Genomic DNA, 115,343 nt, shown 5'->3' with positions numbered 1-115,343 from the left:
ATACGAATCGCCTTTTTTGGTTCAAAACCGAGAAATAAACGAATTTATTCATCAATATAAACAACTTCACCAATCGACAGAACTCATGCATGCAGTTGTGCCACCCGACGCATCACAAGCGCTCGTCATGTTGGATCAATGTCGTGAAGTCGTCCTTAAAATTCGCCGTGCCACTAAACGAATTGGCGTGAGCGTCAGCCTCACCTATTTGTTGTCTTTATTAGAACAGTGCCTCGACCGCGTAGAACTTCTCTTAAAACTCATTGTTGAAGAAGACAACGAGCGTTACTTTGCCTTAGGCACACTCCTTGCAGATATCACTGATGCAATCTACAGTGAGCAAAGCGTACGCTCTTTACTGGCAACCAACAGTGAATTGATGGCCTTACAGGTCACAGAAAATGCCAGTAAAACTGGTGAACATTATGTAAGTACAGACAAAAAAGGCTTTTTTTCGATGTACAAATCGGCAGCAGGTGCCGGTGTGATTATTGCCATTATGGCAACACTTAAAACCCTGATGGCACGCGTATCGATGGCCCCGTTAATGCAGGCCTTTAGCTATAGCATGAATTATTCTTTAGGCTTTATGCTCATACATGTGATGCACTTTACCGTAGCTACCAAACAGCCAGCTATGACAGCGGCAGCACTTGCAGCCACAGTACAACATCGTAAAGGCTCAAAGACCACGCAAATTGCAGAATTGGCCGCCCTGATTATTAATATTATCCGCACTCAATTTATTGCAATTCTAGGTAATATTTCAATTGCGATTCCCGTGGCCGCGCTCATTGTGATGTTTTGGGATGTGGTGTTACATGAACACCTCATGACACATGCCAAAGCAACCAAAACTTTGCATGACCTCAACCCCTTTACCTCTTTGGCCGTTCCCCATGCAGCCATTGCGGGTATTTGCTTGTTTTTGTCAGGCCTGTTGGCAGGGTATTTTGACAATATGGCCATTTATCGTAAGGTTGGGCCTCGAATTAAAGCTCATCCTAAGCTGAAAAAAATAATGAGCCAAGAGCGCTTAAACGCCTTTGCAGCCTATATTGAACGGAATTTAGGTGCTTTAGCAGGTAACTTCTTATTCGGGATTATGCTCGGCAGTATGGGCACTATTGGCTATATTTTAGGTCTACCTTTAGATATTCGACACATTGCTTTTGCGTCTGCCAATTTTATTCAAGGCTTAATGCAAATTAATGGTAGCCCAGATATCGGACTCATTATTGTGTCCTTTATGGGCGTACTCATGATTGGTTTAACCAACTTATTTGTGAGTTTTACTTTAACCATTATTGTGGCACTTCGTGCACGTCGTGTACGATTTGAACAATGGAAACCGCTCGCAAAACTAGTGCTAACACATTTCCTCACACGTCCAAGTGATTTTTTCTGGCCACCTAAGCAAGCTTTAGAAATTCGTGAAAATAACGCCCCTCAAAAGAATTCCCACTAAAAGGATTTGTTATTTTATTTTACACAGTGTTAAAAAAGTACGAAAAAGAAATTAGCATAATTTACACACACTTGAAATAAAGTGTACTGATGAGTACACTTTAACCCATTATTTAACCCAGTTTCACTCGGTTAACATGACAAGGATACATGCATGCCAAAGCAATTGCTGTTCCTCGGCGGTTTGTTGTTGTTAATCAGTATAATTTTACTGAAAATTCCTGCATTTAAAGCTTCTGATTTAGGTGCAGTGCAATGGATGTTTGCTCATCGTAGCCACAGTCTCAACAGCATCGCTATTGGATTATCAATTATTGGTGGCATGCCATTTGTATTATTTATGACCACGCTATGGTGTTTAACTTTGGCATGGTATAAAAAATATATAAATATTGTTTTTATCAGTATAGGAATTATTGGAAGTATTGTTCTCACTTGGGCACTCAAATACTTCATTTCTCGACCACGTCCACCTGAAATGTATTTCTTAGTGCAAACCTATGGAGATTCATTTCCAAGTGGACATAGCCTCTATGCGGCAACGCTGGGGTGTCTTGCAATGTACGTATATCTGCAGCATACACACCATAAACTCATTTGTTTAGCGATGAGTTTATGGATGATTGTTATGGGTATATCCAGAGTGTACGCAGGTGCGCATTATCCTTCCGATGTTCTTTCTGGCTGGAGCATAAGTTTTATTTGGATCACGCTTTTATATCTCGCGATAAGCAAATACCAAAGCGCAAATAAAAAATAAACTTTAGATATAAATCTAATTGAGGTGGAAGAATGATGTCTGCAAAGCTTTGGGCCCCTGCCCTAACCGCTTGCGCATTAGCAACAAGTATTGCACTTGTTGGTTGCAGTAAAGATCCAAAGGAGGCACAGCAAGCAGGCGCTGCTCAGCAAATGCCACCAACTGAAGTTGGAATTATCGTTGCGCAACCGCAAAGCGTTGAACAGTCTGTTGAACTTTCAGGCCGTACGACAGCATTTGAAATTTCTGAAGTGCGTCCGCAAACCAGCGGTGTCGTTCTGAAACGTCTTTTTGCTGAAGGAAGTTATGTACGCGAAGGTCAAGCATTATATGAAATCGACTCAAGTACCAATCGCGCTAATGTAGACAATGCACGTGCCTCGATTGCAAGTGCAGAAGCGAATTTAGGCGTATTACGTGTTAAAGAAGGTCGTTACCGCCAATTAGTTGGTAGCAATGCGATTTCAAAACAAGAATACGACGATATCGTTGCACAGGTTAAACTTGCTGAAGCTACATTAAATGCAAGCCGTGCAACACTGAAAAATGCCGAAATCAATTTAGGTTATTCTACAGTTCGTGCGCCAATTTCTGGTCAAACTAACCGCTCTACAGTGACATCTGGTGCTTTGGTAACAATGAACCAAGAAAGCCCATTGGTCACAATTCAGCGTTTAGATCCAATTTATGTTGATATTAACCAATCAAGTGCAGAATTGCTTCGCCTACGCCAGCAATTAAGCAAAGGTTCTTTGGACAGCAGTAACAACACTAAAGTGAAGTTAACGCTAGAAGATGGTAGTGAGTATTCACAAGAAGGTCGTTTAGCTTTCTCTGATGCCAGCGTGAATCCTGATACTGGTACAGTAACACTGCGCGCGGTGTTCCCTAACCCAAATCACCTCTTGCTTCCTGGTATGTTTGCCAATGCTAAAATCGTTCAAGGCGTAATTCCAAATGCATATTTGGTACCACAAATTGCGATTACACGCACACCTACTGGCCAAGCGATTGCCATGATTGTGAATGCTAAAGGTGCTGTAGAGTCTCGCCCTGTAACCACAGCTGGTGTACATGGCAAAGATTGGATTATCACTGAAGGTCTAACCACAGGTGATAAAGTGATTGTAGACGGTATTGCAAAAGTAAAACCTGAGCAACAAGTGGTCGCTAAACCTTACCAGCCTCAAGCTGCTGCACCGCAAGGCGCTCAAGGTCAAGCCAAACCAGCTTCTGAAGCTACCGCAAAACCTGAACAAAAAGCTACTTCAAATACATAAGGGGTAGACTGAATGGCACAATTCTTTATTCATCGCCCCATTTTTGCGTGGGTGATTGCATTAGTCATTATGTTGGCGGGTATTATCACGCTGACAAAAATGCCGATTGCACAGTACCCAACCATTGCTCCACCAACGGTCACGATTTCTGCGACTTATCCTGGTGCATCTGCTGCCACTGTTGAAAACACAGTTACACAGATTATCGAACAGCAAATGAATGGCCTTGATGGCTTGCGCTACATTTCTTCAAACAGCGCAGGTAATGGTCAAGCATCGATTGCGTTAAACTTCGAACAAGGCGTTGATCCAGATATCGCCCAAGTTCAAGTACAAAATAAACTTCAATCTGCTACTGCACTTTTACCTGAAGACGTACAACGTCAAGGTGTAAAAGTAACCAAGTCTGGCGCAAGCTTCTTACAAGTTTTAGCGTTTTACTCACCAGATGGCAACTTGTCAGCAGATGACATTAAAGACTATGTAAACTCAAATATTTCTGAACCTCTAAGCCGTGTGGCAGGTGTAGGTGAAGTACAAGTATTTGGTGGCTCATACGCTATGCGTATTTGGATGGATCCATCCAAAATGGCCAACTTACAAGTCACTCCTAGCGATATTGCAAGTGCGCTCAAAACCCAAAACGCACAAGTTGCAGTGGGTCAGTTAGGTGGTGCACCTGCGGTACAAGGCCAAGTGCTAAATGCGACAGTCAATGCACAAAGCTTATTGCAAACGGCTGATGAATTTAAAAATATCTTCTTAAAAAATACATCTAATGGTGCTCAAGTTCGCTTAGGCGATGTTGCGCGCGTAGAACTTGGTGCCGATAGCTATCAATTCGACTCTAAGTTCAATGGTAAGCCCGCTGGTGGTGTAGCCATTAAACTGGCTACAGGCGCAAATGCCCTAGATACTGCAAAAGCAGTAGAAGCGCGTTTGGTTGAACTGCGCAAGAACTATCCAACAGGTATGAAAGACCAATTGGCCTTTGATACAACACCATTTATTCAACTTTCAATTGAAAGTGTTGTACATACACTGATTGAAGCGGTGATCTTGGTATTCCTTGTGATGTTCTTGTTCTTACAGAACTGGCGCGCAACGATCATTCCAACCATGGCTGTACCAGTTGTTGTACTTGGTACTTTTGCTGTAATTAATGTATTTGGTTTCTCAATCAACACTCTCACTATGTTTGCGATGGTACTTGCCATTGGTCTTTTAGTGGATGACGCGATTGTTGTGGTCGAAAACGTTGAACGTATTATGGTGGAAGAACACCTAGACCCAGTACATGCGACTGAAATTTCAATGAAGCAAATTTCGGGTGCATTAATTGGTATTACCTCTGTATTGTCTGCGGTATTCGTACCTATGGCATTTATGAGTGGTACAACAGGTGTTATTTACCGTCAATTCTCTATTACGCTTGTAACGGCAATGATTTTGTCATTAGTTGTGGCTCTTACCTTTACCCCGGCCCTTTGTGCGACCTTGTTGAAACAACATGATCCAAACAAAGCGCCGAGTAACAGCTTACCTGCCCGATTCTTCCGTTGGTTTAACACAAGCTTCGATAAAGTTGCAGGTAAATACCAAAACGGCGTTAACCGCATGACCCATGCCAAGCTCTTCTCTGGCTTGTTATACGGTGTTGTAATCGTCATTTTAGGCTTCTTGTTTACCAAACTGCCTTCTTCATTCCTACCAGATGAAGACCAAGGTGTAGTCATGACTTTGGTTCAGTTACCACCTAACGCAACCTTAGAACGTACTGACAAAACCATTAACACCATGACAGACTACTTCCTGCATAAAGAAAAAGATTATGTTGAATCTGTATTCAGCGTATCTGGTTTCTCGTTTACAGGTGTGGGGCAAAATGCCGGTTTGGCATTTATTAAGTTAAAAGATTGGTCTGAACGTACTTCACCTGAGTCTCAAGTAGGTGCAATTATTGGCCGTGGTATGGCATTAAACATGATTGTTAAAGATGCGTCTTACATCATGCCATTACAACTACCAGCAATGCCTGAATTGGGTGTGAGCGCAGGCTTTAACTTACAGTTGAAAGATTCTGGTGGTGCTGGTCATCAACAGCTTCTAAATGCACGTAATGCAATCTTAGGCATGGCTGCTCAAGACAAACGCTTAATGGGTGTGCGTCCAAACGGCCAAGAAGATACACCTCAGTACAAAATCATTGTTGACCAAGCGCAAGCAGGTGCAATGGGTGTCAGTATTTCTGAAATCAACACCACGATGGGTATGGCTTGGGGCGGTTCGTATATCAATGACTTCATTGACCGTGGCCGTGTGAAAAAGGTATATGTTCAAGGTGAATCAGACTCACGCATGATGCCTGAAGACTTGAATAAGTGGTATGTACGTAATAAACAAGGTGTAATGATTCCATTCTCAACATTTGCTACTGGCGAATGGACTTATGGTTCACCACGTCTTGAGCGTTATAATGGTATTTCATCCATGAACATTCAGGGTACGCCAGCACCAGGTGTGAGCTCGGGTGATGCGATGGCTGCTATGGAAGAAATCATTGCGAAATTGCCTTCTATGGGCTTACAAGGTTTCGATTACGAATGGACTGGGTTATCTCTTGAAGAACGTGAGTCTGGCGCACAAGCTCCATTCTTATACGCACTTTCATTGCTTATCGTATTCCTGTGCTTAGCAGCGTTGTATGAAAGCTGGTCTATTCCATTCTCTGTATTATTGGTCGTACCTTTGGGTGTAATGGGTGCTGTTGCATTAACATTCTTAGGTATGGTGTTGTTTAAAGATCCGAACCTGTCAAATAACATTTACTTCCAAGTCGCGATCGTAGCAGTCATTGGTTTGGCTGCCAAAAACGCGATTTTGATTGTAGAATTTGCCAAAGAACTTCAGGAAAAAGGCGAAGAGCTATTTGATGCAACAATGCATGCAGCAAAAATGCGTTTACGTCCAATCATTATGACAACTTTAGCTTTCGGTTTTGGTGTATTACCGCTTGCCTTAGCTTCTGGCGCGGGTGCAGGTAGTCAGCATTCTGTAGGTTATGGTGTCTTGGGTGGTGTAATCAGCTCGACGCTGTTAGGTATCTTCTTCATTCCTGTGTTCTACGTATGGATTCGAAGTATCTTTAAATACAAACCAAAACAACAAAACAATCAGGAGCACACATCGTGATGCAAAATATATGGTCTATTACAGGTCGTAGCATTGCGGTTTCTTCACTTGCGCTTGCTTTGGCTGCCTGCCAAAGCATGCGCGGTCCAGAACCGGTCGCACAGGCAAATATCCCACAAAGCTATACAGCAAGTGCTTCTGGCACGTCTGTGGCTGCGCAAGGTTACAAAGACTTTTTCGCTGACCAGCGTTTGGTTCAAGTTCTTAATTTGGCTTTAGCAAACAACCGTGATTTACGTACTGCTGCACTCAACATTCAACGTGCACAACAACAGTATCAAATTACGGCAAATAACCAACTTCCAACCATTGGTGCAAGTGGTGATGTGCTACGCCAAGACCAAGGTGCGGGTGCCCAAACACGTTATAACGTCGGCCTTGGTGTGACTGCTTATGAGCTTGATTTTTGGGGTCGTGTACGTAGCTTAAAAGACAATGCTTTAGACAGTTATCTTGCCACTGCCAGCGCACGTGATGCGACTCAAATTGCACTCATCGGCCAAGTTGCACAAGCATGGTTAAACTACTCATTTGCCAATGCGAATCTAAAGCTTGCTGATCAAACTTTAAAAGCACAGCTTGAGTCTTATAACCTCAACAAAAAACGCTTTGATGTAGGTATTGACAGTGAAGTTCCTGTTCGTCAGGCACAAATTTCTGTAGAAACTGCACGTAATGATGTTGCGAACTACAAGACCCAAGTTGCTCAAGCACAAAACTTACTCAACCTCTTGGTGGGTGAGCAAGTGCCTGAGAGTTTGTTAGCGAAACAACGTGTAACACGTATTACGTCAAACAATACTATTGGCTCTGGTCTACCAAGCGAACTCCTGAACAACCGTCCTGACATTCGCGCTGCTGAATATAAATTATCAGCTGCAGGTGCAAATATTGGCGCAGCCAAAGCACGTTTATTCCCAACGATTAGCCTCACAGGCTCTGCGGGTTATGCGTCTACAGACTTAGGTGATTTATTTAAGTCAGGTAGCTTTGTTTGGGGTGTAGGTCCAAGCATAAACTTACCAATCTTCGATTGGGGTACACGTCAAGCCAACATTAAAATTTCAGAAACAGACCAGCAAATTGCTTTGTCTGATTATGAAAAATCAATACAGTCAGCATTCCGTGAAGTGAATGATGCACTAGCTGTACGTCAAAACATTGGCGACCGTCTATCTGCACAAAAACGCTTAGTTGATGCAACCAATACGACTTACAAACTATCGAATGCCCGCTTCCGTGCTGGTATTGATAGCTACTTAACTGTATTAGATGCACAGCGTACGTCTTATGCTTCTGAACAAGGCTTGTTGCTCCTTGAGCAAGCAAATTTAAACAACCAAGTTGAGTTATACAAAACACTCGGTGGTGGTATTAAGGCTAACACTAGCGATGCTGTACAACAACAGCCATCAAGTGCAGAACGTAAAGCAGCAACTACCAAATAATTGCGCGACACTTAATAAAGAGCTCACTTCGGTGGGCTTTTTTATTGCTTTTTAGCTATAACTTTTCTATCTTCACTGTATTCTTTTTTTGATATTGATCACTAAAAATGCTACTGAGTAATCTTGAATCTGTACCTGGCCATACCATTACCCAACAACTTGATGTGGTTTATGGGAGCACTGTACGTAGTAAACACGTGGGACGTGACCTATTAGCAGGACTTAAAAATATTGTTGGTGGCGAACTTACAGCCTATACCGAACTATTAGAAGAATCACGCCAAGAAGCCATGGACCGTATGGTGGCAAAGGCGCAAGCTTTGGGTGCCAATGCAATCGTGGGTATTCGCTTTTCGACTTCAAATATTGCGCAAGGTGCATCTGAATTGTTTGTTTATGGGACTGCTGTGCGCGTAGAAGCCAATCAGCCAAAACTGCCTGATCCATTCCCAACACAAGGCTAAGGCTATGGATGCTTTTCTTTTTAAAGTTGTCATTTTTGTTATTTTATTTGCTATCGGTTGGGGTTTTGGCCGTCGTGCCGAAAGTAAACACTTGGCTGAGCTTGAGGTACAGGAAAAACGTCTTGCCTATATCCGCTTAGACAGTAGTCGTTTTAAAACCAGCGAACAGCCGGGACAAATGATCAGCAGCAATGTGGTCATTTCTCATGATTATTTTAAATATGTGATTGCCAATATTCAGAATTTTTTTGGCGGCAACCTGAGCAGCTACGAAACAGTCGTAGAACGTGCGCGCCGCGAAGCCGTAGTTCGCTTAAAGCTTGAAGCAGAAAAAATCGGCGCATCTGAAATATTAGGGTTACGCCTCAGCACCACTGAAATGGGCATGGAAGGTGGTATGGTAGAAGTATTTGCTTATGGAACAGCCATTCAAAAATAATAAATCGTTAGAAAAAATATTCGGCTTAAATCATGAATAAGAAAAAAGTTATTGGTTATATTTTAGGTGGAATTGGTGGGTATATATTTAGTCACTATGTGATTTCACCTTATTTTTTTGGAAGCAATGCAGATAAAGTTCAAGAGCAGATCACAATAGCACTTGATGAAGAATTAAATCATTTACGTCGTAAATTACCACTAAGAATAGATAAATATAGTACGTTAATTGCTATTGATCGACGTGAATTAAGTGTTGCCTACACATACGAACTGAATGCTGCACAGATTCAGAATAGTCCTTTAATGAATTATTCAACTCAAAGACACAAGGAAAATTTATGCGCATCAGTTGCTCATACATTTGAACATAACATTCACTACGATTTTATTTATAAGGATACCAACAACCAAATTCTACAAACTATTCCAATTGATAAAAAGTTGTGCAGAATTTGATGCCCAATGTAGTGGCATATCTCATGACGCTTAAATTTAAATAAGCGTCATTTCACTTTATATTTAATTTAATGAATGTGAGATCAAAAAATCACTTCACTTTCATTTTACGGATCATTTTATATAGCGTACTTGGCGACAGGCGTGATACCCATGTGCCCAAAACTTCTTTACGACCACCAACCACAATGTATTCTTCCCCTTTGAGCAATGCATTTACTGTAATTTTTGCAAACTCATCTGCTTCTAAACCATTGGCCGTGGCTTCATTATCATAGCCTTGCGCCTTGCCCTCTCCATTTAAAGCATTAATAGAGACATTGGTTTTGACAAAGCCTGGGAAAATGACAGATACATCGACCCCTTGCTCAGCAACTTCTGCACGTAAACTGTTGGCCCATAAGTGAATGGCTGCTTTAGCTGCCGAATATGAAGCGCGATACTGCGTACCCAATAGACCAGCCACGCTAGAAACAAACACAATGCGGCCTGATTTTTGTTGCAAGAAAGATGGTAATGCTGTTTTGGTCAAAAATACTTGTGAAAAGTAATCCAGCTCCATAATGGCGCGTTCAGTCTGCATGGTGGTTTCTGTAATGAGCGCGCGCTGGCTTAAGCCTGCATTATTAATCAGCCAATCGATACGACCTTTGCACTGTAAGACCTGTTCATAGGCATGGCGGACTTGATTTTCATCAGTAATATCCGCTGCTATAGATAAATGCTGTTCAGGTTTTAGTAAGCCAACACGTACATTTTCCAACTCCTCAAAACGACGTGCAGTTAGCACAACGTGTGCACCTTGCAATGCACATTCCTGTGCCAGCGCCTTGCCTAAACCAGATGAAGCACCTGTAATCCAAACAACTTTGTCTTGCAAACTTTTCAGTTGCGCCATGTTCTTCCCCTGTTATGCGAACTGCAAATCAAACTCGATATTTAACTTTTTACTGCTTCTTGCTGAATAAAGCCAATAAAATGATCAAAATATGGGCTTATTGCTTGGGCATTATAAATTGAACCCAATTTATCAAAGCGCTTGTAGCCCAGCTGAGTAGTTAGATTAATCACCCCATTTAAGGTTTTATCCACTACTATATTGAATTTCAACATTTTTTTAGGCTCACGCACCAAATGTGTAACCCCTTGATCGACCACTTCGGTAAATGCCTTCAGTGCAGTCGGTACATATTGGTTATTACCCAGTTTAATCTGTTCAACACAGCCCAGTAATTCTGTAATCAAGGCATTGTCGACTGGATAAGTTACAAAGGTGTTGCCATTTTGATCGACAGTCAGCTCATGCAGATAATTGACCATGGGTTTGAGACGATCATTGCCAAAAAATGACACCGACCACGGCATATATTTGCGGGTCATTTCAGTCACCTGCTTAATGATTTTTTCTGACTCATGATCACTTGAGCTGGACATTTTTGCCATACTTCCAAAGACTTGATCGATAATATCGCAGGCTATATCCGCCAGAGTATCCCCCAAGGGCTTTGCCATGCTATCGGTATTATTTTCGTTGATTTTTTGATGTATGCCCATAAAACGTTGGTGTGTTTCTGGCTGAATTTTAAGGAAAATTGTATAACTCATTGCAGGCCTCCTTGTTATAGTGTTTAACGGTCTACGTGTTCTTTTCTTAAGCCTATCATAATGCTAAGGATTGGTACTGCCAATTGGCGAAAGTTTACATTCTTGCAACATCCCTAAATCTCCATTTTTTTTGCTACAATAGGTCTAATTTTTTATCCACTTTTGATCTGTTTAGACTATGACTGATTCAGCGCAAAATATTGCTACGACCTACGATCCAACCGAGATCGAAAAAAAATGGTACCAAACTTGGGAAGAGCGCGGTTACTTCAAACCGTCTGAAAAAGGTGAATCATTCTGTATCATGATTCCACCGCCAAACGTCACTGGTAGCTTGCACATGGGTCATGGTTTTAACAATGCCATCATGGATGCTCTGACTCGTTATAACCGTATGTCTGGCAAAAATACGCTTTGGCAACCAGGTACGGACCATGCGGGTATTGCAACGCAAATGGTTGTTGAACGTCAGTTGGGTGCTGAAGGTATTAGCCGTCATGACCTTGGCCGTGAAAAGTTCATTGAAAAAGTGTGGGAATGGAAAGAACAATCTGGCGGTAACATTACCCGTCAAATTCGTCGCTTAGGTTCTTCTGTAGACTGGTCTCGTGAACGCTTCACGATGGACGAAGGTTTATCAAATGCGGTGAAAGAAGTATTTGTTAAGCTACATGAAGAAGGCTTAATTTACCGCGGTAAACGCCTTGTAAACTGGGACCCTAAACTACAAACTGCCCTTTCTGACTTAGAAGTAGAGTCTGATAAAGAAGAAGCAGGTTCATTATGGCACTTCAAATATTTCTTTGAAGATAAGTCACTTCGTACCCACGACGGTAAAGATCACATCGTTGTTGCGACGACTCGTCCTGAAACATTGCTTGGCGATACAGCCGTTGCAGTTGCACTGGATGATGAACGCTATGCAGCACTTGTTGGCAAAAACATTATCTTGCCAATTACAGGCCGTGCTGTTCCTATCGTTAAAGACGAATATGTAGACAAAGAATTTGGTACAGGCTGTGTGAAAATCACCCCTGCGCACGACTTCAATGACTATGAAGTGGGCAAACGCTGTGAACTTCCAATCATCAACATCTTCAACAAAAATGCGGAAGTTCTTGCTGAGTTTGAATACATCGCGAAAGCGGGCGAGCAAATTTCTAAAACCATTCCTGCACCTGCGGACTACATTGGTTTAGAACGTTTTGCTGCACGTAAACAATTGGTTGCTCAAGCAGAAGCTGAAGGCTGGTTAGACCAAATTCAACCGTACACATTGAAGCCACCTCGCGGTGACCGTTCAGGCGTGATCGTTGAACCACTACTGACTGACCAATGGTACGTAAAAATTGCGCCGCTTGCTGAGCCTGCAATTAAAGCAGTGAAAGATGGCGAGATTAAATTCGTTCCTGAGCAATACAGCAACATGTACATGGCGTGGATGAACAACATCCAAGATTGGTGTATTTCGCGTCAATTGTGGTGGGGTCACCGTATCCCTGCTTGGTACGATGCTGAAGGTAACGTATTTGTAGGTCGTGATGAAGCTGAAGTTCGTGCGAAAAACGGCATTGCACCTGAAGTTGAATTGAAACAAGACGAAGACGTGCTTGATACATGGTTCTCTTCTGGTCTTTGGACATTCTCAACTTTAGGTTGGACTGGCGATGCGGCGAAAGATAAAGAAAACTATTTCTTAAATACTTTCCACCCGACTGATGTGCTTGTGACTGGTTTTGACATCATCTTCTTCTGGGTTGCCCGCATGATCATGATGACCATGCACTTCATGAAAAATGAAGATGGCACACCGCAAGTTCCGTTCAAAACTGTGTATGTACATGGTTTAGTTCGTGATGGCGAAGGTCAGAAAATGTCTAAATCTAAGGGCAACGTGCTTGACCCATTAGATTTGATTGACGGTGTTGATCTTGAAACTTTAGTACAAAAACGTACGACTGGTTTGATGAACCCGAAACAAGCAGCGAAGATTGAAAAATCAACACGTAAAGAATTCCCTGAAGGCATTCAATCTTACGGTACAGATGCGGTTCGTTTCACTTTCTGTGCGCTTGCGAACACAGGCCGTGACATTAAGTTCGATATGAAGCGTGTTGAAGGCTACCGTAACTTTGCCAACAAAATCTGGAACGCTACGCGTTTCGTGATGATGAACTGTGAAGAGCAAGTGATTGGTCAAGAAGTTCGTCAAGACCTTTGGGAATTGCCTGAACAGTGGATTGTTAGCCGTTTACAAAAAGCGGAACAAGCGGTGCAAACTGCATTTGCAACGTACCGTTTAGACTTGGCTGCGCAAGCGATTTACGAGTTCATTTGGAATGAATACTGTGACTGGTATGTAGAGCTGACTAAGCCTGTTCTAAATGATGAAAACGTATCGGTTGAGCGTAAAGCTGAAGTACGTCGTGTTCTACTTGCTGTGATGGAAGCGTCTTTACGTTTGGCTCATCCGTTGATGCCTTACCTAACAGAAGAAATTTGGCAAACGCTTGCGCCGAAACTGAACATTTCTGGCGAAACGATTATGCTTGCACAGTACCCTGTTGCTGAGCAAGCATTGATTAACGAACAAGCTGAAGCGGATATGCAATGGCTGCAAGGTTTGATTGGTGCGGTACGTAACATCCGTGGTGAGATGGGCTTAGGTAATGCTCGCTTGTTGCCTGTTCTTCTGCAAAACACGACGGATGCTGAAAAAGCACAGATCACGCGTATCGAAGCGTTATTCACTGCGTTGGCGAAAGTTGAAAGCATTACTTTCCTTGCTGATGGTGAACAACCGCCATTGTCTTCTTCATCTGTAGTGGGTCATGTATCTGTATTCGTTCCAATGAAGGGTTTAATTGACCCTAAAGCGGAATTGGGTCGTTTGCAAAAAGACTTAGACAAGGTTCAAAAACAGCATGACCAAATTGCGACTAAGTTAGGCAATGAAGGTTTTGTAGCGAAAGCACCTGCTGCTGTGGTTGAAGGCGAGAAAGTGAAACTTGCTGAATTTGCTGATCAGTTAGCGAAGATTAAAGCAAATATGGAGCAAATTGCAGCGCTTTAATGCTGTAGTTTGATTCAAAAAAATCCCCTCTAATGAGGGGATTTTTTATTGAATAAGATTACTTAGTATTTTTTTATATTCAGTAAACTCTAAGTTATTTGGCTCAACATTTAAAACAAAATTTACACGCCCTATAAGAGAAGCTAAATAATCAGGGTTTTTAATTTTTTTCTTATTTACATGAGAAATAAAACCATATTTTTCTATATAGTAAATCTCTTGCTTCAATTTTCTTTTATATTGTTTAGGTACGGAGAGGATATTACCTTTAATTTGAATTCCTGTAATGATATTTTGGGATGCATTTACCTTAAGTCTAGTTTTCTTTGTATTTATTTTAAAACCATAATTCTTAATGAGAAAACTACAAAAATTCCTAAAACTTAATGAAATATAATTACCTGAAAATACAAGATCATCAGCATAGCGGCTATATTTTAAATTATTTTTTAGAGCATATTTATTTAATTTCCTATCTAAATTAACTAATAAAATATTAGATAGAGCCGGACTACAAGATGAACCTTGCACTAAACAATCTTTAAAACAACAAAGCCTGGATAAGTAAAAAGAAATTTTTTTTGAATACCCTAAACTATAAAAAAAATTAACTATCCAACCAATTGGAATTGATGAAAAAAAATCTTTAATATCTAAATGTAAAAAAACACTGGAATTAATGTGCTCTCTAGCATTGGTAATAATAGATTTTCCATCGAGAAACCCATGTGCATATGCATTTTTATTTTTTACTTTTAAAATGTTTATATATATCCATTGTTGAACCTTTTTTAAGGACTTAAATGGAGCATTAATTTTTCTGGTGCCACCTTTTTTCTTAGGTATTTCAAATTCACGATAAAATTTTTCGGGAGAAAAAATCATTGAGTATAATGTTTTTACATTTATACCAACTAATTTTGATAAATGCTCTATCTCAAAAATTACAGGGACTTTATTTTTTAATAGCTTTTCGACAACCAAGCCATATTCATTTATATATGCTTCTTGTAAACCTACATCATTAAAATAGGCTACCCATTCTTTTGCTTTATTAGACATAAAAAACCTGTAAGGATTACTCAAATTACTTGCTTTGTAAGAAACAAATTTATTGGGAAACATCCAAATAAATTTGTTTCTTACTTCGAATCAGCAAATGCTGTTCGACCCTCTCATTAAATCTTTGATTTAATGAGAGTAAAGGTCATAGACCCGTTAACACTAGAAGCGACTACACTTCAACATACTAATCCTTACAGGTGCTAATGAGTATATCTGCTTTCTTTTTTAAAGCAAACTTCTTTTAGGGATATACAGTTCATTAACCTCAAGTTCATTTTTTGAAAGAAATTTTTTTGGAATAAATGTTTCTTTAACTTGACGATTATTAACATTTAATAAAACTTTTTGTTCACCAGTCATTGTGAGTTTTACAAAAACCCCATCAATAATTAATAATTTTTCATCGCGCAGCTTAAAAATTAGTTTAAAAAAATCACTCGGAGGAACTGATAACCTCTGATTTAAAGTATAAGCTTGTAAAGTTTTATTTGAAGATGAAAAAAGTATTTCAAGCAGCTTGTTTGATATAATTTCACTTTTTCTCATTAAGCATCATCCATTGCTCTATGTAATAAAACATCTCGTACTCTATTATCTGAATAGTATTTCCACCAAAACACAGGAAAAACATTATTGGGTGTGTTTTTACTCTCTATAGAAAGTGCAACTTGTGATTCGCCATAGCCAAGACTAGGGAATTCTCTTTCATTATATGAGCTAGATAATTTTCTCTCTATTAATCTCATCAAATCTTTTTTTTGCTCTACTTCACTTAAATCATATATTTTCTCTAAAAGCTTATCATCGACTATATAATAAGATGAGAATTCAATGTCTGCTTCTTTAATTTTTTTCTTACCACCTTCTGTACAAATTAAAACCTTAACTAATATAGTTGGTTCTGGATATTTTGATTCATTAAAAAGCTCTCGAATTCTTTTTACTCTATTAATTACGGTTGATCCTGTCCCAACAAAATTATCTACTAGTACTATAGTAATTTCCCGCTCACCTACGTTTTTTTTGAAATCTTTATAAGCCTTTGCTGTCTGTTCAAAACGATTAACAGATCTATACCCTTTCCATTCAAGCTTTGATAGCTCACCTTTTAAATCATATAAAACACTTTGACCACTATCAGCCTCAGAGTTGGGAGACATAGCTGTTATGAATGATTGTATTGGTTCTATTCCACATGTAGCAATATCTAATGCTAAGTTACTTACACACTCATTATATTCTTGTATAGTGATATGCTTAAGTCGATCCAAAATGTCGATCACTAGCTGTGTTTGTGCTTCATCCTCACAATCTTCAAATAATAAAGCTGTCAAAGCCTGTGTTTTCGTTTGTAACCAAGGATATTTAAATGCCAATTGGAAGACCTTTTCAAAGGATCTTTTTTGTAATCGTCCCATTAAGATCCTTTTAAATTAATTTACTTTGAATATTCTAAGTCTCTTATCTATATTTTATAATCATTTATATTTACTTTAAAACATATTGTGTCTTAATTTATAAAAAATAATTATCCTACAACATTTCCAATCAACTCTTTTTCCCCATATACATTAACCATTGCTTTTCTGCTCTTTAAGCTGTTGCTTAAGCCCTCACTCCAACCCTCTCCCACAAGGAGAGGAAGCGTCATTTGACTTAATTCTTGTATGAATTTCACAATGGAATTCCCTCTCCTGAGCGAGTTTTAAAGCACTGCTTTAAAACGAAGCGCAAGTGAGGGTTAGGGAGAGGTGATTTTATAAAACCCCATTCCCCAACAACACCTCCAACCCTTTCACCTTCTCCATATATTTCAGCCGTTCTTTTTCCCACTTCACTTGCTCTTTCAGCACTGAAACATCGCCATCAATTACCTTATACACATCTTTCACCTGCATATTTTTCGGCTTTGGTTGTTCGCTCCAGTGAAAACTATCGGTAATGTCATCTATCTGACTGGCTAAGCGTTGGCTTTGAGCCTCTAAAGCCATTTTATAAAACTTTAAATGCTCATCGCCTAAAGCTTTAGGACTTTTGCCCTTATTGGTTTCAAGCTGTAATTGCAGCTTTAATAAATAAAACAAATCCTGCGCTTCATGGGCTTGGTTCACCACTTGCAGCAATTCAGTTTTTTCCGCTTTTTTAGTTTCATCAGGTTCACGGTCTGGGTGAATCATAGCGATGATTTTTAAATATACGGTTTTCAGTGATTGGTTCACTAACTTTTCAGCTTGCTCGCGCTTTTGCACTAAGCGTTTACGCTGATGCTCTTCTTTCTCACGTTGATATTGTTCGCTGTCCCACGCTTCATAAGATTCATATTCTTCTGTAGCTTCCTGTTCTATATCAACATGACTATTTGTGTTTAGCTGTTCTGCTTGAGCTGACTTGCCCTTTTTATTTGGCTTTTGATTATGTGCATGATGCTGCTGATAAAAAGCATCGACCTCTGCGATTTTTTCAAGTTCGGCACTATTTAAATAGTTGGATTTTTTCAGCTGCTTTGCCAGTTTCGCAAGCTTTGCATCGAGCTGTGCTAAATCTGCTTTAGCAAAGTCTTCTTGCTGTAGATGCTGCCAAAGTTGATTAAGCTGACGAAAGTACACCGCATGCAAATTACGATAGATCGGTACAAGTTTAAGCTGAATATAACTCTGAATTTCACTTTTGGCATTTTGCCAAAGTGCTAAATCTAGCTTTTGCTGTTCAATTTGCTCAATCAGTTTATTCAACTTTTTATGTAGCGGTGAAAGCGTCGCTGCGGTTTCAGGCAACAAACTGATTTTTAAATCGAAAGACATACTTAGGAGAAATGAACAAATAAATGTAAGGGCATTATAAAACAAATGGCACGACTATCCGAGTCGCTGAATGTGCTTTAACGCAAGGCAATGCCCTTGTTTTTTCGCGCACTATGCATCCGATACAACGCGATTACGGCCTTGTTTTTTTGCTTGGTACAAAGCTTGGTCAGCGCGACGGATCGCATCATTACCATCTTGATCCGAAACCAATACAACACTCACACCAATACTGGCAGTAATTGGGTAGTCCTGAATAATATTTTCATTTTCAATACTTTGACGAATTTTTCCAGCCAATAATACTGCACCATCTTGCTCAGTTGCTGGCAATAGCACAATAAACTCTTCGCCCCCAAAGCGTGCCACAAAGTCTGTCGAGCGTACAGCTGTTGCCACTAAGCTGGCTACACTTTGCAGTACATGATCCCCTGTTTCGTGACCAAAGCTATCATTAACCTTTTTAAAGAAATCGACATCCAGCAGCAGCACAGCATAGGCTTGTTGCTGACGCTGAAACTGACCAAACAAATAAGCCTGATAGTCGTTAAATGCCCGACGGTTATACAGACCAGTCAGGCCATCATGATTGGCTAATTTTTCCAATTCCAAATTGGCTTCTTTTAATGCCAGCGTACGCTCTTGCACTTTCTGTTCTAAAGTAGCGTTTGCCTCTTCCAATTGGTGTTTTTGAGTCAGTAGCGTGAAGGTCATGCTATTTAAAGACTGAGACAACCCTTGTATTTCACGAATGCTACTCTGTGCCTCAAAATGTACATCATCTTGACCTTTTTCCACTGCATAAGCACTTTTTGCCAGATTTTCGATCGGGCGACTAAAACGGTTGGCTAAGCGGTAAGTCACCACCAGCATCAGCAAAGTCACAATCAAACCAATCAAGCCAATTTGTTTTTGCATGGCACGTACATCTGCCAATGCTGCAGATACAGGCTGACGCACAATTACATGCCAACCCATGCTCATTTGTGTGTTAGAGACCACAGGTACATCTGTGGTCACATAGTTCTGCCCTTCATGCCAGTCATCAATAAAATAAGGCTGTGCAGAAGTTTTTTGATTGGGGAGCTGAACTTGTCCAATACTCTTATAAGGATACAGAATTTCGCCTTTGCCATTAACAATAAAGACTTCAATCCCTTGCTCAGCAGCATCTTCTGGCAGTGCACTTTGTAGTACTTGGCTAGCCCAACTCCAATCCGCATGTGCTGCAAGCACACCACGAATTTTCTGAGTTTTGACATCATAAATGGGCGTGGCAAAGTCAATAAAACGCATTGGCTCATTCGGGTTAATAGCTTTGAGTTTCTTTGCCAATAAGATCGCTTCATGTACATCGCCCAAATATACGCGTTGTAAGCCTTCCTTAAACCAAGGTCGAGCAGAAACATCTGCCCCTTCAAGCATCTTATTTGCAGCGACTTCTACCACACCATCTACATTGGCAATGCCTAACCACGCATAATATTTATACGAACTTTTAACCTGATCCAACTTCACTTGCAGTTGTTCATTTTTAAAATCTGTGGCCATAAAAAATGGCGATTCGCTCAGTAGCACCATTTCCCGTTCACGTTCTGTCAGCGAATTTGCCAAGGTCGTACTGATGCTTTTGGCAACCAAATTCAAAGTTTGAGCACTGGCTTTGGTCATCTGCGCAGAGGCTTTGTGGCCAATATATAAGGTAATGGATAAACCCAATACAAATGCTAGGCCAGCAAATAAAACCAGCAGGCGGTTGCGGAAAGTATCTACATTCAGCATTCCCTACAGCTCCAGTACTCAAGTGATTGATTTAAGAATAACTATATAACAAAAAAAATTGCAACGTCTGCCCCAAAGCTAACCTTCCATCATTTTTTCTACGCTCATTTCAGCACTCGGCCGAAATGAATCATCTCAATGTGCATGCTTGGGTATATAAGCAAAGCCATAGTGGTTTTTTATTGCTTATACTTTGGTCTATACCCATAAGCAAAAACATGATGCTAAAAAGTATATGCTGAACAAAATACATACAAAATCCAAATTATTTATGCCGTGCTTAATTTAAATAATGCATTGGCAGTAAAACCTGTTTTATCCGTAAAAACACCATAAACACAAGTACTTCAGCAAATAAAGATCACTTTAAAAAGCTAAGAATGGCATATTTTTTGCTCCACCTTTCTCATAAACCTAAATTTGAAATTATGTTAATTCCTAAAGAGTTACCGTTAACAATTCGGTAAAGAATTTTGCTTGAGCAAGCATTCAAATCTCGCTTAAGATGATTTTCAGTATGTTTTTCATACATAAAAGAAAAGCATTTTTGCATAACAAGGAATTTAGGATTTTAAAAGTTCCATCGAAAATGACAGCAAACAATGCAGCACAATAAAAGGAGTTTTGCTCATGACACAAAAACGTACACTGACTGCGCTTTTTTGCGCCAGTTCTCTAATGCTCGGTTTAACTGCTTGTGGTAACAATAAAGCACCATCCGCAGAACAAGGTGCAAGTACAGATTCAGCAGCTTCCTCAAATTCGGGTACGCTGGATAAAATCAAAAAGTCAGGCACCATTGTGCTGGGCTACCGCGACTCATCTATTCCATTTTCTTATATTGCAGACAATCCAAACCAACCCGTAGGTTATGCACATGATCTACAACTCAAAGTGGTTGAAGCGCTAAAAAAACAGCTGAACATGCCAGATTTGAAAGTTCGCTATAACCTTGTGACCAGCCAAAACCGTATTCCATTGGTATCTAACGGTACTGTCGACTTAGAGTGTGGTTCAACCACCAACAATAAAGAACGCCAACAACAGGTCGACTTTTCTGTCGGATTCTTTGAAGTTGGCTCTCGCCTGCTCACCGCTAAAGATTCTGGGGTGAAAGACTTTGCAGACCTAAAAGGCAAAAAACTGGTAACTACAGCGGGTACAACTTCAGAGCGCTATATTCGCCAGCATGAAAAAGAGCTAGGCATTGGCGAAGTAATTTCAGCCAAAGATCATGCTGAATCATTCCTTATGCTACAAAATGGTCGTGCGGCGGCCTTTATGATGGATGATATTTTACTGGCAGGTGAAAAGTCGAAAGCCAAAGATCCAAACAAATGGGAAATTGTGGGTACACCACCAATTCATGAAGTTTATGGTTGTATGCTACGTAAAGGCGATACAAGCTTCAAACAAGTGGTCGATGGCGCAATTAAAGAGGTATATAGCTCTGGTGAAATCAACCAAATGTATAAGAAATGGTTCCTTTCTCCAATTCCACCAAAAAATATTAATTTGAACTTTGAGATGTCTGAACAGCTGAAACAGCTGATTAGCAACCCGCATGACCGTGATGCTTAACCCTTAACCGCCATACATGCCTTTGCGTCAGCCGACTAACTTTGGCTGACGCCGTAAAAGGAGTCACTATGAATTATAGTTGGAATTGGGGCGTATTGTTCCAATCCACGGGCATTGGCGATACCACTTACCTGAACTGGGTCTTCACAGGCTTAGGCTGGCTACTGGTGATTGCTGCTGTCGCGTGGAGCATTGCGATGGTACTGGGTAGCATTTTAGGCATTATGCGCACTCTCCCTAGTCCATTAGCACGTTCAATCGGCACTGCCTATGTCACCATTTTCCGTAATATTCCATTGCTGGTTCAATTGTTTATCTGGTTTTATGTCGTGCCAAACTTCTTACCAGAAGGCATTCGAAACTGGTGGATTAATGACTTAGGTGCCAATACCACAGCACTAATTTCTGCAAGTATTGGGCTTGGCTTATTTACCGCAGCCCGTGTCTGTGAACAAGTACGCACAGGTATTGAAGCGGTGCCCAAAGGCCAGACCAATGCGGGTTATGCCATGGGCTTTAGTACGGCGCAATTATACCGCTACGTGATTTTGCCACAGTCATTTCGTACCATTTTGCCCCCGCTGAGTTCTGAATTGACCAACTGCGTTAAAAATACCTCTGTTGCATCTTTAGTGGGTGTTGCAGAAATTATCTCGCAGATGAAAACCATCAGTGAATACACGCAAAATACGATTGAAATATACACCTACGTTACCATTGCATTTATTTTGATTAATATCTGCCTGATTGGATTTATGAACTTTCTGGAAAAACGCTTGCGTGTTCCAGGTTTAATCGCAGGAGATAAATAATGGAATGGCTCACTGCATTTACACAAGATTTACAACAGTCTTGGCCTGCGCTTTGGCATGGGCTCAGCATTACCTTAAAAGTAGTGGTTAGTGCAGCCATTGGTGGGGTTATCATTGGCACCCTACTTGCACTCATGCGACTGTCTTCCATTAAAGCATTCAATTGGTTTGCTAAAGGCTACGTCAATTTATTCCGCTCCATTCCACTCCTGCTGGTACTTATGTGGTTTTATTTTGCTGTCCCGTTTATTTATACCGGGATCACAGGTAATTACCTCACCATTGATACAGCGCTGGTATCGAGCATTGTGGCCTTCATGCTGTTTGAAGCAGCTTATTTTTCGGAAATTGTCCGTGCTGGCATTCAGTCTATTCCTAAAGGTCAGACATCTGCTGCTTATGCACTGGGCATGACTTACCCGCAAACTATGCGATTGATTATTTTGCCGCAAGCCTTCCGTAAAATGACGCCCCTCCTGTTGCAACAGACCATTATTTTGTTTCAAGACTCCACCATGGTGTATGCCATTGGACTATTAGACTTTTTCCGCACCAACTACGTCCGTGGTGACCTCATGTCGTTACTGACCCAATACATTCTATTCGCTGGCTTGGTGTACTTCACCATCAGCATGCTTGCAACCTATGCAGTGAAAAAATTACAACGGAGGTTAACTGTATGAGTGAACAAAAAGTAATGATTGACCTCCAAAATGTCAGTAAATGGTATAAAGAATTTCAAGTACTAACCGATTGCACCACGCAAATTAAACAAGGTGAAGTGGTGGTGGTCTGTGGCCCTTCAGGTTCTGGCAAATCCACCCTGATTAAAACCGTCAACGGGCTTGAACCTTTTCAGCAAGGTGAAATTTCTGTCGATGGGATTGGTATTCATGACCCCAAAACCGACTTAAGTAAACTACGTAGCCGTGTCGGGATGGTGTTTCAGCATTTTGAGTTGTTTCCACATTTATCCATTACAGAAAACCTCACCATTGCTCAAGTCAAGGTGCTAGGGCGCTCTGAAGAAGAAGCAAAAAAGAAAGGCCTTGCCTATTTAGAGCGTGTTGGCCTGAGTGCACATGCAGAAAAATTTCCAGCACAACTCTCTGGCGGTCAGCAACAACGTGTTGCAATTGCCCGCGCGCTTAGCATGGATCCAATTGCCATGCTCTTTGATGAGCCCACCTCTGCACTCGATCCTGAAATGATTAATGAAGTACTGGATGTGATGGTCGGTTTAGCCAAGGAAGGCATGACCATGATGTGTGTCACGCATGAAATGGGCTTTGCCCGCCAAGTTGCAGACCGCATTATTTTTATGGATCAGGGGAAAATTGTGGAAGATTGCAGTAAAGATGAATTCTTTAATGCACCAAGAGGTGAACGTGCACAGCAATTTTTAAACAAAATTTTGCACTAATTTTAAACATTCCATTCATCTGCAGAGCTTTAACACTCAGCCACGGCAGTCAGATAATTTCTGACTGTCGTGCTATTTTAAACCTCAGACTTTAGAGTGTTTTTTAATGATTACTTAAAAATGAAACACCTGATCATTTCATTAACGCTTCTTTTTAATCTAAGCTCAATTAAAACTTAAACTCAACCTACTGAGATAAAAATTACAGATTTTCTATAGAACTTGCCCTGTGCCAAACATGCACTATTGCAATTCATTTAAATAAAAATACATTAAAATTATATATAAGCCATTCATATTTATTGTATTAATTGGACTTTAAAACCATTTAAAATTGCACCAACATAGTGCATATTGTGTTAATTTGCTTTATATCGAGTCTTGTAAGTTTTTGAAATTTATTAATCAAAATTTCCCTTGCTTGCCCCCCTGTTCCAAAAATACTACCTCGCTATACTGAACTTCTTTTTGTGATATACCGCACTATATTGGAGCACTACATGCAAAATATAGATTTATTATTTCTCCTCCTTGGTGCTGTTTTAGTGCTTGCAATGCATGCAGGCTTTGCTTTTTTAGAACTCGGAACTGTTCGCCATAAAAACCAAGTAAATGCTTTAAGTAAAATTCTCTCTGACTTTGCAATTTCAGCCATTGCATACTTTTTTGTCGGCTATTACATCGCTTATGGTCAGCATTTTTTCCATACTGGAACAACCTTAGCGGCCGATCATGGCTATAACCTTATGCGCTGCTTCTTTCTCCTCACCTTTGCAGCTGCAATTCCAGCGATTGTTTCAGGTGGAATAGCCGAGCGTGCGAAAATGCGCTCTCAAGCCATTGCAACGCTTATTTTAGTGGCCTTGGTCTATCCATTTTTTGAAGGTATTGCATGGAATGGTAATCTGGGTGTTCAAGCATGGTTAGCTCAAAATTTTGGCGCAGGCTTTCATGACTTTGCAGGTTCTGTCGTGGTACATGCAATGGGTGGCTGGATTGCATTTGCTGCCGTTATTTTACTTGGGCCTCGTTATGGTCGTTATAAAAAAGATGGCCGTATCAGTGCACACCCACCATCTTCAATTCCTTTTTTAGCGCTGGGTTCTTGGATTTTAATTGTCGGTTGGTTTGGTTTTAACGTGATGAGTGCTCAACGTTTAGATGCCATTTCAGGTCTCGTTGCGATTAACTCACTCATGGCAATGGTTGGCGGTACATTTGCAGCCCATTTGGTTGGCGACAATGACCCTGGCTTCTTACACAATGGTCCATTGGCAGGTTTGGTGGCGATCTGTGCAGGCTCAGATATAGTTCACCCTGTTGGTGCACTGTTTATTGGTATGGTGGCTGGAGTGATTTTTGTTAAATTATTTACCTACACACAAAACAAACTAAAAATTGACGATGTATTGGGTGTTTGGCCATTACATGGTGTATGCGGTGCCTTTGGTGGTCTTGCTGTCGGTTTATTTGGGCAAAAATGGCTAGGCGGCCTCGGTGGCGTATCCATGCTTTCACAAGTCTTTGGCACAGTCTTTGCTGTTATTATTGCCTTGGCTGGTGGTTTCTGTGTATACGGCGCACTTAAAGCAATTATAGGCATCCGTCTAAGCCAAGAAGAAGAATTCCGCGGTGCCGATCTATCGATTCACCGTATTACCGCAAACTCAGAAGATAATATGTTCTAAGTCAACACAGCTTCGGATAATCATTTAACCTTCAATTGGATAATCCATGACTCTTTAGGATTATCCAATTTTTTTATCTCATCATTGTTCGCATTTTTAACTTTGCAACACAGCGTCGCATGCATCATGCTTATAAAAATAGCTGTGTAAATTGCTATTTAAATCACTATTCCAATGACTGTTTAAAAAGTGTGGGCAATATTAAGCCAAAGATAAGGGCTCTAAATATTGCCAGACTTGTGCCAAGTTTTGAATGCGTCGCTCAGTCGCGACTCTGTTCACATCATCATGAAAGCCTTCTAATAAAACGGCATGCATGCCCGCTTGTTCTGCCCCAAAAACATCATTGATGGGATGATCACCTACAAATAAACATTGCCTTGCATCTAAGCCCAATTGCTCACGGGTGTAGTTAAAAATCTGTATATTTGGTTTTGCTACACCTGCCAATTCTGAGCTCACAATCACATCAAAATACGCTTCAAAGCCAAGGCCTTTTAAAATATTTAAACGGGTTGTATGGCCCCCATTTGACACTACAGCCAATTGAAAGCCTTGCGCTTTAAGTTGACTCAGCAGTTCGTGTGCCCCGGGCATCGCAACAGCATGTGCACCAAAAAAACGGAACCAGCATTGTGTCAATTCATCAAAATCAACTGGCTGGTGCCAAATTAATTGTTGTTGCAGTGCATAGGCCACAGAAGCACCAATACTTGGATGGGTTAAATCTGCAGCAATTGGATAACCGCCCCGATCAATTGAATTGATGATGTGCTTGATCTGTGCCAGATCAGGTGCAATTAAATGATGGGCATAATGCTGCGCTAAAAACTGACTATAGGCCACGACGCTTAAATCACGATGCGTTAAGGTATTGTCTAAGTCAAAGATCACGGCACGAATGGACATGGCAAACTGGCCTACACGAACAAATTGAAATGAATAGGCAATGTAGCACAGACCATTAAAGGCGTTTTGCTGGTTCTGTGCTAAGCATTGCAAGACGTTGACTAAAGATCTGACTAAAATATCCATCTTTAAGTTTTAGTTAAGCTGTTTTTGCCTTAATAGCTCAAAAGGAAAACTATTTAGCTAAGTATGCAAAATCATCCCAAATTCATTCTCTTTCATATTGGAATCTTATTAATTAGTTTCGGTTTACTACAAACTGTGATTCCTGTGGGCGGAGATCTTGATTTAAGCTTGATTCATCCTTGGATTAGTGAGTCTGGACAGTTTTTATTAAGAGACAATTGGTACTTAGCCAAATTAAATCACAAGTACATTAAAGACATTTTAATTGTCGTTTATGTTTTCATATTTTTTGCTTGGATTGCATCGTTTAAAGTTGAACGTTTAAAACCTCGTCGCACAGAACTAGGTTACTTATTTTGGGTCTCTATGCTCTGCACCATTGTAGTGAGCATCTTAAAGTCTCAATCCAGTCATGCCTGCCCTTGGTCCATGACCATTCCAGATACAGATGGTTTCTTTTGGGACTTTTCTGCAATGTCTGGTCATTGCTTCCCCGGTGGTCATGCCTCACTCGGTTTTTCATTTATAACGGGGTATTTCCTTTATCATATTTCACAGCCTAAACGTGCTTATTTTTATTTGCTTGCAGGGCTCGTTTTAGGCCTTAGCATGGGCTGGGCGCAAATGATGCGTGGTGCACACTTCATGAGTCATAACTTATGGACTTTATGGATCTGCTATTGTACCAATATGCTGTGTTACGTCATTTTCTATCTATGCAAAAAGCAATCCGTGTTCTTAGAACCTCATAACACGCAATTGGTGCTTTAATCGTAATCTAAGCTTAAATCATCAATCTGTGATTTAATTTTTACAGTTCTACACATGCCAGTACGAACATCCCTGCTCTTTTACACAATACTTCAGACTAAAAATGCCTTAGGACATCAACATTTGTCATCTATTAGCGTTTACTCAATATCCTACATCTATTCGTTTTTTCTCATATTTGACATGGCTAATTTATGAATAAGATATACGGCTCATTCAATATCCTTGTATTTAACTTTGTCCAATTTGTTGAAATACACTTTATCGCTTACATTGAATACAGACCCAGTTTATACAGCGCAACAAAAAAGCCCATGCAATATTGCATAGGCTTTTGTAAATGTTTCATTTAAACAAGATGAATCATTAAATAGTACATACTCAAACAAAAAGAACACCGCACAGATTCAAGCGCGGTGAAGTTAATTTTTATGCTTTTGGCGATAGTGGCAATTCAATGCTGACCTTCAACCCGCCCAAGCTTTCACTTGTACCAAAGCTCAGTTGTCCATTAATCCGTTGTACAGCTTTATCTACAATGGATAGCCCTAAACCACTACCCACCTCTTGATGATGATGCACGCGATAAAAGCGCTTTAAAATATGTTCATGTAATTGAGGGTCAATACCAGGTCCGCTGTCCTCTACCACAATCATGGCATGATCGTCTTTTGGATAGACCGAAACATTAATCACGCCATTATTGGGCGTATATTTAATGGCATTATCAATCAGGTTATAAATAATGGAATGCACAGCAGACTCTTGGCTATGCAGTTTCAATGCTTCACTCTGCTCCATACCTAAGTCTAAATTTTTTTGCATCGCCAAGTGAATAAGTTGCTCTACACAATTGACTGCTGTCGTTGAAACATCAAAATCCTGTAAACGTTCAAGGTCTTCAATAGAGGCATCTTGTTTGGCTAAATTTAATAACTGCGTCACTAAATGCTGAATACGAACTAATCCTAAGTTTAAGCGTTGTAAATCCGCATGTTCTGGAAACTCTTGTAATAACACCTGCATTTGTAAACTCAATGCAGTAATCGGAGTGCGTAGCTCATGCGCCGCATCTGCAATAAACTGGCGTTGCTCTTGCTGAGACAAACTAATACGCTCGAACAGATGGTTCATTTCTTCAATGGTTGGAATAATTTCAACAGGATAATCTCTTGCCAAAATAGGCTGTAAATCTTTGGAGTTACGCTGTGCCAGTTCTGCTTTAAAGTCATCTAAAGGCTGTAAAATGCGGCTAATCATCCAACTCAAGCCCCAAATCACAAAAGGCATGAGCACCAAATACGGAATCAGCATACTGCCGGCCAATTCTAAAGCGAGATCTTGGCGCACCGATTGTTGCTGACTGACCTGAATTTGATAGTCTTTTTGAGGCAAAACATAGGTATACCAAACATCATCGGCATTCTTGTGACGATAAAAACCTGCCTTCGGTACCGAATGCACCAAAATATCACTATGTTTTTGATTTTGTATGCGATCTTTATAAGACCACACATCAACAAATAGATCTTGCTCAGCATAACGCTGTGTTGGCTCAAAATCATTTCTGGTTGGTTCTAATCCATGCCGAACCACACGCTCCGCCAAATTCTTCATTTGTTGATCTAGAATTTCATTGGTTTCTTCCAAAGAAATTTTATAAGCCGACATCATCAACACACAGCCTACAATAAGACTGAAAAAAGACATGTACAGAATCAGTTTAGTCTTTAGTGAATTTGCAAAACTGTGTGTGCTGAACGTCATTTAAAGTTGTCCTAAGCGATAACCCAAACCACGAATGGTACGAATAAAATCTTTGCCCAATTTATTTCTTAAGTGGTGTACATATACTTCAATGGTATTACTGCTGATTTCACTATCAAAATCATACAGTTTGTCCTCTAAATTGGTTTTAGAAAAAATCTTATTCGGATGTGTCACCAGTGGAATTAAAATGGCCCACTCACGATTTGACAGATCAATATACTGACCTTTGTATTTAGCCAAATGCTGTTCGACATCGAGCACCAACTCACCATAGGTTAAAATGTGTTGCTGATTGGCCTGTTGCTCTTTTCCACTACGGCGTAGCAATGCATGAATACGGGCAATCAGTTCATCAAACTCATAAGGTTTAATTAAATAATCATCTGCCCCCTGATTTAAACCATCAACACGTTGTTGTAATTGATCACGTGCAGAAATAATCAGGACTGGTAAATTCGGCTGAATTTGACGAATCTGCTTAAGCACTTGCATACCATCCATCAAAGGCAAACCTAAATCTAGCAATACAGCATCAAATTCACTTTGCTGTAAGAGTTTTAAACCATCAATTCCGTTATTTACCCACTCTACTTCAAACCCCTGATACTTCAATAAAGTCTGAGTAGACTCAGCAATCATAAAGTCGTCTTCAATGATTAAAATTTTTGTCATGGCATCAACTCACTTAAGCAGCAGGCTTACAATTTTGTAGCATATCATTTTTTGCATCAATCACTTGAGTTTGTACACCCAATATACTCAAGAGACTTGGGAATAAATTATCTTGACTCAACACTTTGGATTTTTGTTGGCTTAAACAGCTTACATTGGCCGCTTGATGGGCTTTCCATTCTGCTGAAAACCACATAATCATCGGAACATGCGTCTGTTGTGATGGAGCCATCGCATACGGTGCACCATGTAAGTACATCCCATATTCACCAGTTGATTCACCATGATCCGATAAATACCAGAAACCTGTTTGATACTTGCTATTGGCTTTTAATGACTGAATCACTTCACTCAAGATATGATCTGTATAAACAATACTATTATCATAACTATTGATTAAAGCGTCTTGTGTACAACCCTGAATGGCATTGGTATCGCAAGTGGGTTTAAATTTTTGAAATTCTGGCGTTGCACGGGCGTAGTATGCAGGTCCATGGCTACCGACTTGGTGTAATACTATCAAGCGTGGTGTTTGATCATCCGCTGGAATTTTTTCGATATATTGATTCAACGCATCTACTAAAATTTGGTCATAGCATTCACCTTCTGGTGTACACCATTTTTTCTTCAATTCTGGCGAAATCTCAACTTGCTCAACACGGGTACACGTCCCTTTACAACCTGAGTTGTTATCAATCCATGTCACTTTATATCCAGCACGCTGTGCAATATCCAATAAGCCTTCACGGTGGTTTGCTAAGTTTTCATCATAGTCACTACGAGGCATACCAGAGAACATACACGGTACCGAAACTGCAGTTGCCGTACCACATGAGCTTACCTGACTAAAGTTTATTACGTCTAATTTAGACAGCTCAGGGTTGGTATTTTTTGCATAACCGTTTAAAGAAAAACTCTCAGCACGTGCTGTTTCGCCCACCACCAATACCATTAGTTTTGGCTTTTTGCCTTGCGCAGTTTTCTCTACCAAATGCGCATCTTCACCATATTTCACCAAAGGCAAATTTTCTTTTGGCGCTTGATGATGAAAATATGAAAAACCTGCAGCGATGGCATTTTGTGGCGAGATCATGCCTTTTAAATCGCGGTGTTGACGGAAAATCGCAGCATAATCTACATAGAATACAAAAAGCATTGCTGCCAGCACTGCAAAGGATGCAATAAGATGCACGCCTTTTTTGATCAATACTTTAGATTTGGTTTCAACTTTAAGTGGAATACAGGCCGCAACCAACATTGGTAAGGCCACCATAAAAAGGCTCCAGAACAACAAGCGTATAGACATTAAGCCTTTCACTTCTTGTGGATCCGTCTGCATGGCATTTTGAATCTGATCTGGCGAAATCACAACACCCAAACTGCACACAAAGTAAGCACTAAAACCACCAATAAATAGTAAAATTAATGCAACTACCTTTGCAGTCCAACGCCACTGCAAAAGTTGCAATAAGATGTTATACAGTGCTGTCACCACCAATACAGATGCGATCAAAAATAGCCACGACTTCATCCCTTGATACGGCGTAAGTTGATGCAATTTTTGATAAAACCCAATATTGAGGGCGAAGGCCAACCAAACACTCACTAATAAGTTAAAGCGTGAAACTGGCATTGTCGTGAATGTTTGCCATTTTCTTTTCAGTGATTCAAACATGCAAAATTTCTTCAAATATTTTACGAATGAAGCTAAATTAATCGCGCAAACTTAATCGATACTTAACAAGCTTAATTTATTCTTAAATCCATTATTTAAATTATGTTTTCAATAAGTTAAAAATAATTATCATTCAAACAACTGCTTTTCAAACTACAGTTTTAACGCTGAATTCAGCTCAGTTTAAGCAATATTTTTTTGACTTTCTTTATGCCAAATTAACATCGGAATAATACTCAATAATGCAACAACACAAATCATGCTTAAATACAGTGCATACCCCAATTGATCTGCAATGATGCCACTGACAATATATAAACCACCGCTGACCGTCGCCATGACACTCACCTGAAAAGTAAAATCGGTTCCCGCCATACGTTTACGACTATATTGCATCACTAAAGTCAGCATGACCACCAACAACATCGATGCAAGCATGTCTTCTACAGCATTAATGGTATAAATGAGCCACGGATGAACCAGCACCTGATTTTGGTACTGCCACGCCAGCCATGCATAAGCGCCCAAGCTGAAAACCTTGAGCACGGAAAACAGCCATAAAGCTTGAAAGCGCCCGATATATTTCAGCAGTAAGCCTGCCAATCCAGCCCCCAATAATGCAGCCAACGCCCCCAGCATGGTGATATAAATGCCAATTTGGCTATAGCTTAAGCCCAAATCCACCATCAGTGGTTTTAGCAAGGGCCCCGCCAAGCCATCCGCAATTTTAAAACTCAGTAGCACCATCAACCACCACCACATGTGTGGCTGACCTACAAAATAAGTTAAATAATCACGTACAGACTGCCAGTGAAAAGCTTGCTGAGTGGATGGTGTGGTAACCTGACGTACAGGCTCTTTATAAAAAAGAATAGGTAAACTATTGAAAAAAACCAATACAGCCAAGGCTAAAAAGGTGCTTTGCCAATTTAACCAATCTAAAGCCCATAGTATGGCTCCCCCCCCTATAATAAAGCCCAAACGCGACCCAACCACTTGAAACATGTTGCCCCAATATTGTTGTTCTGATTTGAGTAAACTCACGGCCAAGCCATCTGTTGCAACATCTTGCGTAGCACCCACCATATTCATACTCAGAAGAGCAACAAATAGTGCCATGAGATATAAAGGCTGATCCAAGGCCTGTATAGGCATAAAAGACAGTAGGATTAAAATTGCAATGCTCATGCCCTGCAAGGGCAAAATCCATGAGCGATAATGCCCATGTTTATGATGTCCAATTCGATCAATCCAAGGTGCCCAAAATACTTTAATTGACCAAGGCAACATTAATAGACCAAAACCACCAATATGTGCCAAAGACACACCCTGCGCACGTAAAATCACAGGCAATGCATGCGTCATAAAACCGACAGGTAAACCTTGCGCCCAATATAGAGAAAATAACAACACATAAATGTTCCGCATTTGCAGCATTGCATTTCCCCATTATTCAATTGGTTAAGCTAACTCTTTTATATGCAATTGAACTGCTCATTTTTGCCAATGCAGTTCTTATTTACAGCGCCTATATTAACCTTATCGCCAAGTAAAAGTGCATGACTTCTATGACACAAGACTTTCCTCATTTACCTAATTCTGTGCCCTCACGTGGCACTGCATGGAGTCAATCTGTCTTTAAGCGTTTATTTTTGGCACAAGGCTGGCGCTTTACTGGAGAATTCCCAAACTTCCCCAAAGCCATGGCCATTGTTTCTCCACATACGTCAAATCTTGATGCATGGTATGCCTTTCTCGCTTTACTTGGCTTAGGCATTCGAGTCACAGTGTTTGGTAAAAATACTTTATTTAAGACCCCTCTGAAGCCTATTTTAGATTGGATTGGTGTAATTCCAGTAGAACGCCAACACGCCAGTGGGCTAACTCAACAAATTGTTGAGATCATCCAAGCACAAGAAAAAATTTGGATTGCCATGGCACCCGAAGGCACAAGAAAGCGTGCTGAAAAAATTCGTAGTGGCTTTTATTACATCGCACATGAAGCCCAGATCCCTATTGTGATGTTTGCATTCGATTATGAAAACAAAGCCATCCGATGCTTAAGCGCCTATCACACAACAGGCAATTTCGAACAGGATTTAGCTGAAATTCTACAGTGCTATGAAGGCCATTTTTCACCTAAAAACCCCGACTGGCTAGCCAAGCCGTTACAAAAGCACTGGAAAAAGCCCTAGCAAATTGTTGTATTTTTTGATGAGATATCATACAGCTCAATACTGATGCGACTTTGCTAAACTTTTCTTGATTGTTCCAGATAATGAAACTACTAAAATATTCTTTGCTGAGCGTTTTAGCGCTCAGTTTTGCTGGCTGTGACAAAGCCACACAAACACCCGTTCAAACAACACCCCTCAAAGCACGTGAACCCGTTATTGCTGTTGCTTTAGGTGGCGGTGGTGCAAAAGGTTTTGCACATATTGGGGTACTCAAAGTACTTGAATCTCATGGCATTAAACCCAAAATTGTAACCGGTACCAGTGCAGGTAGCTTCGTAGGCAGCCTGTATGCCAGTGGTAAAAGCCCCTATCAATTACAACAAATTGCACTTGGTTTTAAAGAGTCTGATATTCGAGACTTAACGCTCAACCGCCAAGGCTTTTTATTGGGACAAAAGCTACAAGACTACGTAAACAAAAATGTAGCCAATAAACCGATTGAACAGTTTCCCATTCGCTTTGCTGCCGTTGCTACACGTTTAGATACAGGCCGTAAAGCGGAGTTTATTAAAGGCAATGCAGGTCAAGCAGTGCGTGCCTCATGTAGTATTCCCAATGTATTTGTACCCGCACTCATTAGTGGGCAAAAATATGTTGATGGTGGTTTAGTCAGTCCAATTCCAGTAAAAACAGCTCAAAATATGGGTGCAGACATCGTCATTGCTGTGGATATTTCAGCGCGCCCTGATGGCACGAAAGCCATGAATATGTTTGGCGTACTGGATCAAACCATTAATATTATGGGACAGCAAAGTATTAATGAAGAGCTTCAACAGGCCAACATTGTGATTCAGCCTAAAGTGGGCCACATTGGGACTTTAGATCTAAAAGCCAGTAATGAAACGATCTTGGAAGGCGAAAAAGCCACTCAATTAAAAATCCGAGCGATTCAAAAATTAGTGAGCGACTTTAAAGCATCTCCTGCTGCCTTTAAGCCTGTACCAGTGGCCAAAATCTAAGCACAAGCCCCATATACCATAGCACTGATTCAACCGATTTAGCGCTATGGTATGCTACTCTTATAAATATAAAACATAATAAATAGCTTACCCAAAATCGAGCAGTTGGCTTTTCTGTGCAAAAATACAAAAATAAATTTTATTTATACTCAAAAACTTTTGCATCTGCTACATTGATATCAATACACACCCACGATCTTTGACAACGACACGAGTAGCGGTATGGAATTTATTTTAGAACCTTGGCACTGGTTTGTTTTAGGCTTTCTACTGATCATTTCAGAATTAATCCTTCCAGCTTTCGCCGCCCTCTGGTTTGGTATTGGCGCAATCATGGTGGGTATTTTATATTTTCTGTTTCCAATGTTGAGCACAACAACTCAACTCGTGACTTGGATCATTCTCTCCATTCTTTGCACCATTGCATGGTTTAAATTCATTAAACCACTTTCAAAAGACAAAACCAAAGCCGGCCTTTCTCGTGAAGCAACCGTCGGTCAAGTTGGTATGGTCATTCAAACCAACCTAGAATTAGGACAAATCAAAGTTCGCTTTCCGATTCCCGTATTGGGCAATGCTGAATGGATATGCCGATCTCGCTCTGATGTACAAGTGGGTGACCGCGTGCGTGTCATTGACATTATGGGGAATGATTTGATCGTGCAAGCACATAGTTATAACGACAACTAACAAGAGAGTATTTGAATGAGCGGAGCTACTATTGTTGTTTTAGCCTTTTTGGCCTTTGTTGCCATTACGATTTTTAAAGGTGTCCGTATTGTCCCTCAAGGCTATAAATGGATCGTACAGCGTTTAGGTAAATACCATACCGTACTTGAACCTGGCCTTAACTTTGTCATTCCCTACATTGATGAAGTGGCTTATAAAGTCACCACCAAAGACATCGTATTAGATATTCCTTCTCAAGAAGTCATTACCCGAGACAACGCCGTATTGGTCATGAATGCCGTGGCTTATATTAATATTACAACACCAGTAAATGCGGTGTATGGTATTGAAAACTACTCTTGGGCAATCCAAAACCTCGTACAAACATCATTGCGTTCAATTGTTGGCGAAATGGATTTAGACGATGCCCTGTCTTCACGTGATCATATTAAAGCACGCCTAAAAGCCAGTATCTCTGATGACATCGCTGATTGGGGTATTACCCTTAAAACAGTTGAAATTCAAGATATTAAACCATCACACACCATGCAAGCTGCGATGGAAGAACAAGCAGCTGCCGAACGTCAACGTCGTGCGACAGTAACCAAAGCCGATGGTGAAAAACAAGCTGCTATTTTAGAAGCAGATGGTCGTTTAGAAGCATCACGCCGTGACGCAGAAGCGCAAGTTGTCTTGGCACAAGCATCGCAAAAAGCAATTGAATTGGTCACTTCAGCGGTAGGCGAAAAAGAAATTCCAGTGGCTTATTTATTGGGTGAACAATACGTTAAAGCAATGCAAGATATGGCAAAATCCAATAATGCCAAAACCGTTGTTTTACCTGCGGACGTCATGAGTACCATTCGTGGCATCATGGGTCGCGGCCAATAAAACTTTGAATATTTTTAATCCAATAGACAGCTTTCATGCTGTCTATTTTTATTTCTGACTATAAATTTCTGTATGTTTCGTTAATTTATGGTTAAATTTCACATTATTTTTGAAATTATTTATATGGGTTCATCACAAGCAACAGCTTTTTGACTTGTGAAATTACCTATTGTTATTTCATCCTCCCAAGCACTACGCAACTCAAAAAACGGATATCGTATGAGCTCCCTCGACCCCACCTTAATCACGTTTCTTTTTTATATTGTCGCCATGATTGCGATTGGCCTGATGGCTTATCGTGCGACCAGCAACTTCTCAGATTATATTTTAGGTGGCCGTCGTTTAGGCAGTTTTGTCACAGCGCTATCTGCGGGTGCATCAGACATGAGTGGTTGGTTACTCATGGGCCTACCCGGCGCTATCTATCTTTCTGGCCTATCTGAAATGTGGATTGCCATTGGCCTCATTATTGGTGCTTGGCTGAATTGGCTTTTAGTGGCTGGTCGCTTGCGTGTGCATACAGAAGTTCAACACAATGCCCTCACCTTGCCAGATTACTTCTCTAATCGCTTTAATGACCAAAAGAAGATTTTGCGCATTGTTTCGGCCTTTATCATTTTAATTTTCTTCGCTATTTACTGTGCTTCAGGCATGGTGGCAGGTGCTCGATTATTTGAAAGCATGTTTGGTATTTCTTATAGCACGGCCTTATGGATTAGCGCTGTTGCAACCATCAGTTATGTATTTATTGGTGGTTTCCTTGCGGTGAGCTGGACCGACACCATTCAAGCGGGGCTGATGATTTTTGCCCTCTTGCTCACGCCATTGGTTGTAATTTTATCATTCTCAGACTTGAGCCAAATTAGTATTGCACTGGATGCTGCACACCCACATGCAACAGATGTCTTGGGTAATTTAAGTTTTGTTGCCATTATTTCATTATTGGCTTGGGGCTTAGGCTATTTTGGTCAACCGCATATTCTTGTCCGTTTCATGGCTACCGACTCTGTAAAATCGATTCCAAATGCACGCCGTATCGGCATGACTTGGATGATTTTATGCCTAGGTGGTGCTGTTGCAGCAGGTTTCTTTGGTATTGCTTATTTCCAACAGCATCCTGAATTGGCTGCGGTGGTCAATGCCAACCCTGAAACAGTATTTATGGAACTCACTAAAATTCTGTTTAACCCTTGGGTTGCTGGTATTGTATTGGCAGCCATTTTAGCCGCTGTGATGAGTACTTTAAGTTGCCAGCTTTTAGTATGTTCAAGTACTTTAACTGAAGACTTTTATAAAGCCTTCCTGCGCAAAAATGCTTCTCAAAAAGAACTGGTTTGGGTAGGTCGCTTGATGGTACTGGCAATTGCCCTATTGGCTATTTATATGGCAGGTAATCCTGAATCTAAAGTCTTAGGTTTAGTTGCATACGCTTGGGCAGGTTTTGGTGCAGCTTTCGGCCCGCTAATTATTTTGTCACTGTTCTGGAAACGCATGACCTTAAATGGCGCGCTTGCAGGCATGGTTGTGGGTGCTGTCATGGTCATTGTATGGAAAAATGTATGGGGTGATACAGGCCTATACGAAATTGTTCCAGGCTTCATTTGTTCATTAATCGCAATTGTTGTGGTGAGCTTAATGGGCAAAGCTCCATCTAAAGATGTCACAGATCGTTTTGAACAAGCCGATCAGCTTTATAAAGACAGCGTATAAATACAGTCTTGAAGTAGTGCAATAAAAAAGAGGACGCCATGTCCTCTTTTTTATTGCTGTTCAACTATCAGTTTTACATACTAGATATACAGACCTATGCTTTACGTGTCAGTAAAAACTGCGTAATGTTGGTCAGTTCAGTAACTTGCGATTCATCAAAATGCGCCAAGGCATTCATTGCTTGATGATGCAACTCCAATGCGTAAGTCTGTGCCGCTTCAAGCCCCATCAATGCAGGATAAGTCGATTTATCCACTTGCTGATCTTTACCAGCGGTTTTACCTAATATTGCTGTGTCTGAAGTAATATCTAAAATATCGTCCTGCACTTGAAAGGCTAAACCAATGGCTTGAGCAAATTCACGTAACTTTGGAATGGCAATATCTGTGCCTTCAAAAATCGTCACTGCCGCCATCAAAACTGCCGCAGAAATAAGTGCACCTGTTTTATTGGTATGAATATTTTCCAAGGCTTGCTGATCGACATGTTTGCCTTCAGCCTGTAAATCAAGCACCTGTCCATTCACCATTTTAGATGAAGCTGTTGCAAGTATTTGCATTTGCTTTAACACAATACTGGCTTCAACTGCAGGACCTTGATCAAACAAACGACTTCCCAAAATCTCAAAGGCCATTGATTGTAAAATATCACCAGCGAGCAATGCAGTATCTTCACCATAAGCCACGTGACATGTCGGTTGGCCACGACGTAATAGGTCATTGTCCATACAAGGCAAATCATCATGTGCCAAGGAATAGCAATGGATAAATTCTATGGCAACCGCAGCACGACGTACTGCTGCAGCATTGGCATTCGGCTGAATCGCTGCTGTTGCATAACATAGTGCTGGACGTACACGCTTGCCACCCAACATCACCGCATGATGGACTGCACTTTTTAAAGGCTCTGGAATTGCAAAAGCATCTAAGGCTGTTAACAAATCCTGCTGAATTCGCTGCTGTGCTTCACTAAGTGGATGCACAGAAATGTCAGTTAAGGTTGACACATTCACCTCGATTACCTGATTAAGCTTTTATTTTAAAATGCTGTTCAGCACGTCGTCGCGCCAAAGCATCGCATCTGGTTGCCAGCATCATACTGCTTTCTAGGGCTATTCTCTATGCAACTTGATGTTTCTTGCAGCTAAATTAGCATTTAACCGTCCATGATCGCATCAAAGCGTGTGATTCAAATCATTAAACCTCAATATGCTAACCGCTAAAGCTCGCTTTATTTTTATATAAGCTTATGCTTTTCAAATTCATTCCAAGCCTAACTGAACAATAAAAACTATTGCCACGCTTGTTTACATTAAAAAAGCCCCTGTACTTGAAACATACAAGGGCTTTTAGAGATTAAAAAATATTAATGATTCAACTTAAGCGATGGTTTCCGCAGGAATACGTACCCAACCTTCCATTAATACACGAGCACTACGGCTCATTACTGCTTTTTTCACCACCCACTGCCCTTCGACCAATTCGGCCTGAGCACCCACACGGAGTGTGCCTGAAGGATGTCCAAAGCGTACAGCCTCACGTTCACCACCGCCTGCTGCCAAATTCACTAAAGTTCCTGGTACAGCAGCTGCCGTACCAATGGCAACAGCTGCTGTTCCCATCATGGCATGGTGTAATTTACCCATTGATAGTGCACGAACCAATAAATCTGTATCGCCAGTTTCAAGCTGTTTACCGCTTGAAGATACATAAGCTTTAGGCGCTGAAACAAAAGCGATTTTTGGGGTATGCTGACGTTGTGCTGCTTCTGATACATCCTGAATCAAGCCCATAAATTTGGCACCATACGCACGGATTTTCTCAAATTTAGCCAGTGCATTGGCATCGCTGTTTATATCGTCTTGTAATTCAGTCCCAATATAACCTAATGCTTCAGCTTTCATAAAAATCGTGGGAATGCCCGCATTAATAAACGTCGCTTCAAAAGTGCCAATGTCTGGAACTTCAAACTCGTCAACGACATTGCCCGTTGGGAACATAGCACCACCGTCTTCACCATCATCTGCAGGGTCTAAAAATTCGATTTGCACTTCAGCTGCTGGAAAAGTCACACCATCAAGTTCAAAGTCCCCAGACTCTTGTACCTGACCATCATGCATTGGGACATGCGCAATAATGGTTTTTTGAATATTGGACTGCCAAATACGCACCGTACAGATCCCATCTTTTGGAATACGTGTGCTGTCAACTAAACCATTAGAAATGGCAAATGCTCCAACTGCTGCTGTTAAATTGCCACAGTTACCACTCCAATCAACAAAGGCTTTATCAATAGCCACCTGACCAAATAAGTAGTCGACATCATGATCTGGTTGTGTACTTTTAGATAAAATTACCGTTTTACTGGTACTAGAAGTTGCCCCCCCCATGCCATCAATTTGCTTAGCGTATGGATCTGGACTCCCAATCACACGTAATAAAATTTGGTCTCGAACGTATCCTGCTTGTTGTGCAGCTTCTGGCAAGTCATCTTGCTTAAAAAATACACCTTTACTGGTACCACCACGCATATAAGTTGCAGGAATACGGATTTGGGGTGCATAACTCATTTTTATTCAGTCCTTCATATTTATCATTTGTTGAGTCAAATAGCGTTATTTGAGCACTCAGAATCATACCTTTTTTTGTCAATCTTTTATCTAACTCATGACTTAAGTATAAAAAAACAGCATTTGTATTTTCAAATCTTATACATTTCTAATAACCACTTCTAAACAAATAAAATTAATATATTGATTCATATATTTTTAATATGAAAAATCAAATTAAATAATTTCAATTCGATTGATAAATATTTTTTATAGATTTTGAGCTACTAGGCTATTTCTTCTCAATCTATTACAATCTTTCACTTACTCCATTGTCGGGTGAGTACTTTGAATAACGAATCTTCACAACTGCAGCGCGGCTTAAAAAACCGTCATATCCAGCTCATCGCGATGGGCGGAGCGATCGGTACAGGCCTATTCTTGGGTTCAGCCCAGGTCATTCAATCTGCAGGACCCTCTATTATTTTAGGTTATGCCATTGGCGGCCTGATCGCATTTTTAATTATGCGCCAACTCGGGGAAATGATTGTTCATGAACCTGTTGCGGGATCTTTCAGTCATTTTGCAAACAAATACTGGGGTAAATTTCCAGGCTTTTTAGCAGGTTGGAACTATTGGATTTTATATGTCCTAGTTGCCATGACTGAACTTACTGCTGTCGCTAAATATATTAATTATTGGTGGCCTCACATCCCTGCATGGTCTTCAGTTTTATTCTTTTTTATCGTGATTACTCTAGTCAATCTCGGCAATGTGAAGTTTTATGGTGAATCTGAATTTTGGCTATCAATTGTCAAAGTGACTGCTGTCGTTTCGATGATTCTATTCGGTTTGTATCTGCTCTTGACAGCAGATGCGGGTTCTACTGCGTCATTCTCTAATTTATGGAGTCATGGCGGATTCTTCCCGAATGGTTTTGATGGTCTCTTTTACATGCTGGCATTCTTAATGTTTGCCTTTGGTGGTATTGAACTAATTGGTATGGCCGCTGCAGAAGCAGAAAATCCAGAAAAAACCATTCCTAAAGCCATCAACCAAGTGGTTTTCCGAATTCTGATTTTCTATGTCGGCTCTCTAACAATTCTCTTGTCTTTAGTGCCATGGAATCAATTAGATTTAGGTGGTCTAGATAAAAGTCCATTTGTAATGATTTTCAGTCAATTGGGCATTAACTGGGCAGCGCATTTACTTAATTTCATTATTTTAACTGCGGCACTTTCTGTATATAACAGTGGTATGTATGCCAATAGCCGAATGTTATTTGGTTTAGCGCAACAAGGAAATGCACCCAAAGTATTCTTAAAAGTAAACCGTCAAGGTGTGCCAATTCCAGCCGTGTTGTTCTCTGCACTGCTTATTTTTGGATGCGTACTTTTAAACTACTTCGTCCCAGAAGATGCTTTAGGTCACTTAATTTACATCGTGGTAGGTGCATTAGTATTAAACTGGGCAATGATTTCATTGACTCACTTCAAATTCATGCAACACATGAAAAAAATTGGTGAGAAAACAAAATTCCCTGCACTTTGGGCACCAGTAAGTAACTTTGTGGTTTTGTTGTTCATTGCGACCATTCTTTACATTATGTGGACTCAAGGATTTAAAGAGTCTGTATACATGATTCCAGTTTGGATTCTGGTTATGTTTGGTTTATTTAAATCACTTAATAAATCAAAAGCATAAATTACAGCGTTGCTTTAAAATAAAAAGTTATTGTTTCGGCAATAACTTTTTTTTTATCTCAAATTAGAGTAAATTAAGCCGCACTTGCGCTCTTAGCTTAACTGGATAGAGCAGTTGCCTCCTAAGCGACCGGCGTGGGTTCAAGTCCCGCAGAGCGCACCATTTCCTCTTGTTCTAATCATTTGAAGCTATCTCACTCAAATGTGATCAATGCGTTATTTTAAGAATCATAAATACATCCAAAAATTAATTTGCATTAAAGCTTCAATAAAGCCCCTGTTATATTTATTTCAGCACAAGGCACACAATACATAGCGCTATGTAATTCAGCTCAAAGTGAAGTTAAAAGAACAAAATTTTCAATTAAATCAGCTGACACATCATGATGGTCTTTCCTTTCAACATCATCATATACACACTAAACAATACATCAGCCTATATTTATGTGACATGCAACACAATAAAAAAACTTAATATTTCAACTAATTAAATAAAAAATAATTTTTCAAACAGCTTATTTATTTATTATAGAACAATAGCTTAATTTAACCATTTTTTAAATTTTTAGAATATTAACTCTAATAGATCACAATTTATTCGTTTTTTTATTTCTAGAGCATTTACTCTTATTTAATTTGTGCTATTTTTGTGACATGGAGTAAACAGCCAGGCAACATAAAAGCAGGAAAATCCTCCATAAAATATAACAATCGTCACTTATAAAAATGCAGTAACCGAACGAATTTTCACCTCAAGGAAAGATGAAGAATGAAATTGAAAACGCTATCTACAGCAGTACTACTTGCAACACTACCAACTGCGGGCGCATTTGCAGCAGCATTAGACCGTTCTGGCCAATCAATCTCAGCTTTTTTACAACCTGGCAACTATTTCGAAGCAGGTATTTCTGTACTTGACCCAACTGTTTCAGGTAAAGCAATTGCCAATGGATCTGGCATTGCAGATATGGCTGATGATTATTATTTCCCGAATGCCGCACTTAAACTACAGTTAACTGATAATATTTCTTTTGGTTTAATTTACGACCAACCTTTCGGCGCTTCAGCAACTTATGCTACAACTGATGCACCTTTATCTGCAACAGGTGAAGGTTTATTCCATGGTGGCAATGGCGAAGCAACAACAGTGGATGTAAAAACTCAAAATATTTCAATGATTTTTGGCTATCAGCCAACTGAAAACTTTAACTTTTATGCAGGCCCTGTTTACCAAACTGTAAAAGGTCACCTACAGCTACGTGGTCTTGCCTACAACGGAAAAACAGCTTTTGGTGCTTATAATGCCACAATGAAAGAAGATGGCGCTGTAGGCTGGTTAGCAGGTGCTGCTTACCAAATTCCAGATATCGCATTAAAAGCATCTGTTACGTACCGCTCTGAAATTGATCACAAAGTAGCAAGTGATGAAACCTTTGCCGCAACTTCTGCATTTGCTGGTTTAAATGTGGCACCAAATGGCAACACTGACATTACAACACCGCAATCTGTAAACTTAGATTTCCAAACTGGTATCATGGCTAATACAGTCGCATTTGCTAATTTGCGCTGGGTAAATTGGAAAGACTTTTCAATTCGCCCTTATAAATTTGACACAGCGTCTAAACTAGCTTCTGCTCAAGCTACAAATAATCTTTATACTAAAGGCTTCAACTTAGTTGACTACTCAGACGACCAATATAGTGCAACTGTAGGCGTAGGCCGTAAAGTCAATGAACAGTGGGCGGGTAACGTATCTGTAGGTTATGACACGGGTGCAGGCAATCCTGTGTCTACACTTGGCCCAACAGAAGGTTATTGGAATATTGGTCTAGGCCTTCAATTCAGCCCTGCACCTAATTACTTCATTGCGGGTGGTATAAAATACTTCTGGTTAGGCGATGCAACTGCTCGTTCAGGTGCTTACTCAATCCCTGGTAATGCTGAAAAAGCACAAGTTGCTAAATTTGAAGACAACAATGCTTGGGCATACGGCCTAAAAATGGGTTACCGCTTCTAATTCATCTTCTATTTTTAAACGACTGCAGTACGCTGCAGTCGTTTAACTTCTAATTGATCAAACTATAAGCAAACAGTTCACCACCCTCCATACGCTAAAAATTAAAATAATTACTCTATTTTTTTATTCAAAATCATTTAGATAAGTTCACATAAATAGTATTTTTACTCTAGACAACCCTTTTCTATGCATGCATAAGTTCATTTTTAGAGCAAATCTGAGTATTTACTCATTTTTTTTATGTGTTACTTTTCCCTCATTGAACTTCTATGAAAAGTTACAAACAGGGAAATGTATGAAACTAAATCGCCTTAGCCTTGCTATTTTACTCACGGCTTTACCAACATCATCAATCTTTGCTGCTGGTTTAGATCGCTCTGGTCAATCTATTTCTGCCTTTTTGCAAAATGGAAATTATGCTGAAGCTGGGATTACAGTTATCGACCCAACCGTTAAAGGGCAAGATAATTTTCTTAAAAGTAATGTCTCAGATATGGCGGAAGACTACTACTTCCCTAGTGCAGCAGTAAAAGTACAACTAACAGATAAAATTTCGCTCGGTTTATTATATGACCAACCTTTTGGTGCAGATGCACAATACAGCATTGAAAATCAAATTTTTGAGCAAAATAACGAAGGTACTGCTGTAACTGTTAAAACAGAAAATATTACAGCTCTTATTGGTTATCAACCAAATGAAAACTGGAATATCTATGCTGGTCCAGCATGGCAAACAGTGGAAGCAAATGTACGCTTACGTGGTAAAGTGTATGGTGGCTTAAATTATAATCTTGACATAGACACACAAGAGGCATGGGGATGGGTTGCAGGCTTCGCATACTCAATTCCAGATATTGCACTAAAAGCAGCATTAACCTATCGTTCAGAAATAGAGCATGAAGCTACATCAAAAGAAAAATCATTGCTTACAGGTCTAAATACGGTTACAAATCCAATCAATGCAACAACCCCTCAGTCTGTCAATCTTGACCTTCAAACTGGTATTGCAGCTAATACAATTGCCTTTGCTAATATTCGATGGGTTGAATGGAGCCAATTTGCTATTACTCCAAAACACTTACAAACAGCTTCTGGCGGTGCAAACCTTCTTGATTACTCGAAAGATCAATGGTCTGCGAATGTTGGTGTAGGTCGTAAGTTTAATGAAAAATGGTCAGGTTCAGCACTTGTAAGCTATGACACAGGCGCTGGCAATCCTGTAACCACACTTGGACCAACCGAAGGGTATTGGGGTGTAGGTTTAGGTGGTCAATATAGCCCTGAAGAAAACTATTTCATTCAAGCTGGCATTCGATATATGTGGCTAGGTGATGCAACAGCTAAAACAGGTACTACACCAAATGTAGGTAGCTTTTCAGATAACAATGCTATCGCATACGGTCTAAAAATCGGTTACCGCTTCTAATTCGTATTGATTAAATATAGCCCAATCAAATGATTGGGCTATTCTTTTTTATATATTGATTATTAGAACGACTAAACAATTCATTCGTTCCATATTTTAATCAATACTTAATCATATTTTAATCTGCTTAAATTGAGCTCATCAAATGATAGTAGCACAGTAAAATAATCTTTATATGCACGTCTAAAATTGCACAGCTTTCCACTTTTTCTCTAATATAAACACCAATATTATTAACAAACTTACTTTTATATTAAAAACAGCAGCCATTAACAATTCCAAATTTACGGACTTATTCATTTATCAAAATAATAAATCCTACCTATTTAAATCGCTCTATCTATTAAAATATCTTAATAGTTTTAATTTAATACTTTCTTCGCTATTTAGATTACATTGTTAAAATTCCACTTCCCCACTACACCTAATATTTAAATCAATAATTTTTATACCCCCAACAACCCTTTAAAAAATTACAAAAACTCTAAAAATAAAATGTATTACCCTATTTTTTTAAAATATAAATGAGACATATTTCACATATTATTTTTTTTAATGCTTAAGAATTGATGTTTTTTACCCAATTGACTATAGCGTTTAATCTTATAAATATAGTATGTATTTTCATAATGTTAGTGATATTTTTTAGAGTAAAAGCACCAAAAAACCAAATATAAAAATCTATTTTTTGACCAAATATTAAATTTAGAGTCTTTACTCTTTTTATATTTATGGTATTTTTCGCCTATAAGGTATGAGTAAAATTAAAATGATTTCTCATATTTTTTAAAGCAATGAAGCGTTTATTTATACTTGGATAGTAAAATGAATTTAAAAAAATTAACGAGCGCAATAATTTGAGCAAGTCTACCAGCATCAAGTGTTTTTGCTGCAGCAATGGATCGTTCAGGGCAATCCATCCAAGCTTTTTTACAGCCAGGGAATTATTTTGAAGCTGGTATTTCAGTATTAGATGCTGATGTTTCTGGAACTATGAAGGAAGATGCAACTGGTCAGCTTAAAAACACACCATTAGGTGATATGGCGAACAGTTATTACTTCCCTAATGCAGCCTTAAAATTTCAAATTAATGAACATTTTTCTGCTGGTTTAATTTATGACCAACCATTTGGTGCAGATGCAGAATACAAAGTGTCAGGGTATTGCTCTACTCCTTCTGCAAGTAAAGGCTGTAGTAATTCAAGTGGTGCCTTTAATAGTGCAACCGAAGGCACTAAAGTTGAAGTTAAATCACAGAATTTATCTTTGATCGCTGGTTATCAACCCACTGAAAACTGGAATATTTATGGTGGTGCAGTTTATCAAACTGTAAAAGGCAATATTAAACTTGCAGGTAGCGAATATTCACTCTTCAGTGGCTATGGCGCAACGATTAAAGAAAACAGCGCTGCGGGTTGGCTAGCGGGTATTGCATATCAAATTCCAGAAATTGCATTAAAAGCATCCGTAACTTATCGTTCAGAAATCGACCACTCAGTTAATGCGACAGAAGAATTTGGCGGATTACTTAACCTAAGTTTGTATAAGCCTGCAAAACGAACTAATGGAAAAACAGATATCACCACACCGCAGTCTGTAAATATTGATTTACAAAGCGGTATCATGGCAAATACTGTCGCATTTGCTCAGTTACGTTGGGTGGACTGGTCTAATTTCAGTATTCGACCTCATCAATTTGGTGAAGCAACTCAAATATCGACTATTGCAGGAAGCACAGGAAAACCAACTGGTTTTGATTTAATCGCATACGATAAAGACCAAATTTCTGCAAATGTGGGTGTAGGTCGTAAATTTAATGACCAATGGGCTGGTACAGTCATGGTGGGTTGGGATTCTGGTGCAGGTAATCCTGTTTCAACACTTGGACCAACAGATGGCTATTGGAGTGTAGGTTTAGGCGGCCAATTCAGCCCAACACCACAAAGCTTTATTCAAGCTGGCGTTAAATACTTTATGCTCGGCGATGCTAAATCACAAGTTGCGAGTGTATTTGGTTCAGATGAATATTCTGCCAACTTTAAAGACAATGATGCAATCGGTTATAGCTTGAAAATCGGTTACCGCTTCTAATTGGCGTTACAAATTAGGATTAAACAAGAAAGGGCGCCATTGGCGCCCTTCTCTTATTGATTGCTAAATTCACAATCACATTTGATTATTCAGGAATATCACGTACCGATGCTTCACGAATCGCTTGTTTTAATGCTGCATAACCATGAATTGGTGGGAATTGCGGGAATTCTGCAATAACGTTTGCAGGTGCATCAAACAAGAAACCTTTGTCTGCTTCGCCTAGCATCGTCGTATCATTATAAGAGTCACCAGCCGCAATCACACGGAAGTTCAAACCATGTAATGCTTGTACTGCTTTACGTTTTTGATCAGGCTGACGCAGTTTATACGCAGTGATCATGCCATTTTCGTCAGTTTCTAATTTATGACAGAAAATCGTTGGCCATCCCAATTGTTTCATTAATGGATGAGCAAATTCATAGAATGTGTCAGAAAGAATAATGAGTTGAAAATGCGTACGCACCCATTCTACAAACTCTTTCGCACCTTCAAATGGCCCCATATCTGCAATAACCGCTTGAATGTCGTTTAAACCTAAACCATGTTGTTTAAGAATGTTTAAACGTTGTGTCATTAGCACATCGTAGTCTGGGATATCACGTGTGGTCGCCTCAAGCTCCTTAATCCCTGTTTTTTTTGCAAAGTTAATCCAAATTTCTGGAACTAACACGCCCTCAAGATCTAGACATACGATTTCCATGGGTTCTCCCAAATGTCAGTGTTGTAAAAAGTTATTAAAAGTTGTATCTATCATAGCCGATGTTTATATATGAACGCTCAGCTTTATTAATTCTATTTTTTTCATATCAATCTAATTTTTATTAATAAGTCATCTTTAGCATTTCTATTAAAATAGATGTGAAATAAATTAATATAGGTTTGCCGTTTCCAAGCCTATTGCCAGGACACACATGACTACAATCCCAAGTATTAATCTTGTAGATGCACTTGCATCTGAATATGCAGACAAATCTCCGTCTGAAATTATGAAACTTGCACTGAGCCAACAAGGCGAAATTGCGATTTCTTTTTCTGGTGCAGAAGATGTTGTTCTTATTGATCTTGCATCTAATTTAGGTATTCCTTTTCGTGTCTTTAGCCTAGATACTGGTCGCTTACACCCAGAGACCTATCAATTTTTAGATACCGTGCGCAAACACTATAAAATTGATATTGAAATTTGCTTCCCAGAGTCTGAAGCTGTACAAAAACTTGTGTCCGAAAAAGGCTTTTTCAGTTTTTATCAAGATGACCACAAAGAATGCTGTGGTATTCGTAAAGTACAGCCACTACGTAAAAAACTAGCAACTTTGGATGGTTGGATTACAGGTCAACGTAAAGACCAAAGTCCAGGTACGCGTAATGAAATTCCTGTGGTTCAAGCCGACCCTGGTTTTTCAGGTCCTGGCAAGCAACTCATCAAATATAACCCATTAGCTAACTGGTCTAGCGCAGATGTTTGGAATTATATCCGTCTCATGGAAATTCCATACAATCCATTGCATGAACGTGGCTTCACCTCCATTGGTTGTGAGCCTTGCACTCGCCCCGTTCTTCCAAACCAACACGAACGTGAAGGTCGTTGGTGGTGGGAAGATGCCACGCATAAAGAATGCGGTTTGCATGCAGGCAATATGAAAAAATAAGCCCATCAAAACCACTGCCCATGCAGTGGTTTTTTTCACCTTATAAATGCACAGAATTTCATTTTTTTTTAAGCTAAACCCGTTATACTGCATAAGAAATCATATAATTCTAACAAGGTAACTCAGACAAGAGTTCCCATAGATATTGCAATGAGGCAATCACCCCTATGCGTCCATTACACCCAATTGACTTTATTTTTCTATCTTTGGAAAAACGGCAACAACCCATGCACGTGGGCGGTCTATTTTTATTTCAAATTCCAGACAATGTAGCCGCATCTTTTATTCAAGATTTAGTCTCAGATATTCGAAACTCAAAGTCGATTCCCATTCCACCTTTTAATAACAAATTGAATGGGTTCTTTTGGGATGAAGATGAAGAATTTGATTTAGATCATCATTTTCGCCATATTGCCTTACCACAGCCTGGTCGAATTCGTGAATTACTTACTTATATCTCACAAGAACATAGCGCACTCATCGACCGTGCTAAACCTTTATGGACCTGCCATATTATTGAAGGAATTGAAGGCAACCGCTTTGCCATGTATTTCAAGATTCACCACGCCATGGTGGATGGTATCGCAGGTATGCGTCTGGTACAAAAATCTCTTGCGCATGATCCAACAACTAAAAGTATTGTACCGCCTTGGTGTGTTGAAGGCCCGCGTGCAAAACGCTTAAAACAGCCCAAAGTCAGCCGGGCAAAAAGTATTTTAGATGGTCTAAAAAGCCAGCTACAAGCCACACCACGTGTTGCCTACGAGCTGTCTCAGACCATCATGAAAGACATGGGACGCAATCCTGACTACGTGTCTAGCTTCCAAGCGCCGAGCTCTATTTTAAATCAGCGTGTCAGCTCTTCACGTCGTTTTGCCGCACAATCATTTGAGTTTTCGCGTTTGCGTCATATTTCCAATGCATTGGGTGTGACGATTAACGATACCGTACTGGCGATTTGTTCAGGCGCACTGCGTGAATATTTAATTCATCAAAATGCACTTCCGAAAAAACCATTGATCGCCATGGTCCCTGCTTCTATTCGTGATGATGACTCAGAAACATCAAACCGTATCACCATGATTTTAGCGAATTTGGGTACGCATAAAGATGATCCACTAGAGCGTTTAAAAATAGTGCGTCGCAGTGTGCTGAATGCCAAACAACGCTTTAAACGCATGAATGCGAATCAAATTTTGAATTATAGTGCGTTTATTTATGGTGCTGCTGGCTTAAATATTGCGTCTGGCCTTATGCCAAAACGTCAAGCGTTTAACCTTGTTATTTCAAATGTGCCAGGCCCTCAAGAGCCTTTGTATTGGAATGGTGCACGTTTAGAAGCCTTGTATCCTGCTTCTATTATTTTGGATGGCCAAGCGCTGAACATTACAATGACCAGTTATATGGATAAATTGGAAGTGGGTTTAACTGCTTGTCGTAATGCATTACCTAAAATGCAGAACTTACTTACCCATTTAGAAGATGAGATTCAAACCTTTGAAGCAATTGTGAATGCCAATCACCCAAAGTTGCAAGCGGTCAGTTAGATTCTCCAATCTGATCGCATTAAAAGAACTTAGCAATCCAATTTAAATCATCTCACCCCCCTCAGCTTGAGGGTTGAGACTTCAAAATGACAAAAAAATAAGGGGCTCTATATGCCCCTTATTTTTTAATGTGTCTACACTGTTTTAATAATTCATGACAAGCTGAACGAATCATAGATGCTGTAATTTGTACTTCATTACCACGCTCATCTACGATGTAAGCCGTATGCATATTTTTTGCATCTAGTACATGTTTTAAGCCTGTTTCAATCACTGCTTTACTTACACCCATCACACACCTCACTTTGCTAAACCATTTCCCCTCTCTCAATTGAGAAATGGCTTTGGCTATTCGATGTGTCTAGTATTGTAAATCTGAGATTAAAAGTAAAATTTCAGATGTAACAAGTGTTTAACGATATTCTGTTACAATTTCAACTCAGAATGATATCGTATTGCTCTTGCGTATACAGATTTTCCACCTGAAACTTGATTACACGACTAATAAAGTGCTCTAAATCGGCCACTGCAGGTGCTTCGGCTGTTAACAATCGGTCAATCACAGACGGATGTGCAACCACGGTAAAGCCACCTTGCGATTCAAAAGCACGCGCATATCGTAAGATTTCTCGAAATATTTCATAACATACTGTCTCTGCAGTTTTCACATAACCGCGTCCCTGACAAGTTGGGCAGGACTCACACAACAAGTGCTCTAATGACTCACGTGTGCGCTTACGTGTCATTTCCACCAAACCCAGTTCAGAGACTTGGGTAATTTTGGTTTTGGCATGATCACGTTCGAGCATTTTTTCAAACTGGCTCATCACCTGTTCACGATGCTGTGCTTCTTGCATGTCAATAAAATCAATAATAATAATGCCACCTAAGTTACGCAGTCTTAATTGACGGGCGATCACTTGTGTTGCTTCCATATTGGTTTTAAAAACAGTATCTTCCAGTGAACGACCACCGACATAAGAGCCTGTATTTACATCAATGGTGGTCATTGCTTCGGTCTGGTCAATCATCAGATAACCGCCCGACTTTAAAGCCACACGCGTTTGTAAGGCTTTTTGAATATCTTCTTCAACATTATACAAGTCGAAAATTGGACGCTCACCTGGATAGTGAATGAGGCTATCGCGCATATTCGGTACAAAAACGTCTACAAACTCTTTGAGTTTGCCGTGAATTTCTCGTGAATCGACATGAATTTTAGCGGTGTTTTCGTTGGCCAAATCACGTATAACACGCTGTGGTAAAGGTAGCTCTTCAAAAATTAACGATGGAACTGCAATACTTTTTTGCTTACGTTGTATGTATTCCCACAGCTTGGCCAAATAAGCCATGTCTTGTGCAATGGCTGCTTCTTCAATACCATCCGCTGCCGTTCTCACAATAACTGAACCAGGAAGCTTATGCTCGGCTTGAATACGCTCGATAATGCCACGTAAGCGATCACGCTCCTCTTCAGACTCAATGCGCTGTGATACACCTGTATGACTGCCAAAAGGCATCATGACCAAGTAGCGAGAAGGAATAGATAGGTCTGTGCTTAATCGCGCGCCTTTGGTACCAAGCATATCTTTCATGACTTGAACCGTCAGGATCTGCCCAGGTTGGAGTAATTCAAAGACATTAGGTGTGGGTTGATTACGTGGCCAAACCATATCATTGATATGCAAAAAAGCTGTACGCGAGAGACCAATATCAACAAAAGCAGCTTGCATACCCGGAAGCACACGTACCACTTTTCCCTTATAAATATTGCCCACCAATCCACGTTTAACAGTGCGCTCAACAAATAGCTCATTGACGGTGCCATTTTCAATTAAAGCCACACGACATTCCATCGGTGTGACGTTAATCAACAATTCGTCAGACATAATAAGACTCAAAACATTATAAAAATTCTGTATTGCAGTTAATTTAGTACCTTAACTGTCTTTAATAACTCTACTGTCTCGTGCAAAGGTAAGCCAACCACATTGGAATAGCTTCCTTCAATTCGGGGAATATAGCGCGCAGCTATTCCCTGTATCGCATAGGCTCCCGCCTTGCCAACAGGTTCACCCGTTGCCCAATAGTCTTCCATATCTTGCACAGTAAGTGTTTGAAATTCAACCTGTGTACGCACTACTATACTGTAAATTTTATCTTTTGTACGTACACAAACGCCAGAATACACATCATGGGTGCGACCAGAAATTTGTTGCCACATTTCAAATGCGTGTTGCTTAGATATAGGCTTGCCTAAAATTACACCGTCTACCCCTAAACTGGTATCGGCAGCAATAATCACGGCATCAGAAAAATGCGCTTGGACGGCTTCAGCTTTTTGACGCGACAGACGCTCGACATAGTCCGCAACATGTTCATGTGCTCGAACCGACTCGTCGATGTCTGGGCTAAAAATATCGAACTCAAGCCCGAGCTGTGTGAGCAATTCACGGCGCCGTGGCGAGCTTGAGGCAAGAACTAGATGCGCCATTTATGTAGAAAATAATAAATGACAGGCCAAAACAAAATGCTGGTAAGCAAAGGTTGCCAATGGCGCGCAAATGAAAAGTGAATACCACTCATGACCTGCGTCAGCCAAACAATGGTTAAGTGCGCTAAAACAGCCAAAGCACTAATAATCCATAAATTGCTAAACGTCAGTATACGGCGTTCACGGATTAAAAACCGTGAAAGAAAGGCAATAAGTACAAAACTTAGTGCATTCATCCCCAATGGGGAATCTAAAAGTAAATCTGCAAATAAACCTGTGCCAAAAGCGAACCAAATACCACACCATGTAGGTTGACACAATACCCAAAAGAGCATGATTAACAACATGAATAATGGTCGCCACCCCGTGATCTCATAAGATAAAGGGTATACCATCAGAATCGACCCTAAAATGACCGAAAAAATAATGGCCATTAAAGGATCGCGATGTACTTTTGGACTTTGTTTAGCGATCAGCATTCGGTTGCTCCATCGCTAAAGAATCTGAAAATAAAACCACAACGTGATGTCCGCCTGCCAATTGGGCTGCAGGTATTACATCAATTTTAGCAAACTCGCCTGAATTATGACGGCTCACTTTTGCCACTGTCCCCACCAAATAGCCCGCTGGAAAATGTGCGCCTAAGCCTGAGCTATACACTTTTTCACCTACTTTGATGTTGGCACTGGTTGGTACATATTCCATTTTTAAATGGCCTAAATCGCCTGTACCCGTAACAATTGCACGCATACCCGTATGTTCAAGCCGTACCGATAAAGAATGTTCTTTATCAGAGAGCAACATCACACGACTACTATGCGGATAGACATTGATAATTTGCCCCATCACGCCCTTATCATCAAGCACAGTTTGGCCAACGCGTAGTTGACTGGTTGAACCGCGGTTAATCACAATAATATGACGTAGAGGGTCAGCATCTGTACCAATCACTTCTGCAATCTCCATACGCCCATCAATAATAAGAGGTGTATCGAGTAAACCACGCAAGCGTGTATTTTCTGCAGAAAGCTCAGAAAGCTTTTGTAAGCGCACTTGTGCCTGCAATAGCTCTGCCTGCATAGCAGTGTTTTCACGGCGCAGTTGTGCTTCTGATTTGGTTTGCTGGTTGAGCCATTCTCGCGATAACACTGGATAGCTTGCCATGGCATAAATAGGATTATATGCCGCGTACAAGACGTCTCTGGCCGGTTGAATTACGTGTGGCATGCGCCAATCAAAGAATAGCACAACCAAGCACGTAATTACCGCAATGATAAATGAGCGAAAAGATGGCGGTTGTCTAGAAAACAGTTGAGTTTGCACCCGCCCAGTCCTTTTCTTAGCCTACAAATAACATGTCGTGATTTGGATTATCAAAGAAATCTAGAACTTTTCCACCACCACGAGTGACACAAGTTAGAGGATCTTCAGCAACCACCACAGGCAAGCCCGTTTCTTTCGCAAGAAGTTTGTCTAGGTTACGTAGTAATGCACCACCACCTGTAAGCACAATACCGCGCTCAGCGATGTCTGAAGACAGCTCTGGTGGCGTTTGTTCCAAAGCAGATTTTACTGCTGAAACAATGCTTTGTAATGGATCAGAAATCGCTTGAGTAACTTCATCCGATGTTACTGTAATCGCACGAGGTACACCCTCTGCCAAGTTACGGCCACGAACTTCAATCTCAAGTGGTTTTTGGCCTTCATCAGGCAATGCCATACCCACTTCTTTTTTAATATTTTCAGCAGTGGTTTCACCAATCACACAACCATGCGCTTTACGCACGTAGTTAATGATTTGCTCATCAAATACATCACCACCGATACGGAGTGAGTCTGCATATACACAACCTTGTAGCGAAATAATCGCAATTTCAGTTGTACCACCACCCACATCAACCACCATAGAACCGCATGCTTGCTCTACAGGCATGCCCGCACCAATTGCAGCCGCCATTGGCTCTTCAATTAAACGTACGTCACGTGCGCCAGCGTTATACACGGCTTCACGAATAGCACGGCGTTCAACCAAAGTTGATTTGCATGGCACACATACCACAACACGTGGCGCTGGTGGGAAGAGACGTTTTTCATGCACTTTGCCAATAAATTGGTTCAGCATGGTTTCAGTCACTTCAAAGTCTGCAATCACACCGTCTTTCATTGGACGGATAGCAGAAATGTTGGCTGGTGTACGACCTAGCATTTGTTTCGCGTCAAGACCTACTGCGGCAACGATTTTTTGTGAACCACTGTGACGAATAGCCACAACCGTGGGTTCATTTAATATAATGCCTCGTCCTGGCGCATAAATAAGTGTATTTGCAGTACCTAAATCAATGGCTAGATCAGGCGAAAACAAGCCAATTAGTCGTTTTAGAATCACGGGGACGTTCTCAGTTAAACTTTTATATGGACGCAAGGTGGCAACTTTAACTAAATGTGATGATTTGAACAAGTCAATCGCTTATTATAAGCCTCGATATTTTGAATTTTTTTAATACTGATTAGGTAATGTTATGTCTACAACGGATGCACAGCATTCTGCAGATCTCAATGCACAAACAGTTTCATCGATTGCCCATCTGGCTCGATTGTCGCTAGATGACACGCAATCTGCTGAATATGCTCAAAGTTTAAATAAAATTTTAGGCATGATGGACACCTTAAAAGGTATCAATACAGATGGTGTTGAACCATTAAAGAGCCCATTTGATCATCCACAACCATTACGTCAAGACGTGGTATCAGAAAGCAATCATCGCGATGAATATCAAGCAGTTGCGCCAAGCGTGCAAGAAGGCTTGTACCTTGTACCTCGCGTAATTGAGTAATTTCCGATCAAACGCACTATTGTTTCAAATTAAACGTAAAGAAATATTTCTCATGACAGATTTACATCGCTTATCAATTCGTGAATTGTCTGAAGGTTTGGCGGGCGCTAAATTTTCTTCACGCGAATTGACCGAACATTATTTAAAACGCATTGAAAAAATCGATGCTCAAGTCAAATCATACGTGACCGTCACTGCGGAACAAGCACTTGCACAAGCCGATGCTGCTGATGCTGCCATCAAAGCGGGCACTGCATCTGTTTTGACTGGTGTTCCAATTGCGCACAAAGACATCTTTTGTACCCAAGGCATTAAAACCACAGCTGGTTCTAAAATGCTGGATAATTTTATCTCTCCTTACGACGCAACCGTTGTAGCGAAAGGTAAAGCTGCGGGCCTTGTCACTTTAGGTAAAGTGAACATGGATGAATTTGCAATGGGTTCAACCTCTGAAAATTCATACTACGGCGCAACTGCTAACCCATGGAACTTAAGCCATGTACCAGGTGGTTCATCTGGTGGTTCTGCAGCGGCTGTAGCAGCTGACCTCGCACCGTTTGCCACAGGTACAGACACAGGCGGTTCAATCCGTCAGCCTGCATCTTTCTGTGGTTTGACAGGTCTTAAACCAACTTACGGTCGTGTATCACGCTTCGGTATGATCGCATACGCATCATCTTTAGACCAAGGTGGCCCAATGGCGCGTTCGGCTGAAGACTGTGCTTACCTCATGAACGTGATGGCAGGTCATGACGCGAAAGATTCAACCTCTGTTGAAAAAGACGTCGACAACTATGTTGCGAACTTAAACGGCACATCGGTAAAAGGCTTACGCATTGGTATTCCTAAGCAATACTTTAATGTAGCTGGCTTAGATGCTGACGTAAAAGCACGTGTTGAAGAATCTCTGAAAAAGCTTGAAGAAATGGGCGCAATCTTGGTTGAGATTGATCTCACCATGACGGATGCTTATGTTCCAACCTATTACCTGATTGCGCCTGCTGAAGCATCTTCTAACTTACAACGTTTTGACGGCGTACGTTATGGCTACCGTGCAGAAAATCCAGTTGATTTGATGGATCTTTACAAGCGTTCACGCTCTGAAGGTTTTGGTAAAGAAGTTCAACAACGTATCTTGATTGGCACCTATGCGTTATCAGCTGGATACTACGATGCTTATTATGTGAAAGCACAAAAAGTACGTCGTTTAATCCAACAAGATTTCTTAAAAGCATTTGAATCTGTAGATGTGATTGCTGCCCCTGCTGCCCCAACAACTGCGTATAAGATTGGTGCAAACCTTTCTCCTGTAGAAATGTACTTAGGCGACATCTACACCATCGCAGTGAACTTGGCAGGTCTTCCTGCGATCAACGCGCCTGTTGGTTTTGACAAAGACAACTTGCCTGTTGGCTTACAGCTGATTGGTAACTACTGGTCAGAATCTCAATTGTTGTCTGTGGTGCATCAGTACCAACAAGCAACGGATTGGCATACTAAACGCGCTGCGATTGCTGAGGAGAATGCATAATGGCTAAGAACGCTGCTAAACCAAAATCTAACCTGATTGATGGTTGGGAAGTCGTTATTGGTATTGAGATTCACACTCAGCTTGCAACCAATACTAAAATTTTCTCAGGTTCATCCACTGTATTTGGTCAAGACCCAAATACACAAGCGAGCCTTGTTGACCTTGCAATGCCGGGCGTATTGCCAGTATTGAACAAAGAAGTGGTTGATCTTGCAATTCGCTTTGGTTTGGGTATTGATGCTTACATCGACCAAGCTTCTGTATTTGCTCGTAAAAACTATTTCTACCCAGATTCTCCTAAAGGCTACCAAATCAGCCAAATGGACAACCCGATTGTGGGCTTGGGTCATATCGACATCCAGCTTGAAGACGGCACAGTAAAACGCATTGGCGTTACCCGTGCGCACCTTGAGGAAGATGCAGGTAAATCAATCCATGACCAATTTGAAGGCATGTCAGGCATCGACTTAAACCGTGCAGGCACACCTTTACTTGAAATCGTATCTGAACCAGATATGCGTTCAGTTGAAGAAGCGGTTGCCTACATTAAAGCGATTCACACGCTGGTACGTTGGTTAGGCATTTCTGACGGCAACATGGCGGAAGGTTCGTTCCGTGCTGACTGTAACGTGTCTTTACGCCGTCCGGGTCAACCTTTTGGTACACGTTGTGAGTTGAAAAACCTCAACTCATTCCGCTTCATTGAACAAGCGATTAACGTTGAAATCGAACGTCAAATGGAAATCCTAGAATGGGATGGCACAATTGACCAAGAAACGCGTTTATTCGACCCTGTGAAGATGGAAACACGTTCAATGCGTTCGAAAGAAGAAGCGAACGATTACCGCTACTTCCCAGACCCTGACTTGTTGCCTGTTATTATTGCAGATGCACAAATTGAAGCAGCTCGTGCTGCGTTACCTGAGTTGCCTGCTGCACGTCGTGCGCGTTTTGTCGCTGACTTTGGCGTGACTGAGTACGATGCACACGTACTTACGCTTACTCGTGAAATGTCAGAGTTTTATGAAGACGTAGTAAAAGCTGCAGGCGGCGCTGCGCAAGGTAAAGTGGCTGCGAACTGGGTGATGGGTGAATTCTCTGGTGCTTTAAACAAAGCGAGCCTAGAACTAGCGGATGCTCCTGTAACAGCAGAAAAACTTGGTGGCATGATTGCACGTATTGTGGACAACACAATTAACGGTAAGATTGCGAAGCAAGTATTCGGCTTTATGTGGGAAGAAGGCAAAACTGCGGACGAAATTATTGCTGAAAAAGGCTTGAAACAGGAAACTGATACAGGCGCAATTGAAGCAATTATTAAAGACGTACTTGCAGCTAACGAGAAGATGGTTGAAGAGTATAAATCTGGTAAAGAGAAAGCCTTTAACGGTCTTGTTGGTCAAGTAATGAAAGCAGCGAAAGGTAAAGCCAACCCTGCTCAAGTGAATGAATTGATGAAAAAATTGATTGGTTAATCTGACCTTTCTCTAAAAGAAAACCCGCTTTAGAGCGGGTTTTTTATTTTTTCAATAATTTCTTTAATGTTGGCATTAATCTCTTCTACATGATTAAAAAACTGTTCTGATAAGTTTTCTCTAGCAATTTTTGACTCAATGATTTTATGATCGGCTTCTGTTCTATCTTTTTGTAAAAGACGTACTGCTTTAGTTAATTTTTTTGAAGATCCTATTTTTTCTTCAAACAATCCTAATAACTCTAACTTACTAATATCTCGTCCTGATTCATATACAAAATCCTTATCTAAACAACCTTTATTCTTCCTAAGAAAATCTTTTAAAGTTTTCTGATTAATATTATCTGGCCCGACTAATTTAAAGAGTTCACTACAACTATCAAAATAAGATTTTTGAGTATTTTCGACTGGAGGACGGCAATAAATATTTTGTACTTTATTAAAAATCTTATTCTCAAACAGTGAATTTAATGACTCTAAGTTGTTAGTTAAGTCTGATAATTCATCAGTATAGTTCACCCATGCACCTTCATAATTTCTATTAAAGAATTTTTCATAGGCTTCGTCATTAGGGAGAAAATCTAATTCATGGATATTAAGCTCGTGCGAATGCCAATATCTTTGTTCAAATTCACTCATGTTAGCCAAATCTTTATATATGGCAACAATGGCTGATTTTCCATTTGCTAATGTTTTTCTACCATGTCTAACATGGATATATCTTTCTTCAGGCGTTTCTTCAGAACAAATATAGATATGCCCACCTGATCTAGAATCATTGAGTTCATAATATTCAGGATAATCAAAATATCGAGCTAATACAGATTCATCAAAAAGTACCTGTGATAACTGATGAGCTCCTAGATATAATCTTTTCTTATACTCTGGAATACTTTTTCTAACTAAATCACTAGAGTAAAAAAATTCTTCTAGCATCTGCTTTGAAGGAAAATATATATGCACCTTAATCGGAGTAAATTCAAACTCTCTCGTTTCTGAGTCTATTGATATTTGAGACAATTCGACATTTGCATTGATAGTCCCATAATTCTCAGCTACTAAATCTTCCATAGCCCCCATGACAATTGAATTATCAATTTCAATTTTATTTGCTATTTCCGAACTAGCTGTTCCACCAAATGATTTATTCCAATTTTCTATGGAAATTTTCGCTATTTTTCTCTTAATTATGTTCAAGTCCATTATCCCTACCTAGCTAATATGCTGATAAAATATTTTCTAAATATAATTGCTTAAACAGATAAAACACATCACATAACCAAACAAAATTATTTTCTATAGCAATGTTTAAAAACTTAGGACACTTCTAATTTTCAGATCTATTCTTTATGCGTGACTAATACCCTCATCCCCCGCCTTCTCCCAGAGGGAGAAGGAGCTTCCATTGCTAATTTAACACCGTTATGGATTCTGTAATAGAAATTACCACTCTTTTAAAGAGAGGGTTAGGGAGAAGTAAATATTTAATTTTCATAAATTTAATAATAAAATCAGTCTAAACACTTAGACTAAAACAACATGACCATCAAAAAAGTATCCTGTATCGCCAAACTTGAAGACTTAGGACGCATCCAACTTTCAAAGTCTTTCTTTATGCGTGACTTTCTCTATAGTGAAATCGCAAACTGGTATGGTGTACCCAACTTCCCCGACCATCCCGAAAAAGCAATCTACACAGGTACACAACTGTGCGAGCAACTGCTCGAACCATTACAAGAAAAGTTTGGACGTATCGCTATTCGTTCAGCATATCGCTCACCAAGCGTCAACCAACTTGGCAATGAAAAAGGGCATAACTGTGCAAGCAACGAAAAAAACTTTGCCAGTCATATTTGGGACTATCCCGATACTAATGGCTATGGTGCAACGGCTTGTATCGTTATTCCTTCACTCATAACTTTAATTGAAAAAGATCCATATAATTGGAAGCAGATTGCATACTGGATTCACAATCACTTGCCGTACAGTCGTCTCGAATTCTTTAAAAAAGAAAATACGTTTTGTGCATTCAATATTGGTTGGCATGAAAAGCCGCTTAAAGAAATCAATAGCTATGTGACGGGATCGAAAGGCAAGCTGAAAGTAACACATGACCCAAACCTAGACTATGAAAAGTTGTATCCTGATTTACTGTGATTCCCCCCTTGCGAAAATGCTTCTCATCCCAATGGGCGAAAGAGTGTCACGTAATTTCTTAGATACGTGAAATTCCCTCTCCTTCTAGGAGAGGGTTAGGGAGAGGTTTTATTAGCTCCCTCTCCTGAGCAAGATTTAAAGCACTGCTTTAAATTGCAGCGCAAGTGAAGGCTAGGGAGAGGTTTTAGAAAATAATTAATGTGAGCGAGTTTTAAACCCCCATCCCGCAAAGGAGGGCTAATCATTAATACTTTAAAAAATTCTCCAACTCATCTGCCCTTTCCGCTGTCATATCCATAAAACAGCCAGCACTCATTACACGAACAATTGAACCGCCATCAGGGTCATAATAAAACTTACAGTTCGCATCCCGATACTTCATCCATAAACGCTGTGTATCTTGTAGCTCTTTTTTACGTGTTGCGCTTAAGGTATTCATCAAATTTTTATAAGCCTTATTCAAGCGCACATCTTGCCGTTTTGTTTCTGCTGCTATGCACTCCACCATGCTTGCAGTCACACCGCCAGCTTTGTCCATACAGCCATTAAATTGCTTACTTAGATTACGCTCACCTGCCTGCCCCATTTGCATAAAACCAAAAACACATAGCAACGAAAACATGATTTTCTTGAACATAGCGCTCTCTATTCTTTTCATTTTATTTTGAAATATTTATAGCCTTAAAGCCTTTATATAAACTTAGGCACCACAGCATTTCAAACTCACTTCAAAATACTGTGGCTCACTAGATAATCAATCAGATTAAGCTTTAGCAGTAAACTTAACGGATCACGCCCAACTTATTAAACAATTCAGGCGTTAAAAATGTCGTCACCAATTTATTTAAATCGATATAACGCACAACACCTTTTAGCTGATCTTTCACTTCAGGGGTTTTTAAAATTTCTTCACCCGTAATACTGCCTAACTCTTGAAAACTTTCACCTACCGCCTGAAGGCCTTCAGCTTTAATCACCGCTTGTGTTTGCGCAGAGCATTGCTCAGTCAAAATTCGTTGCAAAGTTTGCGCTAAGTTTTTATCTAACTGTGTACGCTGTTCTTCATTCACATTACTAAATTTTTTTAATTCTGGATGCGCCGATAACGCCACAAAAGTCCATTGCAATACCGCAGTTTTATCTGCAGCTGTGGTGGACTTCACTAAGCACTGACTCAACTGGTCTACAGTTTGCCCTGCATTCGCCACTTGCATGCCCGTCAGCATAGTAAAGGCCATAATAGCCGAGCAAATTAAACCAGAGCGTTTATTAATTTTTTGATTTACCACCAATGCCATGTGCTTACTCCAAAACGAAAACAGCCTAGTTGTACCACATTGGCAGAACTAGGCTGTTATTACTCTTGTAAATATTTAAAGCAAGTCACTTACATTTGACTCAGCATGTGCTTTGCCCCTGGATGATTATAATTTGTAGCAAGGTTTTGTAGTACACGTTTGGCTTGTCCTTTAGCATTTGGAAAGCGCGAGTTATAGCTTGAAATACTGGTTAAGCAACGCGCCACCAGCATGCCAGATTCAGTATAAATACGAGTACCGTCGGTGCCTTGTTGTTTGCCGTAGTTATAAGCCAACTGTGCATTGTTACATGCGTTATTTAAATTTTTACCGCTGTTAATATCACGGCGTGCAGCCACATATAGCTTCATCTGCTGTTGCTGTGAACTGTCAATAACACTCGCTCTGATAGGTTCTACTACAGAGGTTTCTTTTTTCTCTGCTGGCTCTTTAACTTCCTTCGTTTCTTTTACCAAGCTCGCTTTTGTAGCGATGGCTTTGGGTGTTGCTACTGGTGTTTTTTTAGTATTGGCTATGCTGAGCCCGGTATTTTTATAAAATTGTCTGGCTTCGCTGGCACTCATGAGCTGTACATTTAAGCGAATAGCGCGTGCATCGGGATATTGCGTTGAACGTACATCCGCCGTAGGTTCAATCGACACAATCCAGCTATTACTCTGCTGGCATTGATACGCACCAATTGCCTGTTTTACATTAGGCTCATTGTTCAAGCTGGTTTTAGTTTTAGTATTTTTGATATTGGCCAAATTACTTTTGTGCAATAGCGTAAAATGCCCACCATTGGCATGGCAATACTTTGCCAGCTGTGCACGGGGTATGAGTGATTGTGGCTCGGCCTGCTTATTGGCACGTCCCCATGCATATACGTAGTCTTGATCGCTTAAACGATTTTGCGTAATAAACTGCTCTGCAGATGTATAACGCGTCATTGGGTCTGCTCCCAAAGAATTCATCGTGGCGCAACCATGCAGTAGCATACTTGCACTACCAATCACTACCAAAGCTTTAGCTTTCACAGCCATCTACTCACTTATGATGGAACGCTAAATTTAAACGAAGTAGCCTAAAAATTCAATCATAAGTATTTGTTTTAAAAGTTATTTTTATATGAACGGCGTACTGTTTTTATTCCCAAAAAGCGACATAACCTACGCTTTTTAGCACAAAAATAGACTTGGCTAACGCTTCTGTTCAAACTTTTCAATTAACATTCAATCCTCTACATGCCGACCTACATTTACTGCGTATACGTTTTACGACCAACCTTAAGCTAGAACAGATCGTTTCAAAAAAAATCCCGCGTAAAGCAGGCTAAATTTATCATGCAATCAATTAAGCTTATTTATCGAGTGTCGATTCAAATGCTTTTAAACGCTTATAAATAGACAATAATTCAATAATCGTGGGCCACGATGAAATTAAATATTGAAACGATTCGCGTACTTTGCCAAATACATTACTAATCTGCATCATTAAACCCAAAGTAATCGCACCCGCAGCAATACTTGGAAACAACACGAATAAACCATAGAGATTATCTAACTGCATATACCAAATACGCACTAAATTAAAATAAGCATAATGGAAATATAATCTGAAATAGTTAAAGCGTACTTTACTAAAAAGCTCTTTCAGCGTTTGTGGATCGGCACGGTTTTCATAGTCTTCTCCATAGACCAATTCTTTACGGTAAGCCGCTTCTACTTTCTGATTATTAAACTCAAGGCCAGGCAGTTTATAACCTACTAACATTAAAATGACTGTACCCAAAACCGCCCACGAAATCGCAGCCCACACCAAGGCGTAGGGTATTTCACCTACAATAGGTAATGCTTTCACATGTGAAGATAAACTCAGCAATACGGGTAAAAAAGCCAACAGGGTCATGAGTGCTTCAACCAAGCTTACCCCTAAACTTTCAACAGTTTTGGCAAAACGCATGGTGTCTTCTTGAATACGCTGTGATGCCCCTTCAATATGGCGTAACTGTTCCCAATGTGCTGTGTAATAATCATTCATTGCAGTACGCCAGCGAAATACATAATGGCTCACAAAGAACAGATTAAATACAGCTGTGGTCACATACACCATCGCCACATACAAAAAAGTCAATACGCCACTATAGAGCTGGTTAACATCACCGCCACCACTACTGAGCATTTTTTGAATCAGGTCATAAAATGGGTTATACCATGCATTGACCACAACACTCATTTGCACACCAAACCAGATGTTAAACAAGATAAAAGCCGATCCCCAAACAGACCAAGCCTGCCATGGATTATTTGATTTCCATTTCCAAAACAGCGCAAATAGCGCAGTGGAGATAAAAAACCATAAATAAAACCATAAAAATGAGGCTGTCCAAAAACGACTAATTCCAATTGGAAGCTCTGCGGTGGCATAACCTTCTGCAAAACCAAGATAACTTCCCCAGCTTTCGCCACCGCTATACCAAAGGGCTAAATTGATGACAAACCACAGAATAAGCGATCCAAAAAACCATTTTGGATTTGGAAAAAAAGACTTGAACATAAGCGAATAAAGTTCCTTTTATTATTGCTCTTAGCATAGGGGCTGATCATAAAGCTTAAATCAAATTTTTATTATGATAATTTCAGTATTTTGATGATTCGTTTGTAAAAATTAAGTCTATTTTCAGTTCCATCGTATTTGCTTGTGACTACATATCCCAATAAATCTAGCCAATCCCTACAAGTAAAAACAGACATCCATTGCAAGCAGTACAAAGTAAACTATTTTCCTACAGTTCAATTCAAGCCTTTTTTACTTTTCATAGTCTAACAATCTGTTTTTGCTCAGCTCGTTTCGCTATGGGCAACCTAAAAACCAGCCTCTTTGATTATATTTATACGCCTACAACGATTATTTTTATAACCCCCTATAAAATAGCAATAAATATTAAATTCTAAAAATATTTTTATAAAATCATTGTTTAAAATATAACTCAAGAATGATCACAATTATGTATTAAAGTATGACCAAATTATTAAGCTGTTTTTATTTTATTGAACTATCGCTCAATATTTACAAAAATGGTTAAATAATAAAAATTATGTTATGCTTATTAAAAATACAACACCACTCGGGGAGGTATATATGGAAAACCTTGTCATTGAATTGCTTAAACCTGTGACACTTAAAAAAGAAAACTGTAACCCAATGATTTTTGAATCAGGTACAGTACTTAAAGTGATCATGCATACACCTGAAGGCCTATTGGTATCTGATGATTCGAACTTTAACTTCACCATTTCAATGAAAGACCAAAACACGATTTGGCGCGAAATTTAAATTAAAACTGTATTGCTGTATCTTTCATGAGCTTCCCCCAAAGCTCCACACACTCAGGTACAGCATTCAGCGTTTTATCCACATTCTAAAAAGGATTTAACTTGTGATTGAGTTAAACAGATTTATCAGCTCTCCCTACGGTCTAGTAATCCATTCCAGTTATACATCAAGTTATTTTGCGTGATTTAGAGAATTAATCAGTCACTCAAAATACATCTATATTTCTTATATACTGCGAAATAAGATTAAAGCAGATGACTTATTACCATATTTTGGCAGGCCTATATTTTTTGTATTGGTCTAAACTTTCACATCGACACATTCTTATTTCTATCATTATTATTTTCTTTAAAATCTAAAACGCTATCTGACATCATTACACCAAATGATCTGTAGCAGATCATTTTCATGGATATGCTTTGATCCATGGCCAAGGGAATAATAAAAACGTCAAGCTATGTCGCTTCACGCTTTAAAAATAAAACCCATCTGTTAAAATATGCATATAAAGCAAGCTGTTGCTAGTAATAGAAAGCACAAAGTTCTGCTTTTCTCTTATTCAAACCATAAAGTTTCATCTGCTTAATTTTTTTTAAAAAACCACAGAATAACAGCCATATCAAGCAACAACTTATTTTGTGAATCACACGCAGGAGTGATGATATTTCTAGTTTAGAACTGGCCATTACACTGGCAAAACAACACCATGCGACTCAAGTAGATAAAGCGGGCCAACCTTATATTGAGCATCCAATGCGAGTGATGCATCAAGTTGAAGGCACTGAGGCTAAAACCGTCGCCATCATGCATGACTTATTAGAAGATACTTCAGTCCGTACCAATGACCTGATTGAATTGGGCTTTGAACCAGAAATTTTGCAGGCACTACTTGCGCTTACCAAACAGCCACATGAGAACCGTTTTATAGCAGCACAAAGAACCAAGCAAAATGCTTTGGCATGTAAAGTGAAACTAGCCGATCTGGCAGATAATATGAACTTATCGCGCTTAGGCACGATTCAAGCCAAAGACCTTGCCCGACTCGCACAATACAATATTGTGAAAGCTCAATTACTCGAAGCAGATCAAATTTATGGTTGTATTCAAGCTTTGAAGCCAAGCACGGACTACCCTGCTTTTCACTATTCAACACGAGCACAAAACTATCAATATTTGTTAAATTTGATGTTTGATCAGACTGTTCCCTACTTAGCTCAAGAATGGTGGATTTTATTTGAAGATGCCTCACAGTATTTAAGCTGGTGTAAGCGTCATCAGCAACCTGCTGAACTGTCTTATTTTTTAGCATTAATTCATTGTACGGATCGCGTATTTTTCGATGGTCAATTTGTGGATGCACATTACCATGCTGTATTTAAACGGATATTTGAGCAATTTCAGGTGGCTATACTTGAGCCATAAGCCTTAGTGCCAAAGCATAAAAAAGTTTAAATCAGGCGCTTAAAATCAACTGCCAAATACCCCGCCCTCCCTTTCAAATCGGTTTGATTCAACTGCATGTATGAGCATATACATTCAAACAATTTAGAAAGGGATGATGATAAAAATACAGGTGTGTAACGATTCTTTAATGCTCACAATTGTGTGGGCGCTCACGGCTCATCCGCAAACGCTTGATCTAATTACAGCGACGTTTTAGACCAAATCGCACCTGCCTCCGCGTTGTATTGTCGTATCTTGGCTTGTTGATAGAAGCGTAAAAATGCCAATGCAAACACGATAGTGATTAAATCAATCCACCATAAAGTCATAGGGGTTGAAGCGATCAAACTAATTATAAAACTTACAGGTGCAACTAAGCTTAAAACTATAGCAATAGCCAATAACAACTCAGGTAATGCTTTGGCCGCGCCCACCATAAAACTATAGACCAGGCTGAAAATAAAGATCAGGTAATAACTATAGACCAGAAGATGGTTCATACTTTCTAAGCCTAAATTCGCCAAACTGCCCCAGCGTCCAATCGCCATACTAACCACAACCGCAAACACACAGCCCAAACATGCACCAATGCTTAAATTTGCAATAAAGCGCACATCTTTACGTTGTTGTACTGGAGCAAGTTGTGGATTTTTTTGACGTTTAATCCGCGACTCAATCCATAAAATATTGCCTGAATAAAATAAAAATGCCCCGCCGATCCCAAAGATAAAATACAGCCAACGAGTCAAGTCGCCACCATAATTACCAAAGTGCAAACTAAACATAGAGCGAATTACTTGATCCATCGCGGTGGCATGCGTATTTAAATTATTGGTTCTATACGGCTGAGTTTGATAAGGATTAAACATCATTACATCAAAGCGATCGCCACGCAGCATTTGCTCTGAGCTGTACAAATTGACACGTGCCGAAGCTTTCTCTGGTTTATCCAAGTTATTAAAGCTGATGGAGCTAATTTGATATTCAGGTGCTTGGCGCTGAATATTGGCAAAGATTTTTTCTACATTTAAGGGCTCGACAGGTTCAACCACTTTCATTGCGGGTGGACGTGCAGATAAAGGCTTATCTTTTGAGACTAAGCCACCAATCGCACCATAAATAACATCGTGATAAGCAAAAGCAATAACTGTCGCGCAAATTAAAATATGAAAAGGTAAACTGGTAATACCAATAACATTATGGGCATCAAGCCAAAAGCGCTTTTTATTTTTCCCTGCCCGAATGGCAAAATAATCTTTCACCAAAGTAGGTAGCAGTACAATTAAACCTGTCATTAAAGCTAAAAAGTACAAAACCGAAACAAAGCCCATGACATACATACCAACGGTATGATCGCCCAAAGTACCTGGAATACCTGCTGTTTCATGTAGTTGTTCAATGAGCCAACCCAACTTGGATAAGTTTTCCTGCTCAACATGCAAAGTTCCATCTTGTTCTAAAGTTGCCAACATCGCATTTTGATGCAGATCAATACTATGCTCATCATTTTTGACTTCAGTTGTGGCTTTCCATTGCATTGGCGCATAGTGAAACTCTTTAGAGTCGAGATTCAACTGAAAACTTTTCAGAGTTTCAGGATGCTGTGCTTGTACTTTTTCAACCAATTCATTGTATTGATGCGTTTCAATAGTATTTAAGCTTTGCGCTGGTGGTGTCACCCATCGACTGATTTCATGTTGAAACATGCTCAGCCCACCCGCAAAAAAGCAGATGAATAATAAAATGCCAGATGTAATCCCCACCCATGTATGTAATTCTTTGGCATGGCGAATAATATCGGTACGAACTTTCACAATGATTTATCCTCGAAACGCCAATAAAATGCCATAGGCTATACAATTCAATACGCTATAAATTAGAACAGCTTGCCAACCTTTGGGAATAAAATAAGCAATAAATACCAAAGGCAAATACAGCCAAGGTACAGACCACATGCCCAGTTGTGGCGCTAAGGCTTTGTCTAAATGCTGAAGTCCCCAAATCGTAATAAAAGATGCACCTGCAATCGATAGGCTTAAACCTAAAATCCAGCCTGCAAAGCTTTTCGACCACCAATCAGCTTGGATTTTTTGTTGAACGAGAAATTTCATGCGGGATATTTTTCTTAAATAAAGCAACAAAAGGAATTAATGACCAGACCACCAGTAGCGTCATGAGCCACATATACACGGCAACCAGCTTAAGCACAGACATCAACAGAAAGATGAGCGACACTAAAATTAAGCTAAGCCCAATATATAAATGGTGTTTGCGAAGTGACTGCTGGAGTAGATTTTGATGGCGATGGCTGAAATACAATAACAAGCACCCCATCATACAGAGAATGACAGCAAGGATTTTCATGGATCTAAACCCTATGGAGAGAACGAGTGATGTCAAAACAGTAAGGGTTGATATAGACATGAGACAGCCACTTGGGGTGACTGTCTCATGCCAATTTTAATAAACCCTAAAGGCTTAAAAGAGATGGATCCGTAAATTTGAACAACTCCTATAAGTGATATTCTGCTCCTCAAATGATGTTATAAACATCAATATATGGAGTATTTTATGGCACGTAGACCAAGAAGAAATCATTCAAATGATTTTAAAGCTAAGGTAGCACTTGCTGCGATTAAAGCAGAAAAAACACTTGCTGAATTGAGTGCTGAGTTTGATGTTCATCAAAACCAAATTATTGACTGGAAAAATCAATTGATCTCAGCTTCCTCGCAAGCTTTCGATCAATCAAAAGCTCCAACAGAACCACCCATCGATCTAAAAAAACTACATGCAAAAATCGGTGAGCAGGCATTAGAAATTGATTTTTTAGAAGGTGTGTTGAAGAAACTGGGCCGCTTCAACCACAAAAGTTAATCGACGACTCACTTCAGATTTCAGTATCTAAGCAAGCTAAGCTGCTGAAAGTCTCCCGTGGTTGTTATTACTATCGCCCAAAACCTGTGAGTGCATCAGATCTGAAGCTGATGCGATGTATTGATGAATTACATATGCAATATCCTTTTGCAGGCAGTCGTATGATGCGTGATTTGTTGAATCGTCAAGGACATCATATAGGACGACGTCATACACGTACTTTAATGAAGAAAATGGGTATTCAGGCGTTATATTGCAAACCAAATTTAAGCCAGGCTAATCAAGCTCACCGTAAATATCCATATCTGCTCAAAGGATTGGCTATTCAGCGCAGTAATCAAGTGTGGTCTACGGATATAACGTATATCCCTATGGCAAAAGGCTTTGTTTATTTATGTGCTGTGATTGATTGGCATAGCCGCAAGGTACTTGCGCATAGAGTATCGATTAGTATGGAGGTGGATTTTTGTATTTCGGCTTTAAATGAAGCGATTGAAAAATATGGTCGACCTGAAATATTTAATACAGACCAAGGCAGCCAGTTTACCAGTGATGCATTTATTGATGTATTGAAATCAAATGGCATTCAAATCAGTATGGATGGTAAAGGTCGATGGGTAGATAATGTGATGGTTGAACGATTATGGCGGAGCGTTAAATATGAAGAGGTGTATCTCAAAGCTTATAGCAGTGTCACAGATGCGAAAAAGCAATTAAGTGCATATTTTGAGTTTTATAATTTGAAACGACCTCATTCGAGTCTAGACAAAATGACACCAAATGAGTTTTACTATGATCAGCTACCCCAACAAAACAAGGTGGCTTAACTAGAGCGGAATATCACTTATAAATACGCTTTTAGTTGTTCAAACAAGTGGGACCACCTCTTAAATTAGAAGTCGAAACTTACGCCAAGCTTATAGGTACGGCCTGAACCAATAGTTGTGTATCCGCTGTTAAATACACCTGCCCAATATTTTTCATTCGTCACATTATCGACATTGGCACGGAAAGTCGTGTCTACACCACCAATATTGGTTTTATATTTTGCACCTACATCAAGCAAGGCATAGTCTGGTAACTCTAGGGTATTGGTATTATTTAGATATTGATTATCTACATAGTTGCCACGTGCATTGATACTTAAACCATCCACAGGGAGTTTGTATTCCACACCCAGACCTGCTGTAAACTCAGGCTGACCTTCAACTGTTTTGCCTACAATATTTGCCGTGGTGTTTTTGGTATATTTCACATCTATATATGCAAGATTACCCCAAATAATCACGTCATCTGTGACATTACCCGAGAAGCCATATTCCATGCCTTTTGAGGTTGTTTCGCCACCGTCTGTGGTAATTTGGGTGATGCTAGGATTATTAGAATCGGAATATTCAGAAGTGATGGTGCTTGGCTTTTCAATTTTATAAGCCGATAGCGTGTGTAACCAAGAACCGTGCTGATATTTGGCACCAATTTCATATTGTTTCGTTTCAAACGGCGCAAAGGTCTTACCAAAATTGGCATCTACAGTACTAGTGACCATGCTACCTTGTGATAGACCCTCAACATAACTCGCATATACCGATATATCTTCACCCCAAGGTTTAACCACAACCCCTAAGCTTGGAGAAACTTTGTCTGAACTATAATTATTTGCTGGTTTTGTTGGATTTTTAATATCGATGTCTTGATAACGTGCGCCCAAAATAAATTGTAGTTTGTCATCCAACATCGAAATTTGATCGGTCAATGAATAGCTAATGTAATCATTATCGGCTGTTTGAGAAATTGCTGGCTCAGCTGGCATTACACCGTCTTTGCTAGGGTTATATAAATTGGTCAAGAAGGTATTTTGACCTGCTGTACTATGCATATTGGTATCTCTATGCAAATAATCTGCTCTTAAACCCACAACATGTTTCACAGACCCTGTGTTAAATGCACCTTCCAAGCCTAAGTTGGCTGCAGTATTACGTTGGTTCATTTTCACATGGAAATAATAGGCTTCAGCATCACCCTTATTATTGAGTTTTTGTAGACGTGTGCCAAATAAATGCCCTTGGTATTTTTGTTCTGCCGTACCCACACCTGCAATCACTTTTAGATTATCCAGTAACTTATATTCCCCAGATAAGCCGACATAATTGGCCGATTGTTTACCCCAGATATTTGGAAAGTAATTTGTACGTCCATCAGGTGCATCGAGTACTGTTGAAGTCGTTGTAAATTGCACCATTGCTGGTGAACCACCCTTTCGATCATCATTCGTGGTATATGCATCTAAATTGATTTTTGCTCGATCTGTAGTCCAATCTAGGCCCATAACAGCTGAAATAGTTTCATCTTCAAGGCCATTAACAATATGTTCACCTTGACCATAGTTCGCACTTAAACGTGCACCAAATTCTTGATCTTGTCCAAATCGGCGTGCAACATCAAAGCCTGATTTATAAAATCCTTCTTCTTCAAAATTTGCTGTAACACGAGTCAATTCTTTATCTGCACGCTTGGTATTGGCAATAACGACACCGCCCACACTACCACCCGGCGCCATACCAGCGACTAAGGCATTAGGGCCTTTTAAAACAGTGACTGAACCTAAAATATCGGTAGATACTCGACCAGATGGTGCCATACCATAAGCGCCGTTTAAATTCAGGTCATCCCAATTGACATTAAAACCTCGAATATTAAAGTTTTCGTTTAAATGTCCACTGTTGGTTGTGGTACGAATACTTGGATCAATTTTCAGCACATCCATAATGGTATGTGCATGTGCGTCTTCTATGGCTTGTTGGCTGTAGTTACGAATCGTAAAGGGCGTATCTAAAATATCTTTTTCACCCAAAATATTAAGTGTCGCTTTTCTTTTTAATTTGCCCGTGACATCTGTTTCTTGTGAATCTGCTTTCACCACAATAGTTGGCATGGAGAAGCTTTCAGCTTCTGCAGCCACAACAAAACACGGACAAGCAAGCAAAGCTAAAATTAATATCTTACGTTCCACAGTCAAACCCCTCATTCAACAATTTAAATTTTAATAATTGCAAGAGGTGACTATATCATAATAATAACAATTCTCATTTACATTATTATTTAATATTTTATTTTAGTTTTATTTATATAGCTTTATGGCAAGCGAGTTTGAAGCAACAACATCAATTTATTTTTAAGGTTTTAACGCGACTTAATCAGTGCTTAAGTGCTACTTAATATGCTAAGAAAATATAATAAGTATTTAATTTATTTAAACTTAATTAAATAAAAAACATAAGGAGTTATAACAGCAGAAAAATTATTACTAATTATAATCGCTCGATCAAAAGCGAAGAATTGAGGAGACTCTAAAGTACCCGTCAATTCTTCTCGATAATTCAAATTAATTAAAACTTCCACGTATAATCAATATTTACACGTTGCTCTTTCGCTGGCTGGAATGTCGCTTTAGGGCCAAAGTCATTTTTATAATCTTCATGACGTAAACGAATAAATAAGCCTTTTAATTTGGTACTTTGCAATTGATAGCTCAACTCGATACCAAACTTTCGCTCTTCCAATGTTTCGCCCGGTTTTAGGTTTTCAAGCTTAATGTCTGTGCCTTTGGTATAGCGCGTCATAAGTTTTAAACCAGGAACCTGATTTTTAAAATCATAGTCATAACGCACAGACCATGCTTTTTCATTCGGGTTTAAAAAGTCCGTTGCCCACGCATCAATATAGGTATTGGCCTCACCACCACTTAAATATGGAAAACCTGTATCGCCCGAGTTATGAATATAGCCCGTGGTAAATTTATGGTTATCCACGCCGAGTGCCAATACGATATTGCCATGATGACTATCGACCTCGCCTGCCAGCTCCGCACCTGATTCCACCGTACGGAAATAACGGAAGTCGGTAAACAGATTTACCCGTTCATTAAAATGATGTGTATTGCGTACCCAAAATGTATATTGATCATACACATCCACTAAATTTGCAGTGTATAAAGCAAAGGTTGTTTCAGGTCTTAAATAATAATAACCACCCACATAATATAAGCCATCTGTTTCGACGGATTTGTATTTCATATTAGCGCCTGATAAGCGAATCTTTTCCCAATCAGTCGAGTTTCGATGATTCACGCGGTTCACATAACCCGCTTCCACTTTAATGTTGTCTACATCTTTTGATTCAACCGCGACACCTCGGTACTGCTGAGGTAATAAGCGGGCTGGCGAACCAACAATGACTGGATTCAGTGGCTGTAATGTGCCCACTTTTACTTCAGTTTCAGAAATTTTTGCCTTGGCTGTTAAGCTCGCTTCTGCCCATGTATCTACAGGATCGCCATTGTCTTTGAGCGGTGAAAGCCCCACTACACCTGGTGCATAGTCTTTATCGCCCCACAAGTTAATGCCCACCCCTGCATAGAGATCAACACCAAAACCCACCGTGCCTTCGGTAAAACCTGATTTGGCATTTAAAATAAAACCTTGTACCCATTGTTTGGCTGCAGGTGCGGCTGCATTAGGCTCAGTAAAATTACGATCCAAATAAAAATTACGTGCCGTCAACGTGACAGACCGGTCTTTTACAAAGTCCGCAAAACACAAGCTTGGTAATGTTGTTGCTATACATAAAGTAGATAGTACGAATGTTTTCATTGTCATTTCCCTAAGACAAAAAACCTCTATTCCATTGATGAATAATCAATAGAAACAGTGATAAAAATGAGTGATATAAAGTTAGAACTGCCTCACGGCAATGCATTAACGTGCGCTATAATTTTTCATTAAACTCTCCATAGAACCCCTATAAAACATCATCCTGATGCGCAAAAAATGGAGTACCCATCTAAAATGAATACTCCAAAACTCCATTACACGAGGGTAAATGCAGCGCTGGCTTTTCCCACTTCTTTACCGTTTTGATAAGCCACACTTTCAATATTTGAAATACGGCGGCCTTGGCGCACGAAGTACACTTCCACCTCAACAGGTGCAATATTGCATGGACGTAAGAATGAAACATTCATGGTGACTGTTGCCGATGGCTGGCCTTCTTGCGCAATAATCGCAAACAGCCCCATGGCATCGTCCAGCATGGAACACAGCATGCCGCCTTGCACATGCCCCATCGGGTTGGCAAATTCAGCACGTGGTTGGTAGCTGATACGGGCTTTCCAGCCATTTTCATGCTCAACCTGCTCCACCTTTCCACCCAAAAAGATGTGGATCGGTGGCGCTTGCATTTGATCTAAAAAAGCTTGTACATCAAAACTCATGACTTATTCACCAAAGTAAGCATTATCAAATGCGGTCACAGCAGTCCCCGCATGTTTTACGCTGTACGCCAAACCATGAATTTCTGGTAATACCATGCTGTGATAGAAACGCGCGGTTTGAATTTTGCCTTTTAAGAAGTTCACATTGCTGTCGCCTGCTGCGAGCAATTCAGAAGCTTTGGCTGCACTTTGTGCCAATTGCCATGCACCCACGACATTACCCACGAGCATTAGATACGGTACAGAAACAGACAGTGCTTGCTTAGTCGATTGCAAGAACTGAGCGGCTATTTGCTGGCTATTTTCAGACAGAATTTCGATAGCATCTGCAAACGCTTTGGCCACATCTGCAAGCTCAGCATTGGCTTGAACTTGTGCCAATGTCTCTTTCATCAGGCCAATCAGCACACTTAAGTTTTCGCCTTGGTCTTTCACCACTTTACGACCGACTAAGTCTGCTGCTTGAATCGCAGTTGTGCCTTCATAAATCACACTGATCACAGCATCACGTAAATATTGCGCCACGCCAGTTTCTTCAATAAAGCCGATACCGCCATGTACTTGAATACCTGTAGTCGTCGTTTTTAATGCTGTTTCTGTTGCCCATGCTTTAAATACAGGAATCAGTAAATCAACCAAGCCTTGATTATGCTTACGCACGTCTGCATCGCTATGGCGGAAGCTGATATCTTGAGCTTGAGCAATAAACAATGACAATGCACGCATCGCTTCAACATTGGATTTCATGCTAAGCAACTGACGGCGCACGTCTGCATGTTCAATAATGGCAACTTGTTTGCCTGTTTCGACATCTGCACCTTGCACACGTTCACGGGCATAATCTAAAGCAGCTTGGTAAGAACGCTCTGTTAAAGCAACACCTTCCATGCCTACAGTTAAACGCGCCATGTTCATCATCACGAACATCGCCATTAAGCCTTTGTTTTTCTCGCCCACGAGGTAACCCAAAGCGCCTTCGTTATCGCCATAAGCCATCACACAGGTTGGGCTGGCATGAATACCCAACTTATGTTCAATCGACACGCAGCGTACATCGTTACGCTCGCCCAATGAACCGTCATCATTGACTAAAAACTTCGGTACAAGGAACAATGAAATACCGCGCACGCCTTCAGGTGCATCTGGCAAACGTGCCAACACTAAATGAATGATGTTGTCAGTAAAGTCATGCTCACCAAACGTGATAAAGATTTTTTGACCGCTAATACGGTATGTCCCATCACCTTGATCAATTGCCTTCGTTTTTAAAGCACCCACATCTGAACCTGCACCTGGCTCAGTCAGGTTCATGGTGCCGCCCCATTCGCCAGAAACCAGCTTAGGCAAGTACTTTTGCTTTAACTCATCAGAACCTGCATGGCTAATTGCTTCAATCGCGCCAATGGTTAAACCAGAACACATCACAAATGATTTGTTCGCAGACATCATGATTTCATTGACTGCAGTCGACAAAATATAAGGTAAGCCTTGTCCGCCAAATTCAGGCTCTAAGGAAATATTGTTCCAGCCTGCTTGCGTGTACTGCGCATACGCTTCTTTAAAGCCTTTTGGTGTTGTCACCACGCCATCAGCTATTTTTAAACCTTCACGGTCACCGCTGGCATTGATCGGATCCAGTACATTGGTGGCAAATTTACCTGCTTCATCCAAAATAGATTCATATAGATCTACGCCTAAGTCCTCTAAACCCGGAAGCTGAGCCAATTGCTCTTGATCTAATAAATGATTAAAGATAAAGCTTAGATCATTGAGAGGGGCTTTGTAGCTATTCATGCGCTCATTTCCTTGTCTTGCAGTAAACGCCAGTTAATTTTTCCGCTTGCCGTTTTTGGCAGTTCTGATGCGAACTCCACCACTTTCGGCACTTTGTAGGCCGACATATTGTCTCGGCACCACTGTCTTAATTCGTCTTCAGTCATCATTTGATTGGCTTTTAACACCACAATGGCTTTTACACTTTCGCCACGGTCATTTTTATTGCATGGGATAATGCAGTTTTCTAAAACTTTAGTGTTTTGATACAAAATGCTTTCGACTTCAGATGGCCAAACTTTGTAGCCCGACACATTGATCATGCGTTTTAAGCGGTCAGCCATAAAGAAGTAGCCTTCTTCATCGAAATAACCAACATCACCTGTTTTAAAGAAGCGTTTGCCATCATGTTCAATAAAAGAAGCTTCGGTCGCTTCGGGATTTTTCCAATAACCGCTGAATAAACATGGGCTAGTCGAAATAATTTCACCGTTTTGGCGAATGCCTAGTTCTGTACCTGTTTCTGGGTCAATCACACGGGTGTCTACATCAAACAGTGGCACACCTAAACATTGGCGCTTACCACGGCCATAAGGATTGAGATGCACACCAGCTGCCATTTCAGTCATGCCCCAGCCTTCAATAAACTCAATACCTGTAAGTGTTTCAAAGTCTTGGGCAATCGCATGTGGCATACCTGTACCGCCACCATAAACGTGGGTAAAGGATTTAAAATTGAATTTATTCACATCTGGCATTGCCAGCAGATCCACCACCATGGTTGGAATACAGCACCAATGTGTTAGGCCATGTAAATCGACCACTTGTGCAGCACAAAGGCGATCCCAACGAGTCATCAGGAAGGATGTTGCACCGAGCCAAATCGGCAAGCACATGGCATTCACCATGCCTGTAACATGGAAGAATGGCGTGACAGACAATACTTTTGCTGTGTTGTTCCACGGGCTCCAATTGATTTGCGTCAAAATTTGCGCAACCAAAGCACGATGACTCAGCATGCACCCCTTTGGATGTGCTGTTGTACCCGATGTATATAAAATAACGGCTAAATCCTCACCTGCTCGAACAGCTTGCGTTTCAATTGCTGAATGCTGTAAAGCAGTTCGCATGTCGGTTACATATTCAGTTTCAGCAACTGCAGGTGCTTGAATCACTGTTTCAGGTATTACAAAGCTGGTCGGCGTGAAAATATCATCACCATAACGTGCTGCAATAATTTTTCCTAAACAGGTTTTACCCAATAAAGTTTCAAACTCGGCCACAAGTTCAGAACCGACCACAGCAACTTTTGACTCTGTATCGGATACATACCATTCCAGTTCCAAAGCTTTGTTCATTGGATTGACAGGCACCACCACCGCGTCACAACGCAAAATTGCATAATAGGCAATAATAAATGACACGCTGTTTTGCATGCTGATCACAACACGGTCACCCGCCTGAACATTGGCTTGGGCTTGCAGATAACCCGCAAAACGTTCCACGCGTGCATTCAGTTCTGCATAGTTCACTTGGCTACCGTAATAATTCACTGCCACTTTATCTGGATAGCGCTGTGCATTGGTTGCCAAATGTTCATATAAACCTGTCTGTGGATACGACAAGTTTTTAGAAAGATGGCGTGGCCAATGTTCAAAATGTAATGTACTCATGATTTAACCCTCTGAGTGCCCAGTCATGTGCCCAACTGGGTCACCAAATTTATATTTTTATAACGTCGCGAATTAAGCTACTGATTGTGCTAACAATGCGGGTACTTGCCAAAAAGACGCATCTGTTGTTGGGTCTTGAGCAAATTGCTGCATGTTCAAACTCATTGTGTCGAGACCCTGTTCTGTCGCGTAGAACATTGGACCACCACGCCAGCGCGGGAAGCCATACCCTGCCAAATACACCACATCAATATCTGACTGGCGGAGTGCAATTCCTTCTTCGAGTAAACGGAAGCCTTCATTGGCTAAGGCGTAGATGCAACGCGCGACAATTTCTTCATCGCTAAACTGTTGTGCTTGAATGCCTTTTTCTGCACGGTAGGCATCAATCAATGCAATGACTTCAGCATCGACATCCCCACGGCGGTTGCCTTGGCTATAGTCATACCAACCTTTTTGTGTTTTTTGACCAAAACGTTTCAGCTCAAATAACTGGTCGGCAAAGCCTGAGAATTTCTTCGTTGGATTAAGCTTCAACTGATGCTTACGAATCATGTAATCAATGTCATTACCTGCCATGTCACACATGCGGAATGGCCCCATTGCCATACCCCAATTTTCCAAAGCGCGGTCAATTTGATACGGCGATGCACCTGCATCAATGAGTAGTCCTGCAATGCGCAAATAGGCATTTAACATACGGTTGCCAATAAAGCCGTCACACACTCCTGCAACCACTGCAGTTTTTTTCAGACGTTTGCCAATTTCTAAAGCGGTTTTTAAAGTGGCTTGGTCTGTGCTGTCTGTGCGGACAATTTCGAGAAGTGGCATAATTTGCGCAGGACTAAAGAAATGTAAGCCCACCACAGATTCAGGACGAGAGGTTTGCGCCGCAAGTTGATTCAAATCCAAAGTAGAGGTATTACTTGCCAAAACCGCATGTGCTGGTAAATGGGTATCCATGTGCTTGAGCACAGAAGTTTTTACATCCCAATCTTCAAACACCGCTTCCACGGCTAAATCCACCGTTGCAAGTGCAGAATATTCTAGGCTGGTTGCAAGATTCGCTTGAATCGCTGTGGCTTTTTCTTCAGTCAAACGACCTTTAGCCACTTGTCCTGCAAAGTGTTTAGCAATCAATGCTAAACCTCGGTCTAATCCCGCTTGCTGATTTTCAATGAGGGTCACAGGAAAACCTGCTTGCAAGAAGCAAATGGCAATACCACTGCCCATAGTCCCTGCACCAATCACAGCTACACGTTCAATGGCTTTGGCTTGTACAGCCACATCTAAATCTGGAATATGTTTTGCTTCACGCTCTGCAAAAAATGCATGACGCAAGCTTTTAGAAACATCCGAGGATGTCAGTTCTTGGAACAAAGCCTGTTCTTTGTCAAAACCTGCGAAAAAGTCTAAAGTTAATGCAGCTTCAACCGCTGAGAGAATAGCGTGCTGCACCACATGTTGTGGCTTATTCCCTAAAGCATCACGTTTTGCTTGCAATAAGGCCTGTAGTTCTTCTGTGAGTTCTAAGTTTTGATGCTTGATATGTGTCGAATTTGTTAATGTCTGAGCAAATTCAACTGCTGCTTGTTTAGCATCAGTTTCCGTCAATACATCAATGAGTGCTGAGTCAGTTAGTGTCGCGAGTTTTAAAGGTTTCGCTGTTAAAATAGCGTCTAAAGCCAATGCTGCACCAATATAACGTGGTAACAGTTGTGTACCTGCCGCACCTGGTAATAAACCCAAGTGCACTTCAGGCAAAGCCAGTTGTGCTTTTGCATGTACCACACGGTGCTGACAAGCCAAAGCTAACTCTAAACCACCGCCCAACGCAGTACCAGAAACTGCAGCCACAATCGGCTTTTGGGCATCTGAAATCTGATGAATTAAATCATGTAATGATGGAAAGTTAAGATGAGTTCCTGCTGAGAACTCTGCAATATCTGCACCTGCGCTAAATACTTTCGCTGAACCTGCTAGGACGATAGATTTAACGTGATCATCTGCTAACAATTGCTCAATTGCCTGATAGAGATCTGAGCGTAATGTATGTGAAAGTACATTTAATTTTTCAGTTTGAAAATTCACTACAGCCACATTGCCGTGTGTTTCAATCAGAATGTGATTTACAGAACCCATGCTCATCTTCCATTTTTTCAGTTGAATAAATGCAGTGCAAATCAGTTAAAATTTGCACTACAAAATTGTTTTATGCTTGTACTTGAGCACGTTTTTGCATTGTGCCCAGTAAGATCAGAATCAGAACAGCTGCGATAATAATGCCCGGAATACAGGTCGCAATCAGACCCGTTGCGCCATTCCCCATTGCAAGGAATTGACCCGCAACTGCAGGACCTGCCATCGCGCCAAAACGACCAACAGTCATTGCTGTCCCTACACCTGTACCACGCATTTGAGTTGGATAAACCTGACTGCCTAATGCATACAGCACCATCTGTCCACCAATCGTGAAACAACCCACCAATGCACCAGCAAAATACATCGCATTTACGGTGCTAAAACTGTTCAGCGCGATCAAACCTAAAATGATGCCGCTATACATCAGCAAAATGACGTTTTTCATTTTCCAATGGTCAACCAGCAAGCCCAGTACGATCGTTCCGACAAAAGCGCCCACCGAGAAGAACATTTGCACCATGGTTGCATCTTTTTTCTGGAACCCGAGCTCCATAAGTAATGACGGCAACCAGTTGAGTAGCATGTACACCACCATCATGGTGAAGAAATAACCCACCCAAAGTAGGATTGTTGGCATGCGGAAATACTGGTTAAACAAATCGCTGAATTTGCTTTTCTGAGCGGTATCAGCACTTTGCTGCGTTGCAAGAAATGCACGTGATTCAGGCAAGAATGCCATCATGAGCGGAATGACCATCAAAGGTAAAACACCACCCACATAAAAAATGACTTTCCAGTCTGCAGCCAATTGCGTACTCGCAAGTAGTGATACTGCAATACCACCAATTGGCATACCGCAATACATCAATGAAATTGCACGTCCACGTGCTTTATCACTCACTGATTCAGAAGCCAATGCCACTAAATTTGGCAATGCAGCGCCCAACCCTAAGCCTGTCATAAAGCGTGCAAATAACAGCCCTGAGTATGACGTTACCCAAGCGGTGAGAATTGAAAATAAACCAAATAATGCAACAGCAATGATCAGCACTTTTTTACGGCCAATGCGGTCCCCTAATCGACCACCAATTAAACCACCAGGCAATAAGCCTAAAATTGCAGCACTAAAAAATAAGCCCAGACTTGATTTATCTAAACCAAAATGTGCGCTAACACCTGCAGCAGCAACACCTGCAGACTGCAAATCAATCCCCTCAATCAAGGCGATCAGAAAGCAGATTAAAATCGTCATCACAGCATTACGCTGTGTATTTTGTTGTTGTTCCATACAACGTACCCTTCTTGTTTTGCGTTCCTAGCAAAAACAAACTAATTTGATATGGCTATATTGTCAAGCATACTTGACGTTTTAAGAATTAGAAAAAAGTCGTAGATAAAAATGGAAAAAAAAAATCATATTGCTTATATTGAGAGCTCATTTTTAGCCATGTATAAGCCGTGAAATCTCTAAGAACTTTGCTTCGATCTCGCCTTGAATGGATCGAAGACCATTTAATGAAAAATGCAGAAAAAAATGGTTATGGCTACGTAACACCATCGATGGCGAGGCTTTATAGTTATCTTGGCGAAACACCTGTGCCAATGTCTGAATTGGCTCGTCGCTTAAAAATTTCCCGCCAAGCGGTGCATCAGTTAGTCGCTGAAGGTCTTAATTCTAAGTTCTTAGAAGTTATTGATAGTCCAAATGACAAACGCATCAAAATGGTTAAGTTTTCGACGAACGGTAAAGAAATGTCGGATGTTGCATTGGCAGAAATTCATCAAGCCGAGCAAGAACTCGCAAAACATTTGGGTGAGGACAACGTTAAACAGCTCAGACGTATATTGGAATTAGATTGGCCAGAGAGTTAATACTGAAAGTACAAGCTATAAATTAATAGCTTGTTTTATATAAAAATTTATTAAATTCTGACGTTCGCCAATAGATTTTTGATAATAAGTTGAACTTAACAACAGGCAGGCACCATGTGTGATGGTCCAAACATAAGAAAGATAATCACGCAGGCTAATCGCACAATTGCGAGAAATTAGATATTCGACCGTAATATCTTTAACCTCGACTATTCTTTTTTCTCGAACTTCGTACAGTTGCTCAAACTTATTTTTTATTCCTCTTTCCTGACTGGTAATTCGCTCTTCAATACTATGCAGTAATACAGTTCGATTTGAATTCATCAGATGATAGAGCATGAACTGTCTAATTCCCTCTTGCACATCCGTTTTAAATTTTTGAGCGATCTCCAAGAGTCGCGTTTCATTCAAAATGAGCAATTCGAGATAGAGCTGGTTTTTACATTTAAAATATTTATAAATGGTGCCCTTCGCAATGTCTAATTCTTCTGCTAATTCCCCAACTACAATATCCTGATTATTTTCGAGCAGTAGCTGTTCGGTCACTTCTAAAATCTTCTGTTTGAGCAAAAAGATCTTTTCGTGGCGGGATATGGTCATAGGATTTCAACTCAGTACGAATCAATAAATTTTATATAAATTGATATCGCCCTATCATGATTAAGAACATCATAAAATGTCAATATTGATTGACGACATACATTTGTTTTTATTGCCTGAAATTAATCAGTTCTCGTGATTCCCATAAAGCTCAGCCTTATAAACATCTATCTCCAACAATAAATGAACAATATAAAAGCCTTAAATTACTAAAAATTTAGGTTTCTTTGAATTTTAGTGAGGAATGTATGGCTTATAGAGGTGGTCCCACTTGTTTGAACAACTAAAAGCGTATTTATAAGTGATATTCCGCTCTAGTTAAGCCACCTTGTTTTGTTGGGGTAGCTGATCATAGTAAAACTCATTTGGTGTCATTTTGTCTAGACTCGAATGAGGTCGTTTCAAATTATAAAACTCAAAATATGCACTTAATTGCTTTTTCGCATCTGTGACACTGCTATAAGCTTTGAGATACACCTCTTCATATTTAACGCTCCGCCATAATCGTTCAACCATCACATTATCTACCCATCGACCTTTACCATCCATACTGATTTGAATGCCATTTGATTTCAATACATCAATAAATGCATCACTGGTAAACTGGCTGCCTTGGTCTGTATTAAATATTTCAGGTCGACCATATTTTTCAATCGCTTCATTTAAAGCCGAAATACAAAAATCCACCTCCATACTAATCGATACTCTATGCGCAAGTACCTTGCGGCTATGCCAATCAATCACAGCACATAAATAAACAAAGCCTTTTGCCATAGGGATATACGTTATATCCGTAGACCACACTTGATTACTGCGCTGAATAGCCAATCCTTTGAGCAGATATGGATATTTACGGTGAGCTTGATTAGCCTGGCTTAAATTTGGTTTGCAATATAACGCCTGAATACCCATTTTCTTCATTAAAGTACGTGTATGACGTCGTCCTATATGATGTCCTTGACGATTCAACAAATCACGCATCATACGACTGCCTGCAAAAGGATATTGCATATGTAATTCATCAATACATCGCATCAGCTTCAGATCTGATGCACTCACAGGTTTTGGGCGATAGTAATAACAACCACGGGAGACTTTCAGCAGCTTAGCTTGCTTAGATACTGAAATCTGAAGTGAGTCGTCGATTAACTTTTGTGGTTGAAGCGGCCCAGTTTCTTCAACACACCTTCTAAAAAATCAATTTCTAATGCCTGCTCACCGATTTTTGCATGTAGTTTTTTTAGATCGATGGGTGGTTCTGTTGGAGCTTTTGATTGATCGAAAGCTTGCGAGGAAGCTGAGATCAATTGATTTTTCCAGTCAATAATTTGGTTTTGATGAACATCAAACTCAGCACTCAATTCAGCAAGTGTTTTTTCTGCTTTAATCGCAGCAAGTGCTACCTTAGCTTTAAAATCATTTGAATGATTTCTTCTTGGTCTACGTGCCATAAAATACTCCATATATTGATGTTTATAACATCATTTGAGGAGCAGAATATCACTTATAGGAGTTGTTCAAATTTACGGATCCATCTCTTATGGCAAAACTAAAGCTTTTATTCAATTAATTTTCAAAGCTGTATTAGAAGGATTTATACCCTATCAGGTTGTATTCGTGACTTAGCAAAGTTTGTTCAATAGCATGTGCAAAGGATCAATATTTAGGTTTAAACAAATATTTATATTCAGCAAATATTGTCTAAATATTAGTGGCTATTTATGTTTTCGTATTTAAAATCACCTATCTCAACAGCTGTTTCATCAATATGAATATGCTGTTTAGGGCTTTCATTTGATTCAATGACAGAGAGGCGCATAAATGCGCCGTCTTGTGGATTAAGTCTTATACAATTTTCTAAAATTTCTTTAGGCTGTTCTAGGCTCGGGGCTTCACGATGTACTGTTATTTTGTCCCCCTTATTCACCTTCATCATTGAATGGCAACTTCAATTGAAGCTGGTCCATAATTTTTAAGATGCTTTTCCTTAGTAATGGCTTGGCAACTTTTCCTAAATATTGCAGATTTCTTCCGGCATTACTTGCCCCTTGATCTACCAACATATATTCCAAAGTCGCTTTATTTAGCAACGTATAGAGCGATTGTTCTTCATAGGAAATTTTCTGTGCCATTTCTTCAAACACACGAGTGTATATTTCAATACATTGATCATTAATTCGCCATTCTGTATGAGAGATCAGGAAAGTAAATCCTTGTTGAGTAATCTCAAAATAATCAAGCGTTCGACCTGTCGAGTCTTTATAAGTACTGAGCAAAAAATTTCGTTTAGTGAAATCCTCCGAACAATTAAAGTTTCTGATTTTTTTCATTAAGTCAGAATGACAAATCCCAAAATCTTGAGCGAATTTAAGGCTTGAAATAGTTGGTTTCATCCTAAAACCTCCTGTTCCATTACTTTCATTTTTTGTGCTTCATGCCATTGCATAAGCTCGGCATAATCGAAAAAAATAGGGCTTTGTTTGCTTTCACCCATTTTAATAGGACGAGCAAATGATTCATCTGTACGTACGATATGGCGCAATGATTCACGGCTTATATCTAGGATTTGGCAAGCTGTTTTGAATTGAACTCGGATTGGTCGGATAGTCATAAATAAACCCATATTTAAAAGAATATGGGCTTAGTATGTTTATGTTTTTATAAAGTTATCCTAGTTAGGATTAAGTAATATCCTAACTAGGATTTTGACTATTTTTATGCTTATTAGCCTTAACCAACCATTTTTTAATGGTTTCGTCACTAGGAAACTTATCCACTCCTAGCAATTCAGCTTGAACTAAGAGGCTCTCATGTATTGCATGAGGCTTACTAACATCAATATCTGCCATCTTTGCCAATACAAGAAGTAATTTGGTGACATTGTTTTCTGCCCTTGTATTCCCTAGTTTGGATTCATCTACAGTAGTTTGGATTAACCCAAGTTCTTTTATTTTTTGATCTTTCTCTAAAAGCTCTGCTTTCAGTATTTTATTTTCTTCTAAGAGTTGGTCACGTTGCTGTTGGTAATGTTCGGGCGAAGCATGTCCAACACTTGGTATACCAACATCATTGGATGAAGCTTTTAGGCTTTGCACTTCTTTGCTCAATTCATCTATCTTAGATTTCAGATTGCTATTTTCATTTATGAGCCTAAATTCAACTTCAGATAAATTACCATCATCATTAAATCCCTCAATAATTTTTCCAATTTTATTAAGATATTTTTTTAACTCACTAGATCTGATGATGTAAAAATTATGCTCAAGTTCTTCAAATAGATTTCCTCTTACTAGGGAATATATCCAATTTTCTGCTTCAACATATTTAGGATTATCATTACGCCAAGCAACATAAGTCGATCTTGATTCAACATTTATTACTTCATACCCCGATACTAAACAAGCAGCCTCTTCAACTGTGAACGTTTCATTTTTATAAAATAAAGGGTAGTTTTTCTGTTTGTTACTGCCTTTCAAAAAATCTTCATTACTATCAATAAAATCAGGAAATTCTAACTCATCATTTTGATTGTCTATTACAATTGAATTTTCCTCCTCTAGTTGACATAAATAATCCTCATCCCATACATTTTCATCTTGTGTTTCTTCATCAAGCTCATCATTAAATCCATCTATAACTATCCCATTTTCACACAAAATACTTTTAAGAAGTTTTTTCTCAATAACTATGTCAAAATTTGAATTGATATCAAAATAATTAAAACAGCGTTGTAATGATTCTACAAATGCTGAAATAATAAAATTTTCTTGATCATTTTTAATATAGGTTCTATGATCCTCTCCTAATAATTCTTTAACATCATCTATAGTTAATTCATCGATATTTTTAAACTTTTCTATTGGTAATTTTTTATTCTTAATTAAATCAATTATTTTTTTTACTCTAAAGTAAAAATCAATAGATAATTCTCGAAATAATTTTAAATTGTATAAATCAGATAGCTTCCAATACGAGGAAGCTAATAATGTAGAAATATTTTTTTCATGAAATGTAAATGCATCTTCAAATTCTTCATTTTCACTAATTTCATTTAAAATTTGATATGTATTCGTAAACTTTCCCCAATTATGATCATCATCATGTAGAACATAATATTTATTACAAGCATAGGTAGAAACTTCTTCATCAAACATCTGATTTAATAAAAAAACTCCTACATACTTAATTGTCGTATTTTGTGTTTTTGCCAAGATTGAAATTGCATCAACTACTGAAATATATTCTTCTAAATTTTTTTTTGCTAAGTTTAATAGCTTCAATGTTGTGCCTCCCACAGCATCCCACAAAAAGTTGATAAGCCAATCGAATTGGGTATTCGACTTTCACTCCGTCGAGCTAGACTTAACAAACTAAATATAAATGATATTTAATCAAATCAGTGCAAATTTTGTCATTTAACTTTTTTAAATTGAATAATAATTTGATCTGCTATTTCTTAAATGATTCACATACCATTGCATCATATTCGCTCTGTCCTGTAAGTACTGCGCCTTGTTATATACACCCGACACGCCATCCTTAACATGCGCTAAAGCCAATTCAATATGACGTTCATCAACTATATTCCAAACCGTTTTTTTTTAAATTCAAACTCACCCCACTTTGCAAGCAACTGTAAATCCATACGAACGTCCATCGTAGGATAATTATTGATAGCTCTAATTAATGCGGGTAATTCCTTTTCGTCCACATGCGCCATATTTGTTTTTTTACCTTGCTATAGATATTTCTGAATACCCTCTAAAGGATTGTAACTTTTACAAAGTCATAAATCTCACAGTACATTGCCCGCTTACGATTCACCTGCACATAAATTCCTTTTCTTGTTGTATCCCTCGGATTCAATTTATATTTAAGGATATATACAGGGATGCACGATAAGCAAAACTATATCTTTTTATGTTTGGTTATATTTAGGCAAGAAAAAAGGCTTAAACCCTTAAGATTTAAGCCTTTCCACTTGATATTACGTCATATTCAGTCATATCAAGTTAGGTATTTGGTGGAGATGGCGGGAGTTGAACCCGCGTCCGCCAGCACTACGCTCGAGAATACTACATGCTTAGATATCGTCTATTGTTTTAACTCTTTGTGACCCGACGAACAGGGTACAAATCGCGATCCTCTAAGTTTAGTACAAAGCCCCGAGGCTTGGCTTTATACGGACTTGTGTGCTTGCGCTTCAGTCGGGATCTCTAACCACAAGTATTCAGAGATGCGGACAAGCTGCCCTTAGGCAGCTAGAGCGTATGATTCGTCGTTTGCGACTAAAAAATGCAAATTTGATTTACGAGAGAAAATGCGCTCTCGACATGCATCTATGAGTTTCATCACCAGCGTCGAAGCCAGAAACATCCCCAAAGTATGAACAATCATAGCATAACTGATAAAAAATACGATGTATTTTCTGAACAATTACACAATTGAATGCGCTTAATTACATAATTGCGCTAATATTTTATTTTTCAAGACCACAAAAGAAAAAGATATGAGCTATTTACTGGCCCTCGATCAGGGTACGACCTCAAGTCGTGCAATCATATTTAATGAACATGGACAAGTTCAGGCAACAGCTCAACGTGAAACACATATTCAAACCCCACACTCTGGCTGGGTTGAACAAGATGCTCAAGAAATTTGGAGCTCTCAAATTGCCGTAGTACAGCAAGCTCTAGCCTCTGCGCGTATTCTAGCTAAAGATATTAAAGCAATCGGCCTCACCAACCAACGTGAAACCACTGTGGTTTGGGATAAACGCACGGGTAAGCCTCTCGCTCCTGCTATTGTTTGGCAAGACCGTCGTGCAGCGAACTGGTGTAATCAACTTATCCAACAAAATTTACAAGAATCAATTCACCATACAACTGGGCTCAGAGTCGACCCCTATTTCAGCGCAGGGAAACTGGTTTGGCTACTCGAAAATACCGAAGGCTTACGAGAACTAGCACAACAAGGCCATGTGGCATTTGGTACGATCGATAGCTGGTTGGTATGGAATTTAACCCAAGGTGCTGAGCATATAATTGAAGCCAGTAATGCCTCACGTACCATGCTCATGAATTTACAAATGCAACAATGGGATGAATCATTACTCGAATTATTTAATATTCCAGCATCCATCTTGCCTAAAATTATCAGTTCCGACAGCTATGTAGCAGATACAGCTACGGGGCTACTGGGGGCAAATATTCCAATTACAGGCATATTGGGTGACCAGCAGTCTGCATTGTTTGGACAGTCCTGTTTTGAAGCTGGTACAGCCAAAAACACCTATGGTACTGGCTGTTTTATGTTGTTCAATACTGGAAATGAAGTCCAATATAGCACTAATAAATTATTGTCGACGCTTGCTTGGCAAGCGCAAGGTCAAACCACCTATGCCCTAGAAGGCAGTGTATTTATGGCTGGCGCCATTGTGCAGTGGCTCCGCGATGGACTCGGAATTATTCAAAAAAGTGGTGATGTGGAAAAGCTAGCCTGCCAAGTCTCCTCAACCGAAGGCGTCGTATTAGTCCCTGCCTTTACTGGACTTGGCGCACCGCATTGGGACAGTGAAGCACGTGCCTTACTTTGTGGAATGTCACGGGGCACAGGTAAAGCACATATCGCACGAGCAGCCTTAGAATCAATAGCATTTCAAGTCTCTGATGTGCTGAGCGCTATGCAGTCAGATATTTCAAAACCTTTAAAAGAGTTACGTGTAGATGGCGGTGCCTGTGCCAATGACATGCTGATGCAATTTCAAGCCGATATTTTAAATGTGCCTGTACTTCGTCCTAAACTTTTAGAATCAACCGCTTGGGGTGCTGCAGCTATAGCAGGCTTAAAGGCAGGCGTATTTTCAAACTTAGATGAAATAGCGCAATCTTGGCAGTTAGAACGTGCTTTTGAGCCAAACATGCAAGCAGATGAGCGCGAATATCATTTAAACCGCTGGCAGTCTGCTTTAAAACGTGCCAAATCTGATTTATAAACACATCATTCTCAACAGATAAAAAACCGCAATCAATGCGGTTTTTTATCTGATGTTCATTTAAGGCTAAGGCTTAATGTGCATGTCCGCCTGCCCCTTCCACAATTTTAGGTCGTGGGCATAACCAAATGATGAGGGCTGCGAATATAAAGATCATCGCCAAGAGTAAAAATACATGATTGGCAGACAAGGTTAAGGCTTCTTTATCGACTAAGCTGGTGATATACCCCAAAGCCCCTTGTGAGCTCATGCCTTGTTGCATCAACGTCGCTTGTGTATCTTCTACATGTAAGCTTCCCACCATATCGGCGCGTGCAAGTTTGGTATGATCATCCCAAATTGTAACTGCAATCGATGCGCCGATTGCACCTGCCATGGTTCTTAAAAAGTTCATTAAGCCCGCAGCAGAAGCCATTTCTTGTGGTTGAACTGAAGCCAAAGCCATATTAGACAGTGGAATAAAGAAAAATGGCACCGCAAAACCTTGTAGAATTTGGGGCAATGCTAAAGAAAAGAAATCTGCATCTGTAGTCCAAAAGGCGCGCATTAGAGTTACACCACCCAATATACTAAGACCAAAACTTGCTAGTGCACGTTGGTCGTATTTTGTCGCCAGCTTCGCCACCAATGGCGACATGGTTAAACTGCCCAAGCCCATGGTTGCAGTTAAATAACCGGCCCAAGTTGCGGTATAGCCCAAGTTAATTTGTAGCCACTGCGGAATCAGTACAATACTGCCAAAGAATGCACCAAAGCCTAAGGCCAATGCCACAACTGATATAGTAAAGCTTCGATATTTAAAGATTTGAATATTGACCACAGGATGCCGCTCTGTCAGCTCCCAAATGGTAAAAATCACCAATCCAATCAGTGCGGTCAGCGCCAGAACCATAATCACTGGGCTATTAAACCAGTCTCGTTCATGGCCCAAATCCAACATCAACTGCAAGGCACCAATCCATAACACCAATAAAACGAGGCCACCCATATCAATTTTGAGCTTCGCGATTTCTGTTTCAGCGGGTTTTAATAAACGCATCGCTGCCATCGCACAGATAATACCTACTGGAATATTGATAAAGAAAATCCAGTGCCACGACAAATTATCGCTGATGGAACCACCCAAAATTGGCCCTAAAATTGGCCCAACGACGGTAGTCATCGCCCACATGCCCATGGCTTGTGATTGTTTTTCAGGTGGAAAAATACGAAGTAGCAACATTTGGCTGAGTGGCATAATTGGGCCACCAAACAAGCCTTGACCTATTCGGCAAAACACCAGCATTTCTAAACTGGTCGATAGACCGCATAGTACCGAAAATACCGTAAACCCGATTAAGCTCACAGTAAAAACTTTGACCCCGCCAAAGCGTCCTGCCAGCCAACCTGTTAAAGGTACACAAATGGCCTCTGCCACCGCATAGGATGTAATGACCCACGTCCCTTGCGAACTAGAAACAGCCAAACTACCCGTAATATGTGTGACCGATACATTGGCAATGGTCATGTCGAGCACAACCATAAAGTTTGCCAATGCCAGCACAAAGGCTGCCAATATCAATCGGCTACCTTTTAAATCACCATAAGGAACATAGCTATTCATAGGTGTTTACTTCGTGCTTAAGTCAATTTTTGCTTCCATCGACAAGCCCACACGCAGTGGATGTTCGGCCAATTGCTGTTGATCTAAACGAATACGAACAGGTAAGCGCTGTACAACTTTAATCCAGTTTCCTGTTGCATTTTGTGCTGGAATTAAAGCGAAAGCTGCGCCTGTTCCACCAGAAAAGCCCACCACTGTGCCTGTGTACTCCACGCTATCACCATATAGATCTGACGTAAGTGTGACTTTTTGCCCTGGTTTGACACGCTCTAATTGGCTTTCTTTAAAATTGGCATCGACATATAACTGTGAAATTGGCACAACCATTAATAACACTGAACCCGGTGCCACACGCTGTCCAACCTGAATTTTACGACTGGTCACCACACCATCAAAAGGCGCTTTAATGACTGTGCGCTCTAGATCTAATTCAGCCTGTTTGAGTTTTGCTTGAGCAACCAATACATCAGGGGTTGAATGTTCATTGCTGCCTTGAATTAAAGCATTGTTGGCTGCTAAAGAGCTTTGCGCTGCTTTTTGACTCGATTTCGCCTGCGCTAAACCTGCTTGAGCGAGGTCAAACCCTGCTTGTGCATTATTTACGGCGCTTTGTGCGGTGCTTAATTCTTCTTTAGAAATTGCACCCGAAGCACTCAATTGCTGACGACGATTCAGTTCATCTTGTGCTTTATTGAGTTCTGCTTTAGCTTTGGCCACTTGTGCTTCAGCACTATGAATACCATCATCGCTCACAAAGACTTGTGAATTTAAAGCACTACTGTTGGCTGCCGTTTGTTTATATTGACGCTGTGCCTTCATTAATTCTGCTTTTGCTTGTGCCAAGGCAATTTCAGCATCCCGTGGATCAACCTGAACTAAGACCTGACCTTTTTTAACCTGCTGCGTATCACTAACCAATACATCAGCCACTTGCCCTGTCACCATCGATGTGACTGATGCTGTTTCAGCACCCACATAAGCATTATCGGTTGATACACTTTGGTTAAAAAATAATTTCCAAATCAGATAAATCGCTACAGCAATCACTAAAATTAATGCAACAAAGGTCAAACTTTTCTTTCGTTTGGCTTTCAGTTCTGAATCGCTGAGTTGAGGCACTGTTTGAGTCTCTGGCAGTGTTTCTTGGGCATCTGTCATTGATTTTTCCTAAATCCAACAGACTTACTCAAACGGCAACATATTTGCATCCCGCAAATATCGGACATTTTTGTCCTCTATGATGTCGATGAAAAAGTCATTTTTTAAATTTGACGCATTTTATAGCGAGATAATCATGTTTTGAGAATATAAATGTAACTGTTCAGTCTTCATTTCTTTAAAACAACACAAGATTCGCATCCTGTGCTGTCAATTATTCTGTATTATTATAAAGTTAGCTTAAGCCAATATTAATATGCATACGATGCAATCGCTATTGCAATCGCTTTGCCTTCGTCATTGTGCATGGTCATCCGCATGGTGCAGCCCTTACGACCTAAACGTAAAGTTTCTGCTCGGGCTGTAAAATATTGGCCACGGCCTGGTGCTAAATAATCTACACGCATGTCCACTGTTGCCAAACGGGATACCTTTTTACTGGTTTCGGTCATATCTTCAGCTTTTGCATGCTTATAGAGCTCACCCATTGCAGAAATGCCGCCAATGCTGTCTAGCAAAGTTGCAGCCACGCCACCATGCAAAATTTGAAATGCCACATTACCCACCAAATTAGGCGCCATATCTACACGTGCTTCGATTTGCCCGTCTACCACTGACATGTGCATGAGGCTATGAGCAAAAAATGGCGATGCATTAAATGCCTGACACAACCCTTGTAAAATTTGTGTCATGTCCACATTCGAGCTTAAATCCATATTACCTGTCCAATTTTTTGCTGCGTCCGTCATAGTCTGCTCGAATTACCTTAATTGAATAAAAAAATGAAGCGTGTTGTACTAAAACAGGATTATAAGTCTACAATAGCTCTAGTTTAAGACTGATCACTGAGATTGTTATGACCTATACGTTCAATCGTCCAGCATTTCCTGCCACTCGTATGCGCCGCATTCGTAAAAATGATAAATTGCGTGCCATGGTTCGAGAGACCCAACTGACGGCTGATCACCTTATTTATCCTGTATTTGTATTGCCTGGTCAAAATCAAACCCAAGATATTCCAAGCATGCCAAATGTTCAGCGTTTATCTGCAGATCTACTGCTTAAAAAAGCTGAAAGCTTACTGGAATTAGGCGTATCAAAATTAGCGCTGTTTCCTGTAACACCACAAGAAGACAAAAGTCTGAGCGCTGAAGCCGCTTGGCAAGACAATGGCTTAGTCCAAAATACAGTTCGCCTGCTTAAAAAAGAATTGCCTGAAATGGTATTGATTACCGATGGCGCACTCGATCCGTACACGACTCATGGTCAAGATGGCATTATTGATGACACAGGCTATGTGTTAAATGACGAAACTGTAGAATGTTTAATTAAACAAGCTTTAAGTCATGCTGAAGCGGGTGCAGATGTTGTTGCTCCGAGCGATATGATGGATGGTCGTATTGGCGCGATTCGCCAAGCACTTGAAGCCAATGGCCATATCTATACCAATATCATGGCGTATTCTGCAAAATATGCATCTAGTTTCTATGGCCCTTTCCGTGATGCTGTCGGGTCTTCAAGCAACTTAAAAGGTGGCAACAAGTACAATTATCAAATGGATATTGGTAACCGCGCAGAAGCACTCCATGAAATCGCCTTAGATATCCAAGAAGGTGCAGACATGGTGATTGTGAAGCCTGGTATGCCTTATCTCGACATTGTCCGTGAAGTCAAAGATACTTTTGGTATTCCAACTTTTGTATATCAAGTCAGCGGTGAATATGCCATGTTGGCGGGTGCCATTCAAAACGGTTGGTTATCTGAAAATGTGATTATTGAATCACTGATGAGCTGTCGCCGTGCAGGTGCTGATGGTATTTGGACCTACTTTGCCGAAGAAGTCGCGCTCATGTTAAAAGACATGAAATAAGTGTCTTCATTTAGCCATAAAAAAAGCATCTGATCAGATGCTTTTTTTATTTTGCTTAAGATGCTTAAAACTTATAGCTATAGGCTAAACCTAAAATATTCTGATTCATTTTTAGGTTGGCATTGCCCCCACCAAAGTTTGCGGGAATAGAGTTTTGCCCCTTCACTTCTTTTTCTAAAGCATGGGTATATGCAATGCTGACATCCTGATGTGTGTCGATTAACCATGTAGCCCCCAGACTTAAATGATCTTGTACCACGCCTGGAGCTAAGATATTTAAGAAGGTCTGATCCGCTTGAATGGGCTGATCATTATGGCTATAACCTGCACGTAAGCTAAGTTTAGGTGTAGCCTGATAAGTTGCACCCACTTTATAAATATTAATATCTTGCCAGCCAAAACCCGCTCCTTGAGCAGTCCCCAGCGGTTGGGTTAAATTGAGCGGATTACCCACGGAAGCAATATCTGAATAGTTAATCCGTTCAACATCAGCTGCCAGCGTTAATGCGGGTGTAAGTTTAAATGCAGCGCCTACACCATAGCTTTCAGGCACATCAAAACCACCATTTTCTGCGAATAAACCACGGTATTTATCAAATGTACCAGCTTTAACTTTAGATGAATATTTAGCACCTAAGGTCAATTGGTCATCAAAGAACTGCCCAGACCATCCCAATTTAAAACCAATACCCGTTGACGAATCTTTTCCGCGATTACTTAAATTACTGCTGTCTTGTGAAAGCTGGGCAAAACCATCAATGCCCTTGGCTTCAAATTGCTGATACATAATATTCGATGCGACCGCCACAGATTGGTTCGGTGCATATTTCCATGCCACAGCAGGCGAGAAAAATACTTGAGATAAATTTACGCCAGCAGGGCCTGTACTGCCATATTTTTCAAAAGGGCTTTGTTTATAGCTGGTGTTCATCCCGCCATTGCCATAAATCGCAAAACCTACAGCAATTTGATCATTCACTGGATGACTATAAGCCACTTCTGGAATCACAAAATATTCACGTCCATTGGCATCATATTCACCATTGGCTTGCGGGCTATCTTGAATATTGGCAGAACGATCTGGCGCAAATACTGTTGCGCCAACATTGACTTGCTGCCCCACCCAACTCAAACCTGCTGGGTTACTGGCAATTGTTAATGCGTCATTAAAATTTGCAATTGATGTACCTGCATTACCCTGCGCTTTAACACCATAACCATGCATAAAATATCCAGTCGTCGCATGTGTTGCACTACTGAATATTGCCAATATCCCCAAAGATAATGCGCTATAAATTGTTTTCATCGTGACGCCCTTATTTTTAATTAAGGAAATCATATTTTGTTTGCGATATTTTGTAATCGAATAAAAAACAACAAGCTTATCTTTTTTAGAGATATAGAAAAAAGAAAACAAATCGATTTTTCATATAGGCATTCTAAAACTCAAAAGCCAATCAGATGCTTTATAATTGCCCTTATTTTTGAAGATGCAGTAACACGGAATGCATATTGCCATCATAGGTGCAGGCATTAGCGGCTTATTGTCTGCCCTAGAATTTATAGATCAAGGCTGTTCAGTTTCAATTTTCGATCAACAATCTGCGGGTAAAGCAGCCTCTTGGGCAGGGGGCGGTATTCTCTCTCCGATGTATCCTTGGCGCTACCCGCAAGCGGTCAATGACTTGGCCAAACACGGTAAAGACTTATATCGCACATGGAATGAAAAACTATGCCCTATTTCTGGTATCGACTTCGAAATACATGAAACAGGCATGCTGATTTTTGATCAAGCTGATTTTGAGATTGGTTTGAATTATGCCAAATTGCATGATGAACCTATGCAATACTGCGAACATCTACAATACGACAAAATAAAACAGCTGAATCCACGGATTTCTCATCAATTTGAACAAGCTATTTATTTTCCTCAAATTGCCAATGTGCGTAATCCTCGCCTGCTTAAATCCATCATTGGCTACTTAAAACAGCATCCGCAGGTGCAGTTTTATGAACAGACGTGGATTGAAAAATTCATTATTCAAGATACACAAATTCAAGCAATCGAAAGCACACGTGGTGAACGTTTTGAAGCAGATCATTATGTCATTAGCACAGGTGCATGGTCAGAACATTGGTCTAGCCAACTTCGGCTACAGATTCCTATAGCTCCCGTTCAAGGTCAAATGCTCCTGTTTAAAGGCCCAGAAAATTGGCTACCGACCATGTGTATGAATGAAGTAATGTACTTAATTCCACGTCGCGACGGGCATATTGTCTGTGGATCTAGCATGAATCATTTAGGATTTGATCACCGTCCATCTACACACGTTCAACAAGATATTTATAAGGCTAGCCTGAAAATGGTTCCTGCACTTGCAGAACTTCAGATTGTAAAGCAATGGGCTGGCTTACGCCCAAGCTCACCCACAGGTATTCCCTATATTGGACAAATGCCTAATACTACCAACTTATGGGCGAATTTTGGTCATTATCGGAATGGTTTATGTATGGGGCCTGCTTCTGCACAGTTACTGCGTCAGCTGGTGCTACAACAAGACACCCTTGTTAATCCACAGGCTTACAGCCCTTTAGCATTAACGAGCCTCCATTAAACCTCACAGCGCGCCATATAAAAAATGCCTGTTCATCAGGCATTTTTTATTGCTCGCTTATATGAACTTAATGTGACGCTAATAAATTGGCTAATGCTTCTTTGAGTGTAGAGAACTGAAACGTATAGCCAGCATCGAGTAAAGCTTGGGGTTTGACATATTGACCATTTAAAATCAATTGTGATTGCTCACCTAGCACTAACTTCATTAAACCTGCAGGTAAGTTTAATAGTGGTCGTTTATTTAATTGTCTGGATGCTAAAGAGACAAAATCTGCCTGACTCACTCGCTCAGGTGCCACCAAGTTCCACACCTGTTTGGGTACATTCGATGTCATTATAAATTCAATGCTTTGCAATACATCACGAATATGAATCCATACCACGGGTTGGCGTCCGTGACCTATTTTTCCAGCCACATTCAATCGAATAGGCAATAACATTTGCGGTAAAATGCCACCTTTTGCAGACAGCACAATCCCCAGCCGAATGATTTTAGTATTTTGATTCGAAAATTGTAGCGCAGTCTGTTCCCACTGTTGGCACAGCTCAGATTGAAAGATGGTTTGGGCGGGCGACTGCTCGGTACATGCCTGTTGCCACTGCTCAGTGGTGTCTATTCCATAATAACCAATTGCAGAGCCCGAAATAATGCATTTGGGTACAATACGGCGCTGTTCTAAGTACCGGTACAATTGCTCAGTTGTTTGTACTCGACTGGCAATTAATTTTTGCTTACGCGCAGCCGTCCAGCGCCCCTGCCCAATGCTTTCACCCGCCAAATTAATCACATAATCAATCTGGTCTGTTTTTAACTCACTGAGCGCTGTGATCCATTGCATATCAGGATGCGGCGAAACCAAATCTTTTTTACGACTTAAACCAATAACCGCATAATCTTTAGCTAACAAGTATTCCGTCAGGCGTGTACCAATAAAACCACTCGCCCCTGTAATTAACACCCGTTCCTTCAGCATAAACCGTCTCTAATAAATGGAGATACCCTACCATCTATAAGATAAGTTCATGTTTTGTTCAAGCCTTATTCATGGCCAAACATTTTAACTGACATGCGCTTTGCTTGCGCGCCATAAAACCAATAGGTAAGTAAATACAATGGAATCGCCAACAGCATACCCATAATAACCACCAAACTCATAAACTTAGGCTGTTGTAAGTACGATATAAAGTTTTGCCAAATTTCAGGATCTTTTATCGCAAATAAAGCAACGCCTAAAATTTGAAAGGCAATGTTGTAACCCCAAAAAATTAAGGTAAAGCCTAAAGTGATTTTTTTACGCTCTGCCTGTGTTGGTGCACGTTGATTTCGCTTTAAAAAGATATAAAGCACCCAAACCATTGCCACGATATAGGGTACAGCTGTTAAAATACCGCCTACACCCATTGGTAGTAGCGCGGCCAACACACCGCAAACACAGCTGAGCACCAAGCAAATGATAAAAAACATGACAAAATAACGAGTTAGCGACATCTGAATGATGACCTAAGAAATAAAATCAGTTCAGTATAAAAAAAAATGAATTTTTTTTCATTTTATTGTCAACCAATCTCTCATTGGTAGCGTTATATAGGGTACAAGGTCTGTAGCAGCCGATGATTTGTACTGGCATCCACAATGTTTCGGTGACCTTTCTTAAAGCAATAATTTTCTTTTCAGGTTTGAGCCTTTGAACAGCAGCCAAATCTTAAACCTTGAAATAGATTTTTTGACCGACGATTTCACCATCACTCGAATCGTCGGTCTTTTATTTTCTGCGTTTTTTTTCAACACAAAACTCAGTCTTATCATTCTAACTCAATTTTTAAAATTTCAATCCAAGCACTCATCTTTACAGAAAGACGCACATCGTCTGCAAAGCTATACCTTAAGATCAATCTCATCTCATTCCTTCTGCTGGAGCATCTCCGCATGAATGCTGTTATTTATTTTGAAATTCAATCTTCAAATCCTGAACGAGACACACAATTCTACAGTGAAATATTTGGTTGGACTTTTCATCGTGTAGACGGCCTTCCCATTCAATATTATCAAATTGAAACTGCGGGTATACATGGTGGCTTACTCGAGCGACCTGCCCAGACCCCGCCCACACATTGTGGCACCAATGCCTTTACCTGTTCGATTGAAGTTGAAAACTTTGATGCAACAGCAGCTAAAATTTTAGCGAATGGCGGTCAAGTCGCTATGAAAAAATTCGCCATTGCAGGCAAATGCTGGCAAGGCTATTTCTTAGATCCCGACCACAATACTTTTGGACTTGTGCAAGTCGATCCCAATGCAGCATAACCACTTTGTACAAATGCTCATATTTTAGCAACGCCCTAAGCGACTTAGCTTGACGCATGAATAATCAATAACCAACGGAATATTCAGTATTTATGATACTTTAGAGCCCAATCAAATCTTTTGATGTTTTGGGGCTAGCATGACTGTTCGTTTTTTTCATACTTCTGATTGGCATTTAGGACAATTCTTCTATAACCATTCGCGTGACTACGAACATGAACAGTTTCTCAATTGGCTACTTGAGCAAATAGCACAAAAACAGCCACATGCCCTGCTCATTGCAGGTGATATTTTTGATGTCATCAACCCTGCATCTAGAGCGCAAAAGCAGCTGTATCAGTTTTTAGCAGATGCGCATGAGCGTGCTCCGCACATGCAAACCCTGATGATCGCAGGCAACCATGACTCAGGCTACCGTATTGAGCAAGTTGAGCCATTATTAGAAAAATACCATGCCAAAGCTGTTGGCGTGGTCCATAAAAATACCGAAGGTCAGCTCGATTTAGACCGACTGCTCGTACCTATTTATGATGAACAAAAAAATATCGTGGCATGGTGTCTGACTTTACCTTTTTTACGGGCTGCCGAGATTACTGGTTTAAATGATCAAACCACCAATAGTCAAAATGCCATTGCCTATGTACATCAGCAATTAATTGCAGAAGCCAAAGCACGTAAAACCCCAGATCAAGCCTTAATTTTAATGTCACATGCCCACATGCAAGGCGGTGAAACCTCGGACTCAGAGCGCCCGATTATTATTGGCAATGAAGAAGCGCTTTCGACTGCGCTATTTGATGATGTAATCGACTATGTTGCACTTGGGCATTTGCATAAACCGCAAAAAGTCGGACAGGCTCATATCCGTTATAGCGGCTCACCGATTCCCCTGTCATTTAGTGAAATCAATTATAAGCACCAAGTGCTTGAGATCAGTATTGACCCGACTCAAAGCGATGAATCACGCTTTCAAATGGAGTCCTTAGCGATTCCGCGCAGTGTGCAATTGCATCGAATCAAAGGCACAATTCCAAAAGTTTTGGAACAATTATCTGCTTTGGCAAGCGGTGAAATTGAAGATATTGATCAGCGTGAATATGTCGAAATTGAATATCATACCGACACCCCGCCTGCACCTAATTTAAGACAGCAGTTTGAAGAGGCTTTAGCGCCAAACCGTTATCGTTTGGTGCGCATCAGCCGCCGTTATTTAACTTCAGATCAAAATAATCAGCAGCAAGCTGCAATCAACCTTGATCCGCCTACGCCTGAAAAATTATTCCAAAATCTTTGGGAAAAACAAGGCTACGGTGCTGATGACACCGTAATGAAAGATTTTTTAAGTTTGGTCGATGAAGCACAGAAATCACTTGAAGATGATGCGAACGCTTAAGGAATTGCCATGAAAATTTTATCTATACGTATTAAAAACTTGGCATCTTTAGCAGGTGAGCATTTTATTGATTTTGAATCTGAGCCCTTAGCCAGTGCAGGTTTAGTGGCAATTATCGGCAAAACAGGCGCAGGTAAATCTACCATTTTAGATGCCATGTGTTTGGCGTTATTCAACGAGGTACCACGTCTTAAAAACAGCGATGGTAAACTTATTGATGTAGATGGGTCAGAACTCCTCACGAAATCAACACAAACAATATTGCGCCGTGGTACAGCCCAAGGCTTTGCCGAGCTCAGCTTTGTTGCTCAAGACCAAAAAGTCTATGCTGCACGTTGGGAAATTAAACGTGCACGTGAAAACCCAAACGGTAAATTGCAAAGTGTACAGCGTTCACTAAAATGCTTAACGGACGAAACAATTATTGCTAATCAAACCAAACAGGTTGAAAAGCATATCCCCGAAATTATAAAACTCAGTTTCGAACAATTTACCCGTACAGTACTACTCGCACAATCAGAGGTCACTGCTTTTTTAAAAGCACGTGATAATGAACGTGGAAAACTTTTAGAATATCTAACCAACTCTGAAATCTTCGCAAAAATTGGTCAATTGGCCTTTGATAAAACCAAAGAAATTGCCAATCAGCGTAAAGAGCTGGAAAATGTTTTAGGACATATTGAAATATTGTCTGATGAAGATATTGCCTTACACACGGCGCAATTTCAAAGCCATGCAGATACTTACCAAAAACTTGATAGTGAAAAGCAGCAATTACTCAAACAGCAGCAATGGTTTCAACACAAAGACAAACTGATTGCGGATATTCAGCAGCGTGAGCAATATTTGGCTGTTCAACAGGAGCAACTTGATGCACTGCAGCCACAGAAGCTGCAATTGCAACAACTGGAAAAATTCGCCTCAATCCGTCCAAGCATCATTCAGCAGAAAAATTTAAATACAGAAATGGTGGCGCTGCAGCCTCAATTGACTCAGGCACAGCAGCAATTCAGCGCAATTGAAATTCAGTATAATCATGAAAAATCGCAATTTGAACAAATTGATCTGCAGCAAAAACAGCAGCACCAATTTGAAGTGGATTATCAAGATCAAATTGATGTAGTACGTGCGCGGATTGCCGACCGCCGAGTGCTAGGCGATCAGCTCATTGCTGTAAAAGATGAACTCAAAAAACTGCAAGATCAGCATGCCCCGCTGCTTCAATCCGAACAGCAATTGCTACAAGCACAGCAGCAGTTAGAACAAAATTTAGCACAGCAAAATACCCTACTGCTGCAAACAGCACATTTTCAAGTTTTAGATGAAGCGCTGTCTGCACATCTCAGCCCTTTACAGCGCTTTATTCAAAGTTATGTGCAATTTGAGCAGCAATATGGTGATGTCGCGCAAGCTACGCAGCAAGTCGCTCAAAAACAGCAACAGCTTGAACAGCTTATTCAGCAATTTGGGCAAGACCAAGTGCTCAATTCTAAAATTACAGGCTTACGTACATCACGTGAAGACCTAATAAATCGTCTTAATCAGTTGGATGTCACCAAGAGTCATTGGCAGCGTTACCACGCTATTCATGTTGAACAGCAGCAAAAATTGCAAGAACAGCAAAAACTGCAAAGCGATCTCACACAGCATCAGCAACAATGCAGCACAGCTGAAACTGAGTTTCATACACAAAAATCGGCTCGAGAAAGTTTGCAAACAGTGTTACAGCAGCAGCGATTACTGCATGCAGACAATATAGAACAGCTCAGAGCTAATCTGGTCGCAGGAGAAGCATGTTTGGTCTGCGGCAGCACCGAGCACCCTTATACACATAACCAAGATGTGCTTTCCCATGAACTGTTAAAACTGCAAGAACAGCAGGAACAACAAGCGCTAGCGCAGGAAAAAATAGCCTTTGATCTGTGGCAGCAACTGCAAAAAAAATGCACACAGCAGTCCACTGCTTTTGAAGCCAATGCACAGCAACTCATTGCAATCGGCACGCAGCAGAGCAATGTCCAAACCCAGCTTGAACAATCACTTCATGCACTGAGCATCCCTTATGATTTAAGTGCAGATTTGAGCTTACTTGAAACAGCTGTAAAGCATCATATTGAAAAAACACAGCAGTCTTTACAGCAAACAGAAGCTGATTTAAAAACCCATGAACGGGCACAGCAAAACAGCCAGACTTTGTCTCAATACATTCAGCACACGACAAAGCAGCTGACCGATGTACAGCATGCAGAACAAAATATTCAACCTATTTTGTCTTTATTCAATGACACTGAAAAACATGCATGGCAGCAATCGACCCGCACCGCTACTGAACAGGTTTATGAGAAACTACAACAGCGCCTCAACACCCTAAAACAACGCAATGAACTAGATACGCAACTGAATCAGAAAATGCAGCAACTGGAACAGGCGAAACAGCAAACTAAATTCAGTCTAGAGAATATTGCTACAACTGAAAAACGAATTGCGAAACTATTAGAAGAAGGTAAACAAAATAGCGATCTTGCGATTCAAGCTATTTTTACCATGACCCAAGTAACCGTTGAAAAACCGCATGAGTGGTTATTGCAGTTTGAGCAAAGCCGACAACAGCTGCAAACTCAGTTTAATACGGTGCGTCAACAGTTTGAGCAACGACGCCAAACCTTTGATGCCGCACAAGTAGCGCTGCAAAAGTATCAGGCACAGCAACTACAGCTGCAAAATCAACAGGAAGCAGCTGCACAAAGTATTCAACAGTGGTTATCGCTGCATATTGAGTTTAATGATGCCTTGTTGCAGCAGCTCGGTGAAATTACACATGAGCAAGAACTGCAGCTTAAACAGCAAATGATCGCGGCTGAACGTGCATATAGCGATGCACAATCTGCCAAAAAAACATTGGATGAACAATTACAGCAGCACTTAACACTGCAGCCTGAAATCACATTTGAAGCCCTGCTTGCACAATTGCAAAGCTTGGTTGAACAAATGACCCAAGTGATGGAACAGCGTGATGAAGTGAAACTCAAACTCGAAGTACATCAGCGCAACATCGCAAAACAGCAGCAATTTGCAGAACAGATTCAACAGATCCAATCTGAAGAACATCGTTGGAATAAAATTTCGAGCTTAATGGGCGATGCAACGGGCAAGAAATTCCGTGATTTGGCACAGCAATACAACCTCGATATTTTAATCGAGTATGCTAACCAGCAATTGGCGATGCTTTCTCAGCGCTATACCTTAAAGCGCCTTGAAAACTCTTTAAGCCTAGCGATTGTCGATCATGATATGGATGGTGAAACCCGATCTGTTTCTTCTCTTTCAGGCGGTGAATCATTCTTAACCGCACTTGCTTTATCCTTAGCCATTGCCAGCATGGCATCAGGAACAACGAAAATCGAAAGCCTGTTTATTGATGAAGGCTTTGGCACACTAGACGCTTCAAGTCTGCACATGGTGATGAATGCACTAGATCAATTGCAAAACCAAGGCCGTAAAGTGGTATTGATCTCGCATATTCAAGAAATGCACGAACGAATCCCAGTGCAAATTCAGGTCAATCCGATCGGTGCAGGTGCAAGTACCATTCAAGTCGTGGGATAAATCAAGCGTTGAAAATCCCCTCCTTAGAAAAAGGAGGGTTAGGGAGGATTAAATTTATTATTGCTGCGAATAATCGCGTGCGCCAAACAATGCTGTCCCCACACGAACCATAGTTGAGCCAGCGGCAATCGCATCTGTCATATCACCCGACATGCCCATACTTAAGGTATCCCAGTCTTCAGGTTTTGCATGCTGTGCTTTGACTTGCTCAAAGAGCGCTTTGGCATCAACAAAAGCCTGCGGATTGTTGGGTGCAGGAATCACCATCAAACCGCGTAAGCGTAAATTCGGTAATAAAGAAATCTGTGCCACCAAATCTGCAACTTCATTCTGCTGACAGCCATCTTTGGTATCTTGTGCATCAATATTCACTTGCAAACAAATATTTAAAGGCGCTTGCGTTTCTTCTCGCTGACTCGATAAACGCTCTGCAATGATTAAACGGTCGACACCATGCACCCAAGCAAACTTTTCAGCCAAATGTTTGGTTTTATTACGCTGCACATGACCAATAAAATGCCACTCAATCTCTAAATCTTTGAGTGCTTCAATTTTATCTAAAGATTCCTGCAAATAATTTTCGCCAAATGCACGCTGCCCCGTCGCATACATTTCACGCAGCATTTCACTCGGATGCGTCTTAGATACCGCCAGTAACTGTACAGATTCACCAGCACGACCAGCCTTCAGACATGCCCGATTAATCTGCTCTAGTACCTGCTCTTTTGCGTGTTGAAGTGTATTCATTGACGAGGTTCTCATTTCATTCATCTTTTTTTCCTTTGCCCTTTAACTAACAGTTGGTTAAGCTGAGGGAAAGCCTTATTATTCTACCAAAATAATTAAGATTTAGACGTACTCGGGGATTTTATGGATATCACAGAATTATTGGCATTTTCGGCTAAAAATGGCGCTTCAGATTTACACTTATCAGCAGGTATGCCTCCACTGATCCGTGTAGATGGTGAAGTTCGTCGTATTAACTTGCCTGCATTAGAACATAAAGAAGTACACAAATTGGTGTACGACATTATGAATGACAAGCAACGCCGTGATTATGAAGAAAAATTGGAAACAGACTTTTCATTTGAAGTTCCAGGCGTGGCACGTTTCCGTGTGAACGCATTTAACCAAAACCGCGGTGCTGGTGCGGTATTCCGTACCATTCCATCAAAAGTGCTTTCAATGGAAGATTTGGGCATGGGGCAAATCTTTAAAGAGATTTGTGAATACCCACGCGGTATCGTACTGGTGACTGGGCCTACAGGTTCGGGTAAATCGACGACATTGGCAGCCATGATGGACTACATCAATGACAACCGTTATGACCATATTTTGACGGTCGAAGATCCAATCGAATTTGTACACCAATCAAAAAAATGCCTAATTAACCAGCGTGAAGTCCACCGCGATACCCACGGCTTTAACGAAGCACTTCGTTCAGCACTGCGTGAAGACCCTGACATTATCTTGGTCGGTGAGATGCGTGACCTTGAAACGATTCGTTTGGCGCTTACAGCTGCTGAAACTGGTCACTTAGTATTTGGTACGCTACATACCACATCTGCGGCTAAAACCATTGACCGTGTGATTGACGTATTCCCTGCTGAAGAAAAAGATATGGTTCGTGCCATGTTGTCAGAATCCCTACAAGCGGTTATTTCACAAACACTATTAAAGAAAAATGGTGGTGGCCGTGTGGCAGCGCATGAAATCATGATCGGTATTCCTGCAATCCGTAACTTGATTCGTGAAAACAAAGTCGCGCAAATGTACTCTGCCATTCAAACGGGTGCAAACTACGGCATGACAACGCTAGACCAAAGCTTAAAAACTTTAGTGTCTAAAGGCATCATTAGCCCACAAACTGCACGTACTGCAGCAAAACAGCCAGAATCTTTCTTATAAAAATTAGCATTATATTATTTGGGGAAACCTTATGGATTTTAACGGTTTGCTCGACTTTATGGTGGAAAAAAAGGCCTCTGACCTTTTTATTACTGCCGATGTCGAGCCGTCCATGAAAATTAATGGTCAAATTGTACCTATTGGCTCTACAAAACTGCCAGGTTCAACGGTTGGCCAATTATTAAATGCCATCATGAACGATAAACAGCGTAAAGAGTTTGCAGAAACACGTGAATGTAACTTTGCAATCAGCAATCCATCTAAATCAGCGCGTTTCCGTGTGAGTGCATTTCAGCAACGTGATGAGCCAGGCATGGTGCTCCGTCGTATTGAAACGATCATTCCGACTATGGAGCAACTCAAGTTACCGCCAATTTTAAAAGAATTAGCGATGACCAAGCGCGGTATTATCATCTTTGTGGGTGCAACAGGTACAGGTAAATCTACATCCCTAGCATCACTCGTGGGTTATCGTAACCAAAACTCAAAAGGTCATATCATCACCATTGAAGACCCGATTGAATTTGTACACGAGCATCAAGGTTGCATTATTACCCAGCGTGAAGTGGGTATTGATACCGATTCTTTTGAAATCGCACTGAAAAATACCTTACGTCAGGCACCTGATGTCATTTTGATTGGTGAGATTCGTTCACGTGAAACAATGGACTATGCCATTGCCTTTGCTGAAACAGGTCACTTGGTATTTGCGACACTACATGCCAACAACGCCAACCAAGCATTAGATCGTATCATTCACTTCTTTGAAGCAGATCGTCACAACCAATTGTTTATGGATTTATCGTTAAATCTAAAAGCCGTGGTTGCACAACAGTTGATTCCAACCATTGATGGTAACTCTCGCCGTGCCGCGATTGAAATTTTGATCAACTCACCTTTAATTTCAGACATGATCCGTAAAGGTGATGTACATGAAATTAAAGACCTGATGAAACGTTCTCGTGAATTAGGCATGCAAACCTTTGACCAAGCCCTGTTTGACCTTTATAAAGCCAAGCAAATTAGCTACAAAGATGCACTCAAACACGCCGATTCACCAAACGACTTACGCCTACAAATCAAATTGTCTGAAGAAGGTGGAGATCGCTTAATGAATGCCAGCACCAACATTACCTTCGATGGTCAAGTGTAGGCTGTAATTTGCTAAGACTCTAAAATTCAAGCACAAAAAAAGGCTGATCTCTCAGCCTTTTTTTGTGCTTATTGGATTTGATTTACATAAAGCTAAATCAAATCCAGTTTGGCATTATTTTTTACGGTATGCTTCTTGGCATGCTGGCGCATCACAATAACCATATAGATTTAATGAATGGCCTGTCAGTTCGAAACCGAATTTTTTCGCCACTTCGTGCTGTTCGTGCTCGATCACATCATTGGTAAACTCGACCACTTTGTTACAGTTTTGGCACACGATATGGTCGTGATGATCTTCCTGCATAATTTCAAATACAGAATGATTGTTTTCAAAGTGATGACGCTGAATAATCCCTGCAGCTTCAAACTGTGTTAACACGCGATACACAGTTGCTAAACCCACATCTTCACCTTGTTCAAGTAAAGTCTTATAAATGTCTTCCGCGCTTAAATGATGTTGTCTTGAATTTTCTAGTAATTCCAATATTTTAATTCGTGGAAGCGTAACTTTAAGTCCAGCTTTGCGTAAATCTTGGTTTGATATTGGCATGAAAAAAGGTCTCTCAACAAAATTAAAGTTGGAATAGGCAACAAACTTTAGATGCAGTATGATCTATCCTTGGATCAAATGCATCATAATTAATTTGGGATAGTGTAGCAAAATGCAAAAACTCATGCTGACGTTGTTCGTCACTTCATTGCTCGTAGGCTGTTCAACCTTGGGCGTTTATAAAGTTGATATTCCACAAGGAACGCCGTTAACTAAGGCGCAAGCATCAAAAATCCAAGTGGGTATGACATTCCAACAAGTTCGTTTTGTGCTTGGAAGCCCAACAATTACAGATCCAATGAATCCTTTGCGCTGGGACTACATCTACAATTATACCCCAGGAACCTATGCTAAAAAAGCGAAGATTCCTGCTGCATCTGGTCAGCATTTAAAAGTTTATTTTAACCAAAACGGCATCGTCGAAAAAATCGAAGGTTTGGACACTATTCCAGAATCACAACCAGGTCTACCCGGCTCAAAAGAAGCAATTTTAACTGCACCGCCACTATAATCAGTTTCATATAAAAATAAACCCCTCTGTTGAGGGGTTTTTTTTATGACCATAATTGTTTAAAGCGATTTCCGCGACAATAACGACTGACCGGATTTTTTGCAGCCCGATTACGACGTATCTCTTTTGGATTAATCGTTAATGCACGATAAATCTCAACGCGATCACCCGCCTGTAAAATTTGCTGATGATCTTTTAAACGCACACCAAAAATACCCAATTGAAGGTTTTCGGGGAGTTCTGTTTGTTGCTCAATCCCACTAAGACGAATCGCATCTAATGCAGTCATGCCTTCATTAAATGGTACTGAAATATGAAATTGTGCTGTCGGGCCAGCATAAGCCACCCAAATTTTTTGTACCGCCATTAGAGCATCCGACCTAATACAGCCACAATCGCCAACACAATCGATAGTGGAATAACAATACGCACCGCTATACGCCAAATATTATAAAAAGCTTCATTTGAAAAATTCAGTGCTTTACGCAAATGGCTAATTTTCATAATCCAGCCAACAAAAATAGCGTACACCAAACAAATCACCAAGCCCCAGAGAATCAACACTGTGTTGAAAATAGGGCTAATACTTGGAATTGCCCAAATAAATACTGGAACCAGTATTACGAGCCACTGCACAGGCATTGCAATTTGGCGCTGCTGTAATTGTTCACCTGCTAAATTGAGCACTAAAGCTGCAAACATTGTTGCTGCAAATGCTAATGCATACGCAGGTACGGTTGTTTTGACAGCAAAGAAACCAAACGCAACAACTGCCAATAATTGTGCGAACCAAATAGGTAGTGCAGATTGAGTTGCAGATTCTTGGCTTTGTGTTGCGAATAAACTACTTTGCCAATATAGGCCTAGCCCTAAACCACTCGCAACTAGAGCCAATACTGTTGCACTTCCCCATTCACTAAATTCAACAGGTGTAACATGCCATGCTGGAAGCTGTGTGCCCATAACATTGGCCAACACTAAAGAAGCCAATACACCTACAGCTGTTAGAAGTACCGTAATTTGGCGTGGGATAAAGGACAAAACAATTGCCAATACTGCAAGACCCACCAATACAATAGGTGTTCCTAGCGCAGGAACTGCCGTAGCTTGTAAAAGCTGGCTAATATTAGACAGTACACCACCCACCAAAAATGGAATAAAAACAGCAGCTAACCAGCCTGCCAAACGCCATTTCGCAGATGCATCTGCATCGCGTGTTAATTTAGATAATGCCTGTAAAGCGGTGGTATTTGAGCGTTTTGCAAGTGCGATTTCTAAATAGCACAATGGCAATGCTAAAATGAGCATTGTTGCAAGCCAGAGCAACCAGAAATCTAGCTGACGGTCAATTTGAATCCCCGTTATTGGCGCAAGAGTCGCAATAATAATAAATGAGACACAAAAAGCCATCAGAGGCGATAACCATTTTGACATAGCATTATCCTGCATGAGGCGTTCCTTTAAAAAAGCTAGCGCTATTTTGCCCTGCTCTGTCTGGAAAATCAAAAACAAAAAGCAAACCACCTTACGGTGATTTGCTGCGCTAAATCATTATTAGATTTTAGTTCTTCTTATCTCGTTCATCTTGAATTATGAGAAGAAGCGAGCGAACCAGTTTTTACCTTTTTTCTGTTCTTTTTCTTTAATGATTCCCATCATATTTTCTTTCACGGCGCCGACATAATCTGCATCATCGTGTTGAATATGATTAATGAGCCATTTAGATAATACTTCATGAAGTTCTGCTTCAATCGCGTGGCCCATATTAAAACGATCGCGATATGACTCAATCTTTTTAATAAATAAATCGTGTACACGTTTGTGTGGTACACGGTATTTATAACCCGCTTCTTCTTGAAGAGACTCTTCAAAGGTAAAATGAGACTGTGTATAGTCAATAATATTATTCAATACTTCTTGAATACGTGCACGATCCGTATTGGCATCTACACTATCAATTTCATTAATATAATCAAGAATACGTTTATGCTGATCGTCAATCACATCAATGCCAGTATTATATTCTGGAATCCATTTCATTTTCATTACGACCACCTACCACTTTTGAATTATTTATCACATAAAATTAATCATATAGCGAAATAGATTAAATAAAAATGAAGTGATTTACTCGGAATTATGTGTATTTAAAGTAATATTATGTAAATCATTGTTTATTATTGTTTTAATATTTAATCTTGACCACAAGAGTCAGATATTTTTTAATCAATTCAAGTATAAATCATATAAATAATTACATCTATTTTCAAAAAAACAGTCATTTAAAATATAGAGCTCAATTATTTTGAATATTGAATGCAATCAATAATGATCTGCCAATGTCACGCGACGCAAAGATGGATCTAAACGCTCACGCTCTAAACGCGCAATTTCACTCATAGCATGACGAATAGGCTTACCATGTTGAAAGAGAATCATCTCACCGGGTTTAAATGCCGTCCAAACTTCATTTTGAGTTAAAGGCTCTGTGGTAATAACTGCCACACGATCATCAGCAGTCGTCACTTCACTAAAATCGACTTCCACATCTAAATCAATTAACTGTGCAGGTTTAAATGGGTACTCACGTACCAACCAATGTAATTTGGTAATGGCATAGCTAAACAAAGCTTGGCCATTGGATAAACAGAAGTTAAACGTGCCATGTTCAGCAATTTGCGGAGAAATCTCAATGAGTACATCAAAGATTTGGTCTAAGCTGGGCTCTTCATAGCCAAAACGTTTAACCAATTGTTCGAGCAAATAACAAAAAGCCAATTCGCTATCTGTATTGCCTACAGGCGTAAAACGACCTGCTAATTCAGGTGAAAAATCATGTAAATCACCATTGTGAGCAAAAATCCATTGGCGCCCCCAAAGCTCACGACTAAATGGATGCGAATTTTCTAAATTGATTTTACCTTGGGTCGCTTTACGAATATGCGCAATCACATTGCGTGATTTAATTGGATAATTACGAATCAATTCAGCAATCGGTGATTCAACGGCGGATTGATTGTCTACAAATAAACGGCAGGCTTTATCTTCAAAAAAAGCGATACCAAAACCATCACAATGATCCGATGTAATACCTGCACGCTGAGAGAAACCACGGAAAGAAAACGTAATATCCGTTGGTGTCGCACAATTCATCCCTAACAGCTGGCACATAAGCGTCATCATCATAAGTGTGGTCAATGATAACGCTATTCTGCATGAGTCCTGAAACGATTACAAATAACAAAATCCATCACAGCTCGCTATTTTGAACGCTATTGCGTGATTTTTTGCTGAAAAATAAAGTTTTTTGCCATTTTGGCTACCTCTAAAAAAACAAAATAATCCACACAATTAAATTCTTGATCGTAATAGGCCTGTTGCGACAAAGTTGCCTGCATTTTTAAATACACATCAAACAATTTTGGAATACGTTCATCCTGCTTAAAGCTATATTGCGGATATGCAGGTTCATACGACTGTTGTGCCCGTATAGAATTCGTACCTTGCTTTAAGTTTTTTATAAATTGATGGGTGTAATAAGCCTGCGCTTCATTGCCCTTGAGCCGCACACTCACACAACCAATGACATATTTGGCTTTCATTTCCCACAACACCTTGGGGAGTAAGTTTAGCCACAACACAGACAATGCTTTGCCTGAACGATAGCGTGGATGCACACAGGTTCGTCCAATTTCCACAATATGCTCTAAATGGCCCAGTTGGCTGGCTATATCAAATTCATGTTGACTATAGCTCTTTGTGACTAACTCATAGCCTTGTAAGCGCTTAATTCTGGTATACGCTACGATTTCTTGAGTGACTTTGTCACGTAATACGGCGTGTTCGCAATTAAAATCATATAAATCTTGATCTAGCCCATTTGCAAAGTGCAAATTAAACTGTGCCCCAAATTGCATTGCTCTAAATTGTTGTACTTGCTGAAGGCCAGCTAAGTCTTCAACCCACTCAAAACTATAACTGGTTGCTTTGATGCTTTTTTTATAAAAGGGTAAGGCAAAATTTTGACGGTACTGATTTAGTTTATCCAACATGTGCACAACCTCAGCTCTTTGACGTTGTTTTACACTAGGTGTACGCGATGACATTTTCATGACCACATAGCATTCTGTTGCAATTCAATCCAGCAAAAAAAGCCCCATCGAAATGGGGCTTTTTTATATTTACGGCAGACGATCTTGAAGGCTTAAGCTTTTTTAGCAGCTTGACGGTTGGTAATTAAAGTACCCACACCATGATCAGTAAAAATTTCTAACAACGTTGCATGGGGTACGCGACCATCGACAATATGTGCGCTTACCACACCACCCTTCACTGCATCTAATGCACAGCCTACTTTAGGAATCATGCCACCATAGATCACGCCCGTTTCAATTAAACGGTCAACTTCTTGTGTGCTTAAACCAGTCAGTAGGTTTTTATTTTCATCCAATACACCGCTGATATTGGTTAACAAGATAAGTTTTTCAGCACCGAGTGCTTCAGCCACTTTACCCGCAACCAAATCTGCATTGATGTTATAGGTGTTGCCTTCTTCATCTACACCCAATGGTGCAATCACTGGAATAAAATCACCTTGCGTGAACATTTCCAAGACATCAGTTTTTACACCAACGACTTCGCCCACTAGACCTAAATCAATTTCTTTAACAGAACCATCTTCTGCCGTCTTCTGCATCAATAGTTTCTGTGCACGAAGCAAATTACCATCTTTACCTGTTAAACCAATTGCACGGCCACCATGCTTATTAATCAGGTTCACAATGGACTTATTCACACTACCACCCAACACCATTTCTACAACTTCCATCGTAGCTGGGTCAGTTACGCGCATACCGTCAATACGGTCAGACTCACGACCTAATTGCTTCAAAAATGAATCAACTTGTGGGCCACCACCGTGAACCACAATAGGGTTTAAACCTACAGTTTTTAATAAAACAATATCACGTGCAAATGAGCTTTCTAGCTCAGGATCAGTCATTGCGTTGCCGCCATATTTTACAACCAGCGTTTTACCTGAAAAACGTTGAATGTACGGCAAAGCCTCAGTCAAAATCTGTGCTTTGTCGATGCCGGTATGCTGATGTGGCATTCGCCTCTCCTTATTGAGCATCTGAAATGTCTTGAGCGATGTCTGGATACTGCTCAACTAACATATTGACAAACAGGCGCTGTATTTGGCGCATACGCGTCATATCATCCGCATCAAAACGAAGGGTGAAATACTCGCCTGTATTCGATGCTCGAATGATGCCAAATCCATCATCAAAATCAAGCCGTATCCCATCAATTTTGCTAATTTCTGCATGAATCTGCTGAGATTGACGTTCTACTTCGGCCAAAACAGCTTTGGGGTCGACATGATGGGTGGAAATATAAAGATCTTCCGTACCCACGCGTTCTGGATAACGCGCCAAGAGTTCAGCCAAACTTAATTGCTCTGCTTGCATATATTCAATCACACGCAGCGCTGCATATAAGCCATCGTCATAGCCCCAGCCACGCCCGTCATTAAATACATAATGCCCTGCATATTCGCCACCAAATACCGCGTGACCTTTTGATTGCGCCAAATACTTGCGTAAAAAGGTACTTCCCGTGCGCAACATGGTTGCTTGGCCATTGAGTGCCTGCACTGTATTACGCACCATCGTCGAGCATTTTACGTCATAAACAATTTCGGCTTGCGGATGCGTTTTTAAACACATTTCCGCAAATAAACATAACAAACGGTCGGCAGTAATGACCGTACCTTGTGCATCAATTAACACCAAACGGTCGCCATCACCATCTAGCGCAATGCCTATATCTGCTTGCTGTGAAACAACCGCATTTCGTAGCTGACTTAAATGGGCAATTTGTGATGGATCGGGTGCATGGTCTGGAAACTCACCATTCGCCACACAACGCAAGGCACTCACTTCGCAACCCAACTTATTTAAAACTAAATTTGCACAGCGACCTGCTGAACCATGCATACCATCTAATACAATTTTTATTGGTGCTTGAAGCTGAATATCAGCCAATAATGCATGTTGGTATTGTAAGCAATATTGAGGCAATATTTGGTGTGGTAATTCAAGTGGTGTTACAGATTTCTTAGGCACAAAATGATGTTTTGCATCTGTTGCAACATGCTGAATCATTTCAGGTGTGGGTGGTTCGCCTTGC

General features: G+C 40.3%; 98 protein-coding genes, 1 tRNA gene, 1 other RNA gene and 4 pseudogenes (2 of these 104 running past the window's edge). 45 read left to right on the top strand and 59 right to left on the bottom strand.

Annotated features, from left to right (window positions below; genetic code table 11):
• The 8 genes from C9E88_RS04550 to C9E88_RS04515 form a co-directional block, all read left to right on the top strand.
• Positions 1 to 1,468, top strand: partial view of a site-specific recombinase gene (locus C9E88_RS04550; RefSeq protein ID WP_106984490.1) — the 3' portion only. It extends 584 nt beyond the left edge of the window; the window shows 1,468 of its 2,052 coding nt (coding positions 585-2,052); its start codon lies beyond the left edge, outside the window; its stop codon occupies positions 1,466 to 1,468.
• Between the two features lie 153 nt (positions 1,469 to 1,621).
• Positions 1,622 to 2,227 carry a phosphatase PAP2 family protein gene (locus tag C9E88_RS04545; protein WP_106984489.1) on the top strand — a complete coding sequence of 202 codons (606 nt, stop codon included), beginning with the start codon at positions 1,622 to 1,624 and terminating at the stop codon, positions 2,225 to 2,227.
• 32 nt (positions 2,228 to 2,259) lie between these two features.
• Positions 2,260 to 3,507: an efflux RND transporter periplasmic adaptor subunit gene (locus C9E88_RS04540; RefSeq protein ID WP_106984488.1), complete on the top strand. Its 1,248-nt coding sequence runs from the start codon at positions 2,260 to 2,262 to the stop codon at positions 3,505 to 3,507.
• A gap of 12 nt (positions 3,508 to 3,519) precedes the next feature.
• Positions 3,520 to 6,699, top strand: a complete 3,180-nt coding sequence (locus C9E88_RS04535) for an efflux RND transporter permease subunit (protein ID WP_106984487.1) — start codon at positions 3,520 to 3,522, stop codon at positions 6,697 to 6,699.
• Positions 6,699 to 8,147, top strand: a complete 1,449-nt coding sequence (gene adeK / locus C9E88_RS04530; RefSeq protein WP_106984486.1) for a multidrug efflux RND transporter AdeIJK outer membrane channel subunit AdeK — start codon at positions 6,699 to 6,701, stop codon at positions 8,145 to 8,147. The genes C9E88_RS04535 and adeK overlap by 1 nt, the downstream gene beginning before the upstream one ends.
• 107 nt (positions 8,148 to 8,254) lie before the next feature.
• Positions 8,255 to 8,611 carry a YbjQ family protein gene (locus tag C9E88_RS04525; protein WP_106984485.1) on the top strand — a complete coding sequence of 119 codons (357 nt, stop codon included), beginning with the start codon at positions 8,255 to 8,257 and terminating at the stop codon, positions 8,609 to 8,611.
• Between the two features lie 4 nt (positions 8,612 to 8,615).
• Positions 8,616 to 9,050: a YbjQ family protein gene (locus C9E88_RS04520; RefSeq protein ID WP_106984484.1), complete on the top strand. Its 435-nt coding sequence runs from the start codon at positions 8,616 to 8,618 to the stop codon at positions 9,048 to 9,050.
• Between the two features lie 32 nt (positions 9,051 to 9,082).
• On the top strand, positions 9,083 to 9,508 hold the full coding sequence (locus C9E88_RS04515) for a type II secretion system pilot lipoprotein GspS-beta (RefSeq protein ID WP_106984483.1): 426 nt from the start codon (positions 9,083 to 9,085) through the stop codon (positions 9,506 to 9,508).
• A 91-nt stretch (positions 9,509 to 9,599) separates the two neighbouring features.
• On the opposite strand, the gene C9E88_RS04510 is transcribed toward C9E88_RS04515, so the two are convergent.
• Both C9E88_RS04510 and C9E88_RS04505 read right to left on the bottom strand, forming a co-directional pair.
• On the bottom strand, positions 9,600 to 10,406 hold the full coding sequence (locus tag C9E88_RS04510; protein ID WP_106984482.1) for an SDR family oxidoreductase: 807 nt from the start codon (positions 10,404 to 10,406) through the stop codon (positions 9,600 to 9,602).
• Positions 10,407 to 10,447: 41 nt separating this feature from the next.
• Positions 10,448 to 11,113, bottom strand: a complete 666-nt coding sequence (locus C9E88_RS04505) for a hypothetical protein (protein WP_106984481.1) — start codon at positions 11,111 to 11,113, stop codon at positions 10,448 to 10,450.
• Between the two features lie 178 nt (positions 11,114 to 11,291).
• Between C9E88_RS04505 and C9E88_RS04500 the strand changes: the two genes are divergently transcribed.
• Positions 11,292 to 14,186 (top strand): valine--tRNA ligase, encoded by a 2,895-nt coding sequence (locus C9E88_RS04500; protein ID WP_106984480.1) that lies wholly within the window; start codon positions 11,292 to 11,294, stop codon positions 14,184 to 14,186.
• Positions 14,187 to 14,231: 45 nt separating this feature from the next.
• On the opposite strand, the gene C9E88_RS04495 is transcribed toward C9E88_RS04500, so the two are convergent.
• From C9E88_RS04495 to C9E88_RS04475, 5 genes are all read right to left on the bottom strand, one after another.
• Positions 14,232 to 15,248 (bottom strand): reverse transcriptase family protein, encoded by a 1,017-nt coding sequence (locus tag C9E88_RS04495; RefSeq protein ID WP_106984479.1) that lies wholly within the window; start codon positions 15,246 to 15,248, stop codon positions 14,232 to 14,234.
• Between the two features lie 228 nt (positions 15,249 to 15,476).
• Positions 15,477 to 15,797 carry a hypothetical protein gene (locus C9E88_RS04490; RefSeq protein WP_106984478.1) on the bottom strand — a complete coding sequence of 107 codons (321 nt, stop codon included), beginning with the start codon at positions 15,795 to 15,797 and terminating at the stop codon, positions 15,477 to 15,479.
• The gene (locus tag C9E88_RS04485; protein WP_106984477.1) at positions 15,797 to 16,669 is read right to left on the bottom strand and encodes a phosphoribosyltransferase-like protein; all 873 of its coding nucleotides are present in this window, start codon (positions 16,667 to 16,669) and stop codon (positions 15,797 to 15,799) included. The genes C9E88_RS04490 and C9E88_RS04485 overlap by 1 nt, the downstream gene beginning before the upstream one ends.
• A 339-nt stretch (positions 16,670 to 17,008) precedes the next feature.
• Positions 17,009 to 18,052: a molecular chaperone DnaJ gene (locus C9E88_RS04480; protein ID WP_106984476.1), complete on the bottom strand. Its 1,044-nt coding sequence runs from the start codon at positions 18,050 to 18,052 to the stop codon at positions 17,009 to 17,011.
• A gap of 111 nt (positions 18,053 to 18,163) precedes the next feature.
• A complete protein-coding gene (locus tag C9E88_RS04475) occupies positions 18,164 to 19,834 on the bottom strand; it encodes a sensor domain-containing diguanylate cyclase (RefSeq protein ID WP_106984475.1) in 1,671 nt (556 codons plus the stop codon).
• Between the two features lie 630 nt (positions 19,835 to 20,464).
• On the opposite strand from C9E88_RS04475, the gene C9E88_RS04470 reads away from it, so the two are divergent.
• The 5 genes from C9E88_RS04470 (at position 20,465) to C9E88_RS04450 (ending at position 25,338) form a co-directional block, all read left to right on the top strand.
• A complete protein-coding gene (locus C9E88_RS04470) occupies positions 20,465 to 21,415 on the top strand; it encodes a transporter substrate-binding domain-containing protein (protein ID WP_106984474.1) in 951 nt (316 codons plus the stop codon).
• A gap of 68 nt (positions 21,416 to 21,483) precedes the next feature.
• Positions 21,484 to 22,227, top strand: coding sequence for an amino acid ABC transporter permease (locus C9E88_RS04465; protein ID WP_106984473.1), 744 nt, complete (start codon positions 21,484 to 21,486; stop codon positions 22,225 to 22,227).
• The gene (locus tag C9E88_RS04460; protein ID WP_106984472.1) at positions 22,227 to 22,910 is read left to right on the top strand and encodes an ABC transporter permease subunit; all 684 of its coding nucleotides are present in this window, start codon (positions 22,227 to 22,229) and stop codon (positions 22,908 to 22,910) included. Before C9E88_RS04465 ends, C9E88_RS04460 begins: the two co-directional genes overlap by 1 nt.
• Positions 22,911 to 22,924: 14 nt before the next feature.
• Positions 22,925 to 23,650 carry an amino acid ABC transporter ATP-binding protein gene (locus C9E88_RS04455; RefSeq protein ID WP_171356292.1) on the top strand — a complete coding sequence of 242 codons (726 nt, stop codon included), beginning with the start codon at positions 22,925 to 22,927 and terminating at the stop codon, positions 23,648 to 23,650.
• Positions 23,651 to 24,150: 500 nt separating this feature from the next.
• Positions 24,151 to 25,338: an ammonium transporter gene (locus C9E88_RS04450; RefSeq protein WP_106984470.1), complete on the top strand. Its 1,188-nt coding sequence runs from the start codon at positions 24,151 to 24,153 to the stop codon at positions 25,336 to 25,338.
• A gap of 201 nt (positions 25,339 to 25,539) precedes the next feature.
• Here C9E88_RS04450 and C9E88_RS04445 read toward each other — a convergent pair whose 3' ends face one another.
• Positions 25,540 to 26,247: an HAD family hydrolase gene (locus C9E88_RS04445; RefSeq protein WP_106984555.1), complete on the bottom strand. Its 708-nt coding sequence runs from the start codon at positions 26,245 to 26,247 to the stop codon at positions 25,540 to 25,542.
• Between the two features lie 189 nt (positions 26,248 to 26,436).
• Between C9E88_RS04445 and C9E88_RS04440 the strand changes: the two genes are divergently transcribed.
• Positions 26,437 to 27,144, top strand: a complete 708-nt coding sequence (locus tag C9E88_RS04440) for a phosphatase PAP2 family protein (RefSeq protein WP_106984469.1) — start codon at positions 26,437 to 26,439, stop codon at positions 27,142 to 27,144.
• 429 nt (positions 27,145 to 27,573) lie between these two features.
• On the opposite strand, the gene C9E88_RS04435 is transcribed toward C9E88_RS04440, so the two are convergent.
• From C9E88_RS04435 to C9E88_RS04420, 4 genes are all read right to left on the bottom strand, one after another.
• Positions 27,574 to 28,911 (bottom strand): sensor histidine kinase, encoded by a 1,338-nt coding sequence (locus C9E88_RS04435; protein WP_106984468.1) that lies wholly within the window; start codon positions 28,909 to 28,911, stop codon positions 27,574 to 27,576.
• On the bottom strand, positions 28,912 to 29,586 hold the full coding sequence (locus C9E88_RS04430; protein WP_106984467.1) for a response regulator transcription factor: 675 nt from the start codon (positions 29,584 to 29,586) through the stop codon (positions 28,912 to 28,914).
• 13 nt (positions 29,587 to 29,599) lie between these two features.
• Positions 29,600 to 31,261, bottom strand: coding sequence for a phosphoethanolamine transferase (locus C9E88_RS04425; RefSeq protein WP_106984466.1), 1,662 nt, complete (start codon positions 31,259 to 31,261; stop codon positions 29,600 to 29,602).
• A gap of 183 nt (positions 31,262 to 31,444) precedes the next feature.
• Positions 31,445 to 32,698, bottom strand: a complete 1,254-nt coding sequence (locus C9E88_RS04420; protein ID WP_106984465.1) for an MFS transporter — start codon at positions 32,696 to 32,698, stop codon at positions 31,445 to 31,447.
• A 131-nt stretch (positions 32,699 to 32,829) separates the two neighbouring features.
• Between C9E88_RS04420 and C9E88_RS04415 the strand changes: the two genes are divergently transcribed.
• The 5 genes from C9E88_RS04415 to putP all read left to right on the top strand — a co-directional run bounded on the left by C9E88_RS04415 (position 32,830) and on the right by putP (position 37,727).
• Positions 32,830 to 33,456 carry a 1-acyl-sn-glycerol-3-phosphate acyltransferase gene (locus tag C9E88_RS04415; protein ID WP_106984464.1) on the top strand — a complete coding sequence of 209 codons (627 nt, stop codon included), beginning with the start codon at positions 32,830 to 32,832 and terminating at the stop codon, positions 33,454 to 33,456.
• An 83-nt stretch (positions 33,457 to 33,539) separates the two neighbouring features.
• Positions 33,540 to 34,457, top strand: a complete 918-nt coding sequence (locus tag C9E88_RS04410) for a patatin-like phospholipase family protein (protein ID WP_106984463.1) — start codon at positions 33,540 to 33,542, stop codon at positions 34,455 to 34,457.
• A 222-nt stretch (positions 34,458 to 34,679) separates the two neighbouring features.
• A complete protein-coding gene (locus tag C9E88_RS04405; RefSeq protein ID WP_106984462.1) occupies positions 34,680 to 35,147 on the top strand; it encodes an NfeD family protein in 468 nt (155 codons plus the stop codon).
• Between the two features lie 15 nt (positions 35,148 to 35,162).
• The gene (locus tag C9E88_RS04400) at positions 35,163 to 36,017 is read left to right on the top strand and encodes an SPFH domain-containing protein (protein WP_106984461.1); all 855 of its coding nucleotides are present in this window, start codon (positions 35,163 to 35,165) and stop codon (positions 36,015 to 36,017) included.
• A 219-nt stretch (positions 36,018 to 36,236) separates the two neighbouring features.
• Entirely contained in the window at positions 36,237 to 37,727 is a 1,491-nt protein-coding gene (gene putP, locus C9E88_RS04395) for a sodium/proline symporter PutP (RefSeq protein ID WP_106984460.1), read from the top strand.
• Positions 37,728 to 37,821: 94 nt separating this feature from the next.
• Here the strand turns inward: putP and C9E88_RS04390 are convergent, their stop codons facing one another.
• Positions 37,822 to 38,733, bottom strand: a complete 912-nt coding sequence (locus tag C9E88_RS04390; protein ID WP_106984554.1) for a polyprenyl synthetase family protein — start codon at positions 38,731 to 38,733, stop codon at positions 37,822 to 37,824.
• A 372-nt stretch (positions 38,734 to 39,105) separates the two neighbouring features.
• Positions 39,106 to 40,296, bottom strand: coding sequence for a 2-methylaconitate cis-trans isomerase PrpF (gene prpF, locus C9E88_RS04385; protein WP_106984459.1), 1,191 nt, complete (start codon positions 40,294 to 40,296; stop codon positions 39,106 to 39,108).
• Positions 40,297 to 40,623: 327 nt separating this feature from the next.
• Between prpF and C9E88_RS04380 the strand changes: the two genes are divergently transcribed.
• The 5 genes and pseudogenes from C9E88_RS04380 (at position 40,624) to C9E88_RS04360 (ending at position 47,512) form a co-directional block, all read left to right on the top strand.
• Positions 40,624 to 41,979 carry an amino acid permease gene (locus C9E88_RS04380; protein ID WP_106984458.1) on the top strand — a complete coding sequence of 452 codons (1,356 nt, stop codon included), beginning with the start codon at positions 40,624 to 40,626 and terminating at the stop codon, positions 41,977 to 41,979.
• An 86-nt stretch (positions 41,980 to 42,065) separates the two neighbouring features.
• A tRNA-Arg gene (locus C9E88_RS04375) sits at positions 42,066 to 42,141 on the top strand.
• Between the two features lie 606 nt (positions 42,142 to 42,747).
• The gene (locus C9E88_RS04370; protein WP_106984457.1) at positions 42,748 to 43,995 is read left to right on the top strand and encodes an OmpP1/FadL family transporter; all 1,248 of its coding nucleotides are present in this window, start codon (positions 42,748 to 42,750) and stop codon (positions 43,993 to 43,995) included.
• A gap of 295 nt (positions 43,996 to 44,290) precedes the next feature.
• Positions 44,291 to 45,421 (top strand): OmpP1/FadL family transporter, encoded by a 1,131-nt coding sequence (locus tag C9E88_RS04365; RefSeq protein ID WP_106984456.1) that lies wholly within the window; start codon positions 44,291 to 44,293, stop codon positions 45,419 to 45,421.
• A gap of 825 nt (positions 45,422 to 46,246) precedes the next feature.
• Positions 46,247 to 47,512: pseudogene (locus tag C9E88_RS04360) on the top strand (OmpP1/FadL family transporter).
• Between the two features lie 85 nt (positions 47,513 to 47,597).
• Here the strand turns inward: C9E88_RS04360 and thrH are convergent.
• Complete coding sequence (thrH, locus tag C9E88_RS04355; protein WP_106984455.1) at positions 47,598 to 48,215, bottom strand: bifunctional phosphoserine phosphatase/homoserine phosphotransferase ThrH; 618 nt, start codon at positions 48,213 to 48,215, stop codon at positions 47,598 to 47,600.
• A 211-nt stretch (positions 48,216 to 48,426) separates the two neighbouring features.
• Here thrH and C9E88_RS04350 point away from each other — a divergent pair, with 211 nt between their 5' ends.
• Positions 48,427 to 49,161 carry a phosphoadenylyl-sulfate reductase gene (locus C9E88_RS04350; protein ID WP_106984454.1) on the top strand — a complete coding sequence of 245 codons (735 nt, stop codon included), beginning with the start codon at positions 48,427 to 48,429 and terminating at the stop codon, positions 49,159 to 49,161.
• 167 nt (positions 49,162 to 49,328) lie between these two features.
• Entirely contained in the window at positions 49,329 to 50,708 is a 1,380-nt protein-coding gene (locus C9E88_RS04345; protein ID WP_106984453.1) for a WS/DGAT/MGAT family O-acyltransferase, read from the top strand.
• A 118-nt stretch (positions 50,709 to 50,826) separates the two neighbouring features.
• On the opposite strand, the gene C9E88_RS17585 is transcribed toward C9E88_RS04345, so the two are convergent.
• The 6 genes from C9E88_RS17585 to C9E88_RS04320 form a co-directional block, all read right to left on the bottom strand.
• Positions 50,827 to 51,000 (bottom strand): PA1571 family protein, encoded by a 174-nt coding sequence (locus tag C9E88_RS17585; protein ID WP_165382474.1) that lies wholly within the window; start codon positions 50,998 to 51,000, stop codon positions 50,827 to 50,829.
• Positions 51,001 to 51,142: 142 nt separating this feature from the next.
• Positions 51,143 to 52,597 carry a ribonuclease G gene (gene rng / locus C9E88_RS04340; RefSeq protein ID WP_106984452.1) on the bottom strand — a complete coding sequence of 485 codons (1,455 nt, stop codon included), beginning with the start codon at positions 52,595 to 52,597 and terminating at the stop codon, positions 51,143 to 51,145.
• A 38-nt stretch (positions 52,598 to 52,635) separates the two neighbouring features.
• Positions 52,636 to 53,202 carry a Maf-like protein gene (locus C9E88_RS04335; RefSeq protein WP_106984451.1) on the bottom strand — a complete coding sequence of 189 codons (567 nt, stop codon included), beginning with the start codon at positions 53,200 to 53,202 and terminating at the stop codon, positions 52,636 to 52,638.
• Positions 53,190 to 53,681, bottom strand: a complete 492-nt coding sequence (gene mreD, locus C9E88_RS04330) for a rod shape-determining protein MreD (RefSeq protein ID WP_106984450.1) — start codon at positions 53,679 to 53,681, stop codon at positions 53,190 to 53,192. The genes C9E88_RS04335 and mreD overlap by 13 nt, the downstream gene beginning before the upstream one ends.
• A complete protein-coding gene (mreC, locus tag C9E88_RS04325) occupies positions 53,668 to 54,525 on the bottom strand; it encodes a rod shape-determining protein MreC (protein WP_106984449.1) in 858 nt (285 codons plus the stop codon). Before mreC ends, mreD begins: the two co-directional genes overlap by 14 nt.
• A gap of 16 nt (positions 54,526 to 54,541) precedes the next feature.
• Positions 54,542 to 55,588 carry a rod shape-determining protein gene (locus C9E88_RS04320; protein ID WP_106984553.1) on the bottom strand — a complete coding sequence of 349 codons (1,047 nt, stop codon included), beginning with the start codon at positions 55,586 to 55,588 and terminating at the stop codon, positions 54,542 to 54,544.
• 133 nt (positions 55,589 to 55,721) lie between these two features.
• On the opposite strand from C9E88_RS04320, the gene gatC reads away from it, so the two are divergent.
• Genes gatC through gatB form a run of 3 tightly spaced genes read left to right on the top strand, consistent with a single transcriptional unit; the run spans position 55,722 to position 59,042 of the window.
• On the top strand, positions 55,722 to 56,036 hold the full coding sequence (gene gatC / locus C9E88_RS04315) for an Asp-tRNA(Asn)/Glu-tRNA(Gln) amidotransferase subunit GatC (RefSeq protein ID WP_106984448.1): 315 nt from the start codon (positions 55,722 to 55,724) through the stop codon (positions 56,034 to 56,036).
• A 52-nt stretch (positions 56,037 to 56,088) separates the two neighbouring features.
• The gene (gatA, locus tag C9E88_RS04310; RefSeq protein WP_106984447.1) at positions 56,089 to 57,567 is read left to right on the top strand and encodes an Asp-tRNA(Asn)/Glu-tRNA(Gln) amidotransferase subunit GatA; all 1,479 of its coding nucleotides are present in this window, start codon (positions 56,089 to 56,091) and stop codon (positions 57,565 to 57,567) included.
• Complete coding sequence (gene gatB, locus C9E88_RS04305; RefSeq protein WP_106984446.1) at positions 57,567 to 59,042, top strand: Asp-tRNA(Asn)/Glu-tRNA(Gln) amidotransferase subunit GatB; 1,476 nt, start codon at positions 57,567 to 57,569, stop codon at positions 59,040 to 59,042. The genes gatA and gatB overlap by 1 nt, the downstream gene beginning before the upstream one ends.
• A gap of 29 nt (positions 59,043 to 59,071) precedes the next feature.
• Here gatB and C9E88_RS04300 read toward each other — a convergent pair whose 3' ends face one another.
• Positions 59,072 to 60,244 (bottom strand): hypothetical protein, encoded by a 1,173-nt coding sequence (locus tag C9E88_RS04300; protein WP_106984445.1) that lies wholly within the window; start codon positions 60,242 to 60,244, stop codon positions 59,072 to 59,074.
• Between the two features lie 336 nt (positions 60,245 to 60,580).
• Between C9E88_RS04300 and C9E88_RS04295 the strand changes: the two genes are divergently transcribed.
• Positions 60,581 to 61,198 carry a hypothetical protein gene (locus tag C9E88_RS04295; protein WP_106984444.1) on the top strand — a complete coding sequence of 206 codons (618 nt, stop codon included), beginning with the start codon at positions 60,581 to 60,583 and terminating at the stop codon, positions 61,196 to 61,198.
• A 244-nt stretch (positions 61,199 to 61,442) separates the two neighbouring features.
• On the opposite strand, the gene C9E88_RS04290 is transcribed toward C9E88_RS04295, so the two are convergent.
• From C9E88_RS04290 to sbmA, 4 genes are all read right to left on the bottom strand, one after another.
• Positions 61,443 to 61,835 (bottom strand): lysozyme inhibitor LprI family protein, encoded by a 393-nt coding sequence (locus tag C9E88_RS04290; protein WP_106984443.1) that lies wholly within the window; start codon positions 61,833 to 61,835, stop codon positions 61,443 to 61,445.
• A 145-nt stretch (positions 61,836 to 61,980) separates the two neighbouring features.
• Positions 61,981 to 62,496 (bottom strand): hypothetical protein, encoded by a 516-nt coding sequence (locus C9E88_RS04285; RefSeq protein WP_106984442.1) that lies wholly within the window; start codon positions 62,494 to 62,496, stop codon positions 61,981 to 61,983.
• A gap of 89 nt (positions 62,497 to 62,585) precedes the next feature.
• Entirely contained in the window at positions 62,586 to 63,539 is a 954-nt protein-coding gene (locus tag C9E88_RS04280; RefSeq protein WP_106984441.1) for a hypothetical protein, read from the bottom strand.
• Positions 63,540 to 63,855: 316 nt separating this feature from the next.
• The gene (gene sbmA, locus C9E88_RS04275) at positions 63,856 to 65,052 is read right to left on the bottom strand and encodes a peptide antibiotic transporter SbmA (protein WP_106984440.1); all 1,197 of its coding nucleotides are present in this window, start codon (positions 65,050 to 65,052) and stop codon (positions 63,856 to 63,858) included.
• A gap of 585 nt (positions 65,053 to 65,637) precedes the next feature.
• Between sbmA and C9E88_RS04270 the strand changes: the two genes are divergently transcribed.
• Positions 65,638 to 65,832 (top strand): hypothetical protein, encoded by a 195-nt coding sequence (locus tag C9E88_RS04270; RefSeq protein ID WP_106984439.1) that lies wholly within the window; start codon positions 65,638 to 65,640, stop codon positions 65,830 to 65,832.
• Between the two features lie 663 nt (positions 65,833 to 66,495).
• A pseudogene (locus tag C9E88_RS17515) lies at positions 66,496 to 66,912 on the top strand (guanosine-3',5'-bis(diphosphate) 3'-pyrophosphohydrolase); the annotation flags it as partial.
• 563 nt (positions 66,913 to 67,475) lie between these two features.
• On the opposite strand, the gene C9E88_RS04260 reads toward C9E88_RS17515, so the two are convergent.
• Genes C9E88_RS04260 through C9E88_RS04250 form a run of 3 tightly spaced genes read right to left on the bottom strand, consistent with a single transcriptional unit; the run spans position 67,476 to position 69,639 of the window.
• Positions 67,476 to 69,089: a PepSY-associated TM helix domain-containing protein gene (locus tag C9E88_RS04260; RefSeq protein ID WP_106984437.1), complete on the bottom strand. Its 1,614-nt coding sequence runs from the start codon at positions 69,087 to 69,089 to the stop codon at positions 67,476 to 67,478.
• A gap of 6 nt (positions 69,090 to 69,095) precedes the next feature.
• The gene (locus C9E88_RS04255; protein WP_106984436.1) at positions 69,096 to 69,386 is read right to left on the bottom strand and encodes a hypothetical protein; all 291 of its coding nucleotides are present in this window, start codon (positions 69,384 to 69,386) and stop codon (positions 69,096 to 69,098) included.
• Positions 69,352 to 69,639 (bottom strand): hypothetical protein, encoded by a 288-nt coding sequence (locus C9E88_RS04250; RefSeq protein WP_106984435.1) that lies wholly within the window; start codon positions 69,637 to 69,639, stop codon positions 69,352 to 69,354. The genes C9E88_RS04255 and C9E88_RS04250 overlap by 35 nt, the downstream gene beginning before the upstream one ends.
• Positions 69,640 to 69,846: 207 nt before the next feature.
• Between C9E88_RS04250 and C9E88_RS04245 the strand changes: the two genes are divergently transcribed.
• Positions 69,847 to 70,979, top strand: a protein-coding gene (locus C9E88_RS04245; protein WP_223155595.1) for an IS3-like element ISAba14 family transposase whose coding sequence is annotated in 2 segments (ribosomal slippage) — positions 69,847 to 70,099 and positions 70,099 to 70,979 — 1,134 coding nt in all. Because the reading frame shifts where the segments join, the coding sequence is not laid out codon by codon here.
• A gap of 65 nt (positions 70,980 to 71,044) precedes the next feature.
• Here C9E88_RS04245 and C9E88_RS04240 read toward each other — a convergent pair.
• From C9E88_RS04240 to mhpT, 7 genes are all read right to left on the bottom strand, one after another.
• Entirely contained in the window at positions 71,045 to 73,162 is a 2,118-nt protein-coding gene (locus C9E88_RS04240) for a TonB-dependent receptor (RefSeq protein WP_106986711.1), read from the bottom strand.
• Between the two features lie 376 nt (positions 73,163 to 73,538).
• Complete coding sequence (locus C9E88_RS04235) at positions 73,539 to 74,801, bottom strand: OprD family outer membrane porin (protein WP_162368827.1); 1,263 nt, start codon at positions 74,799 to 74,801, stop codon at positions 73,539 to 73,541.
• A 215-nt stretch (positions 74,802 to 75,016) separates the two neighbouring features.
• Positions 75,017 to 75,421: a PaaI family thioesterase gene (locus tag C9E88_RS04230; protein WP_106986713.1), complete on the bottom strand. Its 405-nt coding sequence runs from the start codon at positions 75,419 to 75,421 to the stop codon at positions 75,017 to 75,019.
• A gap of 3 nt (positions 75,422 to 75,424) precedes the next feature.
• Entirely contained in the window at positions 75,425 to 77,215 is a 1,791-nt protein-coding gene (locus C9E88_RS04225; protein ID WP_106986714.1) for an acyl-CoA dehydrogenase, read from the bottom strand.
• Complete coding sequence (locus C9E88_RS04220) at positions 77,212 to 78,867, bottom strand: long-chain-fatty-acid--CoA ligase (protein WP_106986715.1); 1,656 nt, start codon at positions 78,865 to 78,867, stop codon at positions 77,212 to 77,214. The genes C9E88_RS04225 and C9E88_RS04220 overlap by 4 nt, the downstream gene beginning before the upstream one ends.
• A 72-nt stretch (positions 78,868 to 78,939) precedes the next feature.
• On the bottom strand, positions 78,940 to 81,009 hold the full coding sequence (locus tag C9E88_RS04215; protein ID WP_162368826.1) for a 3-hydroxyacyl-CoA dehydrogenase NAD-binding domain-containing protein: 2,070 nt from the start codon (positions 81,007 to 81,009) through the stop codon (positions 78,940 to 78,942).
• Positions 81,010 to 81,079: 70 nt separating this feature from the next.
• On the bottom strand, positions 81,080 to 82,297 hold the full coding sequence (gene mhpT, locus C9E88_RS04210) for a 3-(3-hydroxy-phenyl)propionate transporter MhpT (protein WP_106986717.1): 1,218 nt from the start codon (positions 82,295 to 82,297) through the stop codon (positions 81,080 to 81,082).
• Between the two features lie 227 nt (positions 82,298 to 82,524).
• On the opposite strand from mhpT, the gene C9E88_RS04205 reads away from it, so the two are divergent.
• Positions 82,525 to 82,881 (top strand): MarR family winged helix-turn-helix transcriptional regulator, encoded by a 357-nt coding sequence (locus tag C9E88_RS04205; RefSeq protein WP_218646850.1) that lies wholly within the window; start codon positions 82,525 to 82,527, stop codon positions 82,879 to 82,881.
• A 15-nt stretch (positions 82,882 to 82,896) separates the two neighbouring features.
• On the opposite strand, the gene C9E88_RS04200 is transcribed toward C9E88_RS04205, so the two are convergent.
• On the bottom strand, positions 82,897 to 83,481 hold the full coding sequence (locus C9E88_RS04200; RefSeq protein ID WP_106986719.1) for a TetR/AcrR family transcriptional regulator: 585 nt from the start codon (positions 83,479 to 83,481) through the stop codon (positions 82,897 to 82,899).
• A gap of 318 nt (positions 83,482 to 83,799) precedes the next feature.
• A protein-coding gene (locus C9E88_RS04195) for an IS3-like element ISAba14 family transposase (RefSeq protein WP_223155595.1) occupies positions 83,800 to 84,932 on the bottom strand; the annotation gives its coding sequence in 2 pieces (ribosomal slippage) (positions 83,800 to 84,680 and positions 84,680 to 84,932; 1,134 coding nt in all).
• 82 nt (positions 84,933 to 85,014) lie between these two features.
• Between C9E88_RS04195 and C9E88_RS17740 the strand changes: the two are divergent.
• Positions 85,015 to 85,107 (top strand): annotated as a pseudogene (locus C9E88_RS17740) (Fic family protein); the annotation flags it as partial.
• A gap of 82 nt (positions 85,108 to 85,189) precedes the next feature.
• On the opposite strand, the gene C9E88_RS04185 reads toward C9E88_RS17740, so the two are convergent.
• From C9E88_RS04185 to ssrA, 6 genes and pseudogenes are all read right to left on the bottom strand, one after another.
• On the bottom strand, positions 85,190 to 85,417 hold the full coding sequence (locus C9E88_RS04185; RefSeq protein WP_106985520.1) for a hypothetical protein: 228 nt from the start codon (positions 85,415 to 85,417) through the stop codon (positions 85,190 to 85,192).
• Entirely contained in the window at positions 85,401 to 85,874 is a 474-nt protein-coding gene (locus C9E88_RS04180) for a Rha family transcriptional regulator (protein WP_106985519.1), read from the bottom strand. Before C9E88_RS04180 ends, C9E88_RS04185 begins: the two co-directional genes overlap by 17 nt.
• Positions 85,871 to 86,092 (bottom strand): transcriptional regulator, encoded by a 222-nt coding sequence (locus C9E88_RS04175; protein WP_106985518.1) that lies wholly within the window; start codon positions 86,090 to 86,092, stop codon positions 85,871 to 85,873. Before C9E88_RS04175 ends, C9E88_RS04180 begins: the two co-directional genes overlap by 4 nt.
• An 82-nt stretch (positions 86,093 to 86,174) precedes the next feature.
• On the bottom strand, positions 86,175 to 87,788 hold the full coding sequence (locus C9E88_RS04170; RefSeq protein ID WP_106985517.1) for a hypothetical protein: 1,614 nt from the start codon (positions 87,786 to 87,788) through the stop codon (positions 86,175 to 86,177).
• A 104-nt stretch (positions 87,789 to 87,892) separates the two neighbouring features.
• Positions 87,893 to 88,317 (bottom strand): annotated as a pseudogene (locus C9E88_RS17945) (tyrosine-type recombinase/integrase); the annotation flags it as partial.
• A gap of 185 nt (positions 88,318 to 88,502) precedes the next feature.
• Positions 88,503 to 88,861: a transfer-messenger RNA gene (gene ssrA, locus C9E88_RS04165) on the bottom strand.
• Between the two features lie 129 nt (positions 88,862 to 88,990).
• On the opposite strand from ssrA, the gene glpK reads away from it, so the two are divergent.
• Positions 88,991 to 90,475, top strand: coding sequence for a glycerol kinase GlpK (glpK, locus tag C9E88_RS04160; protein ID WP_106985516.1), 1,485 nt, complete (start codon positions 88,991 to 88,993; stop codon positions 90,473 to 90,475).
• A gap of 73 nt (positions 90,476 to 90,548) precedes the next feature.
• Here the strand turns inward: glpK and C9E88_RS04155 are convergent, their stop codons facing one another.
• From C9E88_RS04155 to C9E88_RS04145, 3 genes are all read right to left on the bottom strand, one after another.
• Positions 90,549 to 92,078, bottom strand: a complete 1,530-nt coding sequence (locus tag C9E88_RS04155) for a DHA2 family efflux MFS transporter permease subunit (protein WP_106985515.1) — start codon at positions 92,076 to 92,078, stop codon at positions 90,549 to 90,551.
• Between the two features lie 6 nt (positions 92,079 to 92,084).
• On the bottom strand, positions 92,085 to 93,236 hold the full coding sequence (locus C9E88_RS04150; RefSeq protein ID WP_106985514.1) for an HlyD family secretion protein: 1,152 nt from the start codon (positions 93,234 to 93,236) through the stop codon (positions 92,085 to 92,087).
• A gap of 251 nt (positions 93,237 to 93,487) precedes the next feature.
• Positions 93,488 to 93,985 (bottom strand): thioesterase family protein, encoded by a 498-nt coding sequence (locus C9E88_RS04145; RefSeq protein ID WP_106985513.1) that lies wholly within the window; start codon positions 93,983 to 93,985, stop codon positions 93,488 to 93,490.
• A gap of 107 nt (positions 93,986 to 94,092) precedes the next feature.
• Here C9E88_RS04145 and hemB point away from each other — a divergent pair, with 107 nt between their 5' ends.
• Positions 94,093 to 95,106 (top strand): porphobilinogen synthase, encoded by a 1,014-nt coding sequence (gene hemB, locus C9E88_RS04140; RefSeq protein WP_106985512.1) that lies wholly within the window; start codon positions 94,093 to 94,095, stop codon positions 95,104 to 95,106.
• A 64-nt stretch (positions 95,107 to 95,170) separates the two neighbouring features.
• Here the strand turns inward: hemB and C9E88_RS04135 are convergent, their stop codons facing one another.
• Entirely contained in the window at positions 95,171 to 96,412 is a 1,242-nt protein-coding gene (locus tag C9E88_RS04135; RefSeq protein ID WP_106985511.1) for an OmpP1/FadL family transporter, read from the bottom strand.
• A 199-nt stretch (positions 96,413 to 96,611) separates the two neighbouring features.
• On the opposite strand from C9E88_RS04135, the gene C9E88_RS04130 reads away from it, so the two are divergent.
• Positions 96,612 to 97,721 carry an NAD(P)/FAD-dependent oxidoreductase gene (locus C9E88_RS04130; protein WP_106985510.1) on the top strand — a complete coding sequence of 370 codons (1,110 nt, stop codon included), beginning with the start codon at positions 96,612 to 96,614 and terminating at the stop codon, positions 97,719 to 97,721.
• A 67-nt stretch (positions 97,722 to 97,788) separates the two neighbouring features.
• Here C9E88_RS04130 and C9E88_RS04125 read toward each other — a convergent pair whose 3' ends face one another.
• Positions 97,789 to 98,697 carry a TIGR01777 family oxidoreductase gene (locus tag C9E88_RS04125; RefSeq protein ID WP_106985509.1) on the bottom strand — a complete coding sequence of 303 codons (909 nt, stop codon included), beginning with the start codon at positions 98,695 to 98,697 and terminating at the stop codon, positions 97,789 to 97,791.
• Between the two features lie 65 nt (positions 98,698 to 98,762).
• Positions 98,763 to 99,212, bottom strand: coding sequence for an ABZJ_00895 family protein (locus tag C9E88_RS04120; RefSeq protein WP_106985508.1), 450 nt, complete (start codon positions 99,210 to 99,212; stop codon positions 98,763 to 98,765).
• A 438-nt stretch (positions 99,213 to 99,650) separates the two neighbouring features.
• Here C9E88_RS04120 and C9E88_RS04115 point away from each other — a divergent pair, with 438 nt between their 5' ends.
• The 3 genes from C9E88_RS04115 (at position 99,651) to C9E88_RS04105 (ending at position 105,027) form a co-directional block, all read left to right on the top strand.
• Entirely contained in the window at positions 99,651 to 100,028 is a 378-nt protein-coding gene (locus C9E88_RS04115) for a VOC family protein (protein ID WP_106985507.1), read from the top strand.
• 139 nt (positions 100,029 to 100,167) lie between these two features.
• Positions 100,168 to 101,421, top strand: coding sequence for an exonuclease SbcCD subunit D (locus tag C9E88_RS04110; RefSeq protein ID WP_106985506.1), 1,254 nt, complete (start codon positions 100,168 to 100,170; stop codon positions 101,419 to 101,421).
• Between the two features lie 9 nt (positions 101,422 to 101,430).
• Complete coding sequence (locus tag C9E88_RS04105) at positions 101,431 to 105,027, top strand: AAA family ATPase (RefSeq protein ID WP_106985505.1); 3,597 nt, start codon at positions 101,431 to 101,433, stop codon at positions 105,025 to 105,027.
• Between the two features lie 57 nt (positions 105,028 to 105,084).
• Here C9E88_RS04105 and C9E88_RS04100 read toward each other — a convergent pair whose 3' ends face one another.
• Positions 105,085 to 105,774 (bottom strand): YggS family pyridoxal phosphate-dependent enzyme, encoded by a 690-nt coding sequence (locus C9E88_RS04100; RefSeq protein ID WP_106985504.1) that lies wholly within the window; start codon positions 105,772 to 105,774, stop codon positions 105,085 to 105,087.
• A gap of 123 nt (positions 105,775 to 105,897) precedes the next feature.
• Here C9E88_RS04100 and C9E88_RS04095 point away from each other — a divergent pair, with 123 nt between their 5' ends.
• Together C9E88_RS04095 and C9E88_RS04090 are read left to right on the top strand one after the other, a co-directional pair.
• On the top strand, positions 105,898 to 106,935 hold the full coding sequence (locus tag C9E88_RS04095; RefSeq protein WP_106985503.1) for a type IV pilus twitching motility protein PilT: 1,038 nt from the start codon (positions 105,898 to 105,900) through the stop codon (positions 106,933 to 106,935).
• Positions 106,936 to 106,966: 31 nt separating this feature from the next.
• The gene (locus C9E88_RS04090) at positions 106,967 to 108,088 is read left to right on the top strand and encodes a PilT/PilU family type 4a pilus ATPase (protein ID WP_106985502.1); all 1,122 of its coding nucleotides are present in this window, start codon (positions 106,967 to 106,969) and stop codon (positions 108,086 to 108,088) included.
• Positions 108,089 to 108,202: 114 nt separating this feature from the next.
• On the opposite strand, the gene fur is transcribed toward C9E88_RS04090, so the two are convergent.
• Positions 108,203 to 108,640, bottom strand: coding sequence for a ferric iron uptake transcriptional regulator (fur, locus tag C9E88_RS04085; protein WP_067766225.1), 438 nt, complete (start codon positions 108,638 to 108,640; stop codon positions 108,203 to 108,205).
• A 112-nt stretch (positions 108,641 to 108,752) separates the two neighbouring features.
• Between fur and C9E88_RS04080 the strand changes: the two genes are divergently transcribed.
• Positions 108,753 to 109,151 (top strand): outer membrane protein assembly factor BamE, encoded by a 399-nt coding sequence (locus C9E88_RS04080; protein ID WP_106985501.1) that lies wholly within the window; start codon positions 108,753 to 108,755, stop codon positions 109,149 to 109,151.
• 43 nt (positions 109,152 to 109,194) lie between these two features.
• Here C9E88_RS04080 and C9E88_RS04075 read toward each other — a convergent pair whose 3' ends face one another.
• The 7 genes from C9E88_RS04075 to C9E88_RS04045 all read right to left on the bottom strand — a co-directional run.
• The gene (locus C9E88_RS04075; protein WP_106985500.1) at positions 109,195 to 109,518 is read right to left on the bottom strand and encodes an RnfH family protein; all 324 of its coding nucleotides are present in this window, start codon (positions 109,516 to 109,518) and stop codon (positions 109,195 to 109,197) included.
• On the bottom strand, positions 109,518 to 110,600 hold the full coding sequence (locus C9E88_RS04070) for a hypothetical protein (RefSeq protein WP_106985499.1): 1,083 nt from the start codon (positions 110,598 to 110,600) through the stop codon (positions 109,518 to 109,520). The genes C9E88_RS04075 and C9E88_RS04070 overlap by 1 nt, the downstream gene beginning before the upstream one ends.
• 141 nt (positions 110,601 to 110,741) lie before the next feature.
• Complete coding sequence (locus C9E88_RS04065; RefSeq protein ID WP_106985498.1) at positions 110,742 to 111,197, bottom strand: bacteriohemerythrin; 456 nt, start codon at positions 111,195 to 111,197, stop codon at positions 110,742 to 110,744.
• 276 nt (positions 111,198 to 111,473) lie between these two features.
• Positions 111,474 to 112,322 (bottom strand): class II glutamine amidotransferase, encoded by an 849-nt coding sequence (locus C9E88_RS04060; protein ID WP_106985522.1) that lies wholly within the window; start codon positions 112,320 to 112,322, stop codon positions 111,474 to 111,476.
• Between the two features lie 101 nt (positions 112,323 to 112,423).
• Complete coding sequence (locus C9E88_RS04055; protein WP_106985521.1) at positions 112,424 to 113,203, bottom strand: GNAT family N-acetyltransferase; 780 nt, start codon at positions 113,201 to 113,203, stop codon at positions 112,424 to 112,426.
• A gap of 152 nt (positions 113,204 to 113,355) precedes the next feature.
• The gene (argB, locus tag C9E88_RS04050) at positions 113,356 to 114,264 is read right to left on the bottom strand and encodes an acetylglutamate kinase (RefSeq protein WP_106985497.1); all 909 of its coding nucleotides are present in this window, start codon (positions 114,262 to 114,264) and stop codon (positions 113,356 to 113,358) included.
• A gap of 10 nt (positions 114,265 to 114,274) precedes the next feature.
• Positions 114,275 to 115,343, bottom strand: partial view of a phosphomannomutase/phosphoglucomutase gene (locus tag C9E88_RS04045; RefSeq protein ID WP_106985496.1) — the 3' portion only. 353 nt of this gene lie beyond the right edge of the window; only the last 1,069 of its 1,422 coding nucleotides appear in the window; its start codon lies off the right edge, out of view; the stop codon is at positions 114,275 to 114,277.

It is taken from the genome of Acinetobacter cumulans (assembly GCF_003024525.3).
Classification (GTDB): Bacteria; Pseudomonadota; Gammaproteobacteria; order Pseudomonadales; family Moraxellaceae; genus Acinetobacter; species Acinetobacter cumulans.
The sequence above is the reverse complement of the archived record's forward strand: the minus strand, read 5'-3'. Positions and strand labels throughout refer to the sequence as shown.

Bases quoted from the DNA above. Each gene is read 5' to 3' on its own strand.
- C9E88_RS04545 (WP_106984489.1), top strand. From the start codon at position 1,622: ATGCCAAAGCAATTGCTGTTCCTCGGCGGTTTGTTGTTGTTAATCAGT.
- C9E88_RS04540 (WP_106984488.1), top strand. From the start codon at position 2,260: ATGATGTCTGCAAAGCTTTGGGCCCCTGCCCTAACCGCTTGCGCATTA.
- C9E88_RS04535 (WP_106984487.1), top strand. From the start codon at position 3,520: ATGGCACAATTCTTTATTCATCGCCCCATTTTTGCGTGGGTGATTGCA.
- adeK (WP_106984486.1), top strand. From the start codon at position 6,699: ATGCAAAATATATGGTCTATTACAGGTCGTAGCATTGCGGTTTCTTCA.
- C9E88_RS04525 (WP_106984485.1), top strand. From the start codon at position 8,255: ATGCTACTGAGTAATCTTGAATCTGTACCTGGCCATACCATTACCCAA.
- C9E88_RS04520 (WP_106984484.1), top strand. From the start codon at position 8,616: ATGGATGCTTTTCTTTTTAAAGTTGTCATTTTTGTTATTTTATTTGCT.
- C9E88_RS04515 (WP_106984483.1), top strand. From the start codon at position 9,083: ATGAATAAGAAAAAAGTTATTGGTTATATTTTAGGTGGAATTGGTGGG.
- C9E88_RS04510 (WP_106984482.1), bottom strand. From the start codon at position 10,406: ATGGCGCAACTGAAAAGTTTGCAAGACAAAGTTGTTTGGATTACAGGT.
- C9E88_RS04505 (WP_106984481.1), bottom strand. From the start codon at position 11,113: ATGAGTTATACAATTTTCCTTAAAATTCAGCCAGAAACACACCAACGT.
- C9E88_RS04500 (WP_106984480.1), top strand. From the start codon at position 11,292: ATGACTGATTCAGCGCAAAATATTGCTACGACCTACGATCCAACCGAG.
- C9E88_RS04495 (WP_106984479.1), bottom strand. From the start codon at position 15,248: ATGTCTAATAAAGCAAAAGAATGGGTAGCCTATTTTAATGATGTAGGT.
- C9E88_RS04490 (WP_106984478.1), bottom strand. From the start codon at position 15,797: ATGAGAAAAAGTGAAATTATATCAAACAAGCTGCTTGAAATACTTTTT.
- C9E88_RS04485 (WP_106984477.1), bottom strand. From the start codon at position 16,669: ATGGGACGATTACAAAAAAGATCCTTTGAAAAGGTCTTCCAATTGGCA.
- C9E88_RS04480 (WP_106984476.1), bottom strand. From the start codon at position 18,052: ATGTCTTTCGATTTAAAAATCAGTTTGTTGCCTGAAACCGCAGCGACG.
- C9E88_RS04475 (WP_106984475.1), bottom strand. From the start codon at position 19,834: ATGCTGAATGTAGATACTTTCCGCAACCGCCTGCTGGTTTTATTTGCT.
- C9E88_RS04470 (WP_106984474.1), top strand. From the start codon at position 20,465: ATGACACAAAAACGTACACTGACTGCGCTTTTTTGCGCCAGTTCTCTA.
- C9E88_RS04465 (WP_106984473.1), top strand. From the start codon at position 21,484: ATGAATTATAGTTGGAATTGGGGCGTATTGTTCCAATCCACGGGCATT.
- C9E88_RS04460 (WP_106984472.1), top strand. From the start codon at position 22,227: ATGGAATGGCTCACTGCATTTACACAAGATTTACAACAGTCTTGGCCT.
- C9E88_RS04455 (WP_171356292.1), top strand. From the start codon at position 22,925: ATGATTGACCTCCAAAATGTCAGTAAATGGTATAAAGAATTTCAAGTA.
- C9E88_RS04450 (WP_106984470.1), top strand. From the start codon at position 24,151: ATGCAAAATATAGATTTATTATTTCTCCTCCTTGGTGCTGTTTTAGTG.
- C9E88_RS04445 (WP_106984555.1), bottom strand. From the start codon at position 26,247: ATGTCCATTCGTGCCGTGATCTTTGACTTAGACAATACCTTAACGCAT.
- C9E88_RS04440 (WP_106984469.1), top strand. From the start codon at position 26,437: ATGCAAAATCATCCCAAATTCATTCTCTTTCATATTGGAATCTTATTA.
- C9E88_RS04435 (WP_106984468.1), bottom strand. From the start codon at position 28,911: ATGACGTTCAGCACACACAGTTTTGCAAATTCACTAAAGACTAAACTG.
- C9E88_RS04430 (WP_106984467.1), bottom strand. From the start codon at position 29,586: ATGACAAAAATTTTAATCATTGAAGACGACTTTATGATTGCTGAGTCT.
- C9E88_RS04425 (WP_106984466.1), bottom strand. From the start codon at position 31,261: ATGTTTGAATCACTGAAAAGAAAATGGCAAACATTCACGACAATGCCA.
- C9E88_RS04420 (WP_106984465.1), bottom strand. From the start codon at position 32,698: ATGCTGCAAATGCGGAACATTTATGTGTTGTTATTTTCTCTATATTGG.
- C9E88_RS04415 (WP_106984464.1), top strand. From the start codon at position 32,830: ATGACACAAGACTTTCCTCATTTACCTAATTCTGTGCCCTCACGTGGC.
- C9E88_RS04410 (WP_106984463.1), top strand. From the start codon at position 33,540: ATGAAACTACTAAAATATTCTTTGCTGAGCGTTTTAGCGCTCAGTTTT.
- C9E88_RS04405 (WP_106984462.1), top strand. From the start codon at position 34,680: ATGGAATTTATTTTAGAACCTTGGCACTGGTTTGTTTTAGGCTTTCTA.
- C9E88_RS04400 (WP_106984461.1), top strand. From the start codon at position 35,163: ATGAGCGGAGCTACTATTGTTGTTTTAGCCTTTTTGGCCTTTGTTGCC.
- putP (WP_106984460.1), top strand. From the start codon at position 36,237: ATGAGCTCCCTCGACCCCACCTTAATCACGTTTCTTTTTTATATTGTC.
- prpF (WP_106984459.1), bottom strand. From the start codon at position 40,296: ATGAGTTATGCACCCCAAATCCGTATTCCTGCAACTTATATGCGTGGT.
- C9E88_RS04370 (WP_106984457.1), top strand. From the start codon at position 42,748: ATGAAATTGAAAACGCTATCTACAGCAGTACTACTTGCAACACTACCA.
- C9E88_RS04365 (WP_106984456.1), top strand. From the start codon at position 44,291: ATGAAACTAAATCGCCTTAGCCTTGCTATTTTACTCACGGCTTTACCA.
- thrH (WP_106984455.1), bottom strand. From the start codon at position 48,215: ATGGAAATCGTATGTCTAGATCTTGAGGGCGTGTTAGTTCCAGAAATT.
- C9E88_RS04350 (WP_106984454.1), top strand. From the start codon at position 48,427: ATGACTACAATCCCAAGTATTAATCTTGTAGATGCACTTGCATCTGAA.
- C9E88_RS04345 (WP_106984453.1), top strand. From the start codon at position 49,329: ATGCGTCCATTACACCCAATTGACTTTATTTTTCTATCTTTGGAAAAA.
- C9E88_RS17585 (WP_165382474.1), bottom strand. From the start codon at position 51,000: ATGGGTGTAAGTAAAGCAGTGATTGAAACAGGCTTAAAACATGTACTA.
- rng (WP_106984452.1), bottom strand. From the start codon at position 52,597: ATGTCTGACGAATTGTTGATTAACGTCACACCGATGGAATGTCGTGTG.
- C9E88_RS04335 (WP_106984451.1), bottom strand. From the start codon at position 53,202: ATGGCGCATCTAGTTCTTGCCTCAAGCTCGCCACGGCGCCGTGAATTG.
- mreD (WP_106984450.1), bottom strand. From the start codon at position 53,681: ATGCTGATCGCTAAACAAAGTCCAAAAGTACATCGCGATCCTTTAATG.
- gatC (WP_106984448.1), top strand. From the start codon at position 55,722: ATGTCTACAACGGATGCACAGCATTCTGCAGATCTCAATGCACAAACA.
- gatA (WP_106984447.1), top strand. From the start codon at position 56,089: ATGACAGATTTACATCGCTTATCAATTCGTGAATTGTCTGAAGGTTTG.
- gatB (WP_106984446.1), top strand. From the start codon at position 57,567: ATGGCTAAGAACGCTGCTAAACCAAAATCTAACCTGATTGATGGTTGG.
- C9E88_RS04300 (WP_106984445.1), bottom strand. From the start codon at position 60,244: ATGGACTTGAACATAATTAAGAGAAAAATAGCGAAAATTTCCATAGAA.
- C9E88_RS04295 (WP_106984444.1), top strand. From the start codon at position 60,581: ATGACCATCAAAAAAGTATCCTGTATCGCCAAACTTGAAGACTTAGGA.
- C9E88_RS04290 (WP_106984443.1), bottom strand. From the start codon at position 61,835: ATGTTCAAGAAAATCATGTTTTCGTTGCTATGTGTTTTTGGTTTTATG.
- C9E88_RS04285 (WP_106984442.1), bottom strand. From the start codon at position 62,496: ATGGCATTGGTGGTAAATCAAAAAATTAATAAACGCTCTGGTTTAATT.
- C9E88_RS04280 (WP_106984441.1), bottom strand. From the start codon at position 63,539: ATGGCTGTGAAAGCTAAAGCTTTGGTAGTGATTGGTAGTGCAAGTATG.
- sbmA (WP_106984440.1), bottom strand. From the start codon at position 65,052: ATGTTCAAGTCTTTTTTTCCAAATCCAAAATGGTTTTTTGGATCGCTT.
- C9E88_RS04270 (WP_106984439.1), top strand. From the start codon at position 65,638: ATGGAAAACCTTGTCATTGAATTGCTTAAACCTGTGACACTTAAAAAA.
- C9E88_RS04255 (WP_106984436.1), bottom strand. From the start codon at position 69,386: ATGAAATTTCTCGTTCAACAAAAAATCCAAGCTGATTGGTGGTCGAAA.
- C9E88_RS04250 (WP_106984435.1), bottom strand. From the start codon at position 69,639: ATGAAAATCCTTGCTGTCATTCTCTGTATGATGGGGTGCTTGTTATTG.
- C9E88_RS04235 (WP_162368827.1), bottom strand. From the start codon at position 74,801: ATGAAAACATTCGTACTATCTACTTTATGTATAGCAACAACATTACCA.
- C9E88_RS04230 (WP_106986713.1), bottom strand. From the start codon at position 75,421: ATGAGTTTTGATGTACAAGCTTTTTTAGATCAAATGCAAGCGCCACCG.
- C9E88_RS04225 (WP_106986714.1), bottom strand. From the start codon at position 77,215: ATGAATAGCTACAAAGCCCCTCTCAATGATCTAAGCTTTATCTTTAAT.
- C9E88_RS04220 (WP_106986715.1), bottom strand. From the start codon at position 78,867: ATGAGTACATTACATTTTGAACATTGGCCACGCCATCTTTCTAAAAAC.
- C9E88_RS04215 (WP_162368826.1), bottom strand. From the start codon at position 81,009: ATGGGTTCTGTAAATCACATTCTGATTGAAACACACGGCAATGTGGCT.
- mhpT (WP_106986717.1), bottom strand. From the start codon at position 82,297: ATGGAACAACAACAAAATACACAGCGTAATGCTGTGATGACGATTTTA.
- C9E88_RS04205 (WP_218646850.1), top strand. From the start codon at position 82,525: ATGAAAAATGCAGAAAAAAATGGTTATGGCTACGTAACACCATCGATG.
- C9E88_RS04200 (WP_106986719.1), bottom strand. From the start codon at position 83,481: ATGACCATATCCCGCCACGAAAAGATCTTTTTGCTCAAACAGAAGATT.
- C9E88_RS04185 (WP_106985520.1), bottom strand. From the start codon at position 85,417: ATGATGAAGGTGAATAAGGGGGACAAAATAACAGTACATCGTGAAGCC.
- C9E88_RS04180 (WP_106985519.1), bottom strand. From the start codon at position 85,874: ATGAAACCAACTATTTCAAGCCTTAAATTCGCTCAAGATTTTGGGATT.
- C9E88_RS04175 (WP_106985518.1), bottom strand. From the start codon at position 86,092: ATGACTATCCGACCAATCCGAGTTCAATTCAAAACAGCTTGCCAAATC.
- glpK (WP_106985516.1), top strand. From the start codon at position 88,991: ATGAGCTATTTACTGGCCCTCGATCAGGGTACGACCTCAAGTCGTGCA.
- C9E88_RS04155 (WP_106985515.1), bottom strand. From the start codon at position 92,078: ATGAATAGCTATGTTCCTTATGGTGATTTAAAAGGTAGCCGATTGATA.
- C9E88_RS04150 (WP_106985514.1), bottom strand. From the start codon at position 93,236: ATGACAGATGCCCAAGAAACACTGCCAGAGACTCAAACAGTGCCTCAA.
- C9E88_RS04145 (WP_106985513.1), bottom strand. From the start codon at position 93,985: ATGACGGACGCAGCAAAAAATTGGACAGGTAATATGGATTTAAGCTCG.
- hemB (WP_106985512.1), top strand. From the start codon at position 94,093: ATGACCTATACGTTCAATCGTCCAGCATTTCCTGCCACTCGTATGCGC.
- C9E88_RS04135 (WP_106985511.1), bottom strand. From the start codon at position 96,412: ATGAAAACAATTTATAGCGCATTATCTTTGGGGATATTGGCAATATTC.
- C9E88_RS04130 (WP_106985510.1), top strand. From the start codon at position 96,612: ATGCATATTGCCATCATAGGTGCAGGCATTAGCGGCTTATTGTCTGCC.
- C9E88_RS04125 (WP_106985509.1), bottom strand. From the start codon at position 98,697: ATGCTGAAGGAACGGGTGTTAATTACAGGGGCGAGTGGTTTTATTGGT.
- C9E88_RS04120 (WP_106985508.1), bottom strand. From the start codon at position 99,212: ATGTCGCTAACTCGTTATTTTGTCATGTTTTTTATCATTTGCTTGGTG.
- C9E88_RS04115 (WP_106985507.1), top strand. From the start codon at position 99,651: ATGAATGCTGTTATTTATTTTGAAATTCAATCTTCAAATCCTGAACGA.
- C9E88_RS04110 (WP_106985506.1), top strand. From the start codon at position 100,168: ATGACTGTTCGTTTTTTTCATACTTCTGATTGGCATTTAGGACAATTC.
- C9E88_RS04105 (WP_106985505.1), top strand. From the start codon at position 101,431: ATGAAAATTTTATCTATACGTATTAAAAACTTGGCATCTTTAGCAGGT.
- C9E88_RS04100 (WP_106985504.1), bottom strand. From the start codon at position 105,774: ATGAATACACTTCAACACGCAAAAGAGCAGGTACTAGAGCAGATTAAT.
- C9E88_RS04095 (WP_106985503.1), top strand. From the start codon at position 105,898: ATGGATATCACAGAATTATTGGCATTTTCGGCTAAAAATGGCGCTTCA.
- C9E88_RS04090 (WP_106985502.1), top strand. From the start codon at position 106,967: ATGGATTTTAACGGTTTGCTCGACTTTATGGTGGAAAAAAAGGCCTCT.
- fur (WP_067766225.1), bottom strand. From the start codon at position 108,640: ATGCCAATATCAAACCAAGATTTACGCAAAGCTGGACTTAAAGTTACG.
- C9E88_RS04080 (WP_106985501.1), top strand. From the start codon at position 108,753: ATGCAAAAACTCATGCTGACGTTGTTCGTCACTTCATTGCTCGTAGGC.
- C9E88_RS04075 (WP_106985500.1), bottom strand. From the start codon at position 109,518: ATGGCGGTACAAAAAATTTGGGTGGCTTATGCTGGCCCGACAGCACAA.
- C9E88_RS04070 (WP_106985499.1), bottom strand. From the start codon at position 110,600: ATGCAGGATAATGCTATGTCAAAATGGTTATCGCCTCTGATGGCTTTT.
- C9E88_RS04065 (WP_106985498.1), bottom strand. From the start codon at position 111,197: ATGAAAATGAAATGGATTCCAGAATATAATACTGGCATTGATGTGATT.
- C9E88_RS04060 (WP_106985522.1), bottom strand. From the start codon at position 112,322: ATGTGCCAGCTGTTAGGGATGAATTGTGCGACACCAACGGATATTACG.
- C9E88_RS04055 (WP_106985521.1), bottom strand. From the start codon at position 113,203: ATGTTGGATAAACTAAATCAGTACCGTCAAAATTTTGCCTTACCCTTT.
- argB (WP_106985497.1), bottom strand. From the start codon at position 114,264: ATGCCACATCAGCATACCGGCATCGACAAAGCACAGATTTTGACTGAG.